General features: G+C 37.8%; 99 protein-coding genes, 1 pseudogene, 1 CRISPR repeat array and 1 other annotated feature (2 of these 102 only partly in view). Of the genes and pseudogenes, 71 read left to right on the forward strand and 29 right to left on the reverse strand.

The features are described from left to right. From aroB to ISU02_RS07935, 12 genes are all read left to right on the forward strand, one after another. Positions 1–128, forward strand: partial view of a 3-dehydroquinate synthase gene (aroB, locus tag ISU02_RS07880; RefSeq protein ID WP_194701267.1) — the final stretch only. 934 nt of this gene lie to the left of the window's left edge; the window shows 128 of its 1,062 coding nt (coding positions 935–1,062); the start codon falls outside the window, past its left edge; the stop codon is at positions 126–128. A gap of 12 nt (positions 129–140) precedes the next feature. Then, a complete protein-coding gene (gene aroA, locus ISU02_RS07885; protein ID WP_194701268.1) occupies positions 141–1,475 on the forward strand; it encodes a 3-phosphoshikimate 1-carboxyvinyltransferase in 1,335 nt (444 codons plus the stop codon). Then, positions 1,447–2,535 (forward strand): chorismate synthase, encoded by a 1,089-nt coding sequence (aroC, locus tag ISU02_RS07890; RefSeq protein ID WP_194701269.1) that lies wholly within the window; start codon positions 1,447–1,449, stop codon positions 2,533–2,535. The genes aroA and aroC overlap by 29 nt, the downstream gene beginning before the upstream one ends. Beyond that, on the forward strand, positions 2,528–3,349 hold the full coding sequence (gene pheA, locus ISU02_RS07895) for a prephenate dehydratase (protein ID WP_194701270.1): 822 nt from the start codon (positions 2,528–2,530) through the stop codon (positions 3,347–3,349). The genes aroC and pheA overlap by 8 nt, the downstream gene beginning before the upstream one ends. Next, positions 3,346–4,119 carry a shikimate dehydrogenase family protein gene (locus tag ISU02_RS07900; RefSeq protein WP_194701271.1) on the forward strand — a complete coding sequence of 258 codons (774 nt, stop codon included), beginning with the start codon at positions 3,346–3,348 and terminating at the stop codon, positions 4,117–4,119. The genes pheA and ISU02_RS07900 overlap by 4 nt, the downstream gene beginning before the upstream one ends. A gap of 208 nt (positions 4,120–4,327) precedes the next feature. Next, positions 4,328–5,200 (forward strand): branched-chain amino acid ABC transporter permease, encoded by an 873-nt coding sequence (locus ISU02_RS07905; RefSeq protein ID WP_194701272.1) that lies wholly within the window; start codon positions 4,328–4,330, stop codon positions 5,198–5,200. Positions 5,201–5,208: 8 nt separating this feature from the next. After that, positions 5,209–6,210, forward strand: coding sequence for a branched-chain amino acid ABC transporter permease (locus tag ISU02_RS07910; protein WP_194701273.1), 1,002 nt, complete (start codon positions 5,209–5,211; stop codon positions 6,208–6,210). Beyond that, positions 6,188–6,979: an ABC transporter ATP-binding protein gene (locus ISU02_RS07915; protein ID WP_194701274.1), complete on the forward strand. Its 792-nt coding sequence runs from the start codon at positions 6,188–6,190 to the stop codon at positions 6,977–6,979. The genes ISU02_RS07910 and ISU02_RS07915 overlap by 23 nt, the downstream gene beginning before the upstream one ends. Next, a complete protein-coding gene (locus ISU02_RS07920; RefSeq protein ID WP_323985027.1) occupies positions 6,966–7,685 on the forward strand; it encodes an ABC transporter ATP-binding protein in 720 nt (239 codons plus the stop codon). The genes ISU02_RS07915 and ISU02_RS07920 overlap by 14 nt, the downstream gene beginning before the upstream one ends. Before the next feature lie 142 nt (positions 7,686–7,827). Continuing rightward, positions 7,828–9,126, forward strand: a complete 1,299-nt coding sequence (locus ISU02_RS07925; RefSeq protein WP_194701276.1) for an ABC transporter substrate-binding protein — start codon at positions 7,828–7,830, stop codon at positions 9,124–9,126. A 15-nt stretch (positions 9,127–9,141) separates the two neighbouring features. Next, positions 9,142–10,026, forward strand: a complete 885-nt coding sequence (gene phaZ, locus ISU02_RS07930) for an intracellular short-chain-length polyhydroxyalkanoate depolymerase (RefSeq protein WP_207736226.1) — start codon at positions 9,142–9,144, stop codon at positions 10,024–10,026. Between the two features lie 67 nt (positions 10,027–10,093). After that, a complete protein-coding gene (locus ISU02_RS07935; RefSeq protein ID WP_194701278.1) occupies positions 10,094–10,903 on the forward strand; it encodes an alpha/beta fold hydrolase in 810 nt (269 codons plus the stop codon). Between the two features lie 1,136 nt (positions 10,904–12,039). On the opposite strand, the gene ISU02_RS07940 is transcribed toward ISU02_RS07935, so the two are convergent. Continuing rightward, on the reverse strand, positions 12,040–12,312 hold the full coding sequence (locus ISU02_RS07940; protein WP_194701279.1) for a hypothetical protein: 273 nt from the start codon (positions 12,310–12,312) through the stop codon (positions 12,040–12,042). A gap of 385 nt (positions 12,313–12,697) precedes the next feature. Here ISU02_RS07940 and ISU02_RS07945 point away from each other — a divergent pair. The 3 genes and pseudogenes from ISU02_RS07945 to ISU02_RS07955 form a co-directional block, all read left to right on the forward strand. Then, positions 12,698–13,306 (forward strand): annotated as a pseudogene (locus ISU02_RS07945) (cysteine peptidase family C39 domain-containing protein); the annotation flags it as partial. A 52-nt stretch (positions 13,307–13,358) separates the two neighbouring features. Further along, a complete protein-coding gene (locus tag ISU02_RS07950; protein WP_194701280.1) occupies positions 13,359–13,850 on the forward strand; it encodes an HlyD family efflux transporter periplasmic adaptor subunit in 492 nt (163 codons plus the stop codon). Between the two features lie 77 nt (positions 13,851–13,927). Continuing rightward, complete coding sequence (locus ISU02_RS07955; RefSeq protein ID WP_194701281.1) at positions 13,928–15,469, forward strand: putative polysaccharide biosynthesis protein; 1,542 nt, start codon at positions 13,928–13,930, stop codon at positions 15,467–15,469. A 203-nt stretch (positions 15,470–15,672) separates the two neighbouring features. Here the strand turns inward: ISU02_RS07955 and ISU02_RS07960 are convergent, their stop codons facing one another. Further along, entirely contained in the window at positions 15,673–16,380 is a 708-nt protein-coding gene (locus ISU02_RS07960; protein ID WP_194701282.1) for a 5'-methylthioadenosine/adenosylhomocysteine nucleosidase, read from the reverse strand. A gap of 100 nt (positions 16,381–16,480) precedes the next feature. Continuing rightward, entirely contained in the window at positions 16,481–16,954 is a 474-nt protein-coding gene (locus ISU02_RS07965; protein ID WP_194701283.1) for an S-ribosylhomocysteine lyase, read from the reverse strand. A gap of 210 nt (positions 16,955–17,164) precedes the next feature. On the opposite strand from ISU02_RS07965, the gene ISU02_RS07970 reads away from it, so the two are divergent. From ISU02_RS07970 to ISU02_RS07990, 4 genes are all read left to right on the forward strand, one after another. Continuing rightward, entirely contained in the window at positions 17,165–17,614 is a 450-nt protein-coding gene (locus ISU02_RS07970; RefSeq protein ID WP_228727755.1) for a cytochrome b5 domain-containing protein, read from the forward strand. A gap of 471 nt (positions 17,615–18,085) precedes the next feature. Beyond that, on the forward strand, positions 18,086–20,179 hold the full coding sequence (locus ISU02_RS07980) for a PAS domain-containing sensor histidine kinase (RefSeq protein WP_194701285.1): 2,094 nt from the start codon (positions 18,086–18,088) through the stop codon (positions 20,177–20,179). Beyond that, complete coding sequence (locus tag ISU02_RS07985; RefSeq protein ID WP_194701286.1) at positions 20,176–21,507, forward strand: sigma-54-dependent transcriptional regulator; 1,332 nt, start codon at positions 20,176–20,178, stop codon at positions 21,505–21,507. The genes ISU02_RS07980 and ISU02_RS07985 overlap by 4 nt, the downstream gene beginning before the upstream one ends. Positions 21,508–21,749: 242 nt before the next feature. After that, positions 21,750–22,964, forward strand: a complete 1,215-nt coding sequence (locus ISU02_RS07990) for an ammonium transporter (protein ID WP_194701287.1) — start codon at positions 21,750–21,752, stop codon at positions 22,962–22,964. A gap of 24 nt (positions 22,965–22,988) precedes the next feature. Here ISU02_RS07990 and ISU02_RS07995 read toward each other — a convergent pair whose 3' ends face one another. Then, entirely contained in the window at positions 22,989–23,717 is a 729-nt protein-coding gene (locus tag ISU02_RS07995) for a YaaA family protein (protein ID WP_194701288.1), read from the reverse strand. A gap of 199 nt (positions 23,718–23,916) precedes the next feature. On the opposite strand from ISU02_RS07995, the gene ISU02_RS08000 reads away from it, so the two are divergent. Then, positions 23,917–24,204, forward strand: a complete 288-nt coding sequence (locus tag ISU02_RS08000) for a hypothetical protein (protein WP_194701289.1) — start codon at positions 23,917–23,919, stop codon at positions 24,202–24,204. Between the two features lie 352 nt (positions 24,205–24,556). Continuing rightward, positions 24,557–26,269: an HD-GYP domain-containing protein gene (locus tag ISU02_RS08005; protein WP_194701290.1), complete on the forward strand. Its 1,713-nt coding sequence runs from the start codon at positions 24,557–24,559 to the stop codon at positions 26,267–26,269. A 123-nt stretch (positions 26,270–26,392) separates the two neighbouring features. Here the strand turns inward: ISU02_RS08005 and speB are convergent, their stop codons facing one another. From speB to def, 5 genes are all read right to left on the reverse strand, one after another. Beyond that, positions 26,393–27,241, reverse strand: coding sequence for an agmatinase (gene speB, locus ISU02_RS08010; RefSeq protein WP_194701291.1), 849 nt, complete (start codon positions 27,239–27,241; stop codon positions 26,393–26,395). Between the two features lie 11 nt (positions 27,242–27,252). Beyond that, positions 27,253–28,098 carry a polyamine aminopropyltransferase gene (gene speE / locus ISU02_RS08015; protein WP_194701292.1) on the reverse strand — a complete coding sequence of 282 codons (846 nt, stop codon included), beginning with the start codon at positions 28,096–28,098 and terminating at the stop codon, positions 27,253–27,255. Positions 28,099–28,162: 64 nt separating this feature from the next. Further along, positions 28,163–29,608, reverse strand: a complete 1,446-nt coding sequence (locus tag ISU02_RS08020) for an aminotransferase class I/II-fold pyridoxal phosphate-dependent enzyme (protein WP_194701293.1) — start codon at positions 29,606–29,608, stop codon at positions 28,163–28,165. Positions 29,609–29,629: 21 nt separating this feature from the next. Beyond that, complete coding sequence (speD, locus tag ISU02_RS08025; protein ID WP_194701294.1) at positions 29,630–30,442, reverse strand: adenosylmethionine decarboxylase; 813 nt, start codon at positions 30,440–30,442, stop codon at positions 29,630–29,632. A gap of 497 nt (positions 30,443–30,939) precedes the next feature. Further along, entirely contained in the window at positions 30,940–31,392 is a 453-nt protein-coding gene (gene def, locus ISU02_RS08030) for a peptide deformylase (RefSeq protein ID WP_194701295.1), read from the reverse strand. A gap of 145 nt (positions 31,393–31,537) precedes the next feature. Here def and ISU02_RS08035 point away from each other — a divergent pair, with 145 nt between their 5' ends. Beyond that, the gene (locus tag ISU02_RS08035; protein ID WP_194701296.1) at positions 31,538–32,839 is read left to right on the forward strand and encodes a helix-turn-helix domain-containing protein; all 1,302 of its coding nucleotides are present in this window, start codon (positions 31,538–31,540) and stop codon (positions 32,837–32,839) included. A 247-nt stretch (positions 32,840–33,086) separates the two neighbouring features. On the opposite strand, the gene ISU02_RS08040 is transcribed toward ISU02_RS08035, so the two are convergent. Continuing rightward, positions 33,087–35,090 carry a methyl-accepting chemotaxis protein gene (locus tag ISU02_RS08040; RefSeq protein WP_194701297.1) on the reverse strand — a complete coding sequence of 668 codons (2,004 nt, stop codon included), beginning with the start codon at positions 35,088–35,090 and terminating at the stop codon, positions 33,087–33,089. A gap of 258 nt (positions 35,091–35,348) precedes the next feature. On the opposite strand from ISU02_RS08040, the gene ISU02_RS08045 reads away from it, so the two are divergent. From ISU02_RS08045 to ISU02_RS08095, 11 genes are all read left to right on the forward strand, one after another. Continuing rightward, positions 35,349–36,884 carry an AbgT family transporter gene (locus tag ISU02_RS08045; RefSeq protein ID WP_207736227.1) on the forward strand — a complete coding sequence of 512 codons (1,536 nt, stop codon included), beginning with the start codon at positions 35,349–35,351 and terminating at the stop codon, positions 36,882–36,884. Between the two features lie 202 nt (positions 36,885–37,086). Beyond that, positions 37,087–38,403: an amidohydrolase gene (locus ISU02_RS08050; protein WP_194701298.1), complete on the forward strand. Its 1,317-nt coding sequence runs from the start codon at positions 37,087–37,089 to the stop codon at positions 38,401–38,403. A gap of 120 nt (positions 38,404–38,523) precedes the next feature. Continuing rightward, complete coding sequence (locus ISU02_RS08055) at positions 38,524–39,954, forward strand: amidohydrolase (RefSeq protein ID WP_194701299.1); 1,431 nt, start codon at positions 38,524–38,526, stop codon at positions 39,952–39,954. 217 nt (positions 39,955–40,171) lie between these two features. Then, positions 40,172–40,471: a binding site (T-box leader), on the forward strand. An 83-nt stretch (positions 40,472–40,554) separates the two neighbouring features. Then, positions 40,555–40,797: an ACT domain-containing protein gene (locus ISU02_RS08060; RefSeq protein WP_194701300.1), complete on the forward strand. Its 243-nt coding sequence runs from the start codon at positions 40,555–40,557 to the stop codon at positions 40,795–40,797. Continuing rightward, positions 40,797–41,786: a ketol-acid reductoisomerase gene (ilvC, locus tag ISU02_RS08065; protein WP_194701301.1), complete on the forward strand. Its 990-nt coding sequence runs from the start codon at positions 40,797–40,799 to the stop codon at positions 41,784–41,786. Before ISU02_RS08060 ends, ilvC begins: the two co-directional genes overlap by 1 nt. A 58-nt stretch (positions 41,787–41,844) precedes the next feature. After that, complete coding sequence (ilvD, locus tag ISU02_RS08070) at positions 41,845–43,578, forward strand: dihydroxy-acid dehydratase (RefSeq protein ID WP_194701302.1); 1,734 nt, start codon at positions 41,845–41,847, stop codon at positions 43,576–43,578. Between the two features lie 58 nt (positions 43,579–43,636). Further along, the gene (gene ilvB, locus ISU02_RS08075) at positions 43,637–45,301 is read left to right on the forward strand and encodes a biosynthetic-type acetolactate synthase large subunit (protein ID WP_194701303.1); all 1,665 of its coding nucleotides are present in this window, start codon (positions 43,637–43,639) and stop codon (positions 45,299–45,301) included. A 180-nt stretch (positions 45,302–45,481) separates the two neighbouring features. Continuing rightward, entirely contained in the window at positions 45,482–45,889 is a 408-nt protein-coding gene (locus ISU02_RS08080; protein ID WP_194701304.1) for a DUF2000 domain-containing protein, read from the forward strand. 248 nt (positions 45,890–46,137) lie between these two features. Then, a complete protein-coding gene (locus tag ISU02_RS08085) occupies positions 46,138–46,608 on the forward strand; it encodes a sigma-70 family RNA polymerase sigma factor (RefSeq protein WP_194701305.1) in 471 nt (156 codons plus the stop codon). Then, positions 46,605–47,999 (forward strand): DUF4179 domain-containing protein, encoded by a 1,395-nt coding sequence (locus ISU02_RS08090; RefSeq protein ID WP_194701306.1) that lies wholly within the window; start codon positions 46,605–46,607, stop codon positions 47,997–47,999. Before ISU02_RS08085 ends, ISU02_RS08090 begins: the two co-directional genes overlap by 4 nt. Positions 48,000–48,167: 168 nt before the next feature. Further along, on the forward strand, positions 48,168–48,848 hold the full coding sequence (locus ISU02_RS08095; RefSeq protein ID WP_194701307.1) for a hypothetical protein: 681 nt from the start codon (positions 48,168–48,170) through the stop codon (positions 48,846–48,848). A gap of 154 nt (positions 48,849–49,002) precedes the next feature. On the opposite strand, the gene ISU02_RS08100 is transcribed toward ISU02_RS08095, so the two are convergent. The 3 genes from ISU02_RS08100 to ISU02_RS08110 all read right to left on the reverse strand — a co-directional run bounded on the left by ISU02_RS08100 (position 49,003) and on the right by ISU02_RS08110 (position 52,631). Further along, the gene (locus tag ISU02_RS08100) at positions 49,003–51,129 is read right to left on the reverse strand and encodes a heavy metal translocating P-type ATPase (protein WP_194701308.1); all 2,127 of its coding nucleotides are present in this window, start codon (positions 51,127–51,129) and stop codon (positions 49,003–49,005) included. 12 nt (positions 51,130–51,141) lie between these two features. Next, positions 51,142–51,498 (reverse strand): ArsR/SmtB family transcription factor, encoded by a 357-nt coding sequence (locus tag ISU02_RS08105; protein WP_194701309.1) that lies wholly within the window; start codon positions 51,496–51,498, stop codon positions 51,142–51,144. A gap of 209 nt (positions 51,499–51,707) precedes the next feature. Next, complete coding sequence (locus ISU02_RS08110) at positions 51,708–52,631, reverse strand: helix-turn-helix transcriptional regulator (RefSeq protein ID WP_194701310.1); 924 nt, start codon at positions 52,629–52,631, stop codon at positions 51,708–51,710. Positions 52,632–52,727: 96 nt separating this feature from the next. On the opposite strand from ISU02_RS08110, the gene ISU02_RS08115 reads away from it, so the two are divergent. Further along, positions 52,728–53,504, forward strand: coding sequence for an alpha/beta fold hydrolase (locus ISU02_RS08115; protein WP_194701311.1), 777 nt, complete (start codon positions 52,728–52,730; stop codon positions 53,502–53,504). Between the two features lie 434 nt (positions 53,505–53,938). On the opposite strand, the gene ISU02_RS08120 is transcribed toward ISU02_RS08115, so the two are convergent. The 10 genes from ISU02_RS08120 to acpP all read right to left on the reverse strand — a co-directional run bounded on the left by ISU02_RS08120 (position 53,939) and on the right by acpP (position 64,047). Beyond that, positions 53,939–56,125, reverse strand: a complete 2,187-nt coding sequence (locus tag ISU02_RS08120; protein WP_194701312.1) for a M3 family oligoendopeptidase — start codon at positions 56,123–56,125, stop codon at positions 53,939–53,941. A gap of 156 nt (positions 56,126–56,281) precedes the next feature. Next, positions 56,282–56,740, reverse strand: a complete 459-nt coding sequence (locus ISU02_RS08125) for a MarR family winged helix-turn-helix transcriptional regulator (RefSeq protein ID WP_194701313.1) — start codon at positions 56,738–56,740, stop codon at positions 56,282–56,284. Positions 56,741–56,859: 119 nt separating this feature from the next. Beyond that, positions 56,860–58,140, reverse strand: a complete 1,281-nt coding sequence (locus tag ISU02_RS08130; RefSeq protein WP_323985028.1) for a glutamate-5-semialdehyde dehydrogenase — start codon at positions 58,138–58,140, stop codon at positions 56,860–56,862. 23 nt (positions 58,141–58,163) lie between these two features. After that, entirely contained in the window at positions 58,164–58,961 is a 798-nt protein-coding gene (gene proB, locus ISU02_RS08135; RefSeq protein WP_194701314.1) for a glutamate 5-kinase, read from the reverse strand. A 190-nt stretch (positions 58,962–59,151) separates the two neighbouring features. Beyond that, the gene (fabZ, locus tag ISU02_RS08140; RefSeq protein ID WP_194701315.1) at positions 59,152–59,586 is read right to left on the reverse strand and encodes a 3-hydroxyacyl-ACP dehydratase FabZ; all 435 of its coding nucleotides are present in this window, start codon (positions 59,584–59,586) and stop codon (positions 59,152–59,154) included. A gap of 33 nt (positions 59,587–59,619) precedes the next feature. Next, on the reverse strand, positions 59,620–60,858 hold the full coding sequence (fabF, locus tag ISU02_RS08145) for a beta-ketoacyl-ACP synthase II (RefSeq protein ID WP_194701316.1): 1,239 nt from the start codon (positions 60,856–60,858) through the stop codon (positions 59,620–59,622). A gap of 41 nt (positions 60,859–60,899) precedes the next feature. Beyond that, positions 60,900–61,622 carry a 3-oxoacyl-[acyl-carrier-protein] reductase gene (gene fabG, locus ISU02_RS08150; RefSeq protein WP_194701317.1) on the reverse strand — a complete coding sequence of 241 codons (723 nt, stop codon included), beginning with the start codon at positions 61,620–61,622 and terminating at the stop codon, positions 60,900–60,902. A gap of 141 nt (positions 61,623–61,763) precedes the next feature. After that, entirely contained in the window at positions 61,764–62,720 is a 957-nt protein-coding gene (gene fabD, locus ISU02_RS08155) for an ACP S-malonyltransferase (protein WP_194701318.1), read from the reverse strand. 15 nt (positions 62,721–62,735) lie between these two features. Further along, entirely contained in the window at positions 62,736–63,686 is a 951-nt protein-coding gene (gene fabK / locus ISU02_RS08160; RefSeq protein ID WP_194701319.1) for an enoyl-[acyl-carrier-protein] reductase FabK, read from the reverse strand. Between the two features lie 139 nt (positions 63,687–63,825). Next, a complete protein-coding gene (gene acpP, locus ISU02_RS08165; protein WP_194701320.1) occupies positions 63,826–64,047 on the reverse strand; it encodes an acyl carrier protein in 222 nt (73 codons plus the stop codon). 553 nt (positions 64,048–64,600) lie between these two features. Here acpP and ISU02_RS08170 point away from each other — a divergent pair. Further along, a complete protein-coding gene (locus ISU02_RS08170) occupies positions 64,601–68,035 on the forward strand; it encodes a pyruvate carboxylase (protein WP_194701321.1) in 3,435 nt (1,144 codons plus the stop codon). A 214-nt stretch (positions 68,036–68,249) separates the two neighbouring features. Here ISU02_RS08170 and ISU02_RS08175 read toward each other — a convergent pair whose 3' ends face one another. Beyond that, positions 68,250–72,338 carry a fibronectin type III domain-containing protein gene (locus tag ISU02_RS08175; protein WP_194701322.1) on the reverse strand — a complete coding sequence of 1,363 codons (4,089 nt, stop codon included), beginning with the start codon at positions 72,336–72,338 and terminating at the stop codon, positions 68,250–68,252. A gap of 320 nt (positions 72,339–72,658) precedes the next feature. On the opposite strand from ISU02_RS08175, the gene ISU02_RS08180 reads away from it, so the two are divergent. From ISU02_RS08180 to ISU02_RS08205, 6 genes are all read left to right on the forward strand, one after another. Next, complete coding sequence (locus ISU02_RS08180) at positions 72,659–72,916, forward strand: hypothetical protein (protein WP_194701323.1); 258 nt, start codon at positions 72,659–72,661, stop codon at positions 72,914–72,916. A 295-nt stretch (positions 72,917–73,211) separates the two neighbouring features. Further along, complete coding sequence (locus ISU02_RS08185) at positions 73,212–75,254, forward strand: transporter substrate-binding domain-containing protein (protein ID WP_194701324.1); 2,043 nt, start codon at positions 73,212–73,214, stop codon at positions 75,252–75,254. Next, on the forward strand, positions 75,226–76,602 hold the full coding sequence (locus ISU02_RS08190) for a sigma-54-dependent transcriptional regulator (protein ID WP_194701325.1): 1,377 nt from the start codon (positions 75,226–75,228) through the stop codon (positions 76,600–76,602). The genes ISU02_RS08185 and ISU02_RS08190 overlap by 29 nt, the downstream gene beginning before the upstream one ends. A gap of 207 nt (positions 76,603–76,809) precedes the next feature. Beyond that, positions 76,810–77,847, forward strand: coding sequence for a TAXI family TRAP transporter solute-binding subunit (locus ISU02_RS08195; RefSeq protein ID WP_194701326.1), 1,038 nt, complete (start codon positions 76,810–76,812; stop codon positions 77,845–77,847). Positions 77,848–77,850: 3 nt separating this feature from the next. Beyond that, positions 77,851–78,381 (forward strand): DUF1850 domain-containing protein, encoded by a 531-nt coding sequence (locus ISU02_RS08200; protein WP_194701327.1) that lies wholly within the window; start codon positions 77,851–77,853, stop codon positions 78,379–78,381. Next, entirely contained in the window at positions 78,363–80,357 is a 1,995-nt protein-coding gene (locus ISU02_RS08205; protein WP_194701328.1) for a TRAP transporter permease, read from the forward strand. Before ISU02_RS08200 ends, ISU02_RS08205 begins: the two co-directional genes overlap by 19 nt. Before the next feature lie 100 nt (positions 80,358–80,457). On the opposite strand, the gene ISU02_RS08210 is transcribed toward ISU02_RS08205, so the two are convergent. Next, positions 80,458–81,396 carry a helix-turn-helix domain-containing protein gene (locus tag ISU02_RS08210; RefSeq protein WP_194701329.1) on the reverse strand — a complete coding sequence of 313 codons (939 nt, stop codon included), beginning with the start codon at positions 81,394–81,396 and terminating at the stop codon, positions 80,458–80,460. 220 nt (positions 81,397–81,616) lie between these two features. On the opposite strand from ISU02_RS08210, the gene ISU02_RS24120 reads away from it, so the two are divergent. From ISU02_RS24120 to ISU02_RS08220, 3 genes are read left to right on the forward strand one after another with little or no spacing between them, the layout of a single operon-like run. Then, positions 81,617–81,742 (forward strand): hypothetical protein, encoded by a 126-nt coding sequence (locus tag ISU02_RS24120; RefSeq protein WP_267459419.1) that lies wholly within the window; start codon positions 81,617–81,619, stop codon positions 81,740–81,742. A 33-nt stretch (positions 81,743–81,775) separates the two neighbouring features. Continuing rightward, positions 81,776–82,981, forward strand: a complete 1,206-nt coding sequence (locus ISU02_RS08215; RefSeq protein WP_194701330.1) for a DUF6765 family protein — start codon at positions 81,776–81,778, stop codon at positions 82,979–82,981. Between the two features lie 4 nt (positions 82,982–82,985). Next, positions 82,986–84,623, forward strand: coding sequence for a Hint domain-containing protein (locus ISU02_RS08220; RefSeq protein ID WP_194701331.1), 1,638 nt, complete (start codon positions 82,986–82,988; stop codon positions 84,621–84,623). Between the two features lie 606 nt (positions 84,624–85,229). Here ISU02_RS08220 and ISU02_RS08225 read toward each other — a convergent pair. Beyond that, positions 85,230–85,391 carry a hypothetical protein gene (locus tag ISU02_RS08225; RefSeq protein ID WP_194701332.1) on the reverse strand — a complete coding sequence of 54 codons (162 nt, stop codon included), beginning with the start codon at positions 85,389–85,391 and terminating at the stop codon, positions 85,230–85,232. 108 nt (positions 85,392–85,499) lie between these two features. Between ISU02_RS08225 and ISU02_RS08230 the strand changes: the two genes are divergently transcribed. The 4 genes from ISU02_RS08230 to ISU02_RS08245 are packed head-to-tail and all read left to right on the forward strand — an operon-like array spanning position 85,500 to position 87,387. Beyond that, the gene (locus ISU02_RS08230; protein ID WP_194701333.1) at positions 85,500–86,450 is read left to right on the forward strand and encodes a helix-turn-helix domain-containing protein; all 951 of its coding nucleotides are present in this window, start codon (positions 85,500–85,502) and stop codon (positions 86,448–86,450) included. Between the two features lie 60 nt (positions 86,451–86,510). Then, positions 86,511–86,798, forward strand: a complete 288-nt coding sequence (locus ISU02_RS08235) for a hypothetical protein (protein ID WP_194701334.1) — start codon at positions 86,511–86,513, stop codon at positions 86,796–86,798. Between the two features lie 6 nt (positions 86,799–86,804). Beyond that, complete coding sequence (locus ISU02_RS08240; RefSeq protein WP_194701335.1) at positions 86,805–87,161, forward strand: geobacillin-26 family protein; 357 nt, start codon at positions 86,805–86,807, stop codon at positions 87,159–87,161. Between the two features lie 55 nt (positions 87,162–87,216). Next, entirely contained in the window at positions 87,217–87,387 is a 171-nt protein-coding gene (locus ISU02_RS08245) for a hypothetical protein (RefSeq protein WP_194701336.1), read from the forward strand. 283 nt (positions 87,388–87,670) lie between these two features. Here the strand turns inward: ISU02_RS08245 and ISU02_RS24465 are convergent, their stop codons facing one another. Further along, complete coding sequence (locus ISU02_RS24465) at positions 87,671–87,919, reverse strand: transposase (RefSeq protein WP_194701337.1); 249 nt, start codon at positions 87,917–87,919, stop codon at positions 87,671–87,673. A 216-nt stretch (positions 87,920–88,135) separates the two neighbouring features. Here ISU02_RS24465 and ISU02_RS08255 point away from each other — a divergent pair, with 216 nt between their 5' ends. From ISU02_RS08255 to ISU02_RS08280, 6 genes are all read left to right on the forward strand, one after another. Further along, complete coding sequence (locus ISU02_RS08255; protein WP_194701338.1) at positions 88,136–88,306, forward strand: hypothetical protein; 171 nt, start codon at positions 88,136–88,138, stop codon at positions 88,304–88,306. A 287-nt stretch (positions 88,307–88,593) separates the two neighbouring features. Next, positions 88,594–89,331, forward strand: a complete 738-nt coding sequence (locus tag ISU02_RS08260) for a hypothetical protein (protein ID WP_194701339.1) — start codon at positions 88,594–88,596, stop codon at positions 89,329–89,331. 184 nt (positions 89,332–89,515) lie between these two features. Continuing rightward, positions 89,516–90,223 carry a LytR/AlgR family response regulator transcription factor gene (locus tag ISU02_RS08265; RefSeq protein WP_194701340.1) on the forward strand — a complete coding sequence of 236 codons (708 nt, stop codon included), beginning with the start codon at positions 89,516–89,518 and terminating at the stop codon, positions 90,221–90,223. Between the two features lie 202 nt (positions 90,224–90,425). Next, entirely contained in the window at positions 90,426–91,532 is a 1,107-nt protein-coding gene (locus tag ISU02_RS24285; RefSeq protein WP_194701341.1) for a sensor histidine kinase, read from the forward strand. 94 nt (positions 91,533–91,626) lie between these two features. Continuing rightward, on the forward strand, positions 91,627–92,091 hold the full coding sequence (locus ISU02_RS08275; protein WP_194701342.1) for a hypothetical protein: 465 nt from the start codon (positions 91,627–91,629) through the stop codon (positions 92,089–92,091). Between the two features lie 93 nt (positions 92,092–92,184). Next, positions 92,185–93,015, forward strand: coding sequence for a S1 family peptidase (locus tag ISU02_RS08280; RefSeq protein ID WP_194701343.1), 831 nt, complete (start codon positions 92,185–92,187; stop codon positions 93,013–93,015). A gap of 152 nt (positions 93,016–93,167) precedes the next feature. Here ISU02_RS08280 and ISU02_RS08285 read toward each other — a convergent pair whose 3' ends face one another. Beyond that, positions 93,168–93,875 (reverse strand): phosphatase PAP2 family protein, encoded by a 708-nt coding sequence (locus ISU02_RS08285; protein WP_194701344.1) that lies wholly within the window; start codon positions 93,873–93,875, stop codon positions 93,168–93,170. A 287-nt stretch (positions 93,876–94,162) separates the two neighbouring features. On the opposite strand from ISU02_RS08285, the gene ISU02_RS08290 reads away from it, so the two are divergent. Beyond that, positions 94,163–94,615 (forward strand): GNAT family N-acetyltransferase, encoded by a 453-nt coding sequence (locus ISU02_RS08290; protein ID WP_194701345.1) that lies wholly within the window; start codon positions 94,163–94,165, stop codon positions 94,613–94,615. Between the two features lie 145 nt (positions 94,616–94,760). Here the strand turns inward: ISU02_RS08290 and ISU02_RS08295 are convergent, their stop codons facing one another. Beyond that, positions 94,761–95,630 carry a helix-turn-helix domain-containing protein gene (locus tag ISU02_RS08295; RefSeq protein WP_194701346.1) on the reverse strand — a complete coding sequence of 290 codons (870 nt, stop codon included), beginning with the start codon at positions 95,628–95,630 and terminating at the stop codon, positions 94,761–94,763. A 184-nt stretch (positions 95,631–95,814) separates the two neighbouring features. Here ISU02_RS08295 and ISU02_RS08300 point away from each other — a divergent pair, with 184 nt between their 5' ends. From ISU02_RS08300 to ISU02_RS08375, 16 genes are all read left to right on the forward strand, one after another. Then, a complete protein-coding gene (locus ISU02_RS08300; protein ID WP_194701347.1) occupies positions 95,815–96,261 on the forward strand; it encodes a hypothetical protein in 447 nt (148 codons plus the stop codon). Between the two features lie 184 nt (positions 96,262–96,445). Further along, positions 96,446–99,910 (forward strand): type VI-C CRISPR-associated RNA-guided ribonuclease Cas13c, encoded by a 3,465-nt coding sequence (gene cas13c, locus ISU02_RS08305; protein WP_194701348.1) that lies wholly within the window; start codon positions 96,446–96,448, stop codon positions 99,908–99,910. 186 nt (positions 99,911–100,096) lie between these two features. Next, a CRISPR array of direct repeats spans positions 100,097–101,054; the repeat unit is 30 nt; unit sequence GACTACACCCTACCATGTAGGGAATGTAAC. Between the two features lie 377 nt (positions 101,055–101,431). Continuing rightward, on the forward strand, positions 101,432–102,160 hold the full coding sequence (locus tag ISU02_RS08310; protein ID WP_194701349.1) for a MerR family transcriptional regulator: 729 nt from the start codon (positions 101,432–101,434) through the stop codon (positions 102,158–102,160). Next, positions 102,157–102,924, forward strand: a complete 768-nt coding sequence (locus ISU02_RS08315; RefSeq protein WP_194701350.1) for a CPBP family glutamic-type intramembrane protease — start codon at positions 102,157–102,159, stop codon at positions 102,922–102,924. Before ISU02_RS08310 ends, ISU02_RS08315 begins: the two co-directional genes overlap by 4 nt. Before the next feature lie 289 nt (positions 102,925–103,213). Beyond that, complete coding sequence (locus tag ISU02_RS08320) at positions 103,214–103,504, forward strand: type II toxin-antitoxin system RelE/ParE family toxin (RefSeq protein WP_323985029.1); 291 nt, start codon at positions 103,214–103,216, stop codon at positions 103,502–103,504. A 25-nt stretch (positions 103,505–103,529) separates the two neighbouring features. After that, positions 103,530–104,582 (forward strand): helix-turn-helix domain-containing protein, encoded by a 1,053-nt coding sequence (locus ISU02_RS08325; protein WP_194701351.1) that lies wholly within the window; start codon positions 103,530–103,532, stop codon positions 104,580–104,582. 139 nt (positions 104,583–104,721) lie between these two features. Next, on the forward strand, positions 104,722–105,111 hold the full coding sequence (locus ISU02_RS08330) for a hypothetical protein (RefSeq protein ID WP_194701352.1): 390 nt from the start codon (positions 104,722–104,724) through the stop codon (positions 105,109–105,111). A gap of 622 nt (positions 105,112–105,733) precedes the next feature. After that, the gene (locus tag ISU02_RS08335) at positions 105,734–106,879 is read left to right on the forward strand and encodes an SPFH domain-containing protein (protein ID WP_194701353.1); all 1,146 of its coding nucleotides are present in this window, start codon (positions 105,734–105,736) and stop codon (positions 106,877–106,879) included. 10 nt (positions 106,880–106,889) lie between these two features. Next, positions 106,890–108,155, forward strand: coding sequence for a zinc ribbon domain-containing protein (locus ISU02_RS08340; RefSeq protein ID WP_194701354.1), 1,266 nt, complete (start codon positions 106,890–106,892; stop codon positions 108,153–108,155). Between the two features lie 40 nt (positions 108,156–108,195). Beyond that, the gene (locus tag ISU02_RS08345) at positions 108,196–109,428 is read left to right on the forward strand and encodes a sensor histidine kinase (protein WP_194701355.1); all 1,233 of its coding nucleotides are present in this window, start codon (positions 108,196–108,198) and stop codon (positions 109,426–109,428) included. Then, on the forward strand, positions 109,421–110,056 hold the full coding sequence (locus ISU02_RS08350; protein WP_194701356.1) for a response regulator: 636 nt from the start codon (positions 109,421–109,423) through the stop codon (positions 110,054–110,056). The genes ISU02_RS08345 and ISU02_RS08350 overlap by 8 nt, the downstream gene beginning before the upstream one ends. Positions 110,057–110,210: 154 nt before the next feature. Further along, on the forward strand, positions 110,211–110,978 hold the full coding sequence (locus ISU02_RS08355; RefSeq protein WP_323985030.1) for an alpha/beta hydrolase: 768 nt from the start codon (positions 110,211–110,213) through the stop codon (positions 110,976–110,978). A 361-nt stretch (positions 110,979–111,339) separates the two neighbouring features. After that, positions 111,340–112,590: an L-cysteine desulfidase family protein gene (locus ISU02_RS08360; RefSeq protein ID WP_194701358.1), complete on the forward strand. Its 1,251-nt coding sequence runs from the start codon at positions 111,340–111,342 to the stop codon at positions 112,588–112,590. 47 nt (positions 112,591–112,637) lie between these two features. Next, positions 112,638–113,759, forward strand: a complete 1,122-nt coding sequence (locus ISU02_RS08365) for an ABC transporter substrate-binding protein (RefSeq protein ID WP_194701359.1) — start codon at positions 112,638–112,640, stop codon at positions 113,757–113,759. A 57-nt stretch (positions 113,760–113,816) separates the two neighbouring features. Then, complete coding sequence (locus ISU02_RS08370) at positions 113,817–114,695, forward strand: branched-chain amino acid ABC transporter permease (RefSeq protein ID WP_194701360.1); 879 nt, start codon at positions 113,817–113,819, stop codon at positions 114,693–114,695. A gap of 2 nt (positions 114,696–114,697) precedes the next feature. Beyond that, positions 114,698–115,343: the 5' portion of a branched-chain amino acid ABC transporter permease gene (locus ISU02_RS08375; RefSeq protein WP_194701361.1), read on the forward strand. The gene runs 377 nt beyond the window's last position; 646 of the gene's 1,023 nt are visible here — the first part of the coding sequence; its start codon is at positions 114,698–114,700; the stop codon falls past the right edge of the window.

A 115,343-nucleotide genomic window follows, 5' to 3' on the forward strand; every position in this document is an offset into this window, starting at 1 on the left:
CCATTCACCTGGATAAAAAATCAACGGGATCTCAAATCAAATGGATTTGTGTGGATGCCATTGGAAAGTGTAGAATAGAGGGGACACAATACGAAGAAATTGTTCGAAAAATTAAAAATATAGAATAGGGAATGTGAAAGATGAAGAAAAACAGCATAATAATCGAACCTAAAAAATTAGCTGGCAAGGTTAATGTACCGCCATCAAAGAGCTTAAGTCACAGAGGTATTATGTGTGCAGGTTTATCAGAAGATATCTCTGTGGTGGATAATTTGATTTATTCAGATGATATTGTCACCACCATTGAAGCGATGAAGCAATTTGGAATGCAAGTTTTAAGTGAAGAAAAAGTGGGAGAGCGTTACCGCTTGACGTTACAAAACAAATCTATTTCGAAACTCAAAGAACAAAATTATAAAATGATCTCTGAACCCATGACGGTTCATTGTAGCGAATCTGGAACGACAATTAGATTTTTAATGCCGTTCTTTACTTTATCCAGCGCACCCATGACTTTTACGGGTAAAGGTAGATTAGGTGAGAGGCCATATGAAACATTTTATAAGATTTTACGAAGTCAAAATATTTCATATGAGACAACAGGCGGTTTTCTGCCTGTAACGATAAACGGCACTTTAAGACCAGATCGTTTCCAAATGGCAGGTAACGTGAGTTCTCAGTTTATCAGTGGTTTAATGCTCATTTTGCCACTTTTGGGAGAGACCTCTAAGATTGAGCTCACAACGCCACTTGAGTCCAAGGGGTACGTGGACTTAACTCTGGATACCAGTAGACAATTTGGTGTTTCTGTGGAGATGCCAGATGCTCAAACCTTTGTGATAAATGGCAATCAATACTATAAAGGAACGACCTACACTGTGGAAGGCGATTACTCGCAAGCGGCATTTTGGCTTGTGGCAGGTAGTCTTGGCAATGACGTTATTCTCGAAGGTATGCAAAAGACATCGCTACAGGGTGATCATGCTATTTTAGAGATCGTTGAAAGACTCGGTGGTAAAATAACATGGCAAACTGAGGGTGTTAAGTCCACAGAATCGCCGTTAGCTACTGCTGTAGTAGATGCGTCTCAGTGTCCAGATCTTGTGCCTGTATTAACTGTTTTGCTCAGTATGGGCAATGGCACCTCTGAAATTACCAATGCAGGCAGATTGCGTATCAAAGAATCGGATCGACTGAAGGCGATTTGCACCGAACTCAATAAAATGGGCGGTCAAGTGGAGGAACTCGAAGAGGGCTTAAAGATAAAAGGTGTTCAGGGTTTTAGAGGCGCAGTTGTAGATTCGTGGAATGATCACAGAATTGCAATGGCTCTTGCAATAGCAGCAACAAGGGCAGATGGACCAGTTGAAATCACTGGGTTCGAGGCAGTTAAAAAATCTTATCCAATGTTCTGGGTGGATTATGAGAAATTAGGAGGTGTGATTCATGGGGAGTCAGATTGGCGAAATCTTTAAAATATCCATATTTGGTGAATCACATGGTACTGCAATAGGTTGTGTGATCGAAGGGATTCCTGCAGGCACAAAACTCGACTTAGACTTGATTCGTAAAAGAATGGCTCAACGTAAACCGGGGCAAGGCTCTTTTACAACACCGAGACAAGAAGGTGATCGTTTTGAAATTTTAAGTGGTTTTTTTAACGATCACACCACTGGAACCCCATTATGCATGATGATCAAAAATCATGATACAAGATCTAAGGACTATGAAAAGACGAAATCGCTTTTGCGGCCTTCTCATGCAGATTACACAGGTGCCATAAAATGGCACGGTGCAAATGATTTTCGTGGTGGTGGGCATTTCTCAGCTCGTCTGACGGCACCTTTAGTCTTTGCAGGTGCCATAGCTGAACAACTTCTCAGTGAACAAAATATTAAAATTATATCTCAAGTAGCATCTGTGGGTACGGTTACCTGCAAGAGTCTTACAGACTATACAGATATAGAACCCTTGTTAAATCAATTTGATGAGACACCACTTTTGATTCATTCAGATTATGAGGCCTCAGTTCTTGAAGAGATTGAAAATGCTCGAAATGCGCTGGATTCGGTGGGTGGTGTAGTGGAAACGCTGGTGTTGAATATGCCTGTTGGTGTTGGAAATCCAATGTTTGATACGATAGAGAGCGAACTTTCATATGGGTTGTTCGGCATTCCTGCGGTAAAAGGCGTGAGCTTTGGAAAGGGCTTTGATATTTCTAAGATGAGGGGATCAGAGGCAAATGATGCGTTTATAATGGAGGAAGATATGATTAAGACCAAAACCAATCATAATGGTGGTATCAATGGCGGGATCAGCAATGGTATGCCAATTTGGTTTAGATGTGCTTTCAAGCCAACACCATCCATTGCAAAACCTCAAGATACTGTGAACTTGGAAACTTTAAAAGAAGAAAAACTTGAAATTGTAGGGAGACATGATCCCTGTGTAGCACTTAGAGGTGCAGTGGTGGTCAAAGCCGTTACGGCTATTAAAATTTATGACCTTATAAGAAAGGAGATGTCAAATGGCTAAAATTGCATTACAGGGCATTGAGGGCTCATATAGCTATGAGGCAATGCTTCAATTATATGGTCCAAAACCGTATACTTGTTATGATACTTTTGAGGAGGTCTTTGAGTCCGTGATAACAGGACAAAGTCAATTGGGGATTCTTCCCATTGAGAATTCGTCCACAGGGAGCATTTCAGCGGTGTATGATTTGCTCAATCAATACGATTTGCAAATCGTTGCAGAAACGACGCTTCGCATTAAACATAATTTGATGGCAACAGAACCTGTTCAACTCAGTGAGATAGATGTCGTTTATTCGCATCAGCAAGGTTTTGATCAATGTCAAACTTTCTTTAAAAAGTATGGTGACATGCACCGAATTCCATTTAAAAATACGGCACTTAGTGCACAAAAAGTAGCTCAAGAAAAAAAGAGAAATCAAGCAGCTGTGGCAAGTACGCTTGCTGCAAAGCAATTTGGTCTCCATATAATAGAAGAAAACATCAATGATCAAGTCAACAACTTTACAAGATTTATCATAGTGAGCAAAGAAACGGTGTTGAATTCAAAGGCAAATAAAGTATCATTTCAATCAGTAGTAAGTCATACACCGGGATCGCTTTATAAAATGCTCAGCTGTTTTGAAACTGAACATATCAATTTGCTCAAAATCGAATCTAGACCCATTAGAAATAAAACTTGGGAATATACTTTTTATATTGATTTTGAAGGCAATCTTGAGAATGAGGCTACGCTTAGAGTGCTGGATCATATCAAACATTATTCAAATGCATTTAAGCTGTTGGGAAACTATAAGATGGGGGAACCTGTATGAAGCGATTTGGATTGCTTGGAAAGGGCATTACCTACAGCTTGTCTCCAAGGATTCACACCCATGTCTATGAAGATCTCGATTTGGATTGTGATTATAAGATTGTGGATGGTATCCTTGAAGAACAACTGACATCACTTAAGCAATTGGATGGTTTCAATGTTACCATTCCATATAAACAAGAGATTATCCCTTATCTCACTGCGCAAGATGACGCTTCTCGAAAGATCGGTGCCGTGAACACAGTGGTCCAGAGAGAGGGTAAATGGTTTGGATACAATACTGATTATCACGGTTTTAAAGAAACCGTGTCTGCACTTCCTATTAAGACGCTAAAAAGCGCTATTATTTTAGGGACTGGTGGTGCTGCTAAGGCTGTTTATCATGTGCTCAAAGAGTTAGGCGTTCAAGATATTTGGGTTGTTTCGAGGCAACCACATACCATTTTTGAAGATGAACACTGTATTACTTATGAAACGCTAGAAAATACAGGGATTCAAAGTGATATGCTTATAAATTGTACACCTGTGGGGAGAGATGGAGATTCACCTGTAAGTGAGCAAGTGATCAAGCGTCAAGGTAGCGTTGTGGATCTCATTTATGCACCACCAATGACGACAATCTTGAAATGGGCTGAGAGCTTTCAAATTCCACAGGCAAATGGCCTGATGATGTTGGTTGTCCAAGCCTTGTATGCGGATAAATTATGGTTTCCAGAGATACCTGTTGATATACGAAAACTTTATCAAGATATTAGGATGGTTTTAGAGTAGATGTTCATTCTTTGTACAGAAATTTGTACAAAGAATGAACATTTCTTTTTTTGTGTACTAGTCTGTTTTTGGAGTGTGATTGTGATCAAGTCGTGTAAGTGTTGGAAAAACTAATTTAAAGGCTGGTATTCGGATCACTTTTTTAGAAAGTTGAATTGGCATTATATTTGCAACTAACTATTATCACATTGCATTAAGGAGGGGAAGAATGACATTATTTTTTCAAAATATCGTGGGAGGCATGCAATCAGCGAGTATGTATGGTCTTGCAGCATTAGGTCTTGTACTTATCTATAAGACAACTGGTGTCATCAACTTTGCTCAAGGTGAGCTTGGAATGTTCCACGCATTTGTTGCAGCTGCACTTTTAGCCGCAGGTGTTCCTGTGGGGTTAGCAGTTTTAGTGACATTACTGATAGCAGGTGCTGTTGGTTTCTTAATTGAATGGGGCATCATGCGCCATGCGATTAAAATTGATGCACTCGGTAAAATGATCATGACCATGGGGCTGGTTATGGTTGCACAGGGATTGGCACCTATGTTATTTGGGAACAATCCACTTTATTTTCCAAAATTACTTGGAGGCGATCCAATTATGATTTTGGGAATCTCTATACTGCCCAATACACTTTTAATTATCACCATCACATTGACCATCATGGGTATTCTCTTCTATATTTTACAAAAAACTAGATGGGGACTTGCCATTAGAGTTACTGCAGAAAATGTAAACACAGCTAGACTCATGGGCATTCCAACACAGAAGGTTTCTCTTGTGATCTGGATGATGGGAACTGTCTTAGGTGCGCTTGCAGCGATTATGGTAGCACCGTTGACAACGGTTAATGTCTCGATGATGGCTGATATTCATCTCAAGTCATTTATCTCTGCAGTTTTAGGGGGATTTGCAACCTTCTATGGACCAGTAGTGGGTGCGTTTATTATTGGAATGCTCAACAATATTATTGGATTTTATATTTCTTCAAAATGGGCAACAGCAATTTTATATTTTTTCATACTCATTGTCTTAGTCCTGAAACCAACTGGGTTGTTTGGTAAAAAATTCATTAAGAAAGTGTAGGTGTCCGTGTGCAGTTATTAAAAAGAAAACCTTTACAATACAGTTTATTTGGCATTATTGCCATTATCTTACCAATGCTACTAAATGCAAAGGGCTCCACTTATACATTGCTTGCCTCCATAGGCATTATCTCCATTGCAGCTCTTGGTTTTAACATCTTACTCGGTTATTCGGGGCAGATTTCATTAGGTCATGGGGCTTTCATGGGAATGGGTGCTTATATGTCAGCGTACTTAGTCGCAAGGATGGAATTGCCCTTTATTGTGGGGCTTGTCATGGCAGCGATTGTGCCATTGCTTGTGGGTTTTGTACTTGGTCTTATTGCCTTAAGGCTTGAAGGCCATTACCTTGCCATTGCAACGTTGGGATTTGCAGTGGTTATCGAGGAAATATTTGCAGAGTTTTCAGATTTCACAGGTGGTTGGTCGGGAACAAAAGCAGGATTTCCCGTGATCTTCGGCTATAAATTCAGCAAGGAATCTGTTTATGTTCTAGTAATTCTCGTTCTGGTCGGGTTGATGATTGCCACGTATAATTTTATGAAATCATCAACAGGTAGAGCACTTATTGCTATGAAGAAAAGTGAACACGCGGCACAGGCCATGGGCGTCAGTTTGTTTAAGTACAAATTGCTGGCATTTTCATTGAGTACCATGTATGCAGGGATTGCAGGGAGTCTCTATATCCACTTCTTCAGGTTCTGTGAACCCAAATTATGGGGGATCGCCTTATCACTTGACTTGCTTGCAAGTGTAGTCATCGGAGGTATTGGCACCATAGGCGGTGCTGTGGTAGGGGTCGCTTTTTTAAAACTTCTACCAACCTTTTTGCAGGGCTTGCCAATCCTTGGAGATATAGATGGTCTTGCGTTCGTATTGACAGGTGTGAGTATCATCATCTTTATCATGTTTTATCCTAAAGGCCTTATCAACATCCCAAATGATATCTACGTACGGTTTATGAAGAGAGGAAAAGAAGGAGGTAAGGATGGCATCCGTGTTGAAGATTGATAATCTCTCTATTAGTTTTGGAGGGTTAAAAGCAGTAGATAACCTCAGTTTTGAAATCGAAGATAAAATGATTTATGGTCTTATTGGACCAAATGGTGCAGGTAAAACCACAGTATTTAACTGTATCACTAAATTCTATACGCCAAATCAGGGCAGTGTGAAGTTCAAGACAATTGAAGATAAAGTCGTTGAACTAATGGATTACAAAGTACATGAAATCGTGAATTTAGGACTTGTGAGAACTTTTCAAAATGTGGAGCTCATCAAGGACTTGTCCATTATCGATAACCTTTTAATTGGAGCACATTCTCAGTATAAATCAACTGTTATAGCACAAGCATTTATGTTAAAAAAAGCGCGTAATGAAGAAAAACTTATGCGTGAAAAGGCCATGAATATTCTAAAAGATTTGGGTCTCGAAGATAAAGCAGAGGAGATTGCAGGTTCTCAGCCTTATGGTGTGCTTAAAAATGTAGAACTTGCCAGAACACTGATGAGTGATCCTAAACTCATCATTATTGATGAACCGGCTGCTGGATTAAATGAAACTGAAACAGAGGCACTTGCAATTATGATCCGAAAGATTAGAGATACTTATCACTGTGCAATCCTTATGGTTGAGCACGATATGGGACTTGTTATGAATACTTGCGAACGTATTTGTGCGATCAATTTCGGTAAGAAATTGGCAGAGGGAACACCTGATGAGATCAAAAAAAATAAGGATGTTCAAGAAGCATATCTTGGAAAGGAGGATGACATTGCTTAGACTTGAGGGATTAAAGGCTTCTTATGGAAGTATTATGGCAGTTAAAGGCATAGACATTCATATTCCAGAAGGTAAAATTGTGGCGCTTCTTGGCTCAAACGGTGCGGGTAAGACATCTACACTGAAAGCAATTTCTGGCGTTTTGCCAGTGGATCAGGGCAGAATTGAATTTAAAGGGGAATCTCTTTTAAACTTGAAACCTGAAAAAATAGCACAAAAGGGCATCGTTCAATCCCCTGAAGGCAGACAAATTTTTGTCTCTCTGACAGTGGCGGAAAATTTAAGAGTAGGCGCATTTAATGAACGCCGTAAAGATATTATTCAAAAAAGGCTCAAGTTTGTCTATGATATATTTCCAAGACTATTAGAGAGGCAAAATCAAGTGGCGGGAACGCTCTCTGGTGGTGAACAACAAATGCTTGCCATTGGAAGGGCGCTTATGGCGAATCCAGAAGTACTTTTGCTAGATGAACCCTCACTTGGACTGGCGCCATTAATTGTAAAAGATATCTTTAGCATTATTGAGCGATTAAATCAACAAGGGGTCACTATTTTGATTGTAGAGCAAAATGCACTACAAACGTTAAAAATTGCAGATTATGCTTATGTTTTAGAGACGGGTAGAGTAATCATGCAAGGTAAGGGTTCGGATTTACTCCAAGATGAGCGTGTTATTGAAGCTTATCTAGGTGGGAATAAATCTTAGTTAGAGTGTCTATAGTCAAAAGTGTAATAACCCCCTAGCCTCTGACGTCGTTTACTGGAAGTACACGATATAGCTTAGAGTAGAGGGCTTACACGAAACTAACTTTTACATTCTAACCCAATAAAATTAGGAGGAGAAAGAGATGCAATTTAAAAAGAGTTTAATCATTTTACTAGCATTTGTTTTGATTATGGGGATGTTTACAGGTTGTGCAAAGGCGGCAACTGAACCGACGAATCCAGAGCCAAGCAAGTCGGGTTCAGAAGTAACCCCTACAGCAGAACCTGCTAAAGAAGAAGTTTCTCAAGGTGTGACAGATACAGAGATTCTCATTGGAAACAGTGCCGCTACAAGTGGGGCATTTGCACCTATCGGTCTTCCATTTATTCATGGGATAGAAGCTTATCTTGAATCTGTCAATTCAGCAGGGGGTATTGATGGTAGAAAAATCAAATTTATTCACTATGATGATGAATTTGATCCAGCAACAACAGCACAATATCTAGAAAAATTATTATATGAAGACAAAGTATTTTCAATCGTTGGTCATTTTGGTTCGCCATGTATCGCGGCAACTTTGATGGACCTTGAAGACAGCGGTGTGCCAGCAGTTTACTTTGCAGGTGGTGTAGCAGATTTATATAGTACAGATGATCCAGATCGTACGATTTATCCAGTACAACCGATTTATTCCTATGAAGGCAAAATTATGTCTGCATATGCAATAAACTATTTTAAAGCAAAAAAAGTGGCCATCATTTATACCAACAACGAAGCAGGTATCAACACATATGAAGGTATTAAAGAGCAACTTGCCACATATCCTGACATTACAATCGTGGCAGAAGAATCTGTATCACCAGGACTTACGGATGCAACTGCTCAAGTTTTAAAAGTTAAGGAAGCAGCACCGGAAGTACTTATCATTCCATCGCTTTCAGCAGAACTTGCACCAGTACTTAAAACAATGGAGCAACAAGGCTTAATAGGTGTACCAGTTGTCACAACTTATTCAAACGTTTCTAGCGTGTTTGTGGATAGCAATTACAACGAGGCTTCAAATGTGATGGAGAACTTATACGGTTTGAGTTGGGTTGATCTTGAAAGCAATCCTAAGGTTTGGGATGAGTTTGTAGCGAATATGACCAAATTAGGTTATCAAGATGAACTCAATGCTTATTCAGCAACAGGTTGGATCGCAGGTAGTTTCTTTACAGAAGGTGTAAGACGAGTTGCAGATAATGGTCAAGTGTTAAACTTTAAAAATTATATGGATGCGCTTGAGTCTGCACCAATTCAAAATCCATTTGGTGGTTCGATCAATTTTGCAGATGGCATGAGAACAGGTACACAACAAATGGTTCTATCAAAAGTAGATGTGAACAGTCCTTCAAAATGGGTTTCTGTTACTGGCTTTTTCGGTATAGACGATTTAAAATAAGAGTAGGTGATAAATATGATTGAGATGGAATTTAAAAAAATGCAAGTGGGTAACGAGATTTTAGCTTATAGAGAATGTGGAGAAGGAAATCGTACACTCTTGCTAGTTCATGGAAATATGTCATCTTCCTTACATTTCGATCATTTGATGAATGCTCTATCGGATGAGTTTAAAATCTATGCACCTGATTTACGTGGGTTTGGACATTCTTCCTATCATGAATCATTTGATTCGTTAAAGGCACTAAGTGAGGATTTAGAATATTTCGTAGATAAACTCAGACTAAGAGATATAGAACTTGTGGGTTGGTCAACAGGTGGTGGTATTGCCATGCAATTCGCAGCAGACAATCCGGATATTACTAAACGATTGGTGCTCCTAGAGAGTGTGGGCGTAACAGGATATCCGTTATATTTAAAAGATGAAGCGGGACAACCAGATTTATCAAGACCTCTTATGACCAAAAGTGAAATTGCAGCAGATCCGATACAAGTGGCACCAGTACTGGAGGCTTTATCAAAGGGCGATTCAGCTTTTTATAGAGCACTTTGGGATGCTGCGATTTATACTGGTGCTAAAAAACCAGCAGTAGAAGATTATGTGCGGTATATTTCTGAGATGCTATTACAGCGTAATTTAGTAGATATTGATTATGCGCTTTCAAGATTTAACATGACGAATTTAGAAAACGTCTATGGCAAAGGCACTGGTGATGTGAAAAAGATAAAATGTCCTGTGGTTGTGGTACAAGGTGAAAAAGACATCGTGGTGCCCATGTCCATGGCAGAAGAAATCTTAGATCATTTAGAGTGTGAAAAGACATTAAAGGTATTAAAAAATAGCGGACACAATCCGATGGTAGATCAACTTGAAAAAGTGACATCCATTATCATTGGATAAAATCTTAAAACGATAACGAAAAAAGACATCTAAAAATGCTTATGACGATAATTGCGAGGAGAGAAAAATGGCTTATTTCAATTTGAATGGTAAAAAAGCGTATTATGAAGTACATGGTGAAAGTGATAGGACTTTAGTGATTCTCAATGGGATTATGATGAGTACTTCCAGCTGGTTGCCATTCATACCAATGCTTAAGAGGACAGCTCAGGTTGTCTTGGTGGATTTCTTTGACCAAGGCAAATCAGAGTATATGACGGAAAATTATACGCAAGCTATTCAAGTGGAATTGGTTGAAGCGCTTCTCGATGCACTTGACCTTCAGCAGGTGACATTATTAGGCATATCATATGGTGGCGAAGTTGCCATGAAATGTAGATCATCACGTGTGAGTCAACTGATCTTGGCAAACACTACGGCGCATACTGATCAAACTTTGACAGCGATTGGCGATAGTTGGGTTTATGCAGCAGAGACCTTCGATGGATCCGTTTTTTTTAAAGCGACAATCCCCCCGATCTATTCGAAGGGTTTTTACAACGACCGCATTGAATGGCTCAACGACCGCGAAAAGCAGTTCAAAAAAGCATTTAAGCCAGAATGGTATCAGGGTTTTATAAGACTCGTTCGAAGTGCAGAATCGCATGATGAACGCAAAAAGTTAAGTGAGATTCAAATGCCAGTCTTAATCATCAGTGCAGAAGAGGATGTGATCACACCACCTCAGTGTCAAAATGATCTTAATGCGAGCATTAGTGATTCCAAATTAGTGATAATAAAGCACTGTGGTCACGCAGCTATGTATGAAAAGCCAACGGAATTCTTTAGTTTAGTAGTTGGATTTATGCTGTGTGGTCAGGATCAATTTACGTTATAGTTTAACCGGAAGATGGCGCACTGCTGTTCAACGGCTGTTTAAAAGTGAAGTCATCTTTGCAAGTCAGCGGACATTCTAAGTTCAAAGAAATACACCGTCATTCAGTGATGATTTATCATGAATGAACGGTGTATTTTTTAAATTAAAACAACAAATTAAACTTTAAAATTCGACTTAACAATTTGTTCGCATTTGCTTCATAGTGTATACATAAGCGCGTTATATACTGTTTATAAGTTAAGCGAGAGCTTAACAACTCCATAAATTATAAACATGATTAACCCCAATTAATAACAAACCCCCAAATGAATTCTGAGTGGGTTTCCCCCAAGTGCCCACTCACATGATTCCCCCAAGCAACATATTTTTTCCCCTTAAACTTCTGGCCCGAGCTGGAAGTTTTTATTTTGTAACAAATTACCTCTTTTACAATTTGTTTTCAATTGCTTCATAGTGTAGTCACAAGGAACTTATATACTAAACGTAAGTTAAGTGAAAGCTTAACAACCCCATAAACTCCTAAACATGATTAACCCCAATTAATAACAAACCCCCAAATGAATTCTGAGTGGGTTTCCCCCAAATTCCCACTCACATGATTCCCCCCCCCCTGAGTAGCATTATATAAAAAAACTTCTAGCCCGAGCTAGAAGTTTTTATTTTGGGAAATAACATCTTTTTAAATGTTGTAAAGTTACATATTAACAGTTGATAATACCGGTAATTCTGATTTCATTTTATAAATGCATATATTTACTTCCTTTTCTGCTTCTGAAAGAAATCAAGATTAAGACCAATTGTTTCAAGAAGATCTACGCCTGATCCTGAGGAGAAAAGAGCAATGAAGATGAATAAAATGGGGAGGAAGGGGATTACAATTAGAAGATAGAGTAGGTTTTTGGTTTTAAATTTCATAAAAAGCTCCTATATGATATGAGTTTTAAAATCAGTCTTAACAGCCAACTGAGGGTCAAGACAATTATAAACAATGCCAATTTCTTGGGGGTTTTGTTTTAGTAACTTGATAACATCGTAATCATCAGAATTTTCCAGTGTCTCTTGGTATTCATATAAGTTACCAGCTTAAGTAGGTGTTGATAAAATCGTGCAAAATAATTAGAAAATGAATTATAATGCTATTGGCCTTCCTTGCGCAAATTGAAAACAATTAATATGGAAAACTGCATGGTGATGCCCATAACCAACCCCATGAAAAAATGTAGATAGGCACTTAATACAAATACGTTGTCAAACTCTAAATGACCGACGAATAGTCCAGTAGCAATGATAGCTACAAGGAGTAAGCCTTTAATAAGCATACTTTGCTTCACTAATAGTCCTAATGTATTTTTTTTGAAATAGTTGGCTACAAAGAGTCCAAGGTATAAACCTAAAGTAAAAATGCTCAAGATATAATGCCCCCTTTTTTAATAAGCGTGAATTACTGTTCTTTCTTTTGCTTATATTTATACTCAACAATAAAAACGATGGTATATATTAAAAAAAGGCGAAAAACAGCAATAAGTCCTGATGCAGCAGCTGCTTCAAATGTGATTGCTCCTTTGACGAACTCATTTGGATCATCATTACTTTACGGAAAGTGATTTGTCAATGTATATATGGATAAAATGTAAAAAAATGAATATGTTACAAGAGATCTACTGTAAAAACAAACTAAGTGTGTTATCTTTAAAAATGGTATAACCTATACATATTTACACTATATTATAATCTCTATGTGTCCAACAAGTGTTCATAGCATTAAAATTTTCATAAATCACATTGGAGGATTCCATGTTTTTTATAAAAGAAAAGTTTCATTGCGTCAAGCAATAAGATACAACGGACTGTGGTGCAGCCTGTCTTGCTACAGTTTCAAAACCGTATGGTCTTAAAATACCGATAACGAGAATTAGAGAAACCGCTGGAACGGATAAGCAGGGGAGAAATGCCTATGGTGTCATTAAGGCAGCAGAAGAATTGGGCTTTTCAGCAAAAGGGGTCAAAGGCGATAAAGAAGTACTTTTTTCTGAGTTCCCATTACCTGCAATCGCTCACGTAGTCGTGGATGGTTCACTGCTACACTATATGGTTATACATAAAATTACGAAAGATAAAATAATCGTAGCAGATCCTGCCAGAGGATTGATAACCTACGAACCTGATGACTTTATGAAATTATGGACATTTGAAAAATGAGACATGACGCAAGGTATTTTTAAACGTTTTCTTGGATTGCTTGTATCTCAAGAGAACTTAGTAATACATGTATTTTTAGCATCTCTACTCTATACATTCTTAGGGATATTAGGAGCATTCTACTTCAAGTTTCTACTGGATGATATTTTACCTTATGGCTTACTAAACTCGCTTCACGTGATTTCGATAGGGGTTATACTACTATGCCACGCAAATAGATCGGTTAAATGAGTCCATACAGAGCATAGATCTCGATGTGGAAAATGCTTCTATTAGAAGTCCTATTGAGGGCATTCTCAATATTGAACAAAACTATGTTGTGGGTGATCAAATCGGTATTGGTATGGCAATGGGAACAGTGGTCCCCACGGATGATACGGATTTTAAAATTCAACTTTCGGTGAAAAATAGAGATATAAGTCAAATCCATGTGGGAGATGATGTTAAGTTTAAATTTCAAGCACTTCCTTATAAAGAGTACGGCATGCTTGAGGGACAAATCATACACATCAATGCAGATTCAAGTTATAACGCCTCAACAAGAACCAGTTATTACTTAGTGGAGGCACAGGTAGACAGTAGACCGCTTGTCTCTTATAAAGGCGAGACGGCCACGATAAAAGTTGGCATGACACTAGAAGGTCAAATCATCACTAAACGCAAAAAAATACTGCACTATCTACTTGAAAAGATCGATTTATGGTACCCTGCTAACGCGATAAAAGCGTCTCATCCTTTTTCTTGTTGAATTTTCACTGAAAAACAATATAATGATAATAGGTGTTTTTCACCATATTTCATCGAGAGAGAGGCAAAATTCAAATTATGAAAAATAAATTTGCAAAGCAACTTGGGCTATTGGGCATCATTGGCCTTGTTATAAAAATCATTGGGGCACTCTACAGATTGCCGCTAGCTTATATCATGCCAGAAAATGCAGTGACGTATTACTCCATTGCATATCCTTGGTACACCTTTCTAATTGTTATTTCCACCAGTGCACTTCCTGCTGTTATCGCAAAACTCACAGCAGAGTATGGTGCGAAAGATGATCTAGCAGAACAGGCACTTGTATTTGATGTTTCAAGACGTCTCATGAAGGTCTTCGGCATTATGACAGTGGTATTTTTATCATTAATGGCCTTTGTTGTGTCGAAGTCATCGGGCTATCCAGAGAGTATTTATTCTTTCTTCGTCCTTGCAATTGCATCTTACTTTGTAGCTTCGAATGCCGCTTATAGAGGCTACTTCCAAGGGACACAAAGACTTGAAATCTTTGGATTATCTCAGCTCTTTGAGCAGATGGGCCGTGTTATTTTAGGACTTTTGCTCGTGTGGATTTTGAGTAAGATGGCTGCACCGGATTCATGGCTTGCCGCAGCGGGTACATCTGGAGCTGCATTTGGCGCATTGATCAGTTGGATTTATGCTTCCTATAAGTATAAGAAAATGCAAACAGTACCTTCACAAAAAATAGTTCTGAGAGCGCATAAATCTTTAATTCAAAAGATTTTAAAAATGGTATTCCCCATTGCACTTGGGGCATCCATTATGCCATTACTCACCATAATAGATGCAACCATGATCATTTGGAGACTTAGACAGACTGGATTTGGTGATCAGGCAGGTGTAATGTACACTTTCATCACATTCTACTCAGTGCCAATCATCAACCTTGCACAAGTGATTTTTACAGCACTTCAAGTTAGCTTGCTACCAATGATCACACGTGCCTTTACTCAAAAAAGTGAACAGTTCAGAGAGAAAGTGTATCTTGGTGTTTTGACATCATTATTATTGGGGCTTCCAATGGGTCTGGGTATTGCAGTCTTTTCAAGGGAAATACTTGTATTCTTATATCCCAACAAGGCTGAGATGATCCTAGGTGCGGCACCAGTACTTGGCATTTTAGGGCTAGGGGTTGCCTTCCTATCCTTATATCAAGCGACCACAGGGATTCTACAGGGGATAAATCACTATAAAAAGCCCGTTAGAAACTTATTTGTGGGCGCAGTGGTGAAAGTAATTACAGCCTATATTTTACTCGGCATCCCTACGTTAAATATCAAAGGCGCTGCCATTTCTACACTGTTGGCTTATGCAGTGGCGGCAACTCTCAATATGTTAGTATTGCTCAAACATGTTGAAATGCCAAAGTCCTTCATTAAGAAAGCAAGTTTGACTTTGATGTCCAATGTTGTGATGATTGTAGCTGCCAAAGGTTCGTTCATTTTAGCACATGCACATCTTGGGGATCGATTGAGTTTACTTGTGGGCATATTTGTGGCAATTATCGCTTATGCAGCGATGATGCTTATGACTAAAGTCGTTACGAAAGAAGATTTGACAGCAATGGATAATAAGTAAAGCTTAAAAAAGCATGTGAAAATAAAGCGTATAAAAATGAAAATAGAAAAAGGACATGTCCCTTACAGGCTCTAAGAGCAACTGTTTGAGATATGTCCTTTTTTAAATTCAAATCAAAATTCAAATTAAAATTCAAGTCAAATCAAGGTTCAAGTCAAATTAAGACTTTAGATCCGACTCTATATTTATATATCCTTATCATTTTAAAGCGTCATCTTCATATTGCCCACCATATTCATGATGATTTGGGTTGAATTTTTAGCGGCTTCTTCTGCAAATTCAGAATAATTCACATGAGCAGAACCATCGGCCTTGTCGGACATAGCTCTTATGATGACAAATGGCAATTTGTTAAGATGACAAACATGTGCAATTGAGGCACCTTCCATTTCAGTAGTATGTGCACCAAAGTTTGTTTCAATAAATACTTTGCGCTCAGGAGAGGATACAAATTGGTCCCCTGAGACAATTCTGCCCTTGAAAATTTTATGAGATTTAACCTCTTCAATGCTGGAATTGTAAGCGAGGTCTATGAGGTAGGGATCAGCGACAAATGTCGAAGTTTCCATTTGAGGAATAATACCGTATTCATATCCAAATCCAGTGCAGTCCACATCATGCTCCATACAATCTGTAGAAATCACGATGTCGCCCACATTGAGGTCCTCGTGAATGGCGCCTGAAACACCTGTATTCACAATTGCGTCAACTTTAAAGTTCGAAATGAGAATTTGTGAACAAGCTGCTGCATTGACTTTGCCAATACCACAAGTGACAACTACCACTGGTTTGTTTTGCAGTGTGCCTGTATAATAAGTCATCCCTGCGATGCTTATTGTATTTTCAACGCTCATGTTACTTTTGAGTATTTCTGTTTCCAAGTCCATAGCGCCAATAATGCCTAATTTCATATTGTTCTCCGTTCTTTATAATTTATAATTGTGACGCTCAAACGATCATTTGAGTCTATTTATAGATTGGAACAATAAAAAGGTTGCCTATTCAAAGAACCTATTCTGGATAATTTAAATTTTCATCTGTTGCATTTTTTAAAACATCAAGATAGGCTAGTGCTTCTTGTTTTGCACCTTCTAAATTGTGTAATTTGTAATTGCCACATTCGATTTCACTTGCGCCTGGAATTTCGCCTTCAAAAGTTGAGACAAATTCAAAAGCACGTATGAGCAGTGGTAGAATTTGTTTAGAGGTATAAGCACCGTTTACGATTAAGTACATCCCTGTGAGACAGCCCATTGGACCGAAATAGGCAATACTTGATTTAAACTCGTCATCATTTCTGACAAAGGTGGCAATAAGGTGCTCCAAGGTGTGGATAGAGCCGTTCTCAAGCATTTCGCTGTTCGGGAGTTTCATTCTGATATCAAATGTCGTCAATGTTTCTGCGCCATAGTGATCGATGCGAGAGACATAAACGCCTTTTTTAAGTTTAATATGATTCACCGTAAAACTTTCAATTTTCTTCATTTTAAGCTTTGTATGATGTCATTATTGATGTCATCACACACTCCTTTCATTTGTAATTCAATTGCATAGGTTTTCAATGACATTGTATCATAAAATAAATCATTAAAGACTAAAAAAAATGAAATTGGGTATGAAATAAGTGTTAATGCATTTGGCTTGGATTGGACTAGAAAGTCAATCCAATTGTTTTTATATTAAGGAGGTTACACTATGAAAAAAGCGCCCCTAGGGCTGATGAGTATATTGGTAATTTTAATGTTGACAATAGTCTCTTGTACAGCTGAAACCACGGCCCCAAAAAGTGATGCGACTGAGAATAAGTCAGCCGATCAAGTAGATCTTGCACCAACGGATTCTCAGAGCGCCGATACACAAGCTGTAGAAGATCAAGCTTCTGATGCTCAACCTGCGGATGCACTACCTGTTTTTACACCTGAAGAATTATCAAAATACAATGGGAAAGATGGCATGGCAGCGTATGTCGGTTACGAAGGTAAAGTTTACGACGTCTCCAAGATCAAAGCGTGGAAAAATGGCATTCATCAGGGCAAATACGAAGCTGGACAAGATTTGACAGACATTCTCAACAATGTGGCACCACATTCGCCTAAAAATCTTACAGATAATGCGCCTGTAGTAGGTACATTAGAGCAAAATTGATCCAGATTAATTTGAGACGAAATCAAGATCACGTTGAGATAAAATCGAGACTCATTTGAGTTCAAATTGAAACCAATTAAAAACACACTAACCCCTATTTTGTGGATTTAGTGTGTTTTTTTAAACAACAAGATTTGAGCCGAAAGCTGTGCTGAGGAATGTTCACCCTCAAACAGTGTCAGCGAAAATCGTTTTGGGGTACTGAGCGGTGCTCCAAATGTTGTTATATGCAAGATTTGAGCCGAAAGCTGTGCTGAGGAATGTTCACCCTCAAACAGTGTCAGCGAAAATCGTTTTGGGGTATTGAGCGGTGCTCCAAATGTTGTAATAGGCATATTAAAATTATGGCTGATAGCTTATAATGAAGTGAGTGCTTATTGCGAAAGCATATTAACAATCCAGAAGATATCAAAGAAAAAATATCAACCCAAAAGAGCACGTAAGTAATCTTTCTGCCTAATGGAGGGGAAAATGGATTTTAAAGGTTTTAACAATAGATCCATACAGTCACAGATCATGAGGCTTTTGATTATCATGTCCATGACCTTGATTTTGACGTTGGGACTTGTATTTTATAATAATACGGTCTCTAGAATCAAAGACTCAAAAAAGCGTGAAATGACCACGTTGGCTATAGAAACGACCAATAAAATAGAGCGTTTTCTCTTTGAGAGATCCGCTGATGTGAAAGTTTTAGCATCATCTAATATTCTCAATGCTGAAAATGTGAGTAGAGAAGTTCAATCGCATTATCTTGAAAATGTAGTGAAGGCCTATCAGACTTATGACGAAATATTTGTCTTAGATAATTCAGGTGATTTAAAAATTACCACCAATAAGGCATCTGGAGAGACAACAGCTTCTTTTTACAAAAAACACTTCATATCGAATGATGCTTTTGTATCTGATTATATCATTGGGGATGATTCTTATATTTTCTTTTCAGCACCCGTTGTTGAAAATGGCATCCAATTGGGGATAGTGGTTGAGAAGATGAACTTCGACTCCATTAAAGAAATTATCAATAATGTAAGAGTAGGTACAAGAGGTCATGCGGATCTTGTAAAGCTTCAAGAGGGCCAAACGCTTGCAAATATTGTAGGGACAAAGGAAAGTTATTCTGAGCTGGAAAAAGGCATGATTTTGACAGCCACTTATCCCGTGATTAAATATGCGACGCAAAGGGACCAATGGGTGTTGACGATAAGTCAGCCTGCAGATGAAGCCTATGCTATTATAAGAGATATTGAAAAATATTTTGCCATTGTGATGTTGATTTTCTTTGTAATTGTCTACATCTTTTCAGGGATTGTTTCACAAAGCGTGACAAAGCCTATAAGACAGTTGAAGCAGAAAATTGGCGAGATCATGAATGATCAAAAACTTTATACTTCTGAGATTGTCACCAGTGACGAGGTTAAGCATTTGACATCGACTTTTGACTTCCTTTTGGAGGAATTGAATTTCATGATGCAGAAGGTTTTAGAGAAGTCGGGTGAAGTGGCCTATATAAAAGAAATCAGAAGCAGTATGTCCAATTTGATAGAGCATATGCCCAATGGGATCGTGACCATAGATGGCAAAGGCGAAATCACTTCGATGAACCCTGCTGCCAAAGAGATTCTAGATGTGGACTGGGTGGGTCAAAATGTTTTTAGGCGATCTGAAACGCATTACGCAGTTCTATTGGATTATCTTAAAGAAAGCATGCTCAACGACTCAACTCAAAACGAGTTACTGTCTTTTGAAGATGAAAATAAATTTAGCAAAAAAATTATCGTCAGCACATTGAAGCAGATGGATATCAATGAAGTCGTTATTGGGATGACAGTGGTCATTCAAAATTTTGAAGAAAAACTAAAATTTGAAGAAAGTGTCATGAGAGCAGAACGTCTCTCTGAGCTTGGAGTGCTCTCAGCAGGTGTTGCTCATGAGATTAGAAATCCATTGGCTTCTATAAAAGGCTATGTGCAGCTTGTGCTTAGCGAGCTTGGAGATCATACACAAGCAAAAGAGGATCTAGAAATTGTCTTAGGCGAAGTGGCACGACTTGATAAAATTATAGATCGTTTTATGACCTTTGCAAGTCCCAATCAACCTGATCGCAAGAAAAATGATCTTGATGGACTCATAAATGAAGTTTTACACCTAATGATGCAGTCGATTGAGTCTAATCAGATTCAAGTAGAATCCAATCTCCATATAAAGGAACCTATCTATATGGATTATGATCAAATGAAACAGGTGCTGATTAATGTTTTGATCAATGCGATTCAGGCAATGCCCAAAGGGGGGCATTTAAAAATTGATACCAGCCTGAGTAGACTTCACAATGTCTGTGAAATCCATATTATTGATAATGGAGAAGGTATCCCAGAGGAAATACTTGAAAAAATATTTGCCCCTTTTTTTACCACGAGGCAACAAGGCACTGGATTAGGACTTTCTATTTGTTCAAGAATTGTCGAAAGTCATCAAGGCAGTTTTGAAATTCAAAGTAGGGAAGGTATAGGGACGCAAGTCACCATTAAACTGCCAATCCGTAGAAGGGAATTTGTCGTATGAAAAAATTATCTGTTTTAATTGTTGAAGATGAGAAGAATCTTGCTCATTTGCTGGAACGTGTGTTAACGAAAGAAGGATACGAATTGTTTTTGGCTTATGATGGTCACGAAGCACTTGAGATCATTAAGGTGAACAAAATAGATATCGTTTTAACCGATATTAAAATGCCCAAAGTGGAGGGTATGGCGCTCTTAAAGCAAATTAAAGAGATGGACATGGCGATAGAGGTCATTGTCATGACCGCATTTGCAACGATTGATACGGCTATCAATGCTCTAAAGATGGGTGCTAGAGATTATATCAGAAAGCCCTTTGATATTGAGGAAATTGTAGATGCTGTTCACAAGACCAGTTTGCTTGTTAAAAACGCAACCTTTAATAGTGCTGAACAATCTGCATTTAGCGAAACCTTAGTGGCTAACAGCCCAAAGATGAAAGAACTGATCAAAATGGTTAAAAAAGTATCGGGAAGTGTTGCTAACATTTACATTCAAGGTGAAACTGGCGTCGGTAAAGAACTCATTGCACATGCGATTCATGAACTCAGCAATCGAAGGGAATGCCCTTTTATTAAGGTCAATTGTTCGGCATTACCGGAAACGTTACTTGAAAGCGAACTCTTTGGCTATGAAAAAGGGGCTTTTACAGGCGCTTTCGCTAGAAAATTGGGTCGTTTTGAACTGGCAAATGGCGGCACGATCTTTTTAGATGAAATTGGAGATATTTCTCCCTTAATTCAACTGAAATTGCTCAGAATCATACAACAAAAGGAGCTTGAACGCCTTGGGGGAACACAGACGATTTCGCTGGATGTACGCATCATAACAGCTACGAACAAAAATTTAGAAACCTTAGTTAAAGAAGGTGCTTTTAGAGAAGATTTGTATTATAGACTCAACGTGATTCCATTGACAGTGCCGCCTTTACGTGAGCGAGTAGAAGATATTCGTGATCTCATTGAAACTTTTATGTCGATCTCTTCATCGCTCTATCAGACAAAACCGAAGGTGATTGAGCAACAAGCGTTAGAAGCTCTTGTCCAGTATTCATGGCCTGGAAATGTAAGAGAACTTGAGAACATAATAGAGAGAATTCTCATTATCAGCGAAGGGGAATCCATTAAATTGCAAGATTTGCCGCCTAAGATTTTAAAAAAGAATAATGTTCCGACGGAATCACTTGAAGCTTACAAAGAATCTGTGGAGGCTGAAGTTTTAAAGAGGACACTGGAGCATTGCGGTGGCAATATCACAAAGGCAGCTGAAAAACTTGGCATTAGTAGACGATCTCTTCATCGCAAAATTAATAAATACAATTTGAACACATAGAGAGTGTGGTTTCTGGCAAAAAGAGTCATTATAGCAGATGAAACTAGCACGAATTTCAAATGGCAGGAACTCTAAAAGAGACAAGTTTGTCGCAGTAAGACAAACTTGTCTTATTTTATGGAGATGGATAAAGGTCGCAAGGTAGAGATGCCCTTGAAATAGAAGCGTTCTCCATCATCTTTGGGTTGGCATGTGAATTGCGTATAATAGCATTGTCACATATTTAACAAGGAGGAAGCGTTATGGATTTCAACACAGGTAATACAGCATTTATGCTGGTTGCTACAAGTCTCGTTATGTTTATGACACCGGGCTTAGCATTTTTTTATGGCGGATTGGTTGGTAAAAAAGGCGTACTGACCATCATGATGCAAAGTTTTGTGTCTCTGGGGATTACCACTATTTTATGGGTTACAGTTGGATACTCACTTTGTTTCAGTGGGGATATTGGCGGCATTATTGGCAATCTGGATATGGCCTTTTTAAGGGGCATATCCATTCACGATTCACTATCGCCAACTAACAACATTCCAGTGCTTGTGTTTGTAGCATATCAAATGATGTTTGCTGTGATAACACCTGCATTAATCACAGGTGCATTTGCAGAACGTGTGCGGTTTAAAGCTTACATCATTTTTCAAATCGCATGGTTATTGCTTGTCTACTTCCCATTCACACATATGGTTTGGGGTGGTGGCATTTTAGCGCAGTGGGGTGTGCTTGATTTTGCAGGGGGGATTGTTGTACATGCAACAGCAGGTATGGCAGCACTTGCATCTGTCTTTTTTGTCGGGAAGAGACAGATGAAAGCCACTGAGCCTCATAGTGTGCCACTCATTGCAATTGGAACGGCTATTCTGTGGTTTGGATGGTATGGGTTTAATGCAGGGAGTGAACTCAGAGTGGATTCTGTAACCGCATTGGCATTTTTAAACACAGATATTTCTGCCTCATTTGCTGCAATCGTTTGGCTTGCAATGGAGTGGAAGACAACTGGGAAGCCTAAATTTGTAGGCCTATTGACGGGAGCTGTTGCAGGGCTGGCAACGATTACGCCAGCGGCCGGGTTTGTGGATATGAAAACAGCGGCACTTATTGGATGCATTGCTTCAATTGTGTGTTTTAAAGCAATAGGTCTTAAAAACAAGATGAACTGGGATGATGCGCTCGATGTTTGGGGCGTCCACGGTGTTGGTGGTATTGCAGGTGTCGTTTTGCTTGGCATTTTTGGAAGTTCGGCGATTAATGGCTCGGGTTCGGATGGCTTGATTTATGGCGGAACTCACTTCTTTTTAGTTGAAGTGGGCGCAGTGGCGTTTGCATCCATATATGCATTTGTGATTTCATATGGACTCCTTCATTTAATCGATAAAATCACACCAGTGAGAGTGGATGCCCATGATCAAGAAACGGGTCTTGATGTGGTACTTCATGGGGAAACAGCATACTTTATGTAAAATCAAGTGAAGGCAGTCACTTGATCAGGATGTAACCGATCGGATAAAGTAAAAGTTATTTGAATCGGACATAGAAGCATTGAAAACATAGCCATCAAAGGTTATGGCTTTCAGTGCTTTTATTGTTTTTATGTGGTCTTTGATCATCAAGTGAAGCATCTTACCACGAGCCATTTTAGCGAAAGTGGCTTTATTGGTGAGTTTGCCTTGGTGATTTTCTCTAAAGTGAATTGTGATTTTAGGGCGGTCCACCATTTTAGAAAATTCATTAGAAGCGAGATCGATGATGAGTTCACTTGTCTTAAAAGATGTTAGAATGTGATCGTGCCAATGCGTATACAAATTCAAATTTTTCATCTTCATCTGAAAATCCAGACGGTAAGCCTTAATGGGATCAAAGGGGGCGGTCATACCATAGAGTGCGCTTAAGATGACTAGATGCTGATCTAAATAATCTAGGTCACTTTTATCATAGTTTTGAAGGTTCAATTGTTTGAAAACAAGACCTGTATAAGATTGAACCGCATAAAGCTGCTCGTGCGCATCAAAGTTTTTATAATGTGTTTCATAATCATTGGCTTTATCCTTATAAATAAGAGAAAGATCTTCCAAAAGGAGTGCGGAGACCACTTCATGGGTCAGTGTAGATTGTTCTGGTGAAAAGTAAGTCTTATGTTTTTTAGGGATGTAGTGCAAGGGCGTTGCCGAAGATGGCGTAAGTTGGGTTTTGCTTGGGGATATGATTATTTTCATATGAAGACCTCTCATGCAATAAATTTTTAGAAACGATTAAAGCCAACGGCCATTTCATCCGATATACTATATATAGAAGAAAAGTTTTACTGAATCTAATATATTGTAGGTTTTACAAAAGAAGTGCGCATTTTTTACCTAACGATAAACATGATATAACAAACCGTTGATACCATAAGAGTAGCAAAGGAGTGATCATATGTCAAAGGTTCTAGAGGTAAGAGGAAATTATAAGATTTTAGCGACAAATAGAGATTATGTCGTCATCAACATGGCACTAGCTTATGAAAACCATGCACATTTTAAGTCGATTCAGCCACTATATCATTTGTTGACACTCATAGAACATGGCCTAATGCCAACATCGCCTTATATGATGAAGGCAGCAAAAAGATTGTTGGGTGATAAGTTTGAATCTCTAACACCCAAGAGGAAGAAGGAAAATTATAATAATAACCATAGAAAATCTCGAGCACGTTGTGCTTGACTGAGGTCAAATGCATTTCTTGTACAAAAAGGACATGCGCTCTATAAACCAGACCATTATCTCTTTAAAATAGGTCTAGTTTATAGAGCGCATTATATTTTTGTTTTAAACCAGAGCATTGCTTTAGTCAGGAATTTGTTAGAATATATCATATCGGAAAAAACGAGCATAGAGCACTATAAAATGCAATATAATCAAAATAAATCCTGATCTAATAGTTCTTAGGACCTGTTTCGAATTTAAAATAACTTAAAAAAATATAATTATAATGTTATTTATAAATAAAAGTGGGTAAGAATTAAATGATGGCTCAATTTAGCCTTGACACTCTCGAGGTGAGGGGGAATGAGTAATGAAAACCACTTTACTATATGATGATATGCTGAAGTTTGATGAGACGATTCAAACAATGATTGAAAATTCAGATGTTCTTGTCTATGCAGATCAGCTGGTATTTAATATCAATACACCTGCAAGTGGAGAAAATGCATATATATATAGAAAATGTGAGCACTCTTTCTTCCAAAGAATAGAGATGAATTTAACCATGGAGAACATAGAAAAAGCTCAGGCAGGTACCGGTAATGTGAAATATATGATATTTAACGCCGTTTTACCTGATGATGTGCTGAGAGCACAGTTTTATGAAATTGTCCTAATTGTTTTTGACCCGGTTGGAGAGGATAAACAATGGATTGGATATGTATATTTCACCATTGACAAGAAATATGAAGCCCTTTTGAACAAATTACAGTTGCAAAAAAAAATTTTTTTGAGAGTAGATTACTTAATCAATAGCATAAGAATCAACATTGAGAATTATGAAAAATTATATTACTTGATTGATTTTTTTTCTGAAATTGTAACCATAAAAGATCGATTTATGCCTTATCATATGACAAATGTGGCCAACTGGGCCATGCTAATTGCCAATGAGATGAATTTGGATTATAAAGACCAGCTGACACTATATGTGGCGGCACTGATTCATGACATTGGCATTGTGTATATTCCAGAAAAAATACTGAGCAAGTCGACGCCACTAAGTGAAGAAGAATATAACTTGATGAAGCAAATCCCAGAAAAGAGTTATGAGATCACAAAAACGACACTTTATGGGATGCATTTTTTTGAAAATGTGCCAACAGTTATAAGATATCATCGTGAATGGTTTGATGGCAGTGGCTACCCGTTTAATAAGCGCGGTACGGATATTCCCCTTTTAAGCCGAATTGTTTCAGTGGCAGATGCAACTGATGCAATGCTGTCCAGGAGGGCCTACCGGGATTTACTCTCAGAGGAATTTGTCGTAAAAGAACTTTTAAAAGGTAGTGGCAAGCAGTTTGATCCTGAAATTGTCAATATAATGATTGGACTCATTCGAAACAAGCATAAGAATAAGGGCAAATCTTTTGTTGAAGATACGAATTTTATTCCTCAAACTTCTCTCAATTTTTATTATGATAGTTTTAAAAATCAACGTTCGTATGTGGGCAATTTAATTATGAATGAAAAGACTGGAAAATTGATAATACATAGTGGAGATTCATTCGAAGAATTTGAATTAAATCGTATCTATAAGCCATCCATAAGTTTTTTTGCGTTAAATGACTTTTTAGAATATGAAGTTAAATTGTTGGGAAGGTTAAATAATCAGATTTTGATGACGGGATTTAAGTATGTGCCCACAGATAAATATTTTTCTTTAATTTGGGAATTGATAGGCATTTTAAAGACGCCATCCAATAGGAAAGGCAATGTAAAAATTATCAAAGTGGGTGGAGATACTTTAGTTTTTGAAGTGGTGGATCAATACTTTAAGGAGATCTTGATATCCAGTATTGATAAAACAGCTCTGATAGATTTTGATTTGGAAATTGATCATACTCATAATCGCCTTTCATTAACTGGGAGAATTCTAAGATTTTTCAATTTTCAAAATGTAACGGTTTTCGTTTTTAAATTTACGAATATCAACAGTGCAGAAAGAGATTCTATCTTGAGAATGCTCTTTAGAAAACAAACTCATGATAAACAAGTTAGGATGAAAATAAAAAAGAGCTGATTTAAATAGTGAACCGATCGCCAATAGACTAGATTTAGGTCTAACTTATTGGAGTCGGTTCATTTAAATAATCAGCGTTTTTTCAAGTTTCATGATTGACATATTTTATAAAATTAAATTGTTTTACAGAATGGCCAAGAGGAATTCTCTCATGACTTTACAGGCAGTTGCAGTGCTTACACCTGATTGGTCATAGTGTGGAGATAACTCCACGATGTCAGCCCCTATGACGTTTAAGTCTTTAAAGGATTGTAGGATCGTCATCATTTCGTTGAAAAAGATGCCGCCTGGTTCTGGCGTGCCCGTTCCTGAGAATATTGATGGATCTAGAACATCCAGATCAATAGTGATGTAACAAGGTGTCTTTGGGCCAATTGCATGGATACGTTCTTTAAGGGTATTAAATGTAAATTTTTCTAGATGGGTGTGTGATTTAGCCCATTCAAATTCCCATTTTTCACCTGAGCGAATGCAGAACTGATTGATTTTGCCATCTCCCATGAAGTCCCAAGCACGTCTGATCACAGCTGCATGAGATAGGGGTTCGTCCATGTAGTGCTCTCTTAAATCCGTATGTGCGTCAAAGTGAAGTAAAACAAGATCGGGATAAGCCTCATAAGAAGCTTTGATTGCCCCAAGAGAGACTAGATGTTCTCCACCTATTAAGAAAGGTTTTTTTCCAGATCTCAAGATCGTACGCGTGGTTTCTTCGATGATATCAAGGGATTTTTGAGCGTTTCCAAAGGGTAAGTCGAGATTGCCCACGTCTGTTAAGGCGTAATCCGCAAGATCTTTATCTTGATAGGGACTATATGTTTCCAGACCATAAGAATCCATTCTTATGAAATCAGCCGCAAATCGAGTGCCCGGTCTAAACGAAGTCGTCGAGTCAAACGGAGCGCCGAAAATGACGAGATCCGCATCGTCAAAATCAGAATCACAACCGATGAATGTGTGAATATTTGAATGCATGAGTTCCTCCATTATTCCTCTAACAGTTTTTTCACAAAAGTTGGCAGTGCAAAGCAACCTGTGTGAAGATCTGTGTTGTAGTATTTTGTTTCAAGGCCAAAAGCTTCCCATTTTTCTTTCTTAAAATCTTTTATTGGGTCCAGTGACTTGGAAGCAAAACCAAAAAGCCAGTGTCCAGATGGATAAGTAGGCATGTGAAATTGATAAACTTTGCTAATGGGAAATATTTTTTTTATTTTATCATGTGAACGTTTCATTTCTCTTGCATAGTTTGGATAATACGGGCTTTCATGTTGGTTAATTAAGATACCAGTCTCGGTAAGTGCCTTAAAACAATCTGTATAAAATGCCATAGAAAAAAGACCTTCGCCAGGACCAATGGGGTCAGTAGAATCGACGAGAATTAGGTCGTATTCGGCTACCTTACCCTGAATAAATTTTAAGCCGTCTTCAAAGTAAAGTGTAACACGTGGATCGGTGAGTTGATTTGCAGTGATGGGCAAGTACTTTTGACACGCTCTAACGACCATTTCATCTATTTCCACCATATCGATCTTTTCGATGTGTTTGTACCGTGTAAGTTCTCTAACTGTACCGCCATCGCCACCGCCAATCACGAGGACACGCTTAATGTCCGGATGAGTTGCCATGGGCACATGCGTAATCATATCATGATAGACAAATTCGTCTTTTTCGTTGACCATCATGAGACCGTCCAGTGTGAAGAATGTTCCAAACTCTTTAGATTCAAAGAAGTCGATTTGTTGAAAAGGACTGCTTTCAGAGTAAAAATGTCTCTTCACTTGAATTGAAAAATTGACTGTATTCGTATGCTTTTCTGTATACCATAATTCCATGTTGAATCCTCCTCAGCTATATAATCAATGTACCATCACAGATGGAATTCTTTTGAGTTCTATATTAGCCCTTTATGACCTTGATGAAATTTGCTTCTGGATCTTCCATGCCAGAGACAACCCCGTGGGAAGCTTTAAAGAGTTTAATCTGTTCAATAACAGATTCGTTAATACGCTCACCATAGCTCACCACTGGAATACCAGGGGGATAACTCATAAGCGATTCACCACTGATTCTACCCAGTGTGTCTTCAAGAGCTACCATTTCTTTATCTGCATAAAAGGCCTCTCTAGGTGTTAATACCACTTCTGGATAATGTAAATCTATTTTTTTATAATCTATACGCGCTGAATGGAAACGTTTACTAATCGATTTTAACGCGTCGATTAACGTATTGACACTGTCGTAATCGTCACCAACACTTAAAATTGCAAGTGAATTGTAAACATCTCCAGTCTCCATTTGTATATTGTAATCGTCACGTAAAATATCGTAGAGTTCCATGCCATTAAGTCCCATATTGCGTGTATTGACACTGAGTTTAGTGGGATCAAATTTATAAATGCCAGGTTGTTCTTCGGCTTCATAGCCAATAGCGTAACAGCCCGGGATTTTGTTGATTTCAGCCCTTGCATAGTCAGCGATTTCAATAATATGCGATAGTATTTTATGTCCCTCGGTTGCAAGCATTTTACGCGCCACATCAATGGATGCCATAAGTAGATATGAAGGACTCGTGGTCTGCATGGTGTTGATGACTTTGCGCACATATTGTGCATCAATGCGATCCGTTTTGACTAAAAGTGCAGAACTTTGGGTCAAAGACCCTCCTGTTTTATGAAGACTGACAGAAGACATGTCAGCACCTGCGTCCATACCGCTCATTGGAAATTTTTCATGAAAATGAAAATGGGAGCCATGAGCTTCATCGACGAGAACCATCATGCCCTTCTCATGGCAATAATCCGTAATTGTTTTTAAATCACAGGCTGCACCGTAATAAGTGGGGTTGATGATGAAGACAGCCTTGGATTCGGGATGGTCTTCATAAGCTCTCTTGAGGCTCTCAAGTGTAATATTGTGAGAAACGCCCATTTCGTTATCAATTTCCGGTGCCATATAAACGGGTTCGGCACCACATAAAATAAGTGCATTGATGGCGGACTTATGCACATTTCTAGGTAGGATAATTTTATCTCCAGTGGTTACAGTAGCCATAATCATAGTTTGAACGGCAAAAGAGGTGCCGCCCACTATCAAAAATCCCCGATCAGCGCCAAAGGCATCTGCTAAAAGCGCTTCACTTTCTTTGATGACACTTGTGGGATTACCTAAAAAATCCAGTGGTTTCATGGAGTTGACATCCAGTTCGAGCATTGTATTACCAAAATAGGCTGCAAACTCTGGTAAACCACGACCATGTTTGTGTCCTGGAACATCAAAGGGGAATACTTTTTTTGCGTGATATGCCTTCATGGCAGTAAAAATGGGGGTTTGTAAATGATCCATTCGCAGGGCTCCTTTCGTGGGCTACATCTTCGGAATATTGCGTCCGTAGTAGATTTCAGCCATTTCTTTTTTGAGTTTAGCAATAATTTCACGTTGCTCTTTAATCGTGAGATCGTCTTTATTAATTTCAAAGAGATAATTTGCAAGTTCGAAATCTTTGAGCATCATTTTTGTATGAAAAATATTTTCTTGGTAGACATTGACATCAATTAATTGATATTTATTTAAAGTGCGCTTTGCTATGAAGTTTTGAATTGAGTTGATGTTGTGATCAATAAATAGCTTTTGGCCTGAAGCATCTCGTGTAAAGCCTCTTACTCTGTAGTCAATGGTGATGATATCTGAATCAAAGCTGCTAATGAGATAATTGAGTGCTTTAAGCGGCGAAATCTGGCCACAAGTTGAAACATCGATGTCAACTCTAAAAGTGCTAATACCATTATCTGGATGGTATTCAGGGTATGTGTGTACAGTTAAATGACTTTTATCGAGGTGTCCCACCACGTGTTGAGGTATATTCACAAGAATTCCCTTGTTGCAAGAATCGTCCAAGGCAGTGTCTGGAACTTCTTCTTCTGAAATCAGGATAGTCACACTTGCGCCTTGAGGATCATAGTCTTGTTTAGCAACATTGAGCACATGAGCACCAATCATTTTAGTAACTTCCTTCAAGATATGTGTCAAACGTTCTGAATTATATTGCTCATCAATATATTCTATATATTTTTTACGATCTGCTTCAGTTTTAGTATAACTGATGTCGTAGATGTTAAAACTCAAAGTCTTAGTGAGGTTGTTAAACCCGTGAAGTTTGATTTTTTTATAACTTTTCAACAGATGATCCTCCTCGTTTAAAACAGTGCTTTTATCAGGGCGAAAAGCGACGAATAATACTTAAAATATTAACCTTTAAGTATACTAATACTATTTTTGCACAAGTATAATTATAGCAGAAAAAATTATAATTGCTAGTGTTTTATAGGTTTTTTTGAAATAAAAAAAAGTAAGCAATTTTAACAAAATTTAGTTTAAAATATTAAGTTATATAAATGGCATTGACAAACTTTTTAGGCGTTATAAAGTGCAACTCTTACAGTTTTAATCATAGGAAAAGCCCCTCAGTAAGAGGGGCTTTTCCAGGGTTGATATTCATGTGAGTTTGAAATAGCTTACTATTTCATTTGGCTTTGTAAGTATTTTAATAAATTGATTTGAGGGTATTTCTATCATACCCGTCAAAGGAGTCTTTAAACAAGAAAATAAAAAATATTTTTGATTTCTATATCATTAGAGTTGCTATGCGTGCGAGTGGATTCATGATACGGCAAGTATTAATCGATAAATTTAGTTACTTTATCGATAAAGAGAATACCCTCTAAATGATCAATTTCATGGCATAAGCATTTTGCCAAAAATCCTTCGCCCTTTATTTCGAAAGTTTCTCCATGACGATTTTGTGCGGATACTCTCACGAAATGGGGGCGATTAAGTTTACCCCATTTATCAGGGATACTAAGACAGCCTTCGGTAACTTCTTGAAGACCTTGAGTTTCAACAATAACGGGATTAATGAGCTCAATTAGCCCCTCGCCGAAATCTATAACGACAAGTCGTTTCAAGATGCCTATTTGTGGCGCAGCCAATGCGGCGCTATTATCTGTATGATAAAGTGTGTCAGCCATATCATCTAAAATGAGCTTGATTTTTTCATCCACTACATTGACCTCTCTACAAATTTTACGCAAGATGGGATCATCGTATAATCTGATTGTTCTAAGTGCCATGCTTTTCTCCTCTATCTAAGTCTTTTATTAATTTTATTTTACTGGGTTATCTGAGGAATGTCTATTTAATTGTCTAAATTGAAGGTTGATTGTGATTTGAACCAATGTGTAGTAAAATATAACAGTAGAACCATAGGGGGTACTTGTGGAAATAAGAGTAGGTATAATAGGGCCTCAAGATAGTATTAATAAAATAATGGAAGTTGCAAGATCACTGGATATTGTTGCAGATTTTGTAACTGAGGTTTATGTTGATTATAGTAATGTGGAGAAAGTGACTCTACGAATCCAAAAGAAATGTGATGTCTTGCTTTTTTCTGGTGAAGGGCCTTATAGTGTTGCCTTAAAAAAAGGCATACTGGAAAAACCGACTGTTTTTATTCCAAGAGGGGGTACGAGTTTTTACAGAACTGTATGGGAGATTCAAAACAAGCAGAAATTATTTAAAAGATTGAGTTCCGATGTTGTCTCTGCAGAAGAAATTAAGGAGACCATGGAAGAATTAGGGATACCCTATGATGAAACGCACTACATTAACCATAACTTTGCTGAAGACAACAACACGCTTATTGAATATCATAAAAAGCTTTGGGATTCTGGGGAGATTGATGCTGCTATCACTGGATTTTCGGGTGTCTACGAGGCGCTTAAAGCACATGGTGTGTCCGTCTATAAAGTCTATCCAACAAAATCATTGATTAGAGGATCATTAAATAGAGTTATTTTACTTGGACAGGTAAAAAAAGAAAAAGATGCACAAATGGCAATTCAAGTGGTCCGGCTTCGAGTAAGCGATGAAAATGCGTCATCAGCTTATAACTTTATGTTAATGCGAAATCAACTGGAAAAAATTTTGATTCAATATACCCAGCAAAATTTTGGAGCACTCTTTCCATTTGGAAGAGATGAGTATTTAATCTTTACCAATCGTGGTGCAATTGAAAATATTGGAGAAATCTTTGAAAAGCAATTTAACCCGTTTTCAGATCGCTTACAGTATTTGATTGTATCTTCTGGGATTGGATTTGGCCACACTGTTTATGATGCTGAAATGAATGCGCGAAATGCACTGAGTTATGCGATGCAGAAAAAGCATCATTGCATATATCTCAAGGACGAAGCTGGTATTCTGACAGGACCTTTTACAAGTGAATCCAATCAATGGATTTCCTGTAATCTGACTTCAGGCAGTGATAGTGTTATATCTGAAATCTCTGAAAAATCGGGATTGAGCCCAGCTTATGTATCCAAACTTCAGGGGTTGATTCATAAAATTGACCGAAAAGTAGTGGATGTCAACACCGTTGCAAATTATCTTGGCATCAGCCCAAGGAGTGGGCGCAGAATTTTAACGGCACTGGTCGAAACAGGATATGCTCAGATTGAATATTCTGAGAGTAAGGCTCAAACGGGAAGACCTCGAAAGATGTATACGTTGAGTTTATAAATATTAATGGATATAATTACTGGTTTAAGCTGATGAGTGATTTCACATATTGGCATAGAGGCAGCCACTCTAAATAAAAGGAGAAGACACCGTAAAAAAACGACCTCCTGAAAGCTAGATTTTAAAATCTAACTTCAGAAGGTCGATTGATTTTTTAGGGTGTTTTTTTGATGGGCAATTAAAAAAGTAAAACAGTCCATTAAAGCTAGAGGGTTGCTCAACGATTAGATTTGTAGACTCTATCTAATCAATCTATTTTAAATAGAGTTACAACATCCATCATTTCATTAATATCGTTGCCAAGCTGTTCTGAAGCGTGGGCCACACGATCAGTTGCATCCTTAAGATTTTGGCTTGCAGCATTTATTTCCTCACTGGATGCAGCTATTTCTTCGGAAACGGCAGATGCATCGGATACTTTAGACAAGACATGTGACTTCTCTTGATTAATCTCAAGGGTATAATGGTAAGCGGATTGTATCTTATTACTGATGTCTTCAAGTGCATCCACAATACGTTGATAAGCGCTGATGCCCGTATTAACAGCATCTGTTTGCATTTTGAGCTCGCTATTGAGCGCTTCGGTGGCTTCGATAATTTTTTTTGAATCTTCGGCAATGCCTTCAATGAGTTTATCAATGCTGAGTGAAGATTCTTTAGATTGTTCCGCGAGTTTTCGAATTTCATCTGCAACGACTGCAAAGCCCTTTCCGGACTCGCCAGCACGAGCAGCTTCAATAGCTGCATTGAGCGCGAGCAAATTGGTCTGTTCAGCAATATTGTTAATAAGTGTTGTAATATCAGTTACGTGGTTGATATTATCTCTAAGATCACCAACTTTGCCAGAAAAGTCATTAAAAATACGACCTGTGACATTGACGGAGTCCTTCATGACATTCATATTTTGGTTGCCCTCTACAGACATTTCGTTGACTTGTTTTGCACTTTGGTCAATCACTTTAATATCCTTGCTGATATCGTCCAGTTTGGCGCCAAACGAAACGATGATGTCATTGATGTCCATAAGGTTCTCAGACTGATCATTAATTGCAATTGAAGTCTCTTGAACAGAACATTCTACTTGAGAAGATAGGTTAGACATTTGCTTTGAAGTTTGAACAAGGTCTTCGGATTGAGCGTCAATTTTACTCGAGACATCATGCACGGATTTGAGCATATTACTGATAGATTCTCTCATGGTTTTCAAAGAGAGATATGCGGTTGCAATTTCGTCTTGTCCTTTGATTTCAAGTTGATTTTCAGAGTGTCTAAAATCACCTTTTGAAATGATCTCTAGGCTATGACTTAGCTTGTTAATTTTTTTAGAAATGTGGGATGAGAATAAAAAGGAACCTATTATACCTATAACCAAAAAGAAAAGAGAGATGAGAGCCATCTTAAAAGTCATACTGGATAAGACGGATAAAACTTCATTCTCGGGAACATTTATGGCTAAAGACCAGTGAGTATCTTTAACTGGAGAAAAGGCAACTATTTTTGTAATGCCTTCATAAGTATAGACACCATAACCTTCTTCACCTTGACTCATGCGTATGGTAATATCTCCAAGTTCATTTAAATCGGGATTTTCCTGAGTCATTTGAATAATATTCATAGAAGAAGCTACATATTCTGGATTTTCATGAGCAACAACAATGCCTTCACGATTGATCATAAAAGCCCTTCCGGTTTTTCCAACCAAGATATCATCGGTCAAGTTAGAAAGTTCGTTGCCGTTTCTTACACCGAGAAGAACACCGGTCTGCTTGCCAGTATTATTATAGATCGGAACGGCGTAAGACACAATGAGTGTCTTCCCATCGGATTTGCTGATTATTGGATCTGAAATTGCAGGAATGCCTTTTAAAGCTTGTTGATAATAGGGTCTGGCACTTAGATCTACAGAGACATTGTCATAAGTAAGTGCTTTGCCACTCATATCGCCAATGCCAAAAGAAAAATAACCGGATCTTTCAATTTGAGCTGCAAGATAGGCTTGTTTTTCAGACATAGAGATTTGAGCGCTACTGATCAGTTCCGTATTGGCAAAGGCCTCGAGTTCTGTGAATCTTAGGTTAACCCTTTCGCTGACAACATCAGCGGATGATGCGGCGTTTTTCATGAGTAAGGTTGCAGAATTAAATTTCAGTGCTTCAACTGAGGAGAGAAATGCAACTAAGCCAACACCTAAGCAGATGATAAGAACAATTAGACTGAGCACGATGCCGTATCGTGTGCGTATGTTTTTCATAAAACCTCCATCATTATAACCTTTATTTTAAAAAGACTGTATTTTATCTTTATTTTTACCCAAAGTTTGGTTTTGCAAGCGAAAAATGTTGATAGGCATTCAAAAAAAAGTGAATATTTAGAAAAATAACTTCACATTTTTATAAAAGCTGATATAATGAAACTAACTTTTATGGTCATGTCCGAAACAAGACCGTATATGTTGAGGTGTTTTTACTTGGGGTAAAACGCAATAATCTATTAATAATGGGAGGGAACTATGTCAAAAAAAAGTACTGCTGAAAAAAGCACATTGATGATGAGGATCTTTAAATGGGTAGAAGTCGCTGGCAACAAACTGCCGCATCCATTTACCATGTTTCTGTGGCTTATTGGTATCGTTGTGATTTTATCAGCGATATTAGGCACAATGGGGGTCACGGTAATACATCCAATCAAAGGTGAGCCTGTGGCGATAAAGAGCTTGCTCACAACAGAGGGGATTCGCTATGTGCTTTTAAATTTAGTCAAAAACTTTTCTGGGTTTGCACCTCTTGGATTGGTATTGTCAATGATGCTTGGTATAGGCCTTGCAGAACAATCTGGGCTGATGGACGCTTTTATGAAACGTTTTATCTTAGGCGCGCCAGAAAAAATACTCATTTTAGTAGTCTTTTTAATTGGTATTTGTGGTAATATTGCTTCAGATGCTGCTGCAGTTATTGTTCCAGGGTTGGCAGGTGCCATTTTTTATGGTGCAAAGAAAAATCCGATTGTGGGTATAATTGCTGGATATGCTGCTGCAAACGCAGGTTTTACAGCAAATCTTGTAATTGCTGGTACAGATGTTTTGCTTGCAAGCATGACGACGGAGTCTGCTAAGATTATTAACTCGGGCATTGAAGTTTCACCACTGGCTAATTATTATTTTATGTTTGCTTCTACAATCGTACTTGCAATTGTGGGAACGTGGATCACGTCTAAAATTGTCACTAAAGTTGCTGGCGAATATATACCAGAAGGAGACATGATCGGTCATTCAGAAGACCTCACAATTACTGAATCACAGAAAAAAGGTCTTAGACATGCAGGCGTTACAACATTAATCTTTTGGGGCATTGTAATCATAGCACTCATACCAGCAAGTTCTCCATTGAGAGGCGAAGGCGGCAGTATTATTTCATCACCATTTATCAAAGGCATTGTGCCCTTTCTACTATTTTGGTTTATAGCCATAGGGGTTGCCTTTGGGAAACAAGTTGGAACGGTTAAAAATAGTGCGGATATCCCTAAACTCATGGCAAAAGCCATAGAAGGCATGTCGTCTTATATAGTACTCGTGTTTGTCATGGCTCAATTTATCAGCTTTTTTAATTGGACTAATATGGGACTTGTACTATCTATATCCCTTACGGAAATGCTCAAAGCGGCACACTTCACAGGATTTGGCATGGTTGTGGCTGTGATCTTTATAACGATGTTCATCAATCTTTTTATAGGCAGTGGTTCAGCAAAGTGGGCGCTTCTTGCACCTGTTTTTGTACCAATGTTTATGATGCTTGACTATTCACCAGCGTTTGCGCAGGTGGCTTACCGTATTGGAGACTCTACTACCAATGCAATTACGCCACTTAGTCCTTACTTTGCAATTGCGCTTGGGTTTATGCAAAAATATAAGAAAAATATTGGCGTGGGAAATTTCTTCTCGCTAGCATTGCCATATGTCATTGGATTTGGAATCGTGTGGATCTTGTTGTTAGCGGTTTGGTTCTTTTTAAATCTTCCACTAGGACCTGGAGTAGGCATATTTTTATAGTAGATCATTTTTATAAAAAATATTTTGAGACAATACTACGATTCAAAAAATTCATCAAAGGAATCTATATTAAAGAAATCTATATTCTAAAGAAATCTTTGTAATGGATAAATGAATTATCTTTTGTTGTTCACCAGAGATTAATTGCTGGTGAACAACAAATTACCGTACAAATAGATTGGATGACAATAAGAGAGGTTTTATGCAATTACATGACAGTATGATTAAGGAAATTGAAAAATCAAAAGATAAAATTATAGAAAATAGAAGGCTTATTCATCAATATCCAGAAGTTGGATGGACTGAGATCAAAACAGCAGCGTTGGTAGCTCGCGAACTAGAATCTCTGGGATTTAAAGTTTCTAAGGGTGATGTTGTGATCAGTTCGAAGGCGCGTATGGGTGTTCCAAATCAATATATTTTAGATCAACATTATGCTGAAACCTTGGCGCTTGGCTATTCTGAGGCAGAACTTCAACCCTTTAAAGATGGATTTACAGGTGTCGTGGGCGAAATGAAATTTGGAGAAGGACCGACAATTGCACTTCGATTTGATATGGATGCCATTGGTCTGGAAGAATCTTTATCCACAGGACGTGGCCCTGTAGACAAGGGCTTTGTAAGTCAAATAAAGGGTCAAATGCATGGTTGTGGGCATGATGGACATACAGCCATAGGCCTTGGCGTGGCAGAGAGCATAGCCAAGGTAAGACATCAGTTAAATAAGGGGTCCATAAAGCTGATATTTCAACCCGCTGAAGAAGGTGTTAGAGGTGCAAAGTCAATGGTTGAAGCGGGCGTGCTTCAAGGGGTTGATTATGTTTTAGCTTGCCATATCATGGCGAATGAACCCTTTGGAAAGCTTATTTGTGGTGCCAATGGGTTTATGGCCACCGCTAAAATGGATGTTAGATTTAAAGGCAAAGCAGCGCATGCAGGCGCTACACCTAATGAAGGCAATCATGCCATTTTGGCTGCTTGCAGTGCAGTGCTCAATTTACATGCAATTCCAAGACATAGCGCAGGTGAAACTCGAATTAATGTGGGCACAATCGTAGCGGGCACAGATCGAAATGTTATTCCAGATGAGGCAAGACTAAAGATTGAAACACGTGGTGCCAATACGGCTATTAACGCCTATGTCAAGGATTATGCTTATCAAGTGATCAAACATGCGGGATTAATGCATCAAGTGGAAACAGAAATAGAAGTTGTCGGGGAAGCTGTTGGCGGAAAATCAGATGAACAATTGATTGATATCATTGGCTCTGTTGCGAAACGTTTGAATGTGTTCGATGAAATTGTGGCATCTGACGATCATGCAGGTGGCAGTGAGGATTTTACTTACATGATGTCAGCTGTTCAAGCGCAGGGCGGCAAAGCAGCCTTTTTTATGGTGGGGGCATCGCCTGATGGTACCGGTGGCATTGGGCACCATACTTCAAACTTTGACTTTAAAGAAGACGCTTTAGTAGAATCTATAAAGCTCTTTACAGGTATTGTCTTAAGTTTATTGTAAGCGACAGATTATTGTACAATAACAGAATTTGAGGCTAAAGGCTTCCTCTCAGAAACCAGTTGGAAAGGACGTCAGCGAAAATTGTCACTGGTATTTTGGATGAATTGGAAGGGAGATAACATGGACAAAAGAGAATGGGTATCTCATTTTATTGAATCAAGGGCTGATGAATTTATTGAACTTCAAAATAGGATATGGGATTTTGCTGAGATTAGGTTCAAAGAAGTGAAATCGGCATCGCTTTTGATGAAAATGCTTGAGGCCAATGGTTTCATATTGGAAAAGCCAGTAGATTACTTGGAAACCGCTTTTAGAGCAACATATGGTTCTGGAAAACCACAGATTGGGTTGTTGGCAGAATTCGATGCACTTTCTGGTCTGAGCCAATGTGCAGATACAATAAATCAGGAGAAGATAAGCACAACGGATAATGGGCATGGTTGTGGTCATCAGATACTTGGAAGTGCTGTTATTGCAGCTGCAATTGCACTGAAATCTTACATGGAAACGCATGAACTCTCAGGAAAAATTGTGGTCTTGGGTTGCCCTGGTGAAGAAGGTGGTTCTGGCAAGACTTTTATGGCGAGAGAAGGCGTTTTTGATGAACTGGATGTGGCGTTGACTTGGCATCCTATGACGCATAATGCCGTGTTTGGTTCAGAAACCTTGGCAAATTGTCAGGCTTATTTCAAGTTTAAGGGCGTTAGCGCTCATGCGGCAGCGACGCCACATCTCGGACGAAGTGCGCTAGATGCAGTGGAACTTATGAATGTAGGTACTAATTTTTTAAGAGAACATATGCCGCCTGAGGCTCGAGTGCATTATGCAATTACGGATACAGGTGGTCGGTCGCCTAATGTTGTACAAGCTGAATCGGAAGTGCTCTATTTGATTAGATCACCTAAAATAGCAGAAGTAAATGCGCTGTATGAGCGCGTATGTGATATTGCTAAGGGTGCTGCTCTAATGACAGGGACTCAGGTTGAAATAACATTTGATAAGGCTTGTTCAAACTATATGCCCAATGACACATTGGGACAGATTATCGCAGAGCAAATGCAAGTGCCTAAATTTGGAGATGAAGACTATAAAAGAGCAGAACGCATTCGAGGAACTTTTAAAACTGAGGAGATTGAAAATGACATTGTCATGGCTGAAGGCATTATGGGTGAAACCACCTCTGAATTTAAAAAAGCCTATAGACAAAAGGTTCTGGCCGATGTTGCTTTGCCCTATAGTGCAAGGCAGAAAAGGCTCTATGGATCGACTGATGTTGGCGATGTGAGCTGGATCGTTCCAACAGCGCAGTTTTATATAGCAAGTGCTGCAATTGGAACCTCCATGCATACTTGGCAAATGGTGTCGCAAGGTCGTACCTCCACTGCTCATGCAGGTTTAATGGCAGCAGCTGAGACATTGGCACTTACAGTTATTGAATTGCTAGAACATCCGGCCTATATTGAACGCGCTCAGGAAGAACATCGAGAAAAGCTATCTGGCAATCCATACATTTGTCCTATTCCAAGTGGTGTTTATCCAAAAATGCCTTGAAAATCAATCTCATTGTGGTGAAAGAGAAGCGCTGGATATGTTCAAAAAACAGAACTTTTTGAAAAAAAGGCGCAAGTGTCTTTGATTCGCGGACATGATGTGATATTGATTTCGACGGTATGTTAATAAATTAGAATTATCAGAAAAAAATCTATTTGGGTGTTGACATAATCCCTAAAAATGTTTATAATCAATTTCAATATCAACTAAAAAAAAGTTAAAGATAGTGATGGAGAACGATTCCTAAAGGAAACTGTTCAAAGCGAGCCACAGAGGGTGCAAGTGTGGTAGCAGTGTTGGGATGAAAATCACTCCTGAATTGATGATTCGATAATGTAGATGATTCCGGCTGTCACCGTTAATAGACTGGAGTTCATTGAATTTTTTTACGACGTGCATGAGATGAGTAAATATGGATCTGATGTGTGAAGATCGTAAAAGGGTGAGATCGACTTGATGAGAGCAGTTTTTTTAAGCTGAAATTGGGTGGTACCGCGGATAATAATTCGTCCCTATAGACAATCATATGAGATTGTTTATAGGGACTTTTTTATACGAAAAAGACGCTGGTCGCAGACAATTTTGGGAGGAGTGAGGATTATGCTAAGAAAGATTTATGCAAGTACTGATTACGGGGTACATTCACTGATTAAGGTAGTGGCAACATTGAGGAGAAAAGAGTTTGATGTAGTGGGTGTCAACATGAACTGCTTTGATGAGGAACGTGCAGACATATGCATAACCTTAAGAGAAAAGGAAAAACTCAATGCTGAATATGCTAAATATCAGCTTGAAAAAATTATAGATATTCAAAATATTACAATTGATGGAGGAGAGAACTAATGAAAGTTTACTACAAAGAGGATGTGACAACAAAACACTTAGAAGGCAAAAAAGTGGCGGTAATTGGATTCGGTTCACAAGGACATGCACATGCGCTCAACATGAAAGATTCAGGCGTAGATGTATGTGTTGGTTTATATGAAGGTAGCCCATCTAAGGCAAAAGCTGAGGCTGGTGGTCTTGAAGTATTTACAGTGGCAGAAGCCGTTAAAAAATCAGATGTCATTATGATTTTGCTTCCAGATGAAAAACAAAGAATGGTATATGAAGCAGAAATTAAACCATACTTAACAGAAGGTAAAGCGTTGGCGTTTGCACATGGTTTCAACATTCACTTCACTCAAATTCATCCACCTAAAAATGTCGATGTGTTTATGGTAGCACCTAAGGGCCCAGGACATTTGGTGAGAAGAGTTTACCAAGAGGGTAAAGGCGTGCCTAACTTATTTGCTGTTCATCAAGATTACACTGGCACTGCACGTGATTTAGCGCTCGAGTATGCCAATGCAATTGGTGGTACAAGAGCAGGTGTCATCGAAACAACATTCCAAGAAGAAACAGAAACAGACTTATTTGGTGAGCAAGTTGTTCTCTGTGGTGGCTTAACTTCATTGATCAAAGCAGGTTTTGAGACTTTGACTGAAGCGGGTTATCAACCAGAAATCGCATATTTTGAGTGTCTTCATGAGATCAAACTTATTGTAGATTTACTTTATGAAGGCGGATTTGAGAAGATGAGATATTCTGTTAGCGATACAGCAGAGTATGGCGATTATGCAACAGGTAAGAGAATTATAACAGATGAAACTAAAGCAGAAATGAAAAAAGTGCTTTCTGAAATTCAAACGGGAAAATTTGCACAAGAATTCTTGCTTGAAAATCAATTGAATAGACCAATGTTCAACAGAGTTAAAGCGCTTGAACTCGAGCATCCAATTGTTGAAGTGGGTAAGAGATTAAGAGGCATGATGTCTTGGATTGAAGAATAATTTAGAGGTTCTATAGGCATATTCTCCAATAGTGATTTAAGATTTGTGAGGGAGATTAATGAAAAAATTCGATTATAAATCAGACAAATACACGAGTGCCAATATTGTGAACGGTGTGGAAAAAACGCCACACCGTTCTCTTTTAAAAGCACTTGGACTTTCAAACAGTGATATGAAAAAACCTTTTGTTGCCGTGGTGAATTCGTACAATGAAATTGTACCGGGACATGTTGAGCTTAAGCGTGTGGTAGATGCCGTTAAGAAGGGCATTCTAATGGCAGGTGGACTGCCTTTTGAAATCCCTGCCATAGCAGTTTGTGATGGCATTGCCATGAATCATGAGGGCATGAAGTATTCACTTGCTTCAAGGGAATTGATTGCAGATAGTATTGAGATCATGGTGAAGGCGCATGCCTTTGATGGCATTGTCTTTGTGCCGAACTGTGATAAGACTGTACCGGGGATGCTCATGGCGGCAGCGCGCATTGATAGACCTTCTATCTTTGTCAGTGGTGGCCCAATGCTTGCAGGGAAGTTCTCAGGTTCTATGGACACTTTAAATGAAATTAGAAAAGGTGCTGTGAATACTGCTATTGACTTGACCACTGCATTTGAAGCTGTAGGGGCTTATCAAAATACGAAGATCGATTTGAATGTACTTGAAGAAATTGAGGACTCGGCTTGTCCAACATGTGGATCGTGTTCGGGCATGTTCACTGCCAACTCAATGAATTGTATTACAGAGGTTTTGGGGCTTGCATTATCCGGTAACGGTACGATTCCAGCGGTTTATCAAGATCGTGTTAGACTGGCTAAGGACACAGGAGAACGCATTGTTGAGCTGATCGAGATGGATTTAAAACCTAGAGACATTGTAACGGCTCAAGCACTTAAAAATGCACTTACTGTGGATATGGCATTGGGATGTTCCACAAATACGATTTTGCACTTAACTGCAATTGCCAACGAACTGGAATTGCCTATTGGACTTTCGGACTTTGATGCGGTATGTGAAAAGACGCCAAATCTTTGTAAATTGAGCCCAGCAGGACCTTGGCATATTCAAGATTTACATGAAGACGGCGGTATAGATGCCGTTATGAAAGAACTTTCTAAGGCAGATCTTTTGGACCTTGACGTTAAAACTGTTTCAGAAGGTGTGTTTTTAAGTCAAAAACTGAAATCTGCTCAACGAAAATCAAAGGGGATTATTGCATCCATAGAGACACCTTATAGCCCGACAGGTGGTTTAAAGGTTCTAAAGGGCACATTAGCGCCAAATGGAGCTGTGGTGAAAAAATCAGCAGTTTCGGAGAAAATGCTAAAAAATATTGGCAAGGCACGCGTGTTTGAATCTGAAGAAGCTGCAACAGAAGCGATTTTAAACAGACAAATTGTGCCAGGTGATGTGGTGGTTATACGCTATGAAGGCCCTAAAGGTGGCCCAGGTATGCGTGAAATGTTGACACCGACCTCTGCACTATCAGGGATGGGCTTAGATGAAGCGGTATCGCTTATAACAGATGGTAGATTTTCTGGTGGTACAAGAGGTGCGGCTATTGGACATGTCTCCCCCGAAGCTTATGAAGGCGGCGTCATTGGATTGGTTAAAGAGGGCGATCTCATTGAAATCAACATCCCAGAGGGGGTTTTGAATTTACAGGTTTCAGAAGACGAGCTCGAATTGAGACGATCAACACACCAAATCTTTGAAAAGCCAGTAAAAGGGTATTTAACACGTTACCGTCAGTCTGTAACATCTGCAGATGAAGGTGCGATTAGTAAAAAATAGAAGTTTGACAGAAGTTTATAAAAATATGGACATCTAATAGATAAAGGAGCAGGGGTATATGCTGAAAAATGGCGCTCAGATATTACTAGATTTATTATATGAAAGTGGCATTGACACAATTTTTGGATACCCAGGTGGCGCTGTGATTCCTCTATATCACGAACTTGGCGCACAATATGACCGCTTTACCCATATTAGAACTTCACATGAGCAAGGTGCAGTGCATGCTGCAGATGGCTATGCGCGTTCTACAGGTAAATTGGGTGTCTGCTTTGCTACTTCCGGACCGGGTGTTACCAATACGGTAACAGGTATAGCAACCGCTTATCTTGATTCATCGCCACTCTTAGTGATTTCAGGTCAAGTGCCAACAGCATTGTTAGGTAAAGATTCATTTCAGGAGATTGATATCACAGGGATGTGCATGTCGATTACCAAGTACTCTGTTCTTGTGAGAAAAATTGAAGACCTTGAAAAAATTATTAGAAAAGCGATTAAGATAGCAACGAGCGGTAGACCGGGTCCAGTTTTAATAGATATTCCTAAAGATTTGTTTATCAAAGAAGTAGAATTTCCAAGGTATCCGGATTATGAATATGAGATGAGTCAACCCAAAATTGATCTGGAAAAAGTTCAATACGCATGTGCACTGATCAATCAATCGGAAAGGCCAATTGTCTATGCAGGTGGCGGTATCCGAATTGCTGAGGCACATGAAGGACTTAGACGGTTTTGTGTAGATAAAGAAATCCCTGTGGTAAATACACTGATGAGTTTGGGCACTTTTCCGAGAACACACGAACTTTCTCTTGGCATGGTGGGCATGCATGGTTACCCAGAAGCCAATATGGCCATTACAAAATCGGACTTGATTATTGCTATCGGCGCAAGATTTAGTGACCGTGTTATCGGGAATCCCAAGGATTTCGCAGAACATGCTAAAGTCATTCACGTGGACTTTGATCTTACTGAATTCAGTAAGAATATTGATGCTGATGTGGATATTTGTGGCGATTTAAATGTGATTTTAGAGCATTTTAATCAAAATGTTGAAGAAAGGCATCGTGGACCGTGGCTTAAAGAAATTAAAGTTTACTGTGTTGAACAACAGATTTCAGAAACCATGGGCGAGGGCTTGCCCCCTAAAGATGTGATTGAAACTGTTCATGAGAGTCTTGGAGGCACCAGTATTATCGCCACCGATGTGGGCCAGCATCAGATGTGGACGGCTCAGTACTTTAAATTTCAAAATCAACGGCAATTTATTACCTCAGGTGGCCTTGGCACAATGGGTTTTGGCCTTGGTGCTGCCATTGGTGCTAAAATGGGGAATCCTGATAAACATGTGGTATTGATTACTGGGGATGGCAGCTTTAGAATGAATAATAACGAACTTGCCACAGTGATGGATTACAACATCCCTATGCTAATCATTTTATTCAATAACAGCGTGCTGGGTATGGTTCGGCAATGGCAAAAATTGTTTCAAGCGGGCAGATATGCAGAAACAACGCTTTCAACGCATATGGATTATTGTAAACTTGCCAGTGCTTATGGCATAGAGAGTATTAAGGCAAGGTCCATTTTCGAACTCAAACAGAGTGTGGAACGCTTTAAGAAAAGTGGAAAAGCGATGTTTATAGAATGTAAAATCAACAAGAATGAAGATGTATATCCAATTGTGCCGCCTGGAAAATCCATTGACCAGTATTTGACACGATAACATTATTAAATCTCTATAGCTTAGCTATAGGTTTAAACTCCAATAAGTAAGAGAAAAGAACTCATTCAGGACAGTGAGTTCTTTTCTCTTTTACATAGCATCATGATACATTGTTTTAGAGTCAATTATATACAAGAATCAACATTCATTTTGCGATATGATTATTCTGAGGTGATGCATATGAAATGTGTAATGATAATTGATTTAGAATTGCCACTGGGTATTCAGATGAATACAGCGGCGGCACTTGGTATAAGCTTGGCAAGTGCAGTAGAAGGACTCACTGGGAAAAGTGTGGTAGACCAAGAAGGTCATATTTATGAAGGTATTACCAATGTGCCTATTCCAATATTAGCGCTGAAGGGTGATGAGATCAAGGCCAAATATGATGTCTTGTTGGAGAATCAAAATCCAGAATTAAAAGTGTATGCTTTTGTGGATGTAGCTCAAAAATCGCTCTCCTATGAAGATTATGAGATGAAACTTGCGCGTACAAAATACGCTGATGTGGGATTTTTGGGATTATGCATTTATGGACCAAAAAAAATGGTCAATAAATTAACTGGCAATATAAAAATGATGAGATAATAATATAATATGAAACTATAAAGGGATTAACTGAAAAAAATTTTTAAAAAGCAATAAAAATGCTTTTCTCCAGAGTCTAATAGATGGTTGGAGTGTCCAAATGCTAGAGTTGAATCAAATTCTAAATCTGAACTATGTCTTTCACGTAAAGCAAATGATATAGTACAAATAGAGGTTTGTGTGAAGCTGAATTTTGACATTTTAACGATAGATGAATCTGGAGTTTTTTTTGAAAGGAGTGAACGCTGTTGGATTCAGAGGAGTTTGCAAAACACATCGAACAAATCAGAATGAAACTGTATAAGACCGCTTTGCTCTATATTGGAAACGAGTCTGCTGCAATTGATATTTTGGATGAAACTGTATATAAAGCGCTGAGAGGGTATAAAAAACTGCGCCAACCAGAATATTTTGATACTTGGATCACGCGTATACTTATCAATGAATGTCATAATGAGCGTAAAAGGCTCAAACGTTGTAGCCCTATGGCAGAACTACCTGAATCCGCTGTTGAAGATTTTGATGCTCTTCCTTTGAAAGAGGCAGTTGGTTGCTTACCCAAAGCGTTAAAAGAAGTTGTCATCTTGCGCTACTTTTCTGGTTATACACTTAAGGATACGGCAAATGCGCTCCAAATACCTCTGGGAACTGCTGCGACGCGTCAAAGAAGAGCTCTGGCATTGCTGAGGATTGAACTTGGAGAGGAGGAAGTTGTGTGAATCGAAATGAAGAATACAAACGGTTGATTCAAGAATTGGAGATACCGGTTCCCGCTTTGGAGTATACGTTGACAAGGGCTAAAGCGAAAAGGTTTCGTCGGAAATGGCTTTTTCGTCCTGCAGTAGGCCTAGTATCTGTATTTGCTTGTTTTATTATGCTAGTGAATTTTTACTCGCCAGTGGCTTATGCCTTTTCTAGAGTACCTATATTAAAAGATCTTGCTGAAGCGGTGACCTTTTCAAGATCTTTAACGGAAGCTGTAAGAAATGAATATGTTCAGCCTGTGGCACTACAGCAAACCGATAATGGTGTAACAGCTCGGATTGAATATTTAATCGTCGATCAAAAGCAAGTCAATGTATTCTTCAATTTGGAATCTGACTTATATGCTCATATGAATATAAAACCAGAGGTGTATCAACCTGACGGAAAAACGCATGCCAATTGCAGCTTTGCATTTGGGGGCTATGATGCTCAGGAGGATCCATTAGGGAGTATTACCATTGATTTTTTTAATAGTGACGTACCCGATCAGTTGTTATTGAAACTAGATATAATTGGCAGTGAAGACTCTCAAATGACAGCATCTGAAGTGGATACAATAGAGGATGACTATGAGTCTGATTATGAGTCTGAGCATGAAGTAGAGTATGTTGCACATTTTGAGTTTCTTTTGACCTTTGATCCAACCTTTACAGCACCCAAAAAAGAAATTGAAATCAATCAGATTGTAACATTGGGTGATCAACAGATTAAACTGACCAATATGGAAGTCTACCCAACACATTTGAGATTGAATGTGGCCGATGTCTCAGAGAACACAGCTTGGTTAAAGCGATTAGATTTTTTTGTTGAAACGGGTGATGGACTGACTTTTGATAAAATCACAAACGGCATTACCGCCGTAGGCTCTATAGATTCGCCGATGATGGTATCTTATCGTGCAGACAGCCCTTATTTCTATAAAGCGGATCGCTTTAAAATTGTCATAAGTGGTGCGGAGTGGTTGGATAAGGATATGGAAACCACTCATCTTGATTTAATAAGTGGGCAAGTGGATAGAATGCCAGAGGGCACTGAAATTTCTAAAATTACTCGAAAAGATAATAATTGGACGATTATAGTGTTGGCTAAAGAACATCATAAACATATGGAAGAAAGACCATCTTTCCATCAAATTTTTATGAGTAATTATTATGATCCTGATGGCAATGAGCATGAAATTCACAGTTGGATTACAAGTGGAGCTATGGAAGAGCCAGAAGCAGATCAAAACTATTTTGAGTGTGAAATATCATTAAAAAATTATCCTTATGATGAAGTCTGGTTAGTACCTGCTTATTCTCACGAATGGTCAACCGATAAGCCAGTTGAATTGAATGTCCAATAGGTGCTTTAAATGACTTGATACGCGTTTACTCTACAATAAAAAAACTGGTATCCTAAAAATGCCTTTTTACTGGATCTTTACAATACCAATATATTTTATATAATCAGATTAGAGGAGGACTCTATAGCGAATAAGAGGATTCTACTGAGATGAGAAAGGGGCAAGAACGTGCAGATAAATGTAAAAAGCGAACAGGTACAGATTGGCGTATTAAGCGTAAAAAATTTTAAGGCTAGGGCAGATCAGGATGAATTTAATCTTTTAGTCCATCAGACCATTGCGAAGATCAACCAAGATTATGGGATGTTGAGTCGAAAGCAATTAAAGAAGAAATCACCTATAGATGAATATGCAGAATATTATAAACGATACGGATACAGTTATCCCGTTCTAGGGCAATTGGAGTCTTTTCTCAAGGGCGAGAAACAATTAGAAGAGGATATACCGCTTTTGAAAATTCTGCTCCTTACTGAATTAGAGAGCATGCTTTTGATGGCTGGTCATGATATGAATGCTATCCAAATGCCACTGACGTTAGATAGAGGACCACAAGATACAGAAATTGAATATGTTGGCATCAGTAAACGTAATCAAAAGATAGGTATAAATGATTTTTACATTAGAGATACAGAAGCTGTCATTTCAAGTGTCTTAAGAGGTCCTGACTACAGGACACGCATCACCGAAAGCACGCAAGATGCCCTATTTATCATTTACGGGCTGTATGAAACAAATCCATTGGAGGAAGAGCTTCAAAGGACACTGGATCGGCTAGAGAAGCTCTTAAAGGCATGTTCACCAGAATGCATTATTGGAGCAAAAAATATTGTACAAAAGAATAGTTTGTAAAAAACAGCCTATGCAAAACATAAATTATTAATCATCACAATTAAAAAAACGCGAATTAAGAAAAGCCACGGATTTGAACTTAACTTTCCTCGAAAGCGAGCTCAACCCCGTGGCTTTATTAAATGGTTTCAGGCCTTTATTGAATATTTTTTACTCATTGATGTTTAAATCTTAAAACACGTGATGAATTGAGTACTGCCAGTAAAGCAACCCCTACATCACCGAATATTGCAAGCCACATTGTACCAAAACCAATGACGCCTAGAATCATAATTAGGATTTTGATGCCAAGTGCGAAGATAATGTTTTGTGAGACAATACGCTTAGTAAATTTTGAAATTGAGATCGCTGTGACAAGTTTTGAAGGTTCATCTGTCATAAAAACAATATCAGAAGCTTCTATGGCAGCATCACTACCGATAGAGCCCATGGAGATGCCCACGTCTGCAAGCGTTAATACTGGAGCATCGTTGATACCGTCGCCCAAGAATGCAATTTTCTTACCTTTATCTTTTAAATCTTGAACTTGTTTGAATTTATCTTCTGGTAAAAGGGCGCTTCTGTAATTCTTAATAGAGAGTGTCTTGGCGATTTCGTTTGCCTGTAACTCGCGATCCCCTGTGAGCATCCAAACTTCATGATTCATTTTGTTCAAGGCATCAATGGTCTTTTGGCTGTCAGGTTTCAACATATCGCCAAGGACAATGGCACCTAGATATTGTTTGTTTTTAAAGATATATACGATTGTCCCGCTCATCTCAAGCTCTGGAACACTGAGGTCATATAGCTTGGCAATAGATGCATTACCAGCGAGATAGACATTGTCGGCATATTCAACTTTAACGCCCTTACCGCTGATTTCTTCCACAGCGTCACCTGTTATGGTCTCAAATTCAGACACATTTTCAAGTTTTGAGATATACTCAATAATGGATTTTGCTATAGGATGTGTTGAATTTCTTTCGCATAAATAAGCGCTTTCAATAAGATCTTTATTAGAGGCGTCTTTAGCCAATACAATATTGCTTACTTCAAAGCGACCTTTGGTGAGTGTGCCCGTTTTATCAAATACAACGGTGTCAATTTGACTTAAAGCTTCAAGATAGTTACTGCCTTTGACAAGAATACCGTTTTTGGAAGCCGTACCAATACCGCTGAAGAAACCAAGTGGTACAGATAACACCAAGGCACATGGACATGAAATTACAAGAAAGATCAAACTCTTATAAAGCCATTCGTGAAAATGAGCGCCTGAGATCACTAGAGGTGGCACTATGGCAATAAATGCTGCAATCCCAACTACAATAGGCGTATAAACTCGGGCAAATTTTGTGATGAAGTGTTCTGTTTTTGCCTTTTGACCACTTGCGTTTTCAACTAAGTCGAGTATTCTAGCAACTGTAGAATCCTTGTAGACCTTAGTTACTTTTATTTTGATTACGGCATTGATAACAACCGTTCCGCTGAGTACACTGTCATTGATGCCATAACTCATTGGCAGCGATTCACCTGTTAGTGCAGAGGTATCAATCATGGTACGACCTTCAATGATGGTACCATCAAGTGGAATTCTCATACCGGGTTTAACTAAAATGACGTCATTGATTTTAACTTCTTCAGGTGAGACTTCTCTTTGTGAATGTTCTCCCACAAGTATGGCCTTATCCGGTCTGATGTTGATGAGCGATTTGATGGCATCTCTGGAGTGATTAACAGCTAAATCTTCGAAAAACTCTCCAATTTCATAAAAAATCATAACGGCAACGGCTTCTGGATACTCGCCAATACCAATTGCACCAAAAGTTGCAATGGACATAAGGAAGTTTTCATCAAACACGCGCCCTTTTAAGATATTTTTAAATGATTTGAATAAGACGCGATGCCCAGAAATGATATATGCAACACCGAGCAAGCCCAATTTGAGTTCGAATTCTGGCGCCGCAAAGGAACTGAAGAAAAGCGCTAAGCTTATGCCTAATCGAATGAGTTCCTTAATTGTGTGTGATTTATGTGCATCAGCAGTTACTTTAGAATCCAAATCCGATTTTAAAACGACCTTGACATCGGGTTCAAGATCCGTGACGATTTTTTCGATTTCTTTTATTTTCAAAGAAGAATCTTGTTTTGAGATATGCTTTTCATCGTATTCAAATGTCAACTTCGATTGAGAAAAATCCAAATTAACTTTACTAAGACCGTGAATACCTTTTGTTTTGGTCTCAATTTTTGCGGCGCAATTGGCACAGCCAAGGCCATCTAAATATAAATCTACTCTTGTCATGGGTTCACCTACCTACTTGTGAATAACGTGATCAATGCCTTGCGTGAGTATGGTCAGAACATGATCATCATCTAATGAGTAATAAACAACCTTTCCTTCTTTTCTATTTTTAACAAGTCCTGCCTGTTTCAATACACGTAGTTGGTGTGAAATGGCAGATTGTGTCATATCCAGAGAACTGGATATGGCTTGAACACAAAGTTCAGATGTGATCAGGAGATACAAAATTTTTATACGAGTAGGATCTCCAAACACTTTGAAGATATCAGCTACGGAACTGGCCATATCGTTTTCAAGTACGATGTTTATGCCGTCGCGGATTGCTTCATCCAATACTAAAGAACATTTACAAATTTTTTGTTCAGTCATAGGTATACCTTTTATCCTTTCGTGATCTAATAGAGAACACATGAACAATTGAACGTATGAACAACTGCTCATATGTAGTTTAACTTAATTTTAAAAAAAAATCAATAGGATTTGTCATTATAAATAAAAAAAATTGAGCTAAAAGGTTTTCTACGAAGCTTCAATCTAGAAAACCTTTTAGTGGGCAATGATGAATTAAAAAATTGGATTCAAAGCTGTTCAAGCTGTTTCAGTTGCTTTTTTAAGTATAGGATAAGATCAAATCTCAACTGTTCTGGATGAATGCTTAAAATACCTTCGGAGAATTTAGACAAATAGGCTGTGATAAATCGGATTTCATGATCATCATAATGACCCTTTAAAAAGACTTGGTCGTTTTCAGTGCACAGTTTAATCGTGGGATAATTTTCTTTATAATAGACATCAACCAAATTAGGCGCAATTTCAATTTTAAATTCATGTTGCTTTGAATAATGGTTTGAGCTTTTTTGCTTGAGAATGTCCTGATTAATTGGTGTTAGGTGTGTTGCAACTTCTAATGTCTCTATTTTATCGCAGCGAAAGACTTTAATGGATTTTGACAAATGATCATAACCTGTTGCATACCACTGATTAAAGCTGGATGAAACTTTATAAAATTGAATTGTATAGGATTTACTTCGATATAAAATGGTGACAACATTATTGGCTAATATACTTTGAATGATATCGCTAAGATGATGACTTTCGTAGGGCTGACTTATGTTTTCAAAACGAATAATACGCTCTAATTCGTGAAGTCTATTCTGAGATAAGGTTGAGACATTATCTAAAAACTTTTGTTGTATTCTTGAAAATTCTATATTAAAGGGAAGTGATTTATAGTTTTTAACAGTCATAAGCGATAAGTACAGAATAAATAACTCATCATCGGTAAAATGAATTGCGGGTAATACCTTATTATTCAGTAAGACGTATTTACCATAGCGGCCAGATTCGCTGTAAAAAGATAAACCGATTTCTTCTAAAGAATCAATATCTCGAAGTGCAGTACTTTTTGAAATGCTGTATTGAGTCATGAGATCTGAAAGATTAAAGTGCTTTTTATCGGACAGATAGCGCAACATGCTATTTAGGCGTTCGCTTTTTTTCATAATTTATACCTCCAACGGTATCAAGTTCTGACACCTTATAATGATATGATAATACTACAAGTTATCATAAACATCAATCCCCAAGGAGGCATACACATGAAAAGAAAATATTTTGAATCTAACGGATTAAAGCTATCCTATCTTGATAACGAAGAAATAGGAAAGCCAATGATACTCTGTCTACATGGTTTGTTTGGAAATGCAAGGTATTATTCAAATTTCCTTGAACTAAAAAAATACCATGTACTTAGTTTGGATCAAAGAGGGCATGGCTTTAGTCAGCATGCCGCAACTGGACAATACACTTGTGAACATTTACTGAGCGATTTTCTAAGTTTTTTAGATAAGGTTAGTAAAGAGAATCCCGTAATGGTCATTGGACATTCTCTAGGGGGCATTATTGCTTACTATGCAGCAGCAGAACGTTCAAATATAAGTAAGCTAGTTGTAGAAGATATTGGCGCAATTGTAAAGGGCGATGCATCATTTGCATCTCAAATAACGCATCGGACTTCCTCTCTGCTTATGTTAAGTGATAGTCTTAAAAAGTTTGGGATTAAAGAGCCTAGTTACTTTATGGAAAGTGCGTTCAATGATGAAGCGGGCTGGGGATTCAGATTTGACAAGGAACATATGGCAGAAATACATGAAAGTATAAATGGAGACCACTGGGATGTATTGCTTTCCAGTAGCTGTCCAATGTTGTTGGTTCATGGACAAAATTCGTGGGTTGTTTCGGATGAGCACGTCATTGAAATAGGGGAAAAGCGTGAAAATACAAAGGTAGTTATGTTTGAGCATATTTCACATGGTATCAATATGGAAGTGCCAAATGAATTTCTTGAGCATGTAAATTGTTTTTTAAACGAATAGGGACTCGCACTCTAAACTGGATTTTGATACTCTAACTATTTAATCATTGTCCGTCAAAACTTTTTTTTTTCGGACACGTCCTCGTCTAACCGCTTAGAGCAGGTTGAACATTCCTGTCTCTAAGCTGGACGAATACTAATGTTGATAACAACATTTGAGTCATCTTTCGATGCCTCAAACCGATTTTCGCTGACGCTGTTTGAGGTTGAACATCCCTCTTCACGGCTTTCGGCTCAAATCTTGTTGTACAACAACATTTGAGTCATCTTTCGATGCCTCAAACCGATTTTCGCTGACGCTGTTTGAGGTTGAATATCCCTCTTCACGGCTTTCGGCTCAAATCTTGTTGTTTAAATAAAAAACCTCAATTCTAAAAATGCAGAATTGAGGTTTAGTATGCAGTGATACTTGTCTCTATTTAGATTGAACAGCTTTTAATAGCGATCATCAAAAGATTCATATCGTCTTGGTGAATGTAATAGTTCGTGCTCTAGGCGTTTTAATCTTTTAGACTTTGACACGTAGAGCACTGTAATAAAAATCGAGTACAGGAAGAGGATGATGATAGAAATGATAATGCTTATTCCCAGTGCTACATAGAAATCGTCGTCAAAGTCTTCAGAAGCACCTGCATCTAAATCGCTTGGATCATCACTTGCCTCAGAATCAGCATTGGCCTTTTGAGTGGCGTAGTATTCTTTGTAAGCCATTTTAATTTCACTTGGACTATATAGATAATCTAGAGCAGGATGCTTGTCATAGTATTTAAGGGATTCAAGCGTTTGATCCATTTCACCGAGCAATCCCTCAAAATGTGTAAAGAGCGTCGAATAAAATTTTGTGCTGTCCAAATCTATTTCAAGATTTGCCATTTGTGTCACTGGAGACAGCGAGCTGCCACTTTTCAAAAAATCCAAATATTTTTTTTGATAAGCATCCCCTTCGGTGATTAAATGATCTTTAATGGCAGTGGATGCGGCGAGGCTCATGGCATATGAATAGACATAGAAAGTTTGGTACATGTGTGGAATTTGCATCCATTGATACTGATAGGCATCATCTAAGATAACGCTATTGCCGTAATAGTCTTCTGAAGTTTCAAGCCAGAGCGTATTTAAACGATCTAGAGAGAGGGGATTGCCCTTTTCAGCTTCATCATAAACACGCATTTCGAAATCGGCTAGGATCGTTTGCATGAAGAAGGTTTCATAATAGAGTTCAATTTCTTTTTCTAAATAAAAGAGTTTGAGCTCATCGTCATCGGCTTTGTTCTTTAAAGATTCAAGCAATAATAATTCATTTAAAGTGGACGTGGCTTCTGATGGAAAAGAACCCACGTTTGTATCAAAATAATTTTGGTTTTCTATGGTGTACATCTGATGCATGGCATGTCCGAGCTCATGAGCCAAGGTGGATTCGCTTATAAAATCATCACTGTAATTGAGTAATATATATACAGGAGCATCGTAAGCGCCCCAAGTATATTGCGAATTGGTTTTAAACTCATCGGGATAGACGTCGATGTTGCCGCTTTCTAAAAATAAATTAAGCTTCGCAGTATACTGATCTCCAAGTGGTGCAAGTGCATCTATGACCGAACGAATACTGTCTTCATAAGAAATTTCCTGATAATAAGAACTCGCATAGGGCAGATGAAAATCTGAGCTGTGGAACTCTTCATAACCAAGGGATTTTTGTTTTATGTGATTAAACTGTTGAATTAACTGAGCGTTTGCACGTGTTGTCTCAATGAGATTTCTATACTGATCAGGTTCTATGATGCCGGAAGTGGCATATTCAAGCACAGAATCATAGCCGCGTGATTTGGCGAGAAATATGTTTTTTTGAACCTCTGCGATATAAATGCTTGCAATCGTGTTGGCGTGTTGACTATAAGGTTTGGCATAAGCATCGTTTGCCTTAACCCGATCGTCAAGTTGATTGCTATAAAAGTAAATGGTATCGATATCAAAATCAAAACGACGCGTATCCCCAAGTGGATCTAAAAAATCATCATAGTGAACGTCGGATGTGGTGAGCTGATCGTAGATCTTCTTAGGCATTTCAGAAAATTCAGTGGCATAAGCTAAGACGTTTTCCGCCTCTTCAGTAAGCACATGTGCTCTTTCGTCAACAAGGGACAGGAAAAAGCTTTCAAAAGGTTGAAATTGTCGTTTTTTTGATAAATGAATGAGTTCATCATCCGTGTATGTCATAAGCTCAGGGTTAATAAAAGCCGCAGCTTCTTCCAAATTCGCATAAGCATCCATCGCTGTGGAAACATATTCTTGATAATCTGAATTTGCCGTATTTGTATCTTGGAGCATAGAGGCATAAACATAGAGCTTATCACTTAGGATGGAGGCTTCAAGGTATAGCGTTAAACACGCTTCTAACTGTTTTGGATCAGAGAGCTGACCTTTAAAATTCATGAGTTTTGGAATAAGTTCTCTGTTGAGATTTTCTGCATTGGCGTTAAATTCAGTTGTATCAGCAAATATCTTTTCAAGATGCCACTGAGTGGGATGTTCTGTAGCAAAAGAGCATGTATTCAAAATAAGTAGTAAGATAAGTGTGAGTCCTATTGATTTTCTAATACTTTTGGATAGGTCAATTGACATAGAGGCCTCCAGTTGGATTTGTGATGGTGGTGTCTTTCATCGTTTATATTTTAAATTTTAAATTGAATTTTAAAAAACCTCTTAATGATGTTAAAAATCATTAGAGGTTTTTTGTTGTTAAGCGGTCTTAACATAATGACGAACACATGATTAACATTAGTTGTTCTTGTTAAGTAAGGTATCTGATAATGCGGAGTTAAGGTTTGCAAAAGACTCATCTAGTCTGTCTAAATCACTTGTATCTAAGACTTCTAATTGTTGGAACATTTCGTTTGAGAAACGGTCCAAAGTCGTTTCAACAATCGCTTTTCCCTTTTCACTTAAAGAAATATAATAGATTCTTTTATCCAAGGCATCAATCTCTTTTGTAAAGTAGCCTTCATTAATTGCTGTCTTAATATATCTACTGCAGTTAGGTAGAGAAATATCAAGCAATTCAGAAACTTCTGAAATCATTAGCTTTTTGTGTCTATATACGGTTTGAAGCATTTTAAATTCTAGCTTACTAACATCTTGATGTTTATTTTTCTTAAAGCTAGAGTGGATAACTTCTTCGTAGATATCATTGAAAATAATGACTTGTTTAAGTATGCTGTTAATCTTGTTATCATTCATAAAATCACTCCTTATAATAGATTATAAATTTTTAAAGCCTTAATTGCAAGTAGTGTTTATTAAATATTTATAATTTGATTAGACAATAACAAAGAAAACGACATTTCCATATAATAGAATTAATCCCGAATTTGTCCTTGCCCATAAATAATATATTTTATTGTTGTCAAGGCTTCAAGTCCCATAGGGCCCCTAGCATGTAATTTTTGAGTACTAATGCCTATTTCAGCACCAAATCCAAATTGATTGCCATCGGTAAAACGCGTGGAAGCATTTACATAAACAGCAGCAGAGTCCACATGGTTTAGAAAATACTCAGAGTTGGCATAATTTTCAGTGAGAATCGCCTCTGAATGATGAGTGCTAAATATTTCGATGTGCTCAATGGCTTCTTTGATATTGGAAACGGCTTTTATGGCAAGTTTATAATCTAAATACTCTGTTTCCCAATCCGACTCTGTTGCCAAGCTGATATCATCTCCTAATTTGTTCAAATTGCTGAGATGGTCATAACATTTTTCGCAAACTGCTAGTTTAACATTCTCAAGACGGAGCGATTCAATAATTGGAATCAGGTGAGATTCCAAATTCTTTTCGTGAAGCAACACGGTTTCAACAGCATTGCAAGCACCTGGCTTTTGAACTTTTGCGTTGATGATAATATCTCTTGCATTATCAACAGGATATTGATGATCAACAAAAATATGACAATTGCCAGTGCCCGTTTCAATCACAGGAACTTTAGCATTTTCAAGAACAAATTGAATGAGTCCTGCGCCCCCTCTTGGAATGACGCAATCCAAAAATTTAAGCCCTAAAAATAATTTGATCAGTTCTCGATCAGAGCTTGGAATAAGCTGAACACATGAAACGGGAAGTGATCTAAACTTTAGTGCTTCTTGAATGGCTTCAATCAAGACAATGTTCGTATTGACAGCTTCTTTGCCGCCTTTTAAGATGACTGCATTGCCCGTTTTTAAACAAAGCGCTGCGGCATCCACAGTAACATTTGGCCTAGATTCGTAAATAATACCTATGACCCCCAGAGGCACGCGTTTAGCCCCTATATTGAGGCCTGCATCATTAAGCCACATCTTATCGAGAGATCCCACTGGATCTTTTAAAGCAACAGTTTGTTCGATGCCCTTAATCATATCTTGAATCCTTTTAGAATCCAATTTAAGGCGATCGAGCATAGCATCTGAGGTGCCTGCTTGCTTGGCATTTTTCATATCAAGTTCATTGGCAGCAAGAATTTTGGATTCAAAAGCCAGAAGTTGTTTGCCTATAGCTTGTAGCAATCTGTTTTTATCTGCTGAACTGAGCGTTCTAAGCCTTATAGCAGCTTCCTTTGCTTCAAATCCCATCTGTTCCAACATTTTTTTGTAATCTTTTATCATAATGAGCCTCCAGTATAGTCTACTTAATATGAGTTGCTAAAGTGGAAAAATGTCCCCAGGTCTTCGCCGTCCAGCGACCGATCTAGAATATGATCGACCTGACTGTTCACGATGAGCATGTTAATTTTTGAAGGCGCAAGCAATCTTGCCGCATTGAATTTCGTAATCATCCCTCCAGTACCCACTGAGGAATTAGAATCGCCTGCATCAATTGAGTCAAGTTCTTTGACATTGTTTATCTCAGATATTTGAATTGCGTTGGCATTTTGTCTTGGATCTTTATCATATACACCGTTGATATCCGATAAGATAATGAGACATTCAAAAGAAATCATTTTACAAACTTCTGCTGAAAGGGTATCGTTATCGCCGACTTTTATTTCATCTATGGCAACCACATCATTTTCATTGATGATGGGTATGATATTGCGTTCGGTTAAAGTATTCAGCGCGTTAGTACAGTGTTCTCTACGCGTTTCTTCATACATATCTTCTTTAGTTAAGAGTACCTGAGCAACTGTGATGCTGTATTCAGAGAAAAATTTTTCGTACATGTGCATAAGTGTACTTTGACCAACAGCGGCAGCAGCTTGTTTCTCAGGGATCGTTTTGGGGCGTTCACTCAAATGCATTTTGCCCATGCCAGCGGGTATAGCACCAGAAGAGACAACGATGATTTTTTTGCCACTGTTATGAATATTGGCAATTTGTCTGACCAAGGACTCCATCTTCCAAAGATCAATCAATCCATTTTCATGAGTGATTGATGAAGATCCAATTTTGATCACCAGTTTGTTTTGAGTAATAATTTCTTGACGCATAATGCCCCCTTAAAGTTAAGAAAATTTCGAAAATGTAACAAATGTATCGACGCATTATATCAAAAAAATGATCTTTAGTAAACCCGTACGCTCAAAAAACGCTCCAAAAAAACGGTATAAGCTGAAAAAAGTTCCCACAAAGGGGAACTTTTTATGTCAGCAAGGTTAGTCTGAAAGATAATTTTCCCAACTATGCCCCAATCATAAATGAGAGTTCAGCTTGACAGGCAACTTTACCGTCAACTTTTGCCACGGCCTTGCCCACACCAAAATTGGCTCTAGATTTTATGATTTCTATTTCAAGGTACAAAGTATCGCCAGGGATGACTTTTCTCCTGAACTTACAATTGTTAATTCCTGCAAAGTAAGCAATTTTACCTAAGTTTTCTTCTTTTTTCAAGAGAACCACTGCACCAACTTGTGCTAGCGCTTCTACTATGAGCACGCCAGGCATGACATGCTCCTGAGGAAAATGGCCTTGGAAAAAATATTCATTTGCTGTGACGTTTTTAATGCCCATAGCGCTTACGCCTTCTTCAAGTGCGACGATTTTATCCACCAGAAGAAAAGGATAGCGATGAGGAATAATTTCTTGTATCTGATTGCTATTCAATAGGGTTTCCATTAAAGTCTCCTTATATCAACCGTATAGGCGTGTTTAGCCCTTAAACTTTCCAAAGATTAAAGTGGCATTATGTCCACCAAATCCCAATGAGTTTGTAAGTGCATAATTTACTTCTTGATTTCTACCCACATTTGGAACGTAATCGAGATCACAGAGTTCATCTGCTTCAGTGAAATTGATCGTAGGGGGCACAAAACTGTCCATGATCGAATTGATGCAAACGATGGACTCAATTGCACCGGCAGCACCAAGCAAGTGACCTGTCATAGATTTAGTAGAAGATACAGGTACTTTATAGGCATAATCGCCAAATGCAGTTTTAATGGCTGCAGTTTCAAAGATATCATTGTAAGGGGTGCTCGTACCATGAGCATTGATGTAGCCAACTTCTTCTGGTGCGATCCCAGCATCTTTTAAAGCCATTTTGATAGCCCTTGCGCCACCTTCACCACCTGGAGCAGGTGTCGTGATATGATGAGAGTCGCTTGTTGAACCATAACCTACGATCTCAGCGTAGATGGTTGCACCTCTTTTTTGAGCATGTTCAAGCGTTTCAAGAACGAGCATTGCAGCACCTTCTGACATGACGAAACCACTTCTGTCTTTGTCAAAGGGAATAGAGGCTCTCATGGGATCGTGTGATTCATTCAGTGCAGTCATGGCTTGGAAACCACCAATGCCAAGTGCTGAAATAGAAGCTTCAGAACCGCCAGCAATGATGACGTCATGGTAACCACATCTTAGGTCTTTAAAGGCTTCGCCAATGGCACTTGCACTTGAAGCACATGCTGTGTTGTAAGTGAGGCAAGAGCCTTTAACACCAAGTGCAATGGATACATTTCCAGCTGCCATATTGGAGATAGACATTGGAATGAAGAAAGGAGACATCCTCTCAGCACCTTTGTGGAAGAGTTTTTCACTGTTCTCTTCAATGGTGATCAGGCCACCAATGCCAGATCCTAAATAAACACCAACTGCTTGTGCATTATCGTCGTTTATGGTTAAATTAGAATCCTCCACTGCAAGTTTTGAAGCTGCAATGGCAAAGTGTGTAAAACGGTCCATACGCTTTGCATCTTTTTTGTTAATATAGTCTGTCACAACAAAATCTTTAATTTCGCCAGCACATTTTACTTTGAAATTTTCTGTATCAAAGGATTCGATTAAGCTGATGCCACATTTGCCCGCTTTAATATTTTTTAGAAATTCATCTTTCCCAGATCCTATAGGAGATACAACACCCATTCCAGTTACAACAACTCTATTGCTCATAATAAAATTCCTCCATTTTCAATTTCAATTTCGATAAAGATTTATATGGCCATACCGCCATCCACTTGGATGACTTGACCTGTAATATAATTTGCCTTGTCTGACGCCAAGAAAGCGACCACATCTGCAACATCTTCTGGTCTACCAAATTTTCCTAACGGTATATTGGCAAGCGAAGCTTGTTTAGCTTCTTCGCTGATCGCTTCCGACATTTTGGTTTGAATGAATCCAGGGGCGATGGCATTGACTGTAATATTTCGGGATGCGAGCTCTCGGGCGATGGATTTGGTAAAGCCAATAATCCCTGCTTTTGAAGCGGCATAATTGGACTGACCCGCATTACCTGTGATACCAACAATGGAAGATATGTTGATGATCTTGCCAAATCTTTGCTTAAGCATGATTCTGGACACATGCTTCGTGCAGTTGAATGTCCCTTTTAAATTGATGTTTTGAACGGCATCAAAATCCGCTTCACTCATTCTTAGAATTAAGTTATCCTTAGTGATGCCTGCATTATTTACAAGCAGATCAATTTGTCCAAAAGTGGACTTAGCAGTGTTGATGATGTTTTCAGCTTCTTTAAAATTGCTGACATCTCCTTGTACTAGGATCGTTTCTGTTGTTAAAGTATTTGCAAGTGCTTCGAGTTCTTCTCTACTATTTCGATAGTTAAGAACTAAATTGTAGCCTTCTTTGGCAAGTGCGCTTGCGATTGCACTTCCAATGCCTCGGCTAGCACCTGTAACGATTGCAACTTTCATTTAGACACCTCATTTTATAGCTTTGTATTGTCGCGTTAGTGTACGGATGATCTTTATATGACACGATTGACTTAGAAATAGCCTTTTCAAAATGAAAAGACTATTGAGAGTCATCCAGCAATAGATCAAAGAATAGGCTTATTAAATAGCTTTTTCAATAAAGGTTTCATTGAAGTAAGCAATGGCCTTATTTAAAGATTCTAGATCGTGAATAGAAACGACTTTGATACTTCTGTCAATTTTGCCGATAAAAGCAGAAAGCGCATTTCCAGGACCAAATTCAACGATGGTATCAATGCCGATGGATTTCATAGATTCAATACATTCAATCCATCTCACGGAACTTGTAACTTGCTTTGCAAGAGTGTCTTTAATCAGGGATTCAGAGGACACAATTCGACCGTCCACGTTGGAAATAACAGGTACATTCATATCAGAAATATTGACGTTCTCCAGTTCCATAGCTAAGTTTTCTTGAGCTCTTATCAGCATAGAGGTGTGGAACGGTGCACTGACAGGAAGGGGGAGTACGCGTTTTGCGCCTTTTTCTTTTGCAATTTCTCCAGCGATTTCAAGCGCTTTAAGATCGCCGCCAATGACAATTTGTTTTGGAGAATTATAATTGCAAACTTCCACAATACCGTGGGCACTGGCGAGCTTAGCAACTTCTTCTGTCTGATCCGGGGATAATCCTACAATGGCACTCATACCACCTACGCCAAGTGGTACTGCGTCTTGCATGAAAGCCCCTCTTTTTTTGACGAGCTGTACTGCTTCGTCAAAGGCTAAAGAGCCAGAACAAACATGTGCGCTATATTCGCCAAGACTTAAACCCGCCACGGCACTCGGTGTGATATCTATTTTGGACTCAAAGGCTTTAAGCATAGCGATAGAAGTCGTTAGAATCGCTGGTTGGGTGATTTCAGTTTTATTTAGATCCTCCTGGGGACCGTTAAAGCAAAGTGATTTTAAATCATAACCTAAAGCGAGATTTGCTTGATCATAAATGACGCGACTGACTTCGTAAGCCTCGAAAAACTCTTTTCCCATGCCTTCTTTTTGTGCACCTTGTCCTGCAAACACATAACCAATTTTCATAACGTACCGTCCTTTCTATTTATCAGCAACCATTTTAAAGTTCTTGAGTATGACTGTTTCACATTCACTAAAAATTTGTTTTATGATTTCTTCAGAGGATTCTTCTTTCTTTATAAGACCTGCCACTTGACCAGCCATGACGGAGCCAAACTGGATGTCGCCATCAACTGCGGCTTTTCTGAGTGCGCCTACGCCAAGTGCATCAATCTCTTCAACGGGAGCATTGTTTTTTTCAAGTTCAGCGCATTGACGATAGAGTTTGTTTTTTAAGATTCTGACGGGATGACCTGTAGATCTGCCCGAGATTACGGAAGATGTATCTTTCGCGCTGATCACCATGTCCTTATAAGCAGAATGGACATTGCATTCATGCGCAACAAGGAATCTTGTGCCCACTTGGATACCATTGGCCCCAAGCATAAATGCAGCCGCTGCACCTCTGCCATCGGCTATGCCGCCAGCAGCTACAACTGGAATACTCACGGAGTCAATGACCTGAGGAATCAGCGACATGGTCGTAAGTTCTCCGATATGGCCACCTGCTTCCATACCTTCAGCGATAAGCGCGTCCACACCCAGTGATTCCATTCTTCTTGCAAGAGAAACGGATGCAACAACTGGAATGATTTTGATGTTAGCAGCTTTTAAACGTTCGATGTATTTACCCGGGCTACCAGCACCTGTGATGACGATTGGGACTTGTTTTTCTATTGCCAAGTCGATGATATCATCCACAAAGGGACTGAGAAGCATAATATTAAGCGCATAGGGTTTTTGAGTTAAGGTCTGAATTTTATTGAGTTGTTTTTCGACGATATGCTTTTCAGCATTACCACCAGCAATCACTCCAAGACCACCTGCGTTAGAAACTGCTGCTGCTAAGTCGGCATCAGAAATCCATGCCATGCCACCTTGTATGATAGGGTATTCAATATTAAGTAAATCGCAGATGTTTGTTCTAAACATATTGCCTCCTTGAAGACTACAAAAAGTTTATAAAAAGTTTATTTGTTTTCTTTATGAAGAAAATCCCAAGCACAAGCCAAGGATTTTCTTAAAGGTTTTTGGTATAAATTGATTTTTGTAATTGTGATGATCGTTAATATTATTTGCCAATGTAGCTGACGATATCGCCGACTGTTTTAATATTTACAGCGTCATTTTCTTCAACTTTGATTTCGAAAGCATCTTCAATAGACATAATCAAATCCACCATGTCCAGTGAGTCAGCGCCTAAATCTTCTCTGATGTCGCTTTCCATTGTCACTTCATCTACATCTAAATCTAATTCTTCAACTAAAATATCTCTTACTTTTTCAAAAGTCATTTTATATTTCCTCCTAAAATTCATTTCATATTATTATTGCATCATTATTCCGAATAATAGTGGCGCCTGAAACGCCTGTAATCATTTGACAACCAAAGTATATGTCACCTAAAGTTAAGAATCAAGGCATTTTATAAATTGTTTATAATTGAGCATAAATTGTTAATAAAGGAAATGTAGGCACACAACCGCTGTTTTTTTTAACAAGTTAATTGAAACTGGCGTATATGGCTTTAAAAGAGCTACTTACAATACGAGTGACAATATAATAGAAGAAACCCATAGAGATTGTGGATGAAGGTCAAAATGGATACCAATAAAAATATACATACTAAATGCATAAATATACAACTTGTGTATTTAAAAAATTAAGTTGATCGCTCTGTGCGGACGTTATAAATCGAATTTGATAAAGCAAATACAAAAAAAACTTTAAAAAGTATGAGAAATTAAAAAAAAAAGCATTAAGTTCGATGAAAATATACAAAATGGGTTGTATTTTTATGTGAAGACTGATATATTGGTATGAATTAAATGTGAGGAGGGCTAAGACGTGAAGAAATTTAAACGTGTACTGGTAGCCAATAGAGGTGAAATTGCGATTCGCGTTTTTAGGGCTTGTCATGAACTTGGTATAAGAACGGTGGCAATCTATTCTAAAGAGGATCAAAATTCGCTCTTTAGAACGAAGGCAGACGAATCTTATCTTATAGGAAAGAATAAGGGACCAATTGAAGCATATCTTGATATCGATGAAATCGTTAAACTTGCAATCAAAAAAGGCGTTGATGCAATTCATCCAGGATATGGGTTTCTATCAGAAAATCCAGATTTCGCAAAGAAGTGTGCAGAAGCTGGGATTGAGTTTATAGGTCCAACACCAGAAATGATGATTTCTGTGGGTGATAAAATTAAATCCAAAATTGTGGCAACTGCAGCATGTGTTCCTATAATTCCAGGCGTGGAAAGACCTATTGCCAATGACGAAGAGGCAAAACAATTCGCAAAAAAAGCGGGATATCCCATCATGCTCAAAGCAGCATCAGGTGGTGGCGGCAGAGGTATGCGCATTGTAAGGGATGAGAAGCATATCATAAAAGAGTTTCATGCTGCGAGCTCTGAAGCTCTTAAAGCATTTGGAAATGACGATATTTTTATTGAAAAATATCTAGAAGCGCCTAAGCATATTGAAGTTCAGATTTTGGGAGATAAACATGGCAACATCGTTCATCTCTTTGAAAGAGATTGTTCTATTCAGAGAAGACATCAAAAAGTTGTTGAGTTTACACCAGCACTTTGCTTATCTGATGAGCAGAGAAAAGCCATTTGTGAAGATGCCATTAAAATTGCAAAGGCGGTTAACTACAGAGGCGCTGGAACTTGTGAATTCTTAGTAGACCAGACGGGTGCGCATTACTTTATTGAAATGAATCCTCGAATTCAAGTGGAGCATACTGTGACTGAGATGGTCACAGGCATTGATCTTGTACAAGCTCAAATTTTGGTGGCAGAAGGTTATGCCCTTGACTCTAAGGAGATCGCTATTAAGGGACAAGAAGATATTCATGTGAATGGTTACGCCATTCAATGTCGTATTACCACAGAAGATCCAAAGCATGATTTTATGCCTGACACTGGAAAAATTGATGTCTACAGAACAGGCTCAGGATTTGGTGTGAGACTTGACGGTGGCAATGGTTTCACCGGTGCAGTCATTTCGCCTTATTACGATAGTTTACTGGTAAAATGTACAACATGGTCGAGAAGCTTTGAAGATGCTATTCGTAAGTCCATAAGGGCCATTAAGGAAATTAAGATCAGTGGCGTCAAGACTAATACAGATTTTCTTATTAATGTGCTCAACCACGAAACTTTCCATAAAGGGCTTTGTGATACGAACTTTATTGCAGATAATAAGTCTTTGATGGATTTTAAATCCAAGACAGATAAAGAGTTACGCGTTCTCAATTTCATTGGAGAAAAAGTAGTCAATGAGACCAAGGGCAGAAAACAAGAATTTGATGTGCCTCATGTACCCAATATTGAGGGCATGGCTAGAGGATTTGGCACAAAACAAATACTTGATCAGAAGGGTGCAAAAGGCGTTGTGGACTGGATTAGAAGCCAAAATAGATTGCTTCTAACAGATACTACAATGCGAGATGCACATCAATCTTTAATGGCTACACGCATGCGAACAGTGGATATGAAGAAGATTGCAAAGGCAACTGCGGTACTTGCGCCGGAGTTATTTTCACTCGAAATGTGGGGTGGTGCAACTTTTGATGTGGCCTATCGTTTCTTAAAAGAAAATCCGTGGGAGAGATTGGACAGCATTAGGGAGAGAGTGCCTAACGTGTTGCTTCAAATGCTCATTAGAGGTTCAAATGGCGTAGGCTATAAGAATTATCCAGATAATGTGATTAAAGCACTCATTGATGAGGCAGCTATGAGAGGGATTGATGTCTTTAGAATCTTTGATTCTCTCAACTGGCTTGAAGGCATGAAGGTTTCCATGGAACAAGTGCTTCAGACGGGTAAAATAGCTGAGGGTGCACTGTGCTATACCGGGGATATACTCGATGAAACGCGAGATAAATACAGTCTCAATTACTATATAAAAATGGCAAAAGAAGTTGAGAAAATGGGTGCTCATATTTTGGGAATTAAAGACATGTCTGCACTCTTAAAACCGTATGCGGCTAAAAAACTCATTACAGCACTTAAAAATGAAATTTCAATCCCAATTCATCTTCATACACATGATACAACTGGAAATGGTGTGGCAACACTGCTCATGGCAGCAGAAGCGGGCGTGGATATAGTGGATACGGCGTTTAACAGTATGTCAGGACTTACAAGTCAGCCAGCGCTCAACAGTATTGTGGCAGCACTTTCTAATTCGTCACGAGATACGGGGCTTAAATTGGATAATATTCAACAGATATCTGATTATTGGGCAAATGTTAGACCGGTATATCAAAGTTTTGAATCCGATTTGAAGACTTCCAGTGCAGAAATTTATAAATATGAGATTCCAGGTGGACAGTACTCAAACCTTAAACCGCAGGTAGATAGTTTTGGCCTTTCACACAAGTTCGGTGAAGTGAAAGAAATGTACAAATCTGTGAATGAAATGTTCGGCGATATCATTAAGGTGACGCCATCATCTAAAGCAGTGGGCGACATGGCAATCTTCATGGTGCAAAATGAACTCAGTCCAGAGAACCTTTTAGAAAAGGGTAAAGATCTCGCGTTCCCTGATTCAGTCATTTCCTATTTTGCAGGATACATGGGACAACCACAAGGTGGATTTCCAGAGCAAATTCAGAAAATGGTGCTTAAGAATCAAGAACCGATTACTTGTAGACCTGGCGATTTATTACCACCTGAGGATTTCGGTGCGATAGATTCACACCTTAGAAATAAATACAATATTAAGCCAAGTAAATCTGATTTAATCAGTTACGCACTCTATCCAAAAGTAGTGGATGACTATTATGAATATCTAGAGAAACACGGTGATTTCAGTAGAATGGGCAGTGATATCTTCTTTCATGGCCTCGTTGAAGGTGAAACTTGTGAAATTGAAATTGAATCGGGTAAAATACTAAATGTTAAATTACTCGAGATAGGCAAAATCTTGGACGATGGTACAAGATCGGTTATCTATGAAGTCAACGGCAACAGAAGAGAAGTTGCTATTAAGGATATGAGTTCATCTCTTAGAAGCAATCTGACTCAAACCGTGTTTGCAGATGATTCAAACCCGTGTGAAGTGGGAAGTCCAATACCGGGAAAGGTAACTAAGGTATTGGTGAGTGAAGGCGATGAGGTCAATGAAAATGATATACTATTTATCATTGAAGCCATGAAAATGGAAACGACTATCAGCGCGAAGCAAAGTGGTGTTGTGGAAAAAATCTATGTGAAGCAGGATCAGCTTGTGAAATCCGGTGAGCTGTTGCTTGAAGTTTGCATTGGATAGGTTCGAACACTGTTAATTGTATTGAATAAATGCTTAAATTATAAAGTTTTAACATTCAAAAAGCTATTATCTGTTTCATAAGAGCAGATAATAGCTTTTGTCTATGTCTAAAGCTTTTTGGCAACGTTGTTTTGATCGAAGTCATCAGAGGATGTGATGATCAGATCATACACACTTTCTAATAAAATTCATACATTATATCTCAAAATCAAAACTAAATCAGCTTAGCCACTTGTAAAAACTTAAGAATCATGGTGGCCATCTCAGCTCTGGTCATTTGATCTTGAGGTGCAATGGCATTATAACGTCCAACGATAATATTGTATTTGACGCAAAGTGCTACTGCTTTTCTTTCATTTGCAGGCATTAGAGCATAATCATCGTAGCCTGATAATAACGCCACGATTTCACTTTCTGTTAAAGATGGATCAAGAGTGGTCCATTGGAATGCGTTTGAAATCAATTGAGCGGCTTCTGATCTTGTAATTGCCGTATTTGGCTTTAATGTGTTCTCAGAAGCCCAATGATCCATAATGCCGAAATCATCTGCTGCAAAGATATACGGATTGTACCATTTGTCTATACTGACATCTGTAAAATGAACGGTTTTTGTCTGGATTGGCAGACCGAGTCCTTTGACTAAGGCAGTGATGTATTCTGCTCGAGTAACTGTATCATCAGGAGCATATTTTTTATTGCCTATGCCACTGACGACTAATCTTGATCCCAATTCATTTACGGTTGCTTTAGCCCAGTGATTGACCATATCGTCAAAAGTTACTGGATTCCAAATCAACGTATATTGGCTGTTGGTTAGGCTGTTGATCTTTGCAACATATTGGCCATCTTGAAGTTTGACTTCTGTTGGCACTGAACGATAGGTGCCGTCATCTTCATACACAATAGCAGTTGTAATTTGACGGCTATCTGGTGTTTCTATAGTTCTGCCGACAAATTTTTTAAATCTTTTGACTTCAACTTCCTTGTCATCTTGGTAGACATGTACTGAAAATTCAACGGGTTCTCCAATGACTTCAGTGATTCCAAATGCTTTCAATTGCTCTGGGAGAGGTTTTGAAACGGTTTTAACCTCTATTTGAGCTCTTACAGTGTCCATATTGTAACTTGACCAGTCAATTGCATCTACAGGTAACTTGTAATTTGCAAAATTTGTATCCATCTCAATTGTGCCCTTGTAAGATTGTAACAAGTTGATTGTCGAACCGTTAAAGGCGCCTATAAATACGTCGCTGGATGTACTGTCCTTCAAGGTTACTACTGGATTTTCTGTCTTTTGTTCTAGTTTTTTCTTGAGTTCTGCTTCGTTCACACTTATGGTGGTTTGTTTTAAATCATTCTCAATCAATACTTTTTGATTGCCGATTTTTTCTTCTATGCCATCCACCCAAACACTTGCACCATCTTCTTCTTGAGTTGTTTGATCAGGCACAGATGGCGCAGGGTCAGAAGGCGTTTGATCAGGCTCATCTGGATCATCTTTATCCTCAAATGGTTTGACCTTGTTCGAAACTGTGGAAGCACCTGTGCCCACAGCGTTAAAAGCACTTACTTTAAAAGAGTACTCTACGCCATTGGAGAGCTGGTCTACCACTATGGCAGAACTTGTCGTTGAATAAGTGCGCGTTTCATTTGTCGGTAAAATCGTCACATGATAACCTTTTAATGGACTGCCGCCGTCATCTGTAGGCTTTCCAACTTCAAGTCTCACCGTGCTATTGCCTTCTTGTGCTACGACGCTATTAGGTGCACTTGGAACGGTTACATAGAGTAAATAAGCTTCATTGGAATTAAGGCCTTCACCCGTTATATTTGTTGCAGCTATTTGGAAGGTATAACCTTTGCCTTTATCCAAGTTCTGTAGAGTAATTGTCGTTTGCGTTGATGGCACAACCTGAATGGCTTGGCTGGAGGTTGTCTCAGTTCTCGCGTAGATTTTATAGTTTTCAGCTTTATCCACTGCTGTCCAAGATAGCGTAACGCCATTATCAGAAATGGTCGGCGCACTCAAAACAGGTGCATTTGGAAGTGGTGGCATCGGTTTGCTCGAAACGGTTTGAGAGAGTTCGCTGTCAAGATCTACACTCTTTGCTGAAACTCTAAAGTAATAAGTCTGACCGTTTGTAAGTCCATCAATAGAAGCACTTGTTTGATTTACAGTGGCATCGACTACTTTTATTGCGCTTGAAGTTGTGGTTATCGTATCTGTGCTGACGTATATCTTATAACCAGTTGCATTTGAAACTGGAAGCCAAGACACTTCTACTTTTTCATCTCCAGGTGCTGCAGATTGAATGACTGGTGCATCAGGTTTGAATGGGAGCACTTCAAAAGTTTTAATTTTTTCAGAACTGTCAAGAGCCATACTGGAAGCATCCGTGATTGTTGCTGTGTAGGTACCAGGGGCTGTTGTCAATGTGGTTTCCCATTTGCCTGTTGATGTCACTGCAACGGTCTTTGAATCCTTTGATATAGTGACCTCAGGAAAAGATTTGACATTTGTCGAATAATTTCTAATGGTGGTGAGCTTGTATCCGCTTTGCGTTTCAAAATTAAAAGTGAGCGTTTCTTCTTTTTTAACAGACGTTTTATCCACTTTAAGTGCTAGAGGCGTCGCTATAGAAGCTTCACGTGGTAAGCTGTCTGAATCGGTCCAATTTTTCTCAAAGTAGAAATAATGAGAAAGGGGTTTGTCACGTATAATGCTCACGACTTTATAAGGCATCAGTAAAACATCGTCATCTGTTTCATAAAGTCTGTAGGCAGTTTTATTCTCAAGTGGTTTATAATCATTGTAAAACGTAAGCAAATACAAATTCATGTCAATGGGTACCTCAGTTGCTGGATTGGATCTTAGATAGAGGTAGTCAAATACGGTATCACCGTATTCAATTGTGGGTTGTCCCACATTATAGATTTTACTCAAATGGTCAGAATGTGGCATAGTAAAGCTATCTGCAACTGTTTTGGTAAATAATTTATCAGGGGCATAAATATAGATATTCTCATCACCGCCGATTTCACCGCTAATGCTTATTGCAAACTCTTCTGGCAATTGAGCATTATCCAACCAGAATTCAACTTCATTAGGATGTGGAACGTTCGTGTTGGCGTCGATATCATATATACTATTGCCAGTTGTCGGATCTAGTACATAGAGCTTTTTAATAGTGCTCAATGTCGTCGATGCATCATCTTTAGTTTTCTTGATCCTCGTGTATAAATTTCGATTGTTGAGATCCATCTGTATCATCTGTATTTTACCAGATTCAAGGTCAAGTGTCTTGATAACAGATGTACACTTCCATGGATCATCACCTATGAGACCGAGATCAGCGTAAAAGACAAGTTTTTTAGCATCTGTTGTTGTGATCGAATATGAGTCACTGTATCCAATGAACAGGAATTCTGGTGAACTGAGGGTGACTTTAGAGCCATTGCCATCATAGATACTGGTTGAAGTAACTCTGGTTCGGCTCGTCAGGTTCATATGGACCATTGCCTTTCCTGTTGGGATGACCACGATCACACTGGTTTCAATAGAATCTGAGATCAAATATTTCAACGAACCATCCAAGACAAGGTTAGAGAAAGTTACTTCCCCATTTGCGTCAGTAGTTGCAGAAGCGACCACCGTGTGTTGATAATTTTTCACGGTAAGGTCTACGCCGGGAATCACAGCATTAGTATTGGGATCTCTAACAGTTAATGTGACATCTGCTGTAATTGAACTTGAACCAATTTGGTCCTCGCTTAAAATGAGACTATCTGAGCTGATTTCTTGACCGCCGACCATGATTTTAACGGCAACATCATAGGGTTCGATGGCAGATTTTACAATCCATTGATTTCCCAAATACAATTCGCCCGCGCTACTCTTGACAGCATTTTCTAATATGTCCGCTGTTACTTTCCCAGAAGTGTAGAAAGTCCTTTGAGTGCCAACGGTGCTATTGAGTGTTAAAACAACGGTTCTATCGCCGTCGTATTGAGCGGCTACTTTGTTGACAGAAGTATTCACATAGTTGGTATACCCCGAAGCATCGTTGTAGGATGCACTAAATAAATCTGGATTTAAAGCATACGACGTATCCAATGCTTGGTTAAAGACAATTCGGATTTGTCTATTTTCGTCAAACGTTATCTGATCGACTTCAAGGTATGTTTCGATAGCATATGATAACGTCATGTGATTGCCAAGCAGTGCTAAACTCATTAAGAGCAGTAGTACGCTCAGTTTGGATATTTTTTTGAATAGGATTGATATTATGTACCTTTGTTCCATAGTGACCTCCATTCACTCCCTCGGATGTGATTTAGGGAAATTATTCCTGAGAAGATGTTAAATCGTATAATTCGTGTACAAAAACATTATACCATTGTACTGAAATCAATACAATTCGTGTTGTTCACTTTATAGAGAATTTTACATCGATTTTACATGGTTACCATTAGAAGCAAGTAATTTATATAATTTGAAGACCATGTTCGAATCAAGACCTTCGGACAAGTCAATGACTTTCGGACAAATTGTGAACTGAACCTTGTCATCTAAACGCCATTTTGAGATAATAAGTAAAATCAATCATTTGGAGGATGAGACATATGGAGAAGTGGCGTAGAATTGCTTTGAGAGATAGGATTCTGTTGATTTTAGTCGTAGTGGTATTTTTGATCGTCAATAAAGTACAAGCAATATTTCCGTTAGAAGCTGTGTTCTATTTAGGCGGATTTGTAGGTATTATGCTTTACATAGGTTATATTAACACAAGCATTTACGATCTTAAATTGAGGGTAAAGGCACTGGAAATGGTAGTAAAAAGAGGTTCGGAAAGTGAAGTTGAAGAAGATTCATTAGAGTGAAATCGTAGTTTCAAGTTCGAGATTGCTTTTTCTAAGATGTTCTAAAAGATCATAGCGTTAATAAAGTCAAACTAGAGTATAAACTAGAGTCCCAACACCTTATGCAGGTCACTCAGCAGGCGTCTCGCTGAGGACTTGTGATCGAAAGAAAGGTGTTGGGACTTTATCTTTTAAGCCAATAAAATTGAGATTGCTTTTGACTAGGAAGGAACTTTACATCAACTATGGATTAAATTATACTATTAGGTAAGTTCATGGGATGGTAAAAGTATAATTAAAATCATTTGAGGGGCATGTGGTTAAAGTGAAATCTATTAAGGTTAAACATTTTATAATCTATATATTGATGCTTTCTTTTTTAATAGGACATCTTTCTGTCTTAACATATTCTGAGGATGAGCGCAGTGATCTAAAAAAGGTGATTCGAATAGGGTTTGACCCGGCTTTACCACCGTATCAATTTTATGAAGCTGGCACATATCAAGGCTTTCTAATTGATTTGACAAAATCGATTTTTAAAGAACTCGATGTAAGTGTCACCTTTGTACCACTGCCCTATGAAGAATGCCTAAAGAAGTTTAGAGCACGTGAGATTGATATGATTTTGGGATTGAGGTATAACAGCGATTTAGATGAATTGCTTAATTTTAGTGACAGTCTTGTGAATTCAACAATTTCCATTGTCGTGCCCAAGGCAAATGAAGCCAACATTCAAAAAATCATAGGCAAATCCACCGTGCTTATTGCTGTGGAAAGAGACTCAGCAGAATTTGAATACGTTAGGAATATCAAAAAGGCCAATTTTAACAACACATTTAATCAAGAAGCGGTTGTGGATCTAATGATGTTAAAGCGTGCTGATATGATGATCGGCGTGAGGCATGTGGCTGAGTATTTACTTGAAAAAAACAATTTGACAGAGATGTATTCGTTTAACAACAGTTATGAAACGCCCATTGACTATTATCTCGCCATGAATAAGTCCGAAGATACTCTGTTAGTAAGGTTTAATGAAGCATTGAAGCGTCTCAAACTGGATGGCGAATATGAAAAAATGTATAATGTCTGGATTGATGATAAGAATTTAGCAAATCAAAAAAAGTTTGAACGATTTATGAAAATCATGGGTTTTGGACTGGTGCTGGCACTATTTGTGATCTTCATAGCAGGGATGATCAGTATCCAACTGAAGAAAAGAGTAGACGAGAAGACAGAAGAATTGAGCGAGACCAATAAGCAACTTGAAAATAAAATCGTTGAAATCAAAAACTCCAATGAACTCAAAAATCTCATATTTGAAAGTAGCCCTAGAAGTATCGCCATCTTTGATAAGAGCTATAAGATCTCTGCAATGAATGAACCGGCTTTGGCACTTTGCAAATTGACGGAGATTCCAGTGGGTACAGATATTTTTACGTTAAAGCCACTAAGTGAGATGATAAAAAATGGTATTGAGCGCGTCATCAATTATGGTGAGTCCTATTCAGAAAAAGAATTTGAAACGATAACAGGGGGGATCAAATTCTACTACAGATACGTGATTTATCCCTTGATGAACTCCAGTGGTGGCATCATTACCATTGAAGATATTACTGAAGAAAAACTGTTAAAGGAACAAGTGGTTGAAAAAGAAAAAAATCGTGTTCTATTGCGCATGATTTCTGGTATTGCACATGAAATTAGAAACCCGATGACATCTATCAAAACCTATGTTGAATTATTGCCACGTAAAAAAGACAATATTGAATTTCAAAAAAAGATCGCAAGTGTGGTTCCAAATGAAGTGGAACGCGTGAATAAACTCATAGAGAATCTAATCGACTATGTCAAACCCAAATCTAAAAATGTAGAACGTGTGAATATTCGATTGCTCGTGGAGTATTGTGCGGTTCTATTTTCGCCAACATTAAATGAAAACAATATTCAGCTGAACGTTTCAATTGAGAAGGGGCTGATGATTATGGCGGACAAAGACCAGATGAAGCAAGTGTTCATCAACTTGATCTTAAATGCAATTGATGCCATTATTGAAGCGCGTATACAGCACATAGAATTTTCAAATCAAATCACAATAGAAGCACACAGAGAAAATGATCTTGTGAGCATAAATGTGATGGACAACGGTGTGGGGATGACCCAAGAGGAAGTTTCGCTGATATTTGAACTTTTTTATACCACAAAAGTCAAAGGGAGTGGGATTGGCATGCCACTCTCAAAGCAAATGATTGAAGACAATGGGGGACAAATTAAAATAGAAAGTCAAAAATTTGAAGGTACAAAAATAGGGTTGTTATTTAGGGGGACGTTTGATGAACAAGAAGATATTGATAATAGATGATGAAGAGGATATTTGCTCATCTCTTGAGTTTGCACTGGAAGATCTCTATGAGGTGAAGACCACTGTACTGCCTCAAAAAGGGCTTGAATACTTAGTAAAAGAGAACTTTAACTTGGTGCTTTTAGACTTGAGAATTGGCAATGTAGACGGTATTGATCTTCTAGAAGAGATTAAAAACATCGATAAGACGATTCAAGTGATCATTATGACTGCATATGGCACAATTGTTTCCTCAGTGGATGCGATTAAAAAAGGCGCTTTTACCTACTTGACAAAGCCGCTGGATTTAGACTTGCTTTACAAATCAATTGAGCAGGCTTTAGAACTTCAAAGAAATCGAGAAACGGTTCGATTTGAATACGATGGTAGCGGCGAATATGCCTATCACAGTATTCTTGGCAAGAGTGCTGTTATGAAAGATGTCTTTAGCTATATAGAGAAATTGAAAGATGTAGATACCAGTGTGGTGATTAATGGTGAAAGTGGCACGGGTAAAGAACTCGTTGCAAGAGCAATCCATTACGCGGGCAAACGGAAAGATAAGAGATTTGTAGAAATCAACTGTGCAGCTATACCAGAAGGCCTTCTCGAAGAAGAACTCTTTGGACATGTCAAGGGCACTTTTACGGGTGCAGTAACCGATAAAATCGGCAAATTCGAATATGCAAATGGTGGCACGATTTTCCTAGATGAAATTGGGGATATGCCCTATCCTTTACAGGCTAAGCTTTTAAGAGTCTTGCAGCAAAAGGAATATACCCCTTTAGGGTGTAATGAACCCATTAGTCTCAATGTGAGAGTTTTAGCAGCGACCAACCAAAACCTTAAAAAGATGGTGGAAGAAGGCAAATTCAGAAGAGACCTCTATTTTAGGCTCAACGTGATTGAAATTCAGTTGCCTCCTCTCAGAGAGAGAAGATCAGATATCCCCCTTTTATTACAGCATTTTATTCAGCTTTATAATAAAAACATGTCCAAAAATGTAGAGGGACTCTCTAAGAAAGCAGAATCTCTTTTGCTGGAGTATCATTATCCTGGAAATGTAAGAGAACTGGCCAACATTATGGAATGTGCAGTGTTATTATCTAAAGACAAGATAATAGAAGTCGAAAATCTGCCGATGGAACTCCGAGAGAAAAAGGAACGTGGTAGAGACACTTTAGACCTCACATTGGGGATGAAAATAGGGACGAAAAACTTAGTGGGTTTAACCCTGCAAGAAGCAGAAAAAGAGCTCATCAGTGCTGCGCTAAAATTAAACAAGGGGCATAAAAAAGCCACGGCGACGATGCTTGGCATCAGTGAAAGAGGGCTTAGAAATAAAATTCAAGATTATGGTCTCAATTAAAATTATTGAGGACATAAAAAGCGGCAAAAAATGCCTTGCGGCAAAAATTGCCGCTTTTTTTTTGGCATATTTTGCAGATGCGTAAATCATTAAAATCGATGGAATGCTTGTAATCTCTGAAATGTCTATGACATGTGATGTAAATGGGGCGTTGGCATCATCTTTGCGATATATAGTTTTGATTAAAAAATTATGGGGAGGACTTCCATGTTCAAAAGTAAAATTTCTAAATTAGGTGTCTTAATTCTAACGGGGGCGTTAGTGTTGACGGCGTGTTCAAGTAAACCAGCGGAGCCAGCACCAGCAGCAACACCAGCAGCAGGAACTGAATCACAAGCTACTAGCGAACCAACACTGGATAGAAGCAAGTATTTCGTCACAGTGGCGACAGGTGCAACCAGTGGTCTTTACTATCCTATTGGTGGTGCGTTCTCAAGCGTATTCCAAAATAAATTGGGTTATAAATCATCTGCTCAGGCAACAGGTGCATCTGTTGAAAATATCAACTTGATTCTCACTGGTGGCGCTGAGATGGCTATTACCATGTCGGATTCAGTTGCTCAAGCGTATGATGCCTTTGGCGCTTTTGAAGGCAAAGAACCTGCAAAAGATTTAAGATGTTTGATGTCGCTTTATCCAAACTATGTACAACTGGTAACAACAGATAAAAGCGGGATTACTAAATTTGAAGACCTTAAGGGTAAACGTGTGGGCATTGGCGCACCGAACTCAGGGGTTGAACTCAATGCGAGAATGATGTATGAAGCGCACGGCATGACTTATGAAGACAGTAGCGTAGATTACTTAAACTATGGTGAAGCTATCGATCAAATGAAAAACAATCAAGTGGATGCCGTATTTGTAACCAGTGGTATTCCAAACGCAACGGTTATGGAACTGGGTACAGCTGCTAAAATCGTGATTATTCCAATCGAAGGCGAAGGTCTTAAAAATTTAATTGCTAAATATCCATTCTTTGTTGAATCTCAAATTCCAGCAGATGTCTACGGCACTGAGAAAGATATTACAACTGCAACCGTTAGAAATATCATGCTTGTGAGCAAGGACTTACCGGATGAGGTGGTCTATGACTTGACAAAGGGTATCTTCGAAAATATCGCGGATATCAAAGCGTCTCATGCAACTGCTGAAAAAAATATTTCTCTTGAAAACGCCAAATTAGGCGTTGGCATACCTTTCCACCCAGGGGCACTTAAATATTACGAAGAACAAGGTATAAACTAGATTATGAATCAGAAGGATATGAAGGGAAAGCCTGAAAGGGCTTTCCCATCTCTAAAAAAAGGCATTGCATTAATTCTCATAGGGATGATTATACTAGGTATTTTTATTTGGACTCATCAGACATTAGAGCTCGTCATCTCTCATCAGGAAACTGGAGAGGTTTATTTGACTGCGCCTGTGGCAACAGGCGATTTATTGACCTATGAATGGATTCATTCTTTTGAGCATATTCCTTGGTACGAAGATTTTAGAATATTAGGAGAATCCAGTCTCGATCTCGAAGAGATCAGAGTGGCTGGTTTTGGGGCAGGAATCCCAGAAAACAAGGGGATTGTTACAGTAAAAGAGGGCATGGTTTATATGTCGGACATCCACGAGCACTTCCAAAAGATCGAGTGGATTAATTCACAAACGGCAAATCAATATATTGCAATTAATAATGAAACCATTATTAGAGGTACGGATTTGCCCCATCATGAACCCATAGAACTGAAAATTGAGAGGAGGTTTCAATTATGGCGAAAGCCTCAATAAAGAAAGAGAAAAAAACATCACCTGAATCGGTTAAAAACCTCGAAGGTGCTATGGACGCTCAACAACAAGAACTATTAGAGAAATTTGACAAGGAATCTAAAACGCGTAAGTTTGATAATAGATCCATTTCAAAAGCAATTTACTGGTTGGCAATCGGGATTGCACTTTATCACTTTATTACTTCATTTATAGGCTATCCTGCAACACACTTGCACAGATCACTTCATGTGGCCATGATGCTTGTAATGGCATTTTTTCTCTATCCGGCAACTGAAAAATCAAGTCGCAAAACCATTCCTTGGTATGATTATATTCTCGCATTGATGGCAATCGTAGTGGCGGTCTATGTTTGGTCAGATTATATCAACTTCATCAATCGCATGGGGATGCCAAACACTATGGACATTATCATAGGAACGATGCTGATCTTCCTCGTCATGGAAGCTTCCAGACGTATTTCAGGATGGCCACTTGTGATTTTAAGTATGCTGTTCTTAGCATATGGTCTCTTCGGGCAACATATGCCAAGTATCTTTATGCATAGAGGCTATACATGGGCGAAACTTGTAAACCATGTATTTATCAATACGGAAGGTATTTACGGTACATCTGTAAATGTGGCGGCAAGCTATATTTTCTTATTCATTTTATTTGGTGCTGTCATGAACAAATCGGGTATGGGCCAGTTCTTTAATGACATTGCACTTGCACTTGCAGGGCATACTAAAGGCGGTCCAGCTAAAGTAGCGGTTATAGCAAGTGGTTTCTTGGGCAGTATCAATGGCTCGGCAGTTGCGAATGTCGTCACCACAGGTGCGTTTACGATTCCACTTATGAAAAAAACCGGCTACAGCGATGAGTTTTCAGGGTCAGTTGAGGCCACTGCTTCAGTGGGCGGACAGCTTTTGCCGCCAATCATGGGAGCAGCTGCGTTTATCATGGCGGAAATGCTCGGTGTCAAGTATAGTATAATCGTTGTCAGTGCTGCAATTCCAGCGCTTCTATACTATTTGGGAATCATTGTTCAAGTGCAGCTCAGAGCGTCAAAGAACAATCTGGTTGGCATTCCAAAAGAGGAATTGCCAAAGGTGAAAGAAGTTATGAAGGCAAGGGGACACTTGCTAATTCCGATTATTTTCTTGCTCTACATGTTGCTATTCAGCGGTAAAACCGTTATCTTTTCCGCATTCTGCACGATTATCGTAACGATTGTGGTGAGCATGTTTAGAGCAGAAACACGTATGAGTTTTAGAGACATTTTAGACGCTTTTGAAGAGGGGACAAAATCAGTTGTATCCGTTGCAGTTGCATGTGCGGTGGTGGGTATTATCATCGGCGTTGTAAGTTTGACTGGATTTGGCCTCAACATGGCAAATGCAATCATTCAATTAGGACACACCAGTCTTTTGGCAACACTTATGCTGACTATGGTCACTTGTATGGTTCTTGGCATGGGTTTACCTTCCATTCCAGCATATTTGATCACAGCAACCATGGCAGCGCCTGCACTTATCCAACTTGGCGTACCTGCAATTGCGGCGCATATGTTCGTGTTCTACTTTGCAATGTTTGCCAACATTACACCACCAGTTGCGCTGGCTTCTTTTGCAGCAGCGGGTATTTCAGGTGGAGATCCTATGAAGACTGGGATTCAATCTGTAAAATTAGCATTGGCAGGGTTTATTGTGCCTTACATGTTCGTCTATAATACGGGCTTGTTATTGATCGAGACCACACCATTTGTAGCAATAAGGGTAACCATAACGGCAATCATTGGCGTATTTATGATCGGTATTGCAGCAGAGGGATACTTGAAGGGCAAGCTCAATCCAATGATCCGTGCCGTCGTATTCGCAGGTTCTCTTTTGTTGATTACAGAAAGTGTCACTCAGGACATCATTGGGCTCTCTATTTTCATCCTTCTAATTGTCGTTCAAAAACTTAAAAGCAAGCAAACAGAAACGGCTTTTGAATAGATTTTCTTTAACCACTTTACTTTAAAGCGCTCCTTTGTCATGACCGATTAATCGATGACAATGGGGCGCTTTGTGATGTATTATGAAAATTTGTGTTGGATTATGAGAGTTTAATCTTATACTTGTCATATGTAACTCGAATAAAGGTTTCTGCAAGGGTGGTATGCCCAGTGATTTTTAATAATTGAATGCTCATGTTCAGAGAAGTCAAGTAGCGTTTGTTGCCAATGAGGAATTGGGCGATCCCCTTTCGATACAAGAGATGCGGCAGTGCATACGAAAGATAATGTGTCTGGCAGAATGCAATGCCCTTATCTGAAAAAAAAAGCGCTTTTCGATGCTCGTTTAAACAGTGATAATTGTAACTCAGGTTGTAGTAGCATTTGAGAATTAAGAATTTTTCAGTATCTTTGTGAGCAATATTATTGAGTGTTTTCAAGCAAAAGCGTATCATTTCGTTGGAGAGCTCGTATTCGGAAAGCATACTTTCCACAATACCGAGCATGAGTATAATTCGGATTTCAAATAGAGAATACTTAAATTGTCGCCAGCTTTCAAAACGGAAGGTAGGCCGATCAATCGAAAGCGCTTTGAGGAAATAGCCAAGACTCTCCGATGTCTTTTGACAATTGAGGGTTTCAATGCCTGTAATAAACATTTCATATTGTTCAATGAGACCGTGAATCAGTTGAATGGAGTTGGTGTCCATTTCCATTTTTAAAGTATCGAACTGTTTTTTTATTCTTGAGAGCGCTTCAACATCATTATTATAGATGAGGCCGTCGATTTTTTGATTAAATTCATAAACGTGTCGGGATTCCCGATAAAATGTGAGCAGGGTTAATAAGTCTTCTTTGTAGAGATATCCCAATATTTCGAGGGTATCGTATTTGGGAATGACCATGCCCTTTTCTATTTTATAAATCGTATCTTTGCTCAGTCCTGTATGGACAGCTACTTCTATTCTCGTAAGGTGCAAAGAAGATCTTATTTCTTGAAGTTTCATACCAAAGCAAGTGAAGTCAATTCCCGGAATCATGTAATCCTCCTGAATTATGATTTGAATCATATTGATAAGTATAACCATTATTATACAATTAAATCGTAAAATGTAAAGAAAGTTAGAGCGATAACAGTCAAAAGAGAATCAACGGTCATCCCTATGATGTCGTTTGTGGAAAGTATGCAATATAACATAGGGCTGATGATTTATGCGAAGCTGATTTTTGACATTTTAGCCTAAAAGGAGGTGAAAAGAAATGATTAAGAAAGTTCTGGCGATAAGTCTGCTTATGTTGATGACGACAAGTGTTGCTTTTGCAAATGGGGAAGACATTCCAAGATTGTACTCAGCGCCAATGATCGCTCATGTGGTGGCATTTTAGAGTATTTTTAAAAAACGTAGAGGAGGATAAAAAATGGATATCAATTTTCATTATTTTGCAGTAAAAGCTTTGACTGTGAATGCGGGTTTTAAGGAAAGTGATGCACAACTCATATCAAGCTACTCTCAATTTGTGGACGATTTTGATACGTATCGCTATTTGTATTTTACAGATGTACCGCAGTATGCACAGTATTTGGCTACAAAATTACCTTATGGATGGTGTTTTAATCCAGTGACTACGGGATTTAATAGTTTCTTTGATTACGCGAGGCTTTCTATTCAAAGAAATCAAAAACGCATTTTGATTCCGTTTCATTTTATACCAAAAGTTGATTTGAGTTATGTGCCTGAAGATCGAAAAGAATACCGTGTTGTACCAGTAACTTTAGATCAGAGCAGCTTGCTTCAGGGACTCTTACGTGATGCGGCCAGTGCCTATAAAGAATTTTTAAATAGAGAAGCCATCATAAAAATCGGAACCTTACTTCATATTTTTGCAGATACATACGCACATCAAAGGTTTTCGGGGTTTTGGAACTGGGAAAATCACGCCTATTTAGAGAATGTTGTGAACAACATAAACTATGAGACCATTACAGCATCTTACAGTCCAAATAAATACTATTATGTGCCTTCGATAGGTCATCCTAATGTAAACACGGCCCCTGACGATAGTAATGTCAGCTTCACAATACAACAAAAGTTTGAAGAAAAAGAAAGTTTTCCTTATAAGGCAACTTACTCTAGAAGCAATGTCCTAGAATTTTTAAAATGTTCAAGAGTTATACTCAACTACTTAAGGGATTGCAGGTCACTTGGTCCAATTTCTGATGATGAGTGGGAGATTCTCTCAAAAAAATTGGAAAAAGGTTTTTTAACAAGTGAGAAAAATCCAGAAAAGCTCAGCGCACATTGGGCATCTATATTTCCTGAAATCACTTTCAAATATAGCAAAACGGATTTATTGACGAGTAATTTATCTGTGGAAGCCTCCTCCGATGAGCGATTGAATGCAATTGAAGATCCAACAGAAAGGCTCATGGCGGTGTTTAATAATGTTGAGATCAGTGATACCCTTATCAGTGGGAGTAATGATGATTTCTTTAGGTTTAATGTGATTGCCGATCATATTAGAAGAGCGGTTGATCCAGCTTATCAAGGTGATGAAGATTTTATGAAGTATAAAGAGGAATTGACTTTGAAAGCAGATAAAATACTAGATTCAGAAGGGAGATAGATCTATGTTGACTTGTATATCACAGGTTCAAAATAAATTAGTAAACGAAATCGATAAATCTTCAGGCGTTCTTCAACATGATTATAGCAATCCTTTACACTATGATTATATATTAGAGTCTTTTGGAGGCGAAAAACATCTTTCTGAAAAATATCCTGCGTTTTTAAAAATGCTTAGGGCCTCAAAACAGGAGCATACACTTATGAGGCAAGGTGGCAATCAAGCGGTAGCTGTATTGAGTGAAAAAGATGGATTTAGAGATAATGTCTGTGTAGACTGTGTAAACTTCGATCCTGTGGATGTTATGTCCATTGCAAAAGCAGACTTTATTGAAGATAAACCCATCATCGCTATTTCAGCGCAGTTGATTGATAAATCAAATGATCGACTGGAAGATGTTATCAATGTCTATGGAGAAGATGAAATCAGTAGATTTGAAGGTATTATGAAAAAATTGACTTCTGAATTGATTCGGTCGGAAGATAGAGAATTTAAAGTTGTTGCTGACTTCCATTGGATGAATGAAAATGAAAATGGAGCGCCTACAATGGCATCTGCAACCGCAATGTACGATGATTTGAAAGTATATGGCACCAATACGATTGTTTCAAATTTTGTGGTAAATGACCCAATGCCTAAACATAAGCCAACGAGGGATCATGTGGTTGTGGTATACAACAGGCAGGCACAAGTTGGAGATGACTATGACTACGCGTTTAACAATAACAAAGAGGGCGACTTTGTCAAAGTTTTCTTGCCGACTTCTGGGACGGTTACGGTGAGCAGTGAATTTGAAGTGTTGTCACTTAATAAAGATTATGGCTATCGTCTTGAAATTCAAGACTTGAATAAAGGCGTTGTGTTCTATTATGCTGGTGTTGACACAGTTACGAGTTCGGTTTCCACAGATAAGAAATCCATTACATGGCGATTTTTAGACAATTGGAACAATAAACTCAATGTCTCAAATTTCGGGGCTAAGACAACAGTCAATATCTATAATCGCATGGGCATCGATGTAAAACATAAGTCGGGAATGATCATGACCGTTCCTGTGGTATTCCAGAGTAATGGTTCCAAAAGTCAAGATAAATCATCCATTTTGTCAAAACCTATAATGATTCAATGGGGCTGTCTTAGCAAGGCAACTCAAGTGCTTATGTCTGACCAAACTTATAAAATCGTCAGCGATATCCAAGTGGGTGATTTGGTTTTAAATGAAAAAATGGAGATCGTTCAAGTTAAGGACATCTATACAGGCCACGAGGAGATGATGGTCTTTGTCGAATCTATGAAGGGCAAGAAGATCCGTGTTACGGCTGGGCATCCCGTGTGTACAGCACGCGGCTTTGTAGCGGCAGCTCAATTGACGGCAGGGGATAAGCTGGTTACGGTAGATGGCGAAGAAGATATTGTAAACTTACGTGTAGAACCTTATAATGATAAGGTTTATAGTTTAGCTTTTGAAAATGAGAGTACAATTATCTGCGAGGGTATTCATGTGGGTGATTTCAGTCATCAACAAAACCTTAAAGAAGAGGAAATGCCTAAAAAAGTGGTTAAGCGATCAGAAGCTTGCAATTTAGCACGAAAAGAATTTAAAATGGTGTTTGATGAGCTCGCTCAAAAAAATAAAAAATAAGCAGAGAGAAAGGGGCTGTCGGGAAAATACCTAATTAACCTCTGAAAAACAATAAACATGAAGAAATGCTAGAAATGAGGCTTACGTTGAGTCCTTTCTAGCATTTTTTTATCTCATCTTCACAAGATACATGATGCTGTCCGTAGAAAACCGCGAATCTAAGGATGAACGCTCACTAGGTGAACTATTCCTGCTTCTCTCAGATGAGCTTTCGGATATAACATGGGTTCAGGCTTTTCAGACGTTACTTCAGTTTTTCAATGAACTGCTAATCGCAGATTGCAGCTTGCCGGAAAACAAAATCAGCGAACAGCCCTTTTTAATTTGTTTGATTTAAAATAGGATGTTATTTGGGCTAAATAGGACGGTTTTTGTGCCAAATAGGCCAAGTGGATAGAATTAAGTATAATTATATGATAGAGTGATGAAATAATAGATATACTATTACATATATTTTGAGAATAAATAGAAACCATATATGAAAATGGTTGTAAAAAGTAAAAATAGATAATGCTGCAAGACACAGTAAAATCATAAAAATTGTGCTTATTGTGCTCGTGATTGTTTTGTATTATTAACGGCGACGCTTCTTTACAAGATACTTTGCTAATATAAATTTAAATTGTCAAGGTAATCGTTATGGGCGTGTAGGACGATCATTTTTTTGGGTGCATAGACTCTTGGAATGTCGTTCTCACCACAAAATGAAAGCGAAGAGAAAAGGACTAGAATTATAGATGAAATAGTGAGTAATGTTGTTTGTCTCATAGGGAACCTCCTTAAAACTGACTTTTGACACTCTAACCATTTATTCTAATTTTATATGAAGTTCTGTATATTGAAACCCAATTTAAATTTGGTAGAAAGGTGCTTGATATGTTTGAATCATATGATACAAAGTCATTTGGCGTCTATATAAGAAATGTAAGAATTTCTTTAGGGTTAACGCAAAAGGACGTTAGTAGATTAACGAGAATCAATAGTGAGACACTGAGAAAAATGGAAAACGGCATGACAATTCCCAAATTTGAAACTTTAGAGTATTTATCTGTGGCATATAAACAAGATGTTTTGGCAGTATTTACTTTTTTTAGAAAAGATCAAGAACTGTATGGCCTTTATAAAGATTTGGATTACATTATTGTTTCTAATGAACTTGAGCGGCTCAATGATTTTCAGGATAACTTGAAGGCAATTGAAAATGGGAATGAAAAAATAGTTTTATTCAATAACAACGAGATCGATCAATTGAAACTGATTACTGAGGGTATTAAATTTTTAAATTTGGGATCAAATCATTATCAAGACGCTCTAGACATTTTGAATCAGGCTATACATAAAACTTTGAAAGGATTCAAAGTGGATCGATTTGAATACTTTAAATACAATCAAATAGAAAAGCGGATTTTATTGTTATTAGCAGTTACTTATGCAGAGCTTGGAGAATACGAATTTTCAAATGAACTGCTTATTTTTCTGATGAATATCAGCAATGGCAATCAATTCATGTCACAAACGGATTTGTTTATGTACATCAAAATAATTTTTAATATTTCATATAATTATCATGAATTGGATCAGTTTGAAAATTCTTTAGAGTATGCAACAAAAGGGATTGAGTTATGTTTAAAAAATGAGACCACATATTTGTTGAGTGGCCTCTTATTCCGACGAGCAGTTTCTAAAAAGAATCTTCGATGTCCAGATTCAGAAAGTGATTTTAAAAAGTCTATTGAATTACTCAATGTGATGGAACATGAAGTGTTGAAGAAAATATATATAGATAAGGCAGCTGAACTGTATGGGTATACAAATAATCCAATTTGAATTGAATTTGAAATTTGATATCATGAGATAAGCATTGAGCATTATTAGAGTTCCTTATTAGTGGAGATACTCGCTATTCTTTTAGATAATAAAGATTTCCGTATATCTCAAGCTATTAGTGGCGATGAGAGATATGTTTCAACTCTTGATAAAGCAAATAATATCATTACTTCTGAAAGATATTCTATCAGCAAAGGAACCTTACAGGCTTCTGCTGTTGTTGATCTTAAAGCGGAAACCATTACTGACAAAAGAACTAGTATGGCTGCTAGTACTCGGTCTGTAGTTGCTTCAAAATACACTCAAAGTACATACTCTTATGAATATACCGATGATGATCCTAAATAATGGAAATTGGTAAGGGCAAAATATGCAAACGAGAGCAACCCTGGTGGATACTATTTTAAGACAAAACAAACGACTACAAATGCGAACAATTTAGATGAATTCCGAAAGACTGTAAACTCTATAAGTTCTGCTGAAAGTGAACTCATTGCACTGGTTGGAACCTCAACTTTCTTTGCAGGATTTGCTACTGGATTTGCTGTTGGTTCGTGTGGAACTGGATTTGGAGTTTCATTAGCGGCATATATTGCAGCTGCAGGTTTTGGTCTTACTGCACAGCAAAAATCAAATTATATTGGTGAGTTACAAGATACCACACTTTCAAGGTATATTGATATTAAAAATCAATCTTCAATTTACATCTAAACATTAGGATATTGCTAATACTGAATATTATATGAAGAGGGGAGTAGTTGTTTGAATGAAAGATATTGCTCTAGTTCTTATTTTTGCGGGTATTATTGTTGGTCTTTTTGCAGGCCAAATAGATAACGCTGCAAAACACAGCAATATTGTGAAGATTTCACTTGTTGTATCAACAATTGTTTTAGCTTTGTTTACAGCAAGTATTCTTTACAATATTCTTAAATAGAAAGAAGGCTTTTTTAGAGAAAAAGAATATGTAATTTGCTATTCTTATAAAAAAGCTATAGATTATTATTCCTCATACACTGCAATTGGAGATTTCTGAATTAATAGAAATGGATTATATTAAAGCAGATATGCCGTAAATGTCAAATTTGAAAGGTGTTATTGCAAAATACCCCTCAAAATAAAAAGGGACTGTAACAAATTACAGTCCCTTTTATCTTATTAACCCTGAATTATTCACGAACTCTTGGTAATTGATCAAAATGCTAAAAAGAAGCTTTTTTTTAAGAAGCCTTGGGCAATATTGAGTCAATTTCTTGTAATATTGTTATCTGTTTTTTACATGCGATTTTAATGAGATCAGCTCTAATCGAGAGCATTCGGCACCCTCTTCTATCTTTTGGAAGTACAATTCTTTTCATAATGTTAATGAGATTATACGTTAAAGCCTTAATTATGGTTTTCACTGCATTTAAAATAAATGAAGTATGGGATACAGACGACATGAAAAAGTGGTACTTAAACTTTAACACAACTTTGGGGCTCTTTCTATTGAAATAAAAGTAAATGATAAGTCTGGAATAACAAGTTTAGAAACTAATGTTGAAGATCAAGCGTTTATTGCTTCAATAAATTCAATTATCACGGAAAAGTATTATCTTAAACAACCCTTATATCATGTCTATAGCAGGAACGAAATTGATTATGAACTGACGAGTTATAACATGAATGAATCTAATGAATTTAAAATGCGTTACAGAATATTATTAAATGTGGACGAAGAAAGCAATGTTGTAAACCGCAGCAGGATTGATGTAACCAGAATGGGTAGTGAAATTGAAAGTAGATTTGGTAGTTTTTCAGTGTTTTTAACGGATGAACAAGTAGAGGCATTGACAAACTGTATTCATAAACGGTAAGGGTGAGATATGGTATTGATGTTTCGAGGATACTAAAAGCAATACCATTTGCAATTATGCACTTTGGAGATTTTGCAAACAAGCTTTTTCTTACACAAATAACCCAATTTGAATTGGGTTGTCTATCTGGTCGTTATTGATAAAATAGTAATTACATAATGATATTGCAATATATTTATGAATCATTTGTTTCAAAGGTTATTTACACAAAATAGAGTAAAGATCAAAGTATACTTAGTTTGGCCAGCTCAATATGAGTGTGGTCAACAAAATGGAAGGAGAAAGATATGTTTAAGTTAATTAGAAAACAATTATCACTGGTTTTAATGTGCTCAATTATCGTGTTATTCAATATGGGACCTACATTTGCTGCGCCAGAAGATTATACGTTAGTGGATGACGTTCAATCAAGACAAGTTGTACAACCTGGTGGAGAAGCAACTTTCATTTTTACCGTACCTGATCCAGACCAAAGAGCAATTCATGTGCGTAGCACTGATAGCGCTGTAATATCAAAACTTGAGCCAATAGGGAATGATTACTTTCAAAAATATATAGGGTTGAATTCTGGTATAAGTAATCCTTCTAATCTGTATGGATGTCATTTCATACCTTATGTACAATATATGTTGACTGTAACACCAGTAGATGCATCTCGACCTGTAACAATAATGGTAGACATGAATAAGGGAGGACCTTCAACTCTAGTAAATGTGGGGTCGCAAGATGTCATAGAAAAAAATATGACATCAGGTGGTCAGAGGGAATTCTTTAGTTTAGGTTTTGAAAGTAGCGGTTTGTATGCAATTTCAGTATCATTTTCTGGCGATGCTTACGCTGTATACACGGATTCAACAGATTCTAATAACTCACAATCCTGGAATTTGTCTAACAGCTCACATACTTTTATGGTCAATGTAAATGCAGCAAGTTGCTATAGTAACACATACTCCTTGGGGATTGTAAATAACAATTTGCCAGGACAGGGGAGTGGTTATTCAGTAACGATTCGTAAAATGTATTAAGAACTCAAGCGTATTTTAGATTAGAGAAAAAGTCTGCATTAAAGTGCAGGCTTTTTTTATAAAAGTGAATGCCATATACAGTTGGATACAATGAGCTAACATTTCATATCAATCCACTTGAATAGTTGTAAAATTCTCTATAAAATTAAAATGGAAATAAAAGACGATGGTGGTGTTGATTCTTTTGATTAAAATTGCTATTTGTGACGATGAAGAAACGATGCTTTTAAAATTAAAAGCTCAGATCAATATCTATATGGAACACCAAAACGATAAGTTTCAGGTGTTCTCTTTTTTAAGTGCTGAAGTACTGCTTAAAAGTGATATCCTATTTGACATCATTTTTTTGGATATACAATTAGGAGGCCTTACGGGCATGGAAGCAGCTCAGAAATTAAGAGAGAGGGGTTCTGAAAGTTTTATCATTTTTATTACGGCACTTAATGATTATGTTTACAATGCTTTTGAAGTGGAAGCATCTGATTATCTACTAAAACCTGTGGGGGCTGCTCGTTTATCTCGTACAATGGATCGCATTTTAAATTACATAGAACGAAGAGGCGAAAATAGACTCATCATAAAAAAAGAATCTTCGTTAAAGACCGTCCGGTTTGAAGATATCTTATATTGTGAGGCAATCAGTAGAAAGATTTTTGTTCACACGAAGCGTGGGCAAATTGATTATTACTTCAAAATTGGGGAACTCGAAAAGCAATTGGGATGTGATTTTTTTAGATGTCACAGGAGTTATTTGGTTAATCTCAAGTATGTGTGTGGTTATGAAGATGGCATGACAATATTAGAAAATGGTGATCAAATTCCAGTTTCAAGACTCAGACAACAGGCATTTGCAAAAGTAGTTCTAGACTATATGAAAGCGGGGCGAAAATAATATGGGCAATCTGAGTTTTCAAAGTATAAATTTTGATTTTATCTTCTTTTTTTGTTTTCTTAATGGTTGCTTAGCAGTCTTAGAGCTGTTTTTTTTCAGTGAATTTTCACAAAGCGCATTTAAGCCATACCACTATTTTTTTTATGTATTCACGATTTACTTTATATGTTCAGTAGAAGTGAATTTTAGGGTTTCATTCCCTGTGGCCACTATTTTAGAGCTTTTAGTTCTATTGGGATATGGCTATCTAGTTTTAAAGTGTCCACTTGCGCTAACAGCAGTTACAGCAATTCTTGCAATAAGTATCATGCAAGTTGTAAATGGTATTTTCCAGTCAATAGGAAGTATTTTATGCGAAGCTGCATTTCCACATGTAACTTTGGTTTTAGTTATCTGTAGTTTAATGGCGTTGGCAGTAATCTATTTTTCTTATCGATATGTAATCAAAACTTTTAGGATAAGACAGAGCATATCAACACATTATATTGGGCTTTTATTGCTCCCGATCTTATTTATTCTACTTGTAATTCAACATATATTCATGACTTATGGCAGTACCATAATTGTAAATTCAGATGGCAGAAGAATTTTCCCAAATATAAATGATTGGGGGATGCTGTTGATACAAGTTTCGGCTTATTTTTGCTTGTTTGCAGTCGTATTTGCCTATCGTAAATTAGAGGACAACTTTGAATTACAGACCCAAAATGCTCTACTTGAGCAACAAGTTAATACGCAAACGCATTATATGCAAGAAGTTCAAATGCGTTACGATCAAACGCGTGCTTTTAGACATGATCTTAAGAGCCATTTTATGGTGTTGGGTAGCCTTATAGAGAGAACGGAGAATCAGAAAGCGGTAGCCTATTTGAACAAGTTAGACGTTGCAAAGAATACCTTTTCTTTTCCTTGCCAAACGGGCAACATGGTCGTTGACCTTTTGCTAAGTGACAAACTAGGGTTAGCCCAGCAAAAGGGCATTAAAGTTGAATGTAATATGACAATACCTTCTGAGAGCATTATAGATGACATGGATTTGTGCATTGTCTTTTCAAATGCGATAGATAATGCGATTAATGCTTGTGAGTTTGTGGAAGAGAAAGAATCTTATATTATAATTTCTGCAGTCCAAAAAGGCCGATTTTTTATGATTGAAATTGAGAACAGTTGTAATGAAGGGCATAAAAAGGGCACTGGAACAGGGCTTGGACTTAAAAACATCAGAGCTGTAGCCGAAAAATATAATGGTGCAGTAAGTGTGGATCATGAAGTAGAAAATTTTAAATTGAACGTTCTTTTGCTCATTTAGAGACATTCAGATTACATTTGATTACAAAACCATTGAATGGATAAACACTGTTAAATATACTTAAACCAACTAGAAGTATAAAGGAGGTTTGAAAGTGAATATAAACGGTTTAAGGTCAATATCCCATCAGAATTCAGTAGGCAATAGTTCAAAAGACGTGGAACAAGCTATCCAAAAGTTAGAGCAGAAAAAAATAAAACTTGAACAAGACAAGGCGAAGGCAGAAAGTCCTTTTTCTACAGCACCCAGTAAAGAAGCCGCTGAAATAGACAAAAAAATAAAAGAAATAGACAAGCAAATCCAACAGTTGAAAGCAAAAACAATAATGGCAGCTGATGGTCAGAAGAGACAAGCAGTGGTTATAGATAAGGACAAAGCACCTGAAAAAAATCAATTTGATAAATTGACGCGTAGTGATAAACAACTTGACTCGGATGAAAAAACTACCTCGGACGAAAAATCTATTTCTGGTGTCTATAATGTGAAACTAGATGAAAACGGTAAACAAGTAATCGCTCTAACACCATTTCCATCTGAAAAGAAAGAGATGGATCAGTGACCTTTATCTTAGAGAGACCCCCTTAATTTGCATAATGAGGTTTGCACTTTATGATATAATATAGCCAAATACAAATATGAAAGTGAGCTCATTTTGGAAAGAAAAAAATTTTTAGCAGCAATTATTGCAATGTGTGTACTCATAGTTTTCTTGTTGGTGATGGGATCTTCTATAAAAGAGCAGTTTAATAATCAAGTGTATAAAACGCTTATTGCAAAGGTGCGAAATGAAGCGCTTCCGGCAAATATTGAAATTATTGAAAGTGTTGAATCGAAATCAGATAATGTAACAGGGACTTCTTTCTCAACAGGCTTCAGTGGTGTGATTATAGGAAATGAAGGTGATACATATTATGCGCTTACAGCCAAACACGCTATTTTGGAAGAGAACGATTCTGAAGATACGGAATATATCATTATAGGCTATGATGCTTTAGATATGAAAACATTTCTGAATTCAGGGGAAAAGTACATCGGTTCAACAGAATACTATCAGCCTTTTCCTAAGGCTGAAATTGTATACTCAAATGATTCATACGATTTGGTCCTAATTCGTTTTACAAGTGAGGCAGAGTATTTGGCTCTGCCAATTGCAAGTGAACCCCCAAAGGCCGGTGAGACGATTGCCTCTATGAGTAATCCAAACGGTGAACACAATGAAATTACCATAGGGAAAATCAAACGTGGAGAGCGGGTTAGGTTCAATGATGATGCGGGTAAAAACCAATATCCAATGATGACACACACAGCTTTTTGTGATCAGGGCAGTAGCGGCGGTGCTTTGCTGAATCAAAATTTAGAAATCGTGGGCATTGAGCTCGGTGGCAATGAAAATACATTTAGAAGATTTATTTCAGGCATGATGATGCCCAGTGATCGAATACTTGAATTTCTAGAGGCATCAGGATATGAAATTAAGAATTAATGATGTTATTTTTTTTGAAAATGAGGTTAGAATAAAGAGATTTGTTTTTAAGCCCAGATTATAAGATGAGATGATGGACCATCTGCTAGAGTTAAATAGCAGATGGTTTTTATATGCCCGAGTGAAACTCTAAGTTAATTTAAATACCTTTGTTAGAGTTCACCTTGTTGCTCTAATATAGCCTCTGTGGACAAAGCTTCATTTAATGCCGCTGAGTCTTGACTGTCTTTAGGTGCTCTTAATTTTGGCAGTAAATACAACGGCATATAAAATGCGGCTGCAACTAGGACACCGCAGATCACATCTAAGATGGCGTGTTGTTTAATAAATAGCGTTGAAAGGCAGATCATTACAGTCAAAACAGAGGATGCCAATAAGCCGTATTTTTTTGTTTGAAACGCTTCTGAATTGTGAAGACTTGCGTCTATAGCGATTGAGTTTATAACATGAATGCTTGGACATACGTTTGTAGGTGTATCTGTGGCATATAAGAATTGCACCAACAAAGAATATGGATCATGATTTGTAATGACAGGTCTTAAATCTTGAGCATTGGGAAAAAACATATAGGCGAGATATGCAAAGGACATGCCGCCACCTATAAATATAATGACTTTGTAAAAATCCTTTTTAGAATGGATGCCCACATAGATAACACCATAGATCATATAGGGGAACCAAAGCAGATAGGGAATGACAAATTCCTTAATAAAGGGAATTTTATCATCCAATGCAGTATGTATGATATATTGAGGCACTATTGTCATTTCTAAATATTTGAACCATACGAGGATAGGAATTAACAAGAGACAGAAATAAAAATGTTTATTTTGTGATAAAAATTTTTTGATGTTTTTCATAATGTGCCGTCCTTTGTTCTATAATTCTGTAGATGTGTAAAATATTATACCATATCATAATTGGAGTAGGGGATAATATTTTTTATCTAAATGCATTGCAAGATATTGTTAATATATGGTAATATTAAGGGGTCTCCTTTTGCGAATTATAGCTTGACGATATAAAGAGACTTCTCCTTAAGTTTAATCGTTTTCATTTAGGTTACAGATTATGATATAATACTTTTTATTTAAAGTGTAAAGCATAATCTTTAATTGAGAAAAATTTATAAGATGGAGAAGTGAAAATGACTTTTAAAATACTCAAAACAGATAATCAAAACGAAGACTTTATAGAACTGACTCAGTTATTAGATCAAGCGCTTCGCGAGCGCAATGGAGAGTCTCAAAAAGAGTATGCTCAATACAATAAGATTGATTATATAAAAGATGTGGTGGTTATTTATAAGGATGATACGCCACTGGCTTGTGGTGCATTTAAGCGATTGGATGCTGATACAGCGGAAATAAAACGCGTATTTGTCAAAAGTGATTTTAGAGGTCAGGGCATCTCTAAAGTACTGATCCGTCAACTTGAAGAAATGATCAAGGCGCAAGGCTATAAATTTGCAGTACTTGAAACCGGTATAAGGCAAGTTGAAGCAAAGGGGCTGTATACGTGTATGGGCTATGAGATCATTCCCAATTACGAACCCTATGTTGGGATGGTAGAGAGTGTGTGTATGAAGAAATGCTTTTAGACTGAAGGGGGCATCAAAATGCTCATCAAAGTGTGCATTTTACAGATTGAATGTGATTTATCTTGATAAAAGACTTGTTCAGGTTAACAGAAAAATGAGCGACAACGCCTATAAAGGGTTGCGCCCATTTATTAATAGTCCCTCTTTATTGGATGGCTAAAAGTTCTATATAACCTCTTGTGCCAATGGGTTCTAATTGCATGCGTGGATTTGAATGATCCCATGTATAACCTATGGTAGATGGGTTATATTTTTTTATGGCGTTCCAGACCTGTTCAATCGCTTCGGCATAATCTTTTTCTTCAAAGGGTTCTCCTTGAAACATCAGATATTTACTCTTTGGCAGTTCAATGATATCCAGTCCTTCTGGAATAGCGCCATTGTAATCTATGGGCACTTCCACACCTTGTACATATTCTGAGGTTCCGGGTTTGATGTACGTTTTTGGAAGCCAAAGGCCCACGGGCTCACCACTTATGGAAGGCATGCTTTTAAGCAGACCCCAAATATCGCAACCGACTTCTGCACAGTAATCAAAGTAACCGGTGGCTTTGACACCGCGTTTAATCAACACTTTACGAATTGGTTTTTCCAAGACTTGAATAAATACACTTTTTACAGGTTCCATGGTTTTCTCCTTTCTAACAGTAGCAGTTTCAATGCCATAAGGGATGAAAAGATAAATTGGAATGGGGTTCTTGGCATATTCATGCGGATTACAGCCAAATTCGCGGAAAAATGCTCTTTGATAACCGTCAACGCTGTCGAATCCCACTTCAAATGCAATATCAATCACTTTGCCCTGTGTGTCTCGAAGCTTCAATGCAGACTTTGACAGGCGCAAGCGGCGAATATAGTCAGCAGGTGTTCGGTTGAGCCACTTTACAAACAGACGGTAGGAATGCCACGGTGAGTAAAGGGATACATTGGCTAAATCTGAAAGCGTTATATTTTCATATAGGTGCATTTGAATATAATTCTGCATACGTTGCACCGCTTCAATTTGGTCCTCCATTCTTGATCACCACCTTATGCATTCAGTATATTGTTTTAAAGAAAAAAACACTCGACATTTTTTGCTATTAGAGTTTTAGCATTTGTGAATTGTGTTTATTATAGCAAATTCACAGAATGGGTTAAATAGGAAAAAATGTTCTGTGAGTCCTTTTTTTATGCTATATTATATTGGGAGGTAACTTATGAAAATACATCATAAAATTATTTTTTGGTCAATTGTAATTGCTCTAGCGCTTATTTTGAATTTGAATAATGGACAAACAGAAGAAAACTATTACAGAAAAACAGTTTCTGATGTCCATGAGCTCTTTTTTGCAAGTTATGGTTCAATGGAGAGCGATGACCTAGAAACTGTAGCTGAAAATAGGGACAAAATAGATACTCTGGCATCCAATTTAAGTAAAGTTAAGACCAGTTCCGAAACACATGAGGCTGAAAATTTGGTCCATGAAATGATTTCAGCATCTTATGAGCTTATGGATGCTAAAATAGATCTTCTTGAAAATAAGGATACCTATGTTTATTCTAATGATAAGGTAGAGCCTCATGATGTCATCTTTGAAAAAAGCAATCATTTATTAGAACTTTACGAGCAGTACAACGAAAATTTGAAAACATTTGTCGAATAAAAGACAATCGATTTTATATGAACTCATAGTGTCTACGGTACTATGGCTTAATTACATAGTACTTGGGAAAAAGATGAGGTATAGGAGGGTTTAGAGGAATCTCTGTTGGACAGTTGAATTGAAGTCCTGTAAAATGGAATCAGATTACATAAAAGGGAAATCGTTTTCATGGGAGGGGATCTATATGGCATCTACTACGAGGGAAAAGGGCAACAAAAGCAGTATTGTAAGAATAATCATTTCAAATTTTGATGATCGTCAAATAAAAGAACTCAAGGTCTTGTATCATAAGCAGGGTGGCGTGGATACAATTCAAATTGATCAAATGGCTTTCGAAAATGAGCACACAGAAGCATTTGGACAGCTTATTTTTAAGACTATAAAAGCCGTTAAACTAGGTAGCCTTGAAGATAAGGTGATGCATTACAGAACACCCTCACTTGAACTTATAGATGAACCTAATGGTGGTAATGGAATCATCGCTACAAAGTATGCCTCACATGATCAAGATAGTCAGATACCAGAGCATATCCTTAGAAAGTATAAGATTACGGGCAGTTGGAGATATGTTAGCAATGTAACCGACGATAAAGAAGATAATCGACAAAAGGAAATAACTGTATCTTTAGAGGATATCAGAAATATAACCACAGAAGCTGATCGCTTAGGCCGTAGAGAAAAGAAGACATCTACGAGTAGAGTTCTGCTTTCAAAAGAGACGGTTCAAAGTTATAAGTACGTCCTTTCATCGGATGGAAAAGAAATTGATTCTAGAAACATTTATAAAATGAATCGCTTTCTTGAATATAGGAGCGGTCTTTTGTTCTACTACACGTTTATCAATCACTTTATGGTTGCGCCAGTGAGAGAGCGATATAATGAAGTGTGGCAGATTGAAAAGGATTATAAGAATCAAGAGGAAAACATAGATGAAGTAATCGACAAGATTAATGACTACTTGTTTTTAAGGGTCAATGATTTTATTGGCAATCACAATCAGTATGTGGATAAATTGAAATTAAAGCTAAAAAATGATGAAGAGGCACTATTAAACCTTAAATATGGCAATGAAAAGAGAGCGCTAGAAGCGCGAATAAAAAGGCAAAAAGAAAATATGCCGACGGTTATTGAGGATTACAAAAAAGTGGACTTAAGGGTTGATTTGATCAAAATTATAAAGATCTTCTCAGATTTAAGGCATAAACTCGCACATTTTGAATATGATTATTTTGATCGCTTATTCACAGGGAATGGCAAGGATAATGAAGCTTTGATAGAACTATTAGATTTGAAACTGTTTAAAGTCATGAATCATTATGTAAAAGTGAAGCAAACTTATACGGCAATGTATCTTGATGGTAATGAAAAATTCCACATTCTGGACGTGACAAAAGACTTGAAAAAGACATATGAATTGTATCAAATGATCTGTGAGAGTAAGAATGGCTTTAATGGTTTTATAAATACTTTATTGGTACAAGATGGTATAGAGAACTCAGCTGTTAAGGCAATTATAGAGAAAGATTACCATGAGCGCATTGATGTTCTTAAAAAGTTAAAAGGGAAAGAAAAAGAGAGTCAGACGTTGGAAGAATGGCTTCTTGAAAGTGATGGCGAAGTTTATTATCAAGATATTCAGCTTAATCCTAAATATAAATACTTATATAATAAACATAAATCAGCTGTTGAAAGGATGAATACCCTCTTAGTTCGGCCACGTGATAACAAGATTAAAGCTGAAATCACAGAACAAAATAAAGAAATTAAGTGCCTTAAAGATAAGATGGAATCCATTACAAAGAGAAATTCAATGTATCGCCTAGAATATAAATTGCGAATTGCTTTTGGGTATCTTCAAGATGTATTTAGAATGGATATGAGACAATTTAAAAATGAGTTTAACTTGGATTCTGAGCAATTTCAAGAGAAGTGGGGGCTCATAAATACAGATGAGAATAGAGCAGCCTGTGTTAAAAAATGGCTTGCTGTCAAAGTACCTAAAATTTCCAAAGGCAAAAATCAGGAAAGTGAATTTAATTTTGGAACGATAAAGAATCAAATCAATGCAGTTAGAAAATTAGATGAAAATATATTTGAGTCTAATAACCGCAATGTACTTTTTAAATTGTATGCCTTAATTCATCTGTTTTTACCTAGAGAGATCAAAGGTGATTTTTTAGGATTTGTAAAACATCACTACTATGATCTGAAAAATGTAGATTTTCAATTCATTGGCGAAGAAGATAACACACCAGAAACGTCTAAAGATCAATTTTTCCATCACATGCGCTTATTTGAAAAAGGTGCTCGCCGATATGATCTTTTTCATTATGAAGTAAAGGATATTCTTCAGAGTAAGATCAGTAAAGCGACGGATGCGCCTGTAGATCCGTTTTATTACAGAAGGATTGTCAAAAACCTATTGAAAGCTGATTATTTAACAGATGAAGTTATTGATGATATGAAATTAATTGGATTAATCGTTCGTCCGATTATGAAAACATATGAAAACATCTTCCATTTGGCAACGCATATTGAATTGAGAGTATTGATTAAGATAGCTCAGGAAAAAGGTCTTAAGTCCGTAGCAGAATCGATTGAAGCTGTAAAAGAGGAACAAGAAAGAGTAAGCAAAAATAAGAAAAATGAAATTCATTATAATTTCAACTGTTGCTTGAAATATGCAAAAACTGGTGATTTAAGTAAAAAATCATATTATAAAATAAGATCAGGAATTAGAAATACAATACTGCATTTAGACCCTAAAGAATGGTTTGAAAATCAATTTTCTGTTACAAATACGGATGAAAATTCATCTGTTCAAAGAGAAGTAATGAATCTATTTCTGATTTCTGAAAGATTAAAACTTGATCAAATTCTTATTGGTGGTGACTCCTATAATGATTATTTGATGCGATATGATCAAATCCTCTTTTCACTTAAGAAATCAAGTATTCTTTCTAAACCGAAAGGAAAGACCTTGATAGAACAACGTGAAAATCAACAAGACCGTGATCAAGACAAACGCAAAATAGAAACGATATTAAACTCATACAATGACTTAAAGAAAGCATTCGAACAAGAAGGGTGGGACTTGGCATTAAAGAGTGGGGACATAAGTAATTTACCAGAGGCTATCTGTGAATCTAAGATTGATGTTAAGAACGCAAAAGGCAAAACTTTTCCTAAAAGAATTGGAAGTATGTCCAAAGCTGAGATTATAGATTATGAGTATCAAATTAATCGAACTTTTCAGAGCACTATCTCAGATGAACGAGGTAGATTTCTGCACAAAATAAATTTTGAAGTCAAAAGTGAACTCACTCGTATTTTAGATGTAGATCGAGTAATAATGATTAATGTGCATGTCCAGAGTGCTCATAAAGCAAGTGATGGTGACATTAGAATTTGTAATAATCATAAGCCAACATTAGAACGCTATTTCTTTTTAAATTCAATAAAGTATTTATTAGGAAATAATAAATTGGTATTGATAAATTTTAATGGGCTTTATGAAAATGAATTAACAGTAATTTATGATTATAAAGATAAAAATCAGGAAGAAATTAGGATTAATGAACGCTCATATGAGATAGACACAAATCAGAAGTCGTCTTTTAAAATGCGATATATTAAAGTCGTAGAGTAATGATATAAAAGTTTGTCGACCTCGAGTAACGTAAAAAGGACTGGGGATCGACAAGCTCTGTATGGATTCATTTGACTCACTTTAATATTTAGTGGATTGATGAGACGTGCTAATTCTGTTAAAATGAAGGTGGTCGACAAAATAAGACCCCTTAGCCGTTGAAAATAGGCAACTAGAAATCAACGGGACTACACCCTACCATGTAGGGAATGTAACACTTACATTGTTGTTACTAGGTGCGAAGACGACAGTGACTACACCCTACCATGTAGGGAATGTAACTAAAATGCATTGTGTCTGCGTATTCGTCTAACAAAAGACTACACCCTACCATGTAGGGAATGTAACCAAAATGGAATAAAATAGGTTACAAACAAGTGGGTATAGACTACACCCTACCATGTAGGGAATGTAACGTGGACAAACATAAGAACAGTAAGAATGACAATAGAGACTACACCCTACCATGTAGGGAATGTAACCCATCATTAAGCGGTTTTACAACAAGGTTGTGAAGTGACTACACCCTACCATGTAGGGAATGTAACAATCATAGCTTGTGGTTGGTCTTACTCTTATATTATAGACTACACCCTACCATGTAGGGAATGTAACGTTTTAATATACCGATCCTTTTCTTCTTGCGTCATTGACTACACCCTACCATGTAGGGAATGTAACATCTGAGTGGATATCCCGTTTCATCGTACTGTATAAGACTACACCCTACCATGTAGGGAATGTAACATGCAAAATCCATCGATATCAGCAACCATAACTTTCGACTACACCCTACCATGTAGGGAATGTAACTCCATACAAACCACGTTGAGAACAGCAACACCATCAGACTACACCCTACCATGTAGGGAATGTAACAAGGATCTAATAAAGTTATTAAGTGATTTTTGAAGAGACTACACCCTACCATGTAGGGAATGTAACCTAAACACTTTAATCATAGTTCCCACATTTTCTTCGCCGACTACACTCTACCATGTAGGGAATGTAACTCGAATTGAATTCAGCTTCTGTTTTATTGAAAGCTGACTACACCCTACCATGTAGGGAATGTAACTACTTACTTTCAAGCATCTCTATGGTCTCTTTGCTGGACTACACCCTGCCATCTAGGGAATATACAAAATACGCACTGATAGCCATTTGATTTTTGAGAACTGCACTTTATCTTATAGAAAAATAACTTTTTCATCTCCAAGTTTGGAGGGGAGAAGTTTTTTTGTTTTAGAATTTGAAAAGAAAATAGTATAATTAGGGAAATAATATGAATTCATGAAATGTAAAAGAGTGGAGTTAAAAAAATGTGCAGAATTTTGAATTAGGAGAAATACATAATGTCTATATCAAAATATTGGGATTGGACGCAAGTGAATAATAGTGTATGGCGTGAACCTTGTGAAGAAAGCCATTATTAAGTGTATTTTTGAAAAATCCTCTTACGTTACCCCTTCCTTGTGACGTAGCGTAATGCAGTAAGATGATGCCAAGGAGGTGAAATTTATGTCAAAATATACGACCGGAGAAATGGCTAAATTGTGTGATGTTTCGGTTCGGACGGTTCAATTTTATGATACAAAGGAGTTGCTTAAGCCGGCCGAGCTTTCTGAGGGTGGTAGGCGCCTTTATTCTGATGATGATCTGCAAAAGCTGCACCTAATTTGTCTGTTGAAGACCTTTGGGCTTTCACTGGACGCCATTAAAGATGTGCTTAATAGTGAAACACCGAATAAGGTATTGCTATTGTTACTTGAAGAACAGGCAAGGCAAATTCATGCAGAAATTGAAAAGGGACAAAATCAGATAAAAGCCATTGAAGTTGTCATGACAAACTTACGCAACTCAAAAACCATCCAGGTCAATTCAATAAATGACATAGATCACATTATGAATGGCGAGAGAAAACTTAAAAAAACTTACAGGACGATGCTTGCAGTTGGAATTCCCATGGATATTATTGAAATTGCTACAATTTATATTTGGATTACAAAGGGCATTTGGTGGCCTTTTGCTATTAGCATGGTGATTATTATTGCGATAGCGATCCTACTGCTGAAAATGTATTATAAAAATACAGCCTATATTTGTCCAGAATGTGGTGTAAAATTCAAACCCAAATTTAGAGAGTTTGTATTTTCAAAGCATACGCCAAAGATGAGAAAGCTTACCTGCACAGCGTGCGAGCATAAAGGCTGGTGCGTAGAGACGTATTCGGATGAGGTGCAGAAATGAAAAATACACTTAAAAAAGCATTGAAATTTATACTTTGCATCTTACCATTTTCTATAGTTGCAGGCATTTCAGTTGGGTTTTATGAACTGAGCACAGGGCTTGCCGACGCCATTCAGGTGGAAATGACTCCAACTTACTTTGTGATAATGGTTACAATTCAAACCCTTATATATGCTTTGATATTTGGCTTCATAGGCTATCTGATTGCAGATAAGACCGGGCTGGTCCGTAAATTCAATTTTTCTAAAAAATCTGTGAAAGTGGCTATTATCTGGGGGAGTGCATGTGGCGTACTCTTCTTCGTGCTTGATTATTTTATCTTCGCAAAAATGTTGCCGCAGGTTGCACTATATTACAACACTTATCCGTTCTCACCTGAATATCTGATTTCGGAAATCACATATGGTGGCGTCGTGGAAGAAATTTTATTGCGATGGTTTTTAATGTCTCTTTTTGCACTGATAGTATGGAAGATATTCGCTCGCAAATATGCGAAGGCTGAAATACCTGAGTGGGTATTTGTTGTTGCAAATGTGATGGCAGCTTTACTATTTGCATTAGGACACTTGCCGGCAACGCTTATTTTATTTGGAGAACTCAGTTTTTTGATCGTTTTCAGGTGCATGTTGCTCAATGGTGTTTTCGGATTGGTTTTTGGATGGCTCTATAGAAAGTTGGGTATACAATATGCCATGATTGCACATGCAATGACGCATGTGTGTTGTGATGCACTGCTCTTCATTTATATATATATATTGAGTTAAGGCTAAAAAAGTTGAGAATCCCCCTTTACACTGTAGTGTCGGTTGTCGGAAGAGCGCAACGATTTATAGAGTAAAGGGGGAATGCTAACATGGCTTTCGACACTTTGATCCTATCTTAATAATCTTCAGATACTGTAATAGAGATGCTCTAATAAAAGTTGTTAGATCAATACGATTTTTATCCTTCCTAATGTGAGTTTACCTATAAGGTTAATTTTCGTTGATATTCAAGTCTGAAAATGGTATAATAAATTAACCTTACAGGTAAAGAGGTGATGCGTTGATCGATGTGAAATACAAGTCTAATAAATTGGAAAGAGTGTGTACAAATTACTCTTTTGCTAAAAAAGAATATGGTGATCAAATGGCAATTCTCATCCATCAACGCATAGATCAAATAAGGTCAGCAACTTCTGTAGAAATGCTTGTTCAGTTTTCTATTGGCAGATGTCATCCGTTGCGTGGAAATAGAAAAGGTGAGTATGCAATGGATTTGGTACAGCCTTATCGAATGATCTTTGAGCAAAAAGATAAAAAGATTCAAGTCGTTAGAATTATCAAGATAGAGGATTACCACTAGAAGAAGTGGCAAGGAGGAATGTTTTATGAGGTATAGCAAGAGTACAATTGCTATTCCGCCAGGTGCGACAATACGCGAGCAGATTGAAAATAGAGGCATAAAGCAGAAGGAATTTGCTCTTAGAATGGGTTTGTCGGAAAAGCATGTGAGTAGATTAATTAATGGTCAAGTTGAATTAACACAAGACGTTGCATTGAGGTTGGAGTCGGTTTTGGGTGTGCCAGCAACTTTTTGGAGTAATCTTGAAGTTATGTATCGTGAAAAGTTGGCACGTGTTATTGCAGAAGAGGAGATGGAAAAGGATATAGAGGTGGCAAGATTATTCCCCTATGCGAAGATTGCTACTCTAGGATGGGTGGAAAAGACAAGAAATGCTGAAAAAAAAGTGCTTGAGTTACGACGTTTTTTTGAAGTAGCAAAGCTTGAATTACTTGATAATTTAAGAATTCTCGGGATTGCATATCGAAAAACTGGAGAAAGTGGTATTAGTGATTATAGCCTTGCAGTATGGGCTCAAAAAGCGAGATTAGAGGCTCGAAAATATAATGTTTTGCCAATAAACATAAGTAAATTGAAAAGTGAAATCCCTAAAATTAGGGAAATGACCACTAAAAAACCAGAGGTGTTCTGTAAAGAATTAGTTGATACTTTAGCTGAGTGTGGTATTGCACTAATCTTTCTACCACATATCGGAGGTTCCTTTTTACATGGGGCAACTTTTTACGATGGCAAAAAGATCGTAATGGGCTTAACTGTAAGAGGCAAGTATGCGGATAAATTTTGGTTTAGTTTATTTCATGAGTTACATCATATTATTTCAGGTCATATTAGCAATGTCGAAGAAACCACACCTATAGAAGAAAATGATTCCGATATTTTTGCCCAAGACACACTTATTTCACCAACCGATTTTGATGACTTTGTTAAGACTGGTAATTTCTCAAAAGAATCTATATTTTCTTTTGCTAATAAAATAAGTATTTCGCCAGGGATAGTTTTAGGCCGTCTACAAAAGGAAAATTATATTCCATATGATCGTTTTAATGATGTAAAAGAAAAATATGAAATAGAGTATTAAAGGATTTCATTTCATCCCCAAAATGAGTCTAATGGTTCAGTCTCAGTGTCTGGTAGGCTTTATTTTTGAGGAGAGAGGACTTTGTAAAATTAGTGTATAATTTTTATCCAGTTTGATGATCAGGAAGGATTTTAATCTAATGAAAGACAAAAGGACAATAAAAGTGATTTTCACCTTGGTGCTGTTGGTTGCAATTTGCTTTATAGTATTTGGTGCCCGAAAAGAGTATACAACAGATATCATGATAAGAAACAATTCTAATGAGAGTATAAAAAATTTGATTGTTTGCTCAAATGACGGCGAAGACTATAAGATTGAATGTATAGAACCACATGCAGCAATTACTTTTAAATATAGTTTGGGCAATTTCAATGAAAATGCCTTGAACATGAGGCATGTTATCAACGCGGATCGAACAGAAAAGTACAATATATTGGGTTATATAGACCAACCTTATGAATGGATTTCTATTGATATTGATTCTGTTGATGTGTATTCTAATCTTAGTGTTAGGGTGGAAACGCCGTAATTGAATCGTCTAGATGTCACAATGATTATTTCGGCGATACTTAATTGGCTAATTGCGTTTTATTCTGAAATTTTCTATGACACTGTATAGAATCGTTATGAAGAACATGATGATGTATATGTATAATATTCTTTGTCTTCCCATCAAATGATTGAGCGTTAAGACGCTGATTATACCAACGCATATGGATATCAATAATTTTGTTATTAGAGGGATATGGCTGTCTTTAAGGCATATTGGCAATACCAATAAAGTTACACAAAATATATAGATACTCAGGCATATCATCAAAATCAACAAACTACTCGGTCCGCCGCGCTACCCTTGTAACCCTCGCGCAAGCGTGTCAGCTTGCAATCAATGTGAGTCTTGACTCACATTGATTTGGGAAAATACCCCGTTTTTTTAAGCGGGGTATTTTCCCCGAGGGTTATAGTAATATTTAATCCTATGTTTATAGAATTATAATCTCTGTAATGTTAAAATAAAGGGGACAGTATAAAGTCTAGCTACTAGAGCAACTCATTATTGCTGTATCTGAGCAGTTAATCGTTAAATGACATTTGAAAATGATGTGTACAGCAGGATCAATTTATAGATTAAAATCAAAGGAGTGTATGAAATGGGATTATTTAATTTTCTTAAGGGTGAATTTCTTGAAGTCGTTCATTGGGAGGACAGCTCTCAAGATACGATGGTCTACAAATTTCCGATGACAGATAAGCAACAAATCAAAGAAGGGGCACAACTGATCGTCAGACCTTCGCAAGTGGCGATTTTTGTCTATGAAGGACAGATTGCAGATGTTTATGAACCTGGTAAATATGAGCTACATACAGCAACGATGCCGATTTTCACATCACTTTCCAACTGGAAATTTAAATTTGAGAATCATTTTAAAACGGATGTTTACTTTGTGAACATGAAACAGTTTACGAACCAAAAATGGGGTACTGTAAATCCGATTATGATGCGTGATGCAGATTTTGGGATCTTAAGACTTAGAGGGTTTGGAGTCTATTCATTTAGAGTGAGTGATGCTGTTACATTCTTAAAAGAAGTCTTTGGATCGAACAAGTTTTTTACAGTGGATCAAATCAATGAACATCTTAAGAGCTTAATTGTGTCCAGTGTTTCGGATGTGATTGCAGAAGCTAAAATTCCAGCGATGGACTTGGCGACACAGTATGATGAAATTGGTCAACTTGCCATGGCGAGAATCACCGATCGATTTGAAATCTACGGGTTGATGATCTCTGATTTTGCAGTAGAGAACTTATCATTGCCAGAATCAGTTGAAAAAGCCATCGATAAAAGAACTGAAATGGGCGCTCTTGGCGATCTTAACCAATATATGAAGTTCCAAACCGCAGAAGCCATAAGAGATGCTGCCCAAAACGAAGGTGGCGGGTTTGCAAGTATGGGTGCTGGTATGGGTGCTGGGGCAGGGATTGGTAAAGTGATGGCAGATGCTATGGCATCACCAAATCAAGCACAGACTCAACCACAAGCTCAACCGCATATGGAGACTGTGGCATGTGGCAAGTGCGGCGCGCAAAACAGGAAAGGTGCAAAATTCTGTTCTGAATGTGGCTTTAGTTTTATCAAGAAGTGTATTTCCTGTGGACATGAAATTGATCCAAACGCGAAATTCTGTATGGAATGCGGTGCAAGTCAAGTCGTTGAAAGCAAATGTCCTAAATGTGGCGAGAGTATAGATGCCGATGCAAAATTCTGTCCGCATTGCGGCCAATCGACGAAAGCTTAAGGAGTGACTCATGAAGAAAAGAGATAATCTTGGAATAGATGATCGATTGAAGCATGATCCCAGTGAAATAGAAGATCAAGCAACTTCTTTTATGGAAGGGCATGAAGGTGGTGCGGAAAGCGACGATGACGAGCCAGTTGCTGGTGAATATGAGTCCAACTTTGAAAACTCATTGGTCACCCAATGCCCAGCTTGTGCAGGTAATATGGTTTTTAACCCTGAAGCGGGCAATCTCAAATGTCCTTACTGTGGCACGGAGAAGGAAATTGCTTCGGATAACAAGGCAATTGAAGAGAGATGCTTTGAGTCTGCGCTTGCAGAGGGTGCTAGAACTTGGAATGACGATGATATCAAGAGTTTCTCTTGTAAAAACTGTGGCGCCGAGCTTATCTTTGATGCACATACCCAGGCGCAATTTTGTAATTACTGTGGATCTTCGCATATCACTTTTCAAGAAGCTGAAAATACCATACCTCCTCAATATTTGGTACCCTTTTCCGTCACTGAAAAATTGGCAGGAGATCACTTTAAAGAATGGATTACAAAGCGTTGGTTCGCACCAAATGATTTGAAAAATTCGTATAAAAACAATAAATTATTGGGGACATACATCCCGCATTGGACGTATGATTCCAACACGTATTCTTATTATACCGCCCAACGTGGAGATTATTACTATGTCACTCGGACGAGAACAGTGAATGGTAAAACGGAGACTTATCAAGAACGCAGAACGCGATGGACACCTGTAAGTGGTGACTACAGTAGATTTTTTGATGATGTGCTCATTAGAGCTTCTAAAAAAGTGGATGACAAGTTGATCAATAAAATTCAACCTTTTACGCTTGGAGAACTTAAAGGCTACAAACCCGAGTATTTATCAGGTTTTTACGCAGAGCGCTACAGTGTTGCTTTAGAAGAGGGATGGGAAGAAGGTAAAATAGAAATAGATCGTGATTTAAACGCTGAGATCAAGAGGAAAATTGGTGGGGATACAATACGCTTTTTAAATATAAAGACACAGTATAACGACGTTACTTTTAAGCATATTTTGCTGCCAGTATGGCTTTCCAGTTTTAACTATCATGAAAAGGTCTTTCAGTTTATGATCAATGGGCAGTCCGGAAAAGTCATCGGGGAATATCCAAAGAGCGTCATCAAAATCACACTGGCAGTATTGGCGGCATTAATTGTGATTGCTATTGTTGCTTATGTGTTTATGGGATCGGATGACCCTACAATGATTAACCAACTGGAAACACTTTATTTTAGTTAGAGCTACAAGAATAGGATATAGAGTTGAACGGGGTGAGACTATGGCTAAGAACAAGAAAATTATAGGAATAAGATTGTTCGCAGGCGTATTGCTCTCCCTTGTTGCACTTTACTTTGAGAAAGCATCAGGTATGAGATTGGCCTATCTGATGCTTCTTTTAGTTGGGTTTTTAGGGAGTGCTGTCATAGGGATTAAAACCAAGAGTAGAAACCTCTATTTCATAGAGTGTGGTTTGGTTCTAGGCCTTAATTACATATCGCGCTTTAATTTGAATATGATCTTTATTGCCTTCTATCTGATCCTTATTGTGGAGAGCTTTTTTGTGCTCAGCCGTGAAGATGCATTGAAAGTGGGTTTTTTATCCATGGGGCTACTCGGCATTAATTTTTACTTGATTGTACCTTATGGAATCAATTATGAACTCATTGCAGAAATGTGTTTTCTAGAAATGATATTGATTCTAGTGATGACTGCACTTTATTTTTCAAAGTCATATTGGATAGAGCGCAATAAAGTCGTTTCTCTGCTGGATGAAAATGAACAAAAACGGATTTCGCTTGAAAAAGCGCTGGATACGGTTTCGACTCAAAATAAATCTCTTGAACGTACTCAAACAGAAGTTATTAGGCTTACACGAATTGCAGAACGTGCTGAACTGGCAAGTGCTTTACACGACACCTTGGGACATGAAATCACAGGGCTTATTATGCAGATTGAAATGCTTAACATGCAATATCAAGATCCACTTGCAAAGGAAGCGGCAGATCATGCGCGTGAGATCCTTCGCGCAATGAGAGAAACAGTAGAAACGCTACAAGTTAGTCCTATGGATGACTCCACTATGGTCAAACTCAAACAAAAAGTGGCTGCCTTTACTGCACAAACTCAGATCAAAACACATTTTGAATTTGAAGTCAATATAGATACGCTGGATGCTGAATACAGAGAAATGATTTTCAGAACGGTCCTTGAAGCATTGACCAATACGGCTAGACATTCGGATGCTACTGAAATTTGGCTGATGCTAAATGTGCTCACATCTGGAGAGCTGTTATTGAAAATTATAGACAATGGTAAAAGCAAAAATATGGGCAAAAAATCGACCAGCAAGCATGAGCGAATGGAAAATGCTCATAACGATTTTGAGGAGGGCAATGGACTTCGCTTTATCAGAGAACGCGTCTCAAAGTTAGGTGGAACTTCTGAAATTATAAGCGATGCACATTTAGGATTTCAAATCATGATTAAGTTTAGAGGAGGGCGCCATGATTAAAGTAGCCATTGTAGATGATCAAAAACTCATTCGAAACGGACTTGTTATGATGGTCAACTTGCAATCTGATATGCAAGTTGTTTGGACAGCGGATCACGGTAAAGAAGCACTTTTAAAGGTCGCCTCCTCGCAGCCTGATATTATTCTCATGGATATCAGAATGCCAGAAATGAATGGGGTAGAAGCAACAGCTTTGATTAAAAAAGACTATCCTGAAACCAAAGTCCTAGTCTTGACGACGTTCAATGAAGATGACTATATTTTCGAGACATTAAAAGCAGGTGCAAGCGGTTACTTGCTCAAAGATGTGCCTCCGGAAGAATTATTGGATGGCATCAGAAAAGCGATTAAAGGCGGCACAGTCATAGAACCCAATGTGGCTTCAAAAATGGTAAAAAACCTTTCACGCATTGATGAAAATACTCAAAATGAAATTAGGATGAAGCTCACACCAAGAGAGTTTGAAATTGCGAAAATGATTTCGGAGGGATTGAGCAACAAAGAAATTAGTGAACTTCTATTTTTATCAGAAGGCACGGTCAAGAATCACTTAACCAATGTCCTTGAAAAACTGAAACTCAGAGATCGGACTCAACTTGCCATTTTGATGCTCAAAAATCAGATGTAAGCAAGGAGATCTCATTAGAATACTCAGTGATAGTGAATATGAATCTGTTTATATATATTTCATATGTACTTCAGAAGAACAGGTTGGATATAAATACTCAAATCCAATTATGGAAGGAGGATATATGTCGATAGATTAGAAGTTTAAAAAGCGTATACAAGATAAAATGGAGAAAATAACTTTTAAAAATTCACGTGATTTAAAATTAGTGGGCAATTTTTATAGTGCAGGAGATGAAGCAATGGTGATTATGTGTCATGGCTTTGCATCTGATCAATACGCAAATGACAGATTTGGAAAACTTGCACAGGCATTAAATGAACGGGGCATAAGTGCTCTATCTTTTGATTTTAGCGGCTGTGGAGAAAGTGACGATGATACGCTTACAGCAGATAAATTATCAGATGACCTAATTTCAGCAGTTGACTATGTTAAGACATTGGGCTACAAGAAGATAGCGCTCTTTTCGCACAGTTTAGGGGCTTATATTTCACTTAGGACTTACTCTGAAATAATAAGGACAATGGTGCTGCTTGGACCATTGACTGGGCCATTAGACTTCAGGGCGGATGAATTTTATACTGCAGAACAGCGCCGAGAGATTGAGGCGAAAGGTTACTTTACAATAAAAAATGAGAATCGGATCAGAAAAGAAGTGATGGTGGACTCGCAGTTGGCCACAGATATAGCAGAAATTGATCAAAAGGCACTCTTTGCAGAGATCAATTGTCCTATTTTAATGATTCATGGTGATCAAGGTGAAATGGAAGCCACTTTATATCCGTGTTCTAAAGATGCGATAAAGTTGGTTTCTGGAGATTCGACATTAGTCATTTTAGAAGGTAGTAGCCATAGTTTTGTTGAAGCGTATGACAAAGTGATTCAATTATCCATAGAGTGGTTTTCAAAGCATTTTGATTAAACATCTCCTATTGGCATTTTTCAAAAAACAATACTAAAATCGATTAGAATATTATTTTAAGATATGATCTAAATAGGGTTCAAAATAAATTTTTAAATTAGAGTGTAATGATTTCTTAAGTGAATCATTACACTTTTTTTTATCAAAGCAGCTCTTTTAAAAAAACAGAAAATTCATATTATTCACTTGGTGAAGCATAGATGAGACAACCTCTACAGCAAAAAACGGATCGAAATAATAAACGCTTGTATCAAAATGATACTGAATATTTATTTACATGAAACGTTCTTAATGCTAGTATCATATTGTAATCCAGCTGGAATCATTAGACGAAAGTATCAAAATGATACGAGGTGAATGAATGGAAAACGAATACGGAGAAATACTCAAAAAAGAGTTGATATTGGCTTTAGGCTGTACAGAACCTATTTCAATAGCATATGCCGCAGCACTGGCTAAGAGTCAACTGGGATCAATGCCTAAAAAAATTGAGGTTTCTGTAAGTGGTAACATTATCAAGAATGTTAAAGGCGTTATTGTGCCGAATACAAGCGGTATGCGTGGCATAGAAGTCGCTGTGGTAGCGGGGTTGTTATCATCCAAACCCGAAAGCAAACTAGAGGTTTTAGAGCATGTTAGTGAAGAAAACATCTCTAAGATTAAGGATCTTTTAAAAACAATAGAAATAAGGGTTATTCAAGTCAAGAATAAGAGCAATTTGTACGTTGAAATAACAGAATATTCCGAAAATGAAAAGGTGTGCGTCGTGATTGAAAATAAGCATACCAATGTGACCTCAATAAAAAAGAATGATCTCACATTACACGATTTGGAAGTTGAAGTATTAAACAAGGGGACTGATTACACTTTTATGTCTTATTCAGGCATCACTGAATTTGCTTTTTCGGGCGATTATCTGATGTATAAAGACATATTAGATCAACAAATTGAAAAAAATTATGGTATAGCTCAAATAGGACTGTCAGAAGATTTTGGTATGAATATTGGGAAAACGCTTATTAAAACGGCCAGATCCGCCAAGGAGAAATCAGTTGCTTATGCGGCAGCAGGATCAGATGCTAGGATGAGTGGTTCATCTCTACCGGTGGTGATCAATTCAGGATCGGGTAATCAAGGCATGACTGTGTCTTTGCCGATTTATGTCTATTGCATTAGCGAAGCGATTGAAACAGAAAAGATGTACAGAGCATTAATATTTGCCAACCTAATAGCGATTTATATCAAATCTAAGATTGGTTCGCTTTCCGCATTTTGTGGGGCAGTAAGTGCAGCTACCGCAGTGAGTGGCGCAATTACTTATTTACGCGGGGGCACATTTGAAGCGATTGAAAACAGTATCAAGAATGCCTTTTCCAATTTACCGGGTGTGATTTGTGATGGGGCAAAGCCATCCTGTGCTTATAAGATTTATTCAAGTCTTGACAGTGCTTTTTTAGCTTCCGACTTGGCGCTTAAAGGCATCGTGGCAGAAAACGGATGTGGTATTATCTTTGAGAGTGTCGATAAGACCATATCGGCTGTAGGTGAAATTGGCAACAAAGGTATGAAAAGTACAGATGAAGTCATTTTGGATATTATGACTTCGTGGTAACCGTGATTGCAATGTAATGCAATATAGATTACGAGGGGGACAAAGTAATGAAAAAAAATTTGATATTAGTTTTGGTATTACTTTTAGTAACGACGTCATTAGCAGGATGTAAGAGTGCGGATTCAGGTAAAATTAGAATTGCCATTGCAGGACCTTTGACAGGTGATTTTGCAGAGTATGGCACAGGGTTTAAAAACGCAGTTGAGATGATTGCAAAAGAATACAATGCAGATGGTGGCGTACTTGGTAAAGAGATTGAAATCGTAAGTTATGATGACAAGAATAGCGGCGAAGAAGCGGCGTCTATTGCAGAGAGAATTGCAAGCGATAACTCTATCGTAGGCGTTGTAGGTCACTTTGCAAGTGGTGTTTGTATGGCGGCATCTCCAACCTATCAAGAAGTGGGTATCGTTGAAATTTCACCATCAGCATCTCATCCAGATTACTCGAGTGAAGGGGACTTCATTTTCAGAAACAACAGTTTGATCAATGTAGAAGCCAAGGAAACTCTGACGATTGCTTCAGAAGTATTCGATGCCAAAAGAGTGGCTATCTTATCTGTAAAAACAGACTGGGGCACATCAACAGCAGATATTCTAATGAATAAGCTTTCAAAAGATTTTCCTAATATTGAAATTGTAGCACATGAAGAAATTGTGGATGGCACAGTGGATTTTTCACCTACGGTTACTGCGTTAAATGCTCAAAATCCAGATACTATTATCGTCTGTGCTATGTATAATATCTTAGGGCCTTTTGCCTCACAGTACAAAGACATCAATCCGGAAATTAACTTAGTTGGTTTTTCAAATGCTTATTCAGAACAGTTGATTGAACTTGCTAAAGAAGATGCTGAAGGTATTGCGTTACCTGCTATCTTCTTCCATAACAGCACAGAACCTAAAGTGGCAAACTTTGTGAGTTCTTACGAAGAAGCCTATGGTTCAGTACCAAGTAGTTTAACGGCTCAAGCTTATGACTCTATGGGCATGATCATTGAAGCGATTAAAGCATCGAATGCCACAGATAGAACTAAAATCAAAGAGGCACTTTATGATTTGAAATACGAAGGCGTATCTGGTTTGACACAATTTGATTCAAATGGGGATGCACTTAAGACTTTTAACTGGTTAATTATCAAAGATGGACAATTCGTTGAATATAATTAAGAAGTGGTGATGACATATGCGCCTTAATTAAATATCTTTTATGAAAGAGGTGGAACGATGATTTCTCAATTAATATTTGATGGATTGACTTTGGGAATGGTATACGCTTTGGTTGCTGTAGGATACTCGCTTGTCTTTGGCATTTTAAGACTTGTTAACTTTTCTCATGGTTCAGTTTATGCTTTTGGAGCACATATTGCCATGGTCGTTGTAGTGACCATGGGATATGGCTTGATTTGGGGATTGTGTGCCAGCATTATTGTGACAGGTCTTTTAGGAGTAGCAATTGACAAGATCAGTCTAGAACCGTTAAGAAAAAAGAAATCTAAACAAATATCAGCTCTGATTACGACAATTGGTATTTCGTATATTATTCAAAACAGTTTGATGATCATATTTGGGAGCGAAAGCAAGTGGTTTCCCAAGATCTTTGACTTGGGCATAATCAAGATTGGAAGTGTATCTCTAAAATCGACACAAGTTGGTATATTTTTAACATCACTTGCACTTCTTTTGATTTTGTCTTATGTCATCCACTATACCAAAATTGGGCTGGCAATGCGTGCAATTGAACAAAATTCAAAAGCGGCGAGTTTAATGGGGATTGATGTAAATCAAGTTGTATCCTTTACGTTTTTTCTTGGTGGGGCATCAGCGGCTATAGCAGGGACTTTAATCAGTGGCTACTATCAAGTAATTAATCCTCAAATGGGTTTTATTGTCGGTCTAAAAGCATTTTCCGCAGCTGTACTTGGTGGCATTGGTATTTTACACGGTGCCGTTGTAGGCGGCGTGTTAGTGGGTCTTTCGGAAAGTTTTGCGGCAAACTATCTGGGCGGTGGCTATAGAGATGCAATTGCATTTTTAATACTGATCATCGTGTTGATTTTAAAGCCGACAGGACTCTTTGGCAAAAAGCATATTGAAAAGGTGTAGCTATGAAAAAAGAAAATAAGAAAACAAATATAATGGATAATTTCGTAGATCAGATAAATCAAAATAAAAAGTTAAAGTATGCATTGATTTGCCTTTTGCTCTGTGTGGCCATTGCCTTACCTAAAATAGGTTTATCCTCATTCATCATTCGCGTTTTCACAATGATTGCATTATACGCTATTTTGGGATTGAGCTTAAATCTGATAACGGGTTATACAGGTCAGGTATCCATTGGTCATGCAGGCTTCTGTGCAATTGGAGGCTACACGTCAGCGCTATTAAACGTTCATTTTGGCATGACATTCATTTTCAGTGCGATATGTGCCATGATTGTTGCAGGCATTTTGGGCCTGCTGATTGGGGCACCAACACTGAGACTCTCAGGCACATACCTGACCATTGCAACGCTGGGTTTTGGTGAAATCGTGCGGATGATGGCCTTAAACTGGGATTGGTTGACTGGAGGCGCATTGGGCGTTTCAGGGATCACCAGACCTGTAATCTTTGGATTTGAACTGACAACTTTCAATGGAGGTTTATACTATCTGGTCCTAGTTTTATTGCTGCTCGTCAGCCTAGCCATCTATATGATCATTCGTTCAAAGATGGGTCGTGCCTTTATGGCGATTCGAGATGATGAACTTGCAG

Origin of the sequence: Fusibacter ferrireducens, assembly GCF_015352425.1 — a bacterium.
Taxonomy (GTDB): domain Bacteria; phylum Bacillota; class Clostridia; order Peptostreptococcales; family Acidaminobacteraceae; genus Fusibacter_A; species Fusibacter_A ferrireducens.

What these genes read in the sequence shown, in the direction of transcription:
- ISU02_RS07990 (WP_194701287.1), top strand. Translation starts at nt 21,750, where the DNA reads ATGGATTTCAACACAGGTAATACAGCATTTATGCTGGTTGCTACAAGT.
- ISU02_RS08255 (WP_194701338.1), top strand. Translation starts at nt 88,136, where the DNA reads ATGCGTTACAGAATATTATTAAATGTGGACGAAGAAAGCAATGTTGTA.
- ISU02_RS08330 (WP_194701352.1), top strand. Translation starts at nt 104,722, where the DNA reads ATGAAAGACAAAAGGACAATAAAAGTGATTTTCACCTTGGTGCTGTTG.
- ISU02_RS08195 (WP_194701326.1), top strand. Translation starts at nt 76,810, where the DNA reads ATGTTCAAAAGTAAAATTTCTAAATTAGGTGTCTTAATTCTAACGGGG.
- ISU02_RS08120 (WP_194701312.1), bottom strand. Translation starts at nt 56,125, where the DNA reads ATGTCAATTGACCTATCCAAAAGTATTAGAAAATCAATAGGACTCACA.
- ISU02_RS07935 (WP_194701278.1), top strand. Translation starts at nt 10,094, where the DNA reads ATGGCTTATTTCAATTTGAATGGTAAAAAAGCGTATTATGAAGTACAT.
- ISU02_RS07905 (WP_194701272.1), top strand. Translation starts at nt 4,328, where the DNA reads ATGACATTATTTTTTCAAAATATCGTGGGAGGCATGCAATCAGCGAGT.
- ISU02_RS08200 (WP_194701327.1), top strand. Translation starts at nt 77,851, where the DNA reads ATGAATCAGAAGGATATGAAGGGAAAGCCTGAAAGGGCTTTCCCATCT.
- ISU02_RS08130 (WP_323985028.1), bottom strand. Translation starts at nt 58,140, where the DNA reads ATGATAAAAGATTACAAAAAAATGTTGGAACAGATGGGATTTGAAGCA.
- fabZ (WP_194701315.1), bottom strand. Translation starts at nt 59,586, where the DNA reads ATGGAAACCCTATTGAATAGCAATCAGATACAAGAAATTATTCCTCAT.
- ISU02_RS07960 (WP_194701282.1), bottom strand. Translation starts at nt 16,380, where the DNA reads ATGAAATTAGGCATTATTGGCGCTATGGACTTGGAAACAGAAATACTC.
- ilvC (WP_194701301.1), top strand. Translation starts at nt 40,797, where the DNA reads ATGAAAGTTTACTACAAAGAGGATGTGACAACAAAACACTTAGAAGGC.
- ISU02_RS08350 (WP_194701356.1), top strand. Translation starts at nt 109,421, where the DNA reads ATGATTAAAGTAGCCATTGTAGATGATCAAAAACTCATTCGAAACGGA.
- ISU02_RS08180 (WP_194701323.1), top strand. Translation starts at nt 72,659, where the DNA reads ATGGAGAAGTGGCGTAGAATTGCTTTGAGAGATAGGATTCTGTTGATT.
- ISU02_RS08080 (WP_194701304.1), top strand. Translation starts at nt 45,482, where the DNA reads ATGAAATGTGTAATGATAATTGATTTAGAATTGCCACTGGGTATTCAG.
- ISU02_RS08300 (WP_194701347.1), top strand. Translation starts at nt 95,815, where the DNA reads ATGAAAATACATCATAAAATTATTTTTTGGTCAATTGTAATTGCTCTA.
- ISU02_RS08175 (WP_194701322.1), bottom strand. Translation starts at nt 72,338, where the DNA reads ATGGAACAAAGGTACATAATATCAATCCTATTCAAAAAAATATCCAAA.
- ISU02_RS08190 (WP_194701325.1), top strand. Translation starts at nt 75,226, where the DNA reads ATGAACAAGAAGATATTGATAATAGATGATGAAGAGGATATTTGCTCA.
- ISU02_RS08005 (WP_194701290.1), top strand. Translation starts at nt 24,557, where the DNA reads ATGAAAACCACTTTACTATATGATGATATGCTGAAGTTTGATGAGACG.
- ISU02_RS07920 (WP_323985027.1), top strand. Translation starts at nt 6,966, where the DNA reads ATGACATTGCTTAGACTTGAGGGATTAAAGGCTTCTTATGGAAGTATT.
- ISU02_RS08040 (WP_194701297.1), bottom strand. Translation starts at nt 35,090, where the DNA reads ATGAAAAACATACGCACACGATACGGCATCGTGCTCAGTCTAATTGTT.
- ISU02_RS08000 (WP_194701289.1), top strand. Translation starts at nt 23,917, where the DNA reads ATGTCAAAGGTTCTAGAGGTAAGAGGAAATTATAAGATTTTAGCGACA.
- ISU02_RS08100 (WP_194701308.1), bottom strand. Translation starts at nt 51,129, where the DNA reads ATGACAAGAGTAGATTTATATTTAGATGGCCTTGGCTGTGCCAATTGC.
- ISU02_RS08370 (WP_194701360.1), top strand. Translation starts at nt 113,817, where the DNA reads ATGATTTCTCAATTAATATTTGATGGATTGACTTTGGGAATGGTATAC.
- proB (WP_194701314.1), bottom strand. Translation starts at nt 58,961, where the DNA reads ATGCGTCAAGAAATTATTACTCAAAACAAACTGGTGATCAAAATTGGA.
- speB (WP_194701291.1), bottom strand. Translation starts at nt 27,241, where the DNA reads ATGCATTCAAATATTCACACATTCATCGGTTGTGATTCTGATTTTGAC.
- def (WP_194701295.1), bottom strand. Translation starts at nt 31,392, where the DNA reads ATGGCACTTAGAACAATCAGATTATACGATGATCCCATCTTGCGTAAA.
- ISU02_RS08365 (WP_194701359.1), top strand. Translation starts at nt 112,638, where the DNA reads ATGAAAAAAAATTTGATATTAGTTTTGGTATTACTTTTAGTAACGACG.
- ilvB (WP_194701303.1), top strand. Translation starts at nt 43,637, where the DNA reads ATGCTGAAAAATGGCGCTCAGATATTACTAGATTTATTATATGAAAGT.
- ISU02_RS08360 (WP_194701358.1), top strand. Translation starts at nt 111,340, where the DNA reads ATGGAAAACGAATACGGAGAAATACTCAAAAAAGAGTTGATATTGGCT.
- ilvD (WP_194701302.1), top strand. Translation starts at nt 41,845, where the DNA reads ATGAAAAAATTCGATTATAAATCAGACAAATACACGAGTGCCAATATT.
- fabG (WP_194701317.1), bottom strand. Translation starts at nt 61,622, where the DNA reads ATGAAAGTTGCAATCGTTACAGGTGCTAGCCGAGGCATTGGAAGTGCA.
- ISU02_RS07900 (WP_194701271.1), top strand. Translation starts at nt 3,346, where the DNA reads ATGAAGCGATTTGGATTGCTTGGAAAGGGCATTACCTACAGCTTGTCT.
- ISU02_RS08125 (WP_194701313.1), bottom strand. Translation starts at nt 56,740, where the DNA reads ATGAATGATAACAAGATTAACAGCATACTTAAACAAGTCATTATTTTC.
- ISU02_RS08060 (WP_194701300.1), top strand. Translation starts at nt 40,555, where the DNA reads ATGCTAAGAAAGATTTATGCAAGTACTGATTACGGGGTACATTCACTG.
- ISU02_RS08020 (WP_194701293.1), bottom strand. Translation starts at nt 29,608, where the DNA reads ATGGATCATTTACAAACCCCCATTTTTACTGCCATGAAGGCATATCAC.
- ISU02_RS08110 (WP_194701310.1), bottom strand. Translation starts at nt 52,631, where the DNA reads ATGAAAAAAAGCGAACGCCTAAATAGCATGTTGCGCTATCTGTCCGAT.
- ISU02_RS08285 (WP_194701344.1), bottom strand. Translation starts at nt 93,875, where the DNA reads ATGAAAAACATCAAAAAATTTTTATCACAAAATAAACATTTTTATTTC.
- ISU02_RS08050 (WP_194701298.1), top strand. Translation starts at nt 37,087, where the DNA reads ATGCAATTACATGACAGTATGATTAAGGAAATTGAAAAATCAAAAGAT.
- ISU02_RS08245 (WP_194701336.1), top strand. Translation starts at nt 87,217, where the DNA reads ATGAAAGATATTGCTCTAGTTCTTATTTTTGCGGGTATTATTGTTGGT.
- ISU02_RS08260 (WP_194701339.1), top strand. Translation starts at nt 88,594, where the DNA reads ATGTTTAAGTTAATTAGAAAACAATTATCACTGGTTTTAATGTGCTCA.
- fabF (WP_194701316.1), bottom strand. Translation starts at nt 60,858, where the DNA reads ATGAGCAATAGAGTTGTTGTAACTGGAATGGGTGTTGTATCTCCTATA.
- ISU02_RS08230 (WP_194701333.1), top strand. Translation starts at nt 85,500, where the DNA reads ATGTTTGAATCATATGATACAAAGTCATTTGGCGTCTATATAAGAAAT.
- ISU02_RS08325 (WP_194701351.1), top strand. Translation starts at nt 103,530, where the DNA reads ATGAGGTATAGCAAGAGTACAATTGCTATTCCGCCAGGTGCGACAATA.
- ISU02_RS07995 (WP_194701288.1), bottom strand. Translation starts at nt 23,717, where the DNA reads ATGAAAATAATCATATCCCCAAGCAAAACCCAACTTACGCCATCTTCG.
- ISU02_RS08115 (WP_194701311.1), top strand. Translation starts at nt 52,728, where the DNA reads ATGAAAAGAAAATATTTTGAATCTAACGGATTAAAGCTATCCTATCTT.
- ISU02_RS08210 (WP_194701329.1), bottom strand. Translation starts at nt 81,396, where the DNA reads ATGATTCCGGGAATTGACTTCACTTGCTTTGGTATGAAACTTCAAGAA.
- ISU02_RS08310 (WP_194701349.1), top strand. Translation starts at nt 101,432, where the DNA reads ATGTCAAAATATACGACCGGAGAAATGGCTAAATTGTGTGATGTTTCG.
- ISU02_RS07985 (WP_194701286.1), top strand. Translation starts at nt 20,176, where the DNA reads ATGAAAAAATTATCTGTTTTAATTGTTGAAGATGAGAAGAATCTTGCT.
- ISU02_RS08345 (WP_194701355.1), top strand. Translation starts at nt 108,196, where the DNA reads ATGGCTAAGAACAAGAAAATTATAGGAATAAGATTGTTCGCAGGCGTA.
- ISU02_RS08335 (WP_194701353.1), top strand. Translation starts at nt 105,734, where the DNA reads ATGGGATTATTTAATTTTCTTAAGGGTGAATTTCTTGAAGTCGTTCAT.
- ISU02_RS07980 (WP_194701285.1), top strand. Translation starts at nt 18,086, where the DNA reads ATGGATTTTAAAGGTTTTAACAATAGATCCATACAGTCACAGATCATG.
- ISU02_RS08045 (WP_207736227.1), top strand. Translation starts at nt 35,349, where the DNA reads ATGTCAAAAAAAAGTACTGCTGAAAAAAGCACATTGATGATGAGGATC.
- acpP (WP_194701320.1), bottom strand. Translation starts at nt 64,047, where the DNA reads ATGACTTTTGAAAAAGTAAGAGATATTTTAGTTGAAGAATTAGATTTA.
- ISU02_RS24120 (WP_267459419.1), top strand. Translation starts at nt 81,617, where the DNA reads ATGATTAAGAAAGTTCTGGCGATAAGTCTGCTTATGTTGATGACGACA.
- ISU02_RS08105 (WP_194701309.1), bottom strand. Translation starts at nt 51,498, where the DNA reads ATGACTGAACAAAAAATTTGTAAATGTTCTTTAGTATTGGATGAAGCA.
- aroA (WP_194701268.1), top strand. Translation starts at nt 141, where the DNA reads ATGAAGAAAAACAGCATAATAATCGAACCTAAAAAATTAGCTGGCAAG.
- aroC (WP_194701269.1), top strand. Translation starts at nt 1,447, where the DNA reads ATGGGGAGTCAGATTGGCGAAATCTTTAAAATATCCATATTTGGTGAA.
- cas13c (WP_194701348.1), top strand. Translation starts at nt 96,446, where the DNA reads ATGGCATCTACTACGAGGGAAAAGGGCAACAAAAGCAGTATTGTAAGA.
- ISU02_RS07970 (WP_228727755.1), top strand. Translation starts at nt 17,165, where the DNA reads ATGAAAAAAGCGCCCCTAGGGCTGATGAGTATATTGGTAATTTTAATG.
- ISU02_RS07915 (WP_194701274.1), top strand. Translation starts at nt 6,188, where the DNA reads ATGGCATCCGTGTTGAAGATTGATAATCTCTCTATTAGTTTTGGAGGG.
- ISU02_RS08225 (WP_194701332.1), bottom strand. Translation starts at nt 85,391, where the DNA reads ATGAGACAAACAACATTACTCACTATTTCATCTATAATTCTAGTCCTT.
- ISU02_RS07925 (WP_194701276.1), top strand. Translation starts at nt 7,828, where the DNA reads ATGCAATTTAAAAAGAGTTTAATCATTTTACTAGCATTTGTTTTGATT.
- phaZ (WP_207736226.1), top strand. Translation starts at nt 9,142, where the DNA reads ATGATTGAGATGGAATTTAAAAAAATGCAAGTGGGTAACGAGATTTTA.
- fabD (WP_194701318.1), bottom strand. Translation starts at nt 62,720, where the DNA reads ATGAAAATTGGTTATGTGTTTGCAGGACAAGGTGCACAAAAAGAAGGC.
- ISU02_RS08340 (WP_194701354.1), top strand. Translation starts at nt 106,890, where the DNA reads ATGAAGAAAAGAGATAATCTTGGAATAGATGATCGATTGAAGCATGAT.
- pheA (WP_194701270.1), top strand. Translation starts at nt 2,528, where the DNA reads ATGGCTAAAATTGCATTACAGGGCATTGAGGGCTCATATAGCTATGAG.
- ISU02_RS08315 (WP_194701350.1), top strand. Translation starts at nt 102,157, where the DNA reads ATGAAAAATACACTTAAAAAAGCATTGAAATTTATACTTTGCATCTTA.
- ISU02_RS08295 (WP_194701346.1), bottom strand. Translation starts at nt 95,630, where the DNA reads ATGGAGGACCAAATTGAAGCGGTGCAACGTATGCAGAATTATATTCAA.
- ISU02_RS07955 (WP_194701281.1), top strand. Translation starts at nt 13,928, where the DNA reads ATGAAAAATAAATTTGCAAAGCAACTTGGGCTATTGGGCATCATTGGC.
- ISU02_RS08220 (WP_194701331.1), top strand. Translation starts at nt 82,986, where the DNA reads ATGTTGACTTGTATATCACAGGTTCAAAATAAATTAGTAAACGAAATC.
- ISU02_RS08290 (WP_194701345.1), top strand. Translation starts at nt 94,163, where the DNA reads ATGACTTTTAAAATACTCAAAACAGATAATCAAAACGAAGACTTTATA.
- speE (WP_194701292.1), bottom strand. Translation starts at nt 28,098, where the DNA reads ATGGAATTATGGTATACAGAAAAGCATACGAATACAGTCAATTTTTCA.
- ISU02_RS08055 (WP_194701299.1), top strand. Translation starts at nt 38,524, where the DNA reads ATGGACAAAAGAGAATGGGTATCTCATTTTATTGAATCAAGGGCTGAT.
- ISU02_RS07965 (WP_194701283.1), bottom strand. Translation starts at nt 16,954, where the DNA reads ATGAAGAAAATTGAAAGTTTTACGGTGAATCATATTAAACTTAAAAAA.
- fabK (WP_194701319.1), bottom strand. Translation starts at nt 63,686, where the DNA reads ATGTTTAGAACAAACATCTGCGATTTACTTAATATTGAATACCCTATC.
- ISU02_RS08215 (WP_194701330.1), top strand. Translation starts at nt 81,776, where the DNA reads ATGGATATCAATTTTCATTATTTTGCAGTAAAAGCTTTGACTGTGAAT.
- ISU02_RS08205 (WP_194701328.1), top strand. Translation starts at nt 78,363, where the DNA reads ATGGCGAAAGCCTCAATAAAGAAAGAGAAAAAAACATCACCTGAATCG.